Annotated in this window: 98 protein-coding genes (2 of these 98 cut by a window edge); 57 read left to right on the forward strand and 41 right to left on the reverse strand. The window is 44.6% G+C overall.

What is annotated here, in order from left to right; genetic code table 11:
* The 6 genes from FBF61_RS22015 to FBF61_RS22040 all read left to right on the forward strand — a co-directional run.
* Positions 1-1,266, forward strand: the 3' portion of a protein-coding gene (locus FBF61_RS22015; protein WP_138481432.1) for a nucleotide sugar dehydrogenase. 42 nt of this gene lie to the left of the window's left edge; the window shows 1,266 of its 1,308 coding nt (coding positions 43-1,308); the start codon falls outside the window, past its left edge; its stop codon occupies positions 1,264-1,266.
* A gap of 28 nt (positions 1,267-1,294) precedes the next feature.
* Positions 1,295-2,479: a glycosyltransferase family 4 protein gene (locus FBF61_RS22020; RefSeq protein WP_138481434.1), complete on the forward strand. Its 1,185-nt coding sequence runs from the start codon at positions 1,295-1,297 to the stop codon at positions 2,477-2,479.
* Positions 2,480-3,175: 696 nt separating this feature from the next.
* Positions 3,176-5,431 (forward strand): phage head spike fiber domain-containing protein, encoded by a 2,256-nt coding sequence (locus tag FBF61_RS22025; RefSeq protein WP_138481436.1) that lies wholly within the window; start codon positions 3,176-3,178, stop codon positions 5,429-5,431.
* A 155-nt stretch (positions 5,432-5,586) separates the two neighbouring features.
* Positions 5,587-6,060, forward strand: a complete 474-nt coding sequence (locus FBF61_RS22030; RefSeq protein WP_166444584.1) for a T9SS type A sorting domain-containing protein — start codon at positions 5,587-5,589, stop codon at positions 6,058-6,060.
* A gap of 486 nt (positions 6,061-6,546) precedes the next feature.
* Positions 6,547-8,103, forward strand: coding sequence for a GMC oxidoreductase (locus tag FBF61_RS22035; protein ID WP_138481440.1), 1,557 nt, complete (start codon positions 6,547-6,549; stop codon positions 8,101-8,103).
* A gap of 37 nt (positions 8,104-8,140) precedes the next feature.
* Complete coding sequence (locus FBF61_RS22040) at positions 8,141-8,983, forward strand: aldo/keto reductase (protein WP_138481442.1); 843 nt, start codon at positions 8,141-8,143, stop codon at positions 8,981-8,983.
* A 71-nt stretch (positions 8,984-9,054) separates the two neighbouring features.
* Here the strand turns inward: FBF61_RS22040 and FBF61_RS22045 are convergent, their stop codons facing one another.
* The gene (locus FBF61_RS22045) at positions 9,055-10,014 is read right to left on the reverse strand and encodes a glycosyltransferase family 2 protein (RefSeq protein WP_138481444.1); all 960 of its coding nucleotides are present in this window, start codon (positions 10,012-10,014) and stop codon (positions 9,055-9,057) included.
* A gap of 255 nt (positions 10,015-10,269) precedes the next feature.
* Between FBF61_RS22045 and FBF61_RS22050 the strand changes: the two genes are divergently transcribed.
* Positions 10,270-12,582 carry a phage head spike fiber domain-containing protein gene (locus FBF61_RS22050; protein ID WP_138481446.1) on the forward strand — a complete coding sequence of 771 codons (2,313 nt, stop codon included), beginning with the start codon at positions 10,270-10,272 and terminating at the stop codon, positions 12,580-12,582.
* 85 nt (positions 12,583-12,667) lie between these two features.
* Here the strand turns inward: FBF61_RS22050 and FBF61_RS22055 are convergent, their stop codons facing one another.
* Positions 12,668-14,014, reverse strand: coding sequence for a DUF5723 family protein (locus FBF61_RS22055; protein ID WP_138481448.1), 1,347 nt, complete (start codon positions 14,012-14,014; stop codon positions 12,668-12,670).
* Positions 14,015-14,029: 15 nt separating this feature from the next.
* Positions 14,030-15,592 (reverse strand): capsule assembly Wzi family protein, encoded by a 1,563-nt coding sequence (locus FBF61_RS22060; protein WP_138481450.1) that lies wholly within the window; start codon positions 15,590-15,592, stop codon positions 14,030-14,032.
* An 899-nt stretch (positions 15,593-16,491) separates the two neighbouring features.
* Between FBF61_RS22060 and FBF61_RS22065 the strand changes: the two genes are divergently transcribed.
* The 4 genes from FBF61_RS22065 (at position 16,492) to FBF61_RS22080 (ending at position 22,051) form a co-directional block, all read left to right on the forward strand.
* Entirely contained in the window at positions 16,492-17,100 is a 609-nt protein-coding gene (locus tag FBF61_RS22065; protein WP_138481452.1) for a T9SS type A sorting domain-containing protein, read from the forward strand.
* Positions 17,101-17,614: 514 nt separating this feature from the next.
* Positions 17,615-18,409, forward strand: coding sequence for a LytR/AlgR family response regulator transcription factor (locus tag FBF61_RS22070; RefSeq protein ID WP_138481454.1), 795 nt, complete (start codon positions 17,615-17,617; stop codon positions 18,407-18,409).
* 649 nt (positions 18,410-19,058) lie between these two features.
* A complete protein-coding gene (locus FBF61_RS22075; RefSeq protein ID WP_138481456.1) occupies positions 19,059-20,351 on the forward strand; it encodes a polysaccharide pyruvyl transferase family protein in 1,293 nt (430 codons plus the stop codon).
* A gap of 332 nt (positions 20,352-20,683) precedes the next feature.
* Positions 20,684-22,051 carry a sugar transferase gene (locus FBF61_RS22080; RefSeq protein WP_138481458.1) on the forward strand — a complete coding sequence of 456 codons (1,368 nt, stop codon included), beginning with the start codon at positions 20,684-20,686 and terminating at the stop codon, positions 22,049-22,051.
* Positions 22,052-22,502: 451 nt separating this feature from the next.
* On the opposite strand, the gene FBF61_RS22085 is transcribed toward FBF61_RS22080, so the two are convergent.
* The 5 genes from FBF61_RS22085 to FBF61_RS22100 form a co-directional block, all read right to left on the reverse strand.
* Positions 22,503-27,926, reverse strand: coding sequence for an OmpL47-type beta-barrel domain-containing protein (locus tag FBF61_RS22085; RefSeq protein ID WP_138481461.1), 5,424 nt, complete (start codon positions 27,924-27,926; stop codon positions 22,503-22,505).
* 481 nt (positions 27,927-28,407) lie between these two features.
* Positions 28,408-29,226, reverse strand: coding sequence for a LytR/AlgR family response regulator transcription factor (locus tag FBF61_RS22090; RefSeq protein ID WP_138481463.1), 819 nt, complete (start codon positions 29,224-29,226; stop codon positions 28,408-28,410).
* Between the two features lie 664 nt (positions 29,227-29,890).
* On the reverse strand, positions 29,891-35,749 hold the full coding sequence (locus FBF61_RS22095; RefSeq protein WP_166444586.1) for an OmpL47-type beta-barrel domain-containing protein: 5,859 nt from the start codon (positions 35,747-35,749) through the stop codon (positions 29,891-29,893).
* 627 nt (positions 35,750-36,376) lie between these two features.
* The gene (locus FBF61_RS35295; protein ID WP_262712826.1) at positions 36,377-36,502 is read right to left on the reverse strand and encodes a hypothetical protein; all 126 of its coding nucleotides are present in this window, start codon (positions 36,500-36,502) and stop codon (positions 36,377-36,379) included.
* A 485-nt stretch (positions 36,503-36,987) separates the two neighbouring features.
* Positions 36,988-37,476 carry a hypothetical protein gene (locus FBF61_RS22100; protein ID WP_138481467.1) on the reverse strand — a complete coding sequence of 163 codons (489 nt, stop codon included), beginning with the start codon at positions 37,474-37,476 and terminating at the stop codon, positions 36,988-36,990.
* Between the two features lie 235 nt (positions 37,477-37,711).
* On the opposite strand from FBF61_RS22100, the gene FBF61_RS22105 reads away from it, so the two are divergent.
* A complete protein-coding gene (locus FBF61_RS22105; protein ID WP_138481469.1) occupies positions 37,712-38,023 on the forward strand; it encodes a hypothetical protein in 312 nt (103 codons plus the stop codon).
* Between the two features lie 226 nt (positions 38,024-38,249).
* Positions 38,250-39,107, forward strand: a complete 858-nt coding sequence (gene rfbD, locus FBF61_RS22110) for a dTDP-4-dehydrorhamnose reductase (RefSeq protein WP_138481471.1) — start codon at positions 38,250-38,252, stop codon at positions 39,105-39,107.
* Between the two features lie 7 nt (positions 39,108-39,114).
* Here the strand turns inward: rfbD and FBF61_RS22115 are convergent, their stop codons facing one another.
* On the reverse strand, positions 39,115-40,872 hold the full coding sequence (locus FBF61_RS22115) for an alpha-L-rhamnosidase-related protein (protein WP_229215173.1): 1,758 nt from the start codon (positions 40,870-40,872) through the stop codon (positions 39,115-39,117).
* Positions 40,873-41,208: 336 nt separating this feature from the next.
* Between FBF61_RS22115 and FBF61_RS22120 the strand changes: the two genes are divergently transcribed.
* The 5 genes from FBF61_RS22120 to FBF61_RS22140 all read left to right on the forward strand — a co-directional run bounded on the left by FBF61_RS22120 (position 41,209) and on the right by FBF61_RS22140 (position 50,093).
* On the forward strand, positions 41,209-42,912 hold the full coding sequence (locus FBF61_RS22120; protein WP_138481473.1) for a sodium:solute symporter family protein: 1,704 nt from the start codon (positions 41,209-41,211) through the stop codon (positions 42,910-42,912).
* 429 nt (positions 42,913-43,341) lie between these two features.
* The gene (locus FBF61_RS22125) at positions 43,342-44,703 is read left to right on the forward strand and encodes a TolC family protein (protein ID WP_138481475.1); all 1,362 of its coding nucleotides are present in this window, start codon (positions 43,342-43,344) and stop codon (positions 44,701-44,703) included.
* Positions 44,704-44,759: 56 nt separating this feature from the next.
* Positions 44,760-45,851, forward strand: a complete 1,092-nt coding sequence (locus FBF61_RS22130) for an efflux RND transporter periplasmic adaptor subunit (RefSeq protein ID WP_374756629.1) — start codon at positions 44,760-44,762, stop codon at positions 45,849-45,851.
* A gap of 39 nt (positions 45,852-45,890) precedes the next feature.
* Entirely contained in the window at positions 45,891-49,052 is a 3,162-nt protein-coding gene (locus FBF61_RS22135; protein WP_138481479.1) for an efflux RND transporter permease subunit, read from the forward strand.
* A 138-nt stretch (positions 49,053-49,190) separates the two neighbouring features.
* Positions 49,191-50,093 carry a bestrophin family protein gene (locus FBF61_RS22140; protein ID WP_138481481.1) on the forward strand — a complete coding sequence of 301 codons (903 nt, stop codon included), beginning with the start codon at positions 49,191-49,193 and terminating at the stop codon, positions 50,091-50,093.
* Between the two features lie 64 nt (positions 50,094-50,157).
* Here the strand turns inward: FBF61_RS22140 and FBF61_RS22145 are convergent, their stop codons facing one another.
* Entirely contained in the window at positions 50,158-51,558 is a 1,401-nt protein-coding gene (locus FBF61_RS22145; RefSeq protein WP_138481484.1) for a DUF4270 family protein, read from the reverse strand.
* Between the two features lie 590 nt (positions 51,559-52,148).
* Here FBF61_RS22145 and FBF61_RS22150 point away from each other — a divergent pair.
* Positions 52,149-53,189 carry a Kelch repeat-containing protein gene (locus tag FBF61_RS22150; protein WP_138481486.1) on the forward strand — a complete coding sequence of 347 codons (1,041 nt, stop codon included), beginning with the start codon at positions 52,149-52,151 and terminating at the stop codon, positions 53,187-53,189.
* Between the two features lie 3 nt (positions 53,190-53,192).
* Positions 53,193-53,546 carry a DUF4907 domain-containing protein gene (locus FBF61_RS22155; protein WP_229215175.1) on the forward strand — a complete coding sequence of 118 codons (354 nt, stop codon included), beginning with the start codon at positions 53,193-53,195 and terminating at the stop codon, positions 53,544-53,546.
* A 32-nt stretch (positions 53,547-53,578) separates the two neighbouring features.
* Here FBF61_RS22155 and FBF61_RS22160 read toward each other — a convergent pair whose 3' ends face one another.
* A complete protein-coding gene (locus FBF61_RS22160) occupies positions 53,579-54,697 on the reverse strand; it encodes an endonuclease/exonuclease/phosphatase family protein (protein WP_138481488.1) in 1,119 nt (372 codons plus the stop codon).
* Positions 54,698-54,866: 169 nt separating this feature from the next.
* Between FBF61_RS22160 and rimP the strand changes: the two genes are divergently transcribed.
* The 4 genes from rimP to FBF61_RS22180 all read left to right on the forward strand — a co-directional run bounded on the left by rimP (position 54,867) and on the right by FBF61_RS22180 (position 61,543).
* Positions 54,867-55,349 (forward strand): ribosome maturation factor RimP, encoded by a 483-nt coding sequence (rimP, locus tag FBF61_RS22165; protein ID WP_138481490.1) that lies wholly within the window; start codon positions 54,867-54,869, stop codon positions 55,347-55,349.
* Between the two features lie 84 nt (positions 55,350-55,433).
* Positions 55,434-56,675, forward strand: a complete 1,242-nt coding sequence (gene nusA, locus FBF61_RS22170; protein ID WP_138481492.1) for a transcription termination factor NusA — start codon at positions 55,434-55,436, stop codon at positions 56,673-56,675.
* A 70-nt stretch (positions 56,676-56,745) separates the two neighbouring features.
* Entirely contained in the window at positions 56,746-59,874 is a 3,129-nt protein-coding gene (gene infB, locus FBF61_RS22175) for a translation initiation factor IF-2 (protein WP_138481494.1), read from the forward strand.
* A 394-nt stretch (positions 59,875-60,268) separates the two neighbouring features.
* The gene (locus tag FBF61_RS22180; RefSeq protein WP_138481496.1) at positions 60,269-61,543 is read left to right on the forward strand and encodes a tyrosine-type recombinase/integrase; all 1,275 of its coding nucleotides are present in this window, start codon (positions 60,269-60,271) and stop codon (positions 61,541-61,543) included.
* Positions 61,544-61,545: 2 nt separating this feature from the next.
* Here the strand turns inward: FBF61_RS22180 and FBF61_RS22185 are convergent, their stop codons facing one another.
* Together FBF61_RS22185 and FBF61_RS22190 are read right to left on the reverse strand one after the other, a co-directional pair.
* Entirely contained in the window at positions 61,546-65,091 is a 3,546-nt protein-coding gene (locus FBF61_RS22185) for a phage tail family protein (RefSeq protein WP_138481498.1), read from the reverse strand.
* Positions 65,073-66,278, reverse strand: coding sequence for a hypothetical protein (locus FBF61_RS22190; RefSeq protein WP_138481500.1), 1,206 nt, complete (start codon positions 66,276-66,278; stop codon positions 65,073-65,075). The genes FBF61_RS22185 and FBF61_RS22190 overlap by 19 nt, the downstream gene beginning before the upstream one ends.
* A 300-nt stretch (positions 66,279-66,578) precedes the next feature.
* Here FBF61_RS22190 and FBF61_RS22195 point away from each other — a divergent pair, with 300 nt between their 5' ends.
* Positions 66,579-67,142, forward strand: coding sequence for a hypothetical protein (locus tag FBF61_RS22195; protein ID WP_138481502.1), 564 nt, complete (start codon positions 66,579-66,581; stop codon positions 67,140-67,142).
* A complete protein-coding gene (locus tag FBF61_RS22200; RefSeq protein WP_138481504.1) occupies positions 67,102-67,419 on the forward strand; it encodes a hypothetical protein in 318 nt (105 codons plus the stop codon). The genes FBF61_RS22195 and FBF61_RS22200 overlap by 41 nt, the downstream gene beginning before the upstream one ends.
* Before the next feature lie 724 nt (positions 67,420-68,143).
* Here FBF61_RS22200 and FBF61_RS22205 read toward each other — a convergent pair.
* Positions 68,144-68,602 (reverse strand): hypothetical protein, encoded by a 459-nt coding sequence (locus FBF61_RS22205; RefSeq protein WP_138481506.1) that lies wholly within the window; start codon positions 68,600-68,602, stop codon positions 68,144-68,146.
* Positions 68,599-69,105 carry a hypothetical protein gene (locus FBF61_RS22210; protein ID WP_138481508.1) on the reverse strand — a complete coding sequence of 169 codons (507 nt, stop codon included), beginning with the start codon at positions 69,103-69,105 and terminating at the stop codon, positions 68,599-68,601. The genes FBF61_RS22205 and FBF61_RS22210 overlap by 4 nt, the downstream gene beginning before the upstream one ends.
* Before the next feature lie 133 nt (positions 69,106-69,238).
* Here FBF61_RS22210 and FBF61_RS22215 point away from each other — a divergent pair, with 133 nt between their 5' ends.
* The gene (locus FBF61_RS22215) at positions 69,239-69,703 is read left to right on the forward strand and encodes a hypothetical protein (RefSeq protein WP_138481510.1); all 465 of its coding nucleotides are present in this window, start codon (positions 69,239-69,241) and stop codon (positions 69,701-69,703) included.
* Positions 69,704-69,864: 161 nt separating this feature from the next.
* Here FBF61_RS22215 and FBF61_RS22220 read toward each other — a convergent pair whose 3' ends face one another.
* From FBF61_RS22220 to FBF61_RS22230, 3 genes are read right to left on the reverse strand one after another with little or no spacing between them, the layout of a single operon-like run.
* Positions 69,865-70,419: a hypothetical protein gene (locus tag FBF61_RS22220; RefSeq protein WP_138481512.1), complete on the reverse strand. Its 555-nt coding sequence runs from the start codon at positions 70,417-70,419 to the stop codon at positions 69,865-69,867.
* Positions 70,420-70,447: 28 nt separating this feature from the next.
* On the reverse strand, positions 70,448-71,272 hold the full coding sequence (locus tag FBF61_RS22225; protein WP_138481514.1) for a GTPase domain-containing protein: 825 nt from the start codon (positions 71,270-71,272) through the stop codon (positions 70,448-70,450).
* Positions 71,235-71,876 (reverse strand): tetratricopeptide repeat protein, encoded by a 642-nt coding sequence (locus tag FBF61_RS22230; protein ID WP_138481516.1) that lies wholly within the window; start codon positions 71,874-71,876, stop codon positions 71,235-71,237. Before FBF61_RS22230 ends, FBF61_RS22225 begins: the two co-directional genes overlap by 38 nt.
* Before the next feature lie 51 nt (positions 71,877-71,927).
* On the opposite strand from FBF61_RS22230, the gene FBF61_RS35655 reads away from it, so the two are divergent.
* From FBF61_RS35655 to FBF61_RS22245, 4 genes are all read left to right on the forward strand, one after another.
* Complete coding sequence (locus tag FBF61_RS35655; RefSeq protein ID WP_374756630.1) at positions 71,928-72,158, forward strand: DUF6965 family protein; 231 nt, start codon at positions 71,928-71,930, stop codon at positions 72,156-72,158.
* Positions 72,159-72,403: 245 nt separating this feature from the next.
* Positions 72,404-73,051, forward strand: a complete 648-nt coding sequence (locus FBF61_RS22235; protein ID WP_138481518.1) for a hypothetical protein — start codon at positions 72,404-72,406, stop codon at positions 73,049-73,051.
* A 54-nt stretch (positions 73,052-73,105) separates the two neighbouring features.
* A complete protein-coding gene (locus FBF61_RS22240; RefSeq protein WP_138481520.1) occupies positions 73,106-74,158 on the forward strand; it encodes an XRE family transcriptional regulator in 1,053 nt (350 codons plus the stop codon).
* A 167-nt stretch (positions 74,159-74,325) separates the two neighbouring features.
* The gene (locus FBF61_RS22245) at positions 74,326-74,598 is read left to right on the forward strand and encodes a hypothetical protein (RefSeq protein WP_138481522.1); all 273 of its coding nucleotides are present in this window, start codon (positions 74,326-74,328) and stop codon (positions 74,596-74,598) included.
* A gap of 16 nt (positions 74,599-74,614) precedes the next feature.
* Here FBF61_RS22245 and FBF61_RS22250 read toward each other — a convergent pair whose 3' ends face one another.
* Positions 74,615-75,436: a hypothetical protein gene (locus FBF61_RS22250; RefSeq protein ID WP_138481524.1), complete on the reverse strand. Its 822-nt coding sequence runs from the start codon at positions 75,434-75,436 to the stop codon at positions 74,615-74,617.
* Between the two features lie 294 nt (positions 75,437-75,730).
* Entirely contained in the window at positions 75,731-76,189 is a 459-nt protein-coding gene (locus FBF61_RS22255) for a retroviral-like aspartic protease family protein (protein ID WP_138481526.1), read from the reverse strand.
* 243 nt (positions 76,190-76,432) lie between these two features.
* Between FBF61_RS22255 and FBF61_RS22260 the strand changes: the two genes are divergently transcribed.
* Entirely contained in the window at positions 76,433-76,795 is a 363-nt protein-coding gene (locus tag FBF61_RS22260; protein WP_138481528.1) for a hypothetical protein, read from the forward strand.
* On the opposite strand, the gene FBF61_RS22265 is transcribed toward FBF61_RS22260, so the two are convergent.
* The 12 genes from FBF61_RS22265 to FBF61_RS22320 all read right to left on the reverse strand — a co-directional run bounded on the left by FBF61_RS22265 (position 76,772) and on the right by FBF61_RS22320 (position 86,373).
* Positions 76,772-80,923 carry a tape measure protein gene (locus FBF61_RS22265; RefSeq protein WP_138481530.1) on the reverse strand — a complete coding sequence of 1,384 codons (4,152 nt, stop codon included), beginning with the start codon at positions 80,921-80,923 and terminating at the stop codon, positions 76,772-76,774. The genes FBF61_RS22260 and FBF61_RS22265 overlap by 24 nt on opposite strands.
* Positions 80,923-81,108 (reverse strand): hypothetical protein, encoded by a 186-nt coding sequence (locus FBF61_RS22270; RefSeq protein ID WP_138481533.1) that lies wholly within the window; start codon positions 81,106-81,108, stop codon positions 80,923-80,925. Before FBF61_RS22270 ends, FBF61_RS22265 begins: the two co-directional genes overlap by 1 nt.
* A gap of 38 nt (positions 81,109-81,146) precedes the next feature.
* The gene (locus FBF61_RS22275; RefSeq protein ID WP_138481535.1) at positions 81,147-81,668 is read right to left on the reverse strand and encodes a hypothetical protein; all 522 of its coding nucleotides are present in this window, start codon (positions 81,666-81,668) and stop codon (positions 81,147-81,149) included.
* Between the two features lie 65 nt (positions 81,669-81,733).
* On the reverse strand, positions 81,734-82,240 hold the full coding sequence (locus tag FBF61_RS22280) for a hypothetical protein (protein ID WP_138481537.1): 507 nt from the start codon (positions 82,238-82,240) through the stop codon (positions 81,734-81,736).
* A 47-nt stretch (positions 82,241-82,287) separates the two neighbouring features.
* The gene (locus FBF61_RS22285; RefSeq protein ID WP_138481539.1) at positions 82,288-82,692 is read right to left on the reverse strand and encodes a hypothetical protein; all 405 of its coding nucleotides are present in this window, start codon (positions 82,690-82,692) and stop codon (positions 82,288-82,290) included.
* Positions 82,689-83,186, reverse strand: coding sequence for a hypothetical protein (locus FBF61_RS22290; protein WP_138481541.1), 498 nt, complete (start codon positions 83,184-83,186; stop codon positions 82,689-82,691). The genes FBF61_RS22285 and FBF61_RS22290 overlap by 4 nt, the downstream gene beginning before the upstream one ends.
* A complete protein-coding gene (locus FBF61_RS22295; protein ID WP_138481543.1) occupies positions 83,177-83,491 on the reverse strand; it encodes a hypothetical protein in 315 nt (104 codons plus the stop codon). Before FBF61_RS22295 ends, FBF61_RS22290 begins: the two co-directional genes overlap by 10 nt.
* The gene (locus FBF61_RS22300) at positions 83,491-83,820 is read right to left on the reverse strand and encodes a DUF6706 family protein (RefSeq protein WP_138481545.1); all 330 of its coding nucleotides are present in this window, start codon (positions 83,818-83,820) and stop codon (positions 83,491-83,493) included. Before FBF61_RS22300 ends, FBF61_RS22295 begins: the two co-directional genes overlap by 1 nt.
* The gene (locus tag FBF61_RS22305) at positions 83,820-84,149 is read right to left on the reverse strand and encodes a hypothetical protein (RefSeq protein WP_138481547.1); all 330 of its coding nucleotides are present in this window, start codon (positions 84,147-84,149) and stop codon (positions 83,820-83,822) included. Before FBF61_RS22305 ends, FBF61_RS22300 begins: the two co-directional genes overlap by 1 nt.
* Positions 84,149-85,237, reverse strand: a complete 1,089-nt coding sequence (locus FBF61_RS22310; protein WP_138481549.1) for a major capsid protein — start codon at positions 85,235-85,237, stop codon at positions 84,149-84,151. Before FBF61_RS22310 ends, FBF61_RS22305 begins: the two co-directional genes overlap by 1 nt.
* Positions 85,238-85,274: 37 nt before the next feature.
* Complete coding sequence (locus tag FBF61_RS22315) at positions 85,275-85,673, reverse strand: hypothetical protein (RefSeq protein WP_138481551.1); 399 nt, start codon at positions 85,671-85,673, stop codon at positions 85,275-85,277.
* A gap of 7 nt (positions 85,674-85,680) precedes the next feature.
* Positions 85,681-86,373: a hypothetical protein gene (locus FBF61_RS22320; RefSeq protein WP_138481553.1), complete on the reverse strand. Its 693-nt coding sequence runs from the start codon at positions 86,371-86,373 to the stop codon at positions 85,681-85,683.
* A gap of 244 nt (positions 86,374-86,617) precedes the next feature.
* Between FBF61_RS22320 and FBF61_RS22325 the strand changes: the two genes are divergently transcribed.
* From FBF61_RS22325 to FBF61_RS22415, 20 genes are all read left to right on the forward strand, one after another.
* Positions 86,618-87,031 (forward strand): hypothetical protein, encoded by a 414-nt coding sequence (locus tag FBF61_RS22325; protein ID WP_138481555.1) that lies wholly within the window; start codon positions 86,618-86,620, stop codon positions 87,029-87,031.
* Position 87,032: 1 nt separating this feature from the next.
* Positions 87,033-89,609: a hypothetical protein gene (locus FBF61_RS22330; protein ID WP_138481557.1), complete on the forward strand. Its 2,577-nt coding sequence runs from the start codon at positions 87,033-87,035 to the stop codon at positions 89,607-89,609.
* A 256-nt stretch (positions 89,610-89,865) separates the two neighbouring features.
* Positions 89,866-89,994, forward strand: a complete 129-nt coding sequence (locus FBF61_RS35300; protein ID WP_262712827.1) for a hypothetical protein — start codon at positions 89,866-89,868, stop codon at positions 89,992-89,994.
* Positions 89,995-90,203: 209 nt separating this feature from the next.
* Positions 90,204-92,270 carry a hypothetical protein gene (locus FBF61_RS22335; RefSeq protein WP_138481559.1) on the forward strand — a complete coding sequence of 689 codons (2,067 nt, stop codon included), beginning with the start codon at positions 90,204-90,206 and terminating at the stop codon, positions 92,268-92,270.
* Positions 92,271-92,307: 37 nt separating this feature from the next.
* The gene (locus FBF61_RS22340; protein ID WP_138481561.1) at positions 92,308-92,634 is read left to right on the forward strand and encodes a hypothetical protein; all 327 of its coding nucleotides are present in this window, start codon (positions 92,308-92,310) and stop codon (positions 92,632-92,634) included.
* Complete coding sequence (locus FBF61_RS22345; protein WP_138481563.1) at positions 92,612-92,953, forward strand: hypothetical protein; 342 nt, start codon at positions 92,612-92,614, stop codon at positions 92,951-92,953. Before FBF61_RS22340 ends, FBF61_RS22345 begins: the two co-directional genes overlap by 23 nt.
* The gene (locus FBF61_RS22350; protein WP_138481565.1) at positions 92,953-93,396 is read left to right on the forward strand and encodes a M15 family metallopeptidase; all 444 of its coding nucleotides are present in this window, start codon (positions 92,953-92,955) and stop codon (positions 93,394-93,396) included. The genes FBF61_RS22345 and FBF61_RS22350 overlap by 1 nt, the downstream gene beginning before the upstream one ends.
* A gap of 6 nt (positions 93,397-93,402) precedes the next feature.
* The gene (locus FBF61_RS22355; protein ID WP_138481567.1) at positions 93,403-94,464 is read left to right on the forward strand and encodes a patatin-like phospholipase family protein; all 1,062 of its coding nucleotides are present in this window, start codon (positions 93,403-93,405) and stop codon (positions 94,462-94,464) included.
* On the forward strand, positions 94,464-94,754 hold the full coding sequence (locus tag FBF61_RS22360; RefSeq protein ID WP_138481569.1) for a hypothetical protein: 291 nt from the start codon (positions 94,464-94,466) through the stop codon (positions 94,752-94,754). Before FBF61_RS22355 ends, FBF61_RS22360 begins: the two co-directional genes overlap by 1 nt.
* Positions 94,755-94,762: 8 nt before the next feature.
* A complete protein-coding gene (locus tag FBF61_RS22365; protein ID WP_138481571.1) occupies positions 94,763-96,943 on the forward strand; it encodes a right-handed parallel beta-helix repeat-containing protein in 2,181 nt (726 codons plus the stop codon).
* Positions 96,944-96,989: 46 nt separating this feature from the next.
* Positions 96,990-99,026 (forward strand): heparin lyase I family protein, encoded by a 2,037-nt coding sequence (locus FBF61_RS35305; protein WP_138481573.1) that lies wholly within the window; start codon positions 96,990-96,992, stop codon positions 99,024-99,026.
* A 12-nt stretch (positions 99,027-99,038) separates the two neighbouring features.
* Positions 99,039-99,422 (forward strand): hypothetical protein, encoded by a 384-nt coding sequence (locus tag FBF61_RS22375; protein WP_138481575.1) that lies wholly within the window; start codon positions 99,039-99,041, stop codon positions 99,420-99,422.
* A 363-nt stretch (positions 99,423-99,785) separates the two neighbouring features.
* A complete protein-coding gene (locus tag FBF61_RS22380; protein WP_138481577.1) occupies positions 99,786-101,249 on the forward strand; it encodes a hypothetical protein in 1,464 nt (487 codons plus the stop codon).
* Between the two features lie 4 nt (positions 101,250-101,253).
* Positions 101,254-101,787, forward strand: a complete 534-nt coding sequence (locus FBF61_RS22385; RefSeq protein ID WP_138481579.1) for a ParB N-terminal domain-containing protein — start codon at positions 101,254-101,256, stop codon at positions 101,785-101,787.
* A gap of 6 nt (positions 101,788-101,793) precedes the next feature.
* Positions 101,794-102,429: a hypothetical protein gene (locus tag FBF61_RS22390; protein ID WP_138481581.1), complete on the forward strand. Its 636-nt coding sequence runs from the start codon at positions 101,794-101,796 to the stop codon at positions 102,427-102,429.
* Positions 102,413-103,882: a phage terminase large subunit gene (gene terL, locus FBF61_RS22395; protein WP_138481583.1), complete on the forward strand. Its 1,470-nt coding sequence runs from the start codon at positions 102,413-102,415 to the stop codon at positions 103,880-103,882. The genes FBF61_RS22390 and terL overlap by 17 nt, the downstream gene beginning before the upstream one ends.
* Positions 103,879-105,297: a phage portal protein gene (locus tag FBF61_RS22400; protein ID WP_138481585.1), complete on the forward strand. Its 1,419-nt coding sequence runs from the start codon at positions 103,879-103,881 to the stop codon at positions 105,295-105,297. The genes terL and FBF61_RS22400 overlap by 4 nt, the downstream gene beginning before the upstream one ends.
* A 3-nt stretch (positions 105,298-105,300) precedes the next feature.
* Entirely contained in the window at positions 105,301-105,489 is a 189-nt protein-coding gene (locus tag FBF61_RS22405; RefSeq protein WP_138481587.1) for a hypothetical protein, read from the forward strand.
* Positions 105,486-106,010, forward strand: coding sequence for a hypothetical protein (locus FBF61_RS22410; protein WP_138481589.1), 525 nt, complete (start codon positions 105,486-105,488; stop codon positions 106,008-106,010). Before FBF61_RS22405 ends, FBF61_RS22410 begins: the two co-directional genes overlap by 4 nt.
* Positions 106,011-106,083: 73 nt before the next feature.
* A complete protein-coding gene (locus tag FBF61_RS22415; protein ID WP_138481591.1) occupies positions 106,084-107,769 on the forward strand; it encodes a nucleotidyltransferase family protein in 1,686 nt (561 codons plus the stop codon).
* Here the strand turns inward: FBF61_RS22415 and FBF61_RS22420 are convergent.
* From FBF61_RS22420 to FBF61_RS22435, 4 genes are read right to left on the reverse strand one after another with little or no spacing between them, the layout of a single operon-like run.
* Positions 107,761-107,997 carry a hypothetical protein gene (locus FBF61_RS22420; protein WP_138481593.1) on the reverse strand — a complete coding sequence of 79 codons (237 nt, stop codon included), beginning with the start codon at positions 107,995-107,997 and terminating at the stop codon, positions 107,761-107,763. The genes FBF61_RS22415 and FBF61_RS22420 overlap by 9 nt on opposite strands.
* Before the next feature lie 20 nt (positions 107,998-108,017).
* On the reverse strand, positions 108,018-108,224 hold the full coding sequence (locus FBF61_RS22425; protein ID WP_138481595.1) for a hypothetical protein: 207 nt from the start codon (positions 108,222-108,224) through the stop codon (positions 108,018-108,020).
* 29 nt (positions 108,225-108,253) lie between these two features.
* Positions 108,254-108,574: a hypothetical protein gene (locus FBF61_RS22430; protein WP_138481597.1), complete on the reverse strand. Its 321-nt coding sequence runs from the start codon at positions 108,572-108,574 to the stop codon at positions 108,254-108,256.
* Positions 108,575-108,612: 38 nt separating this feature from the next.
* Complete coding sequence (locus FBF61_RS22435; protein WP_138481599.1) at positions 108,613-108,891, reverse strand: hypothetical protein; 279 nt, start codon at positions 108,889-108,891, stop codon at positions 108,613-108,615.
* Positions 108,892-109,247: 356 nt separating this feature from the next.
* Between FBF61_RS22435 and FBF61_RS22440 the strand changes: the two genes are divergently transcribed.
* Positions 109,248-109,655, forward strand: a complete 408-nt coding sequence (locus tag FBF61_RS22440; RefSeq protein ID WP_138481602.1) for a hypothetical protein — start codon at positions 109,248-109,250, stop codon at positions 109,653-109,655.
* 10 nt (positions 109,656-109,665) lie between these two features.
* On the opposite strand, the gene FBF61_RS22445 is transcribed toward FBF61_RS22440, so the two are convergent.
* From FBF61_RS22445 to FBF61_RS22460, 4 genes are read right to left on the reverse strand one after another with little or no spacing between them, the layout of a single operon-like run.
* The gene (locus FBF61_RS22445; RefSeq protein WP_138481604.1) at positions 109,666-110,025 is read right to left on the reverse strand and encodes a hypothetical protein; all 360 of its coding nucleotides are present in this window, start codon (positions 110,023-110,025) and stop codon (positions 109,666-109,668) included.
* Positions 110,026-110,029: 4 nt separating this feature from the next.
* Positions 110,030-110,458: a hypothetical protein gene (locus FBF61_RS22450; RefSeq protein ID WP_138481606.1), complete on the reverse strand. Its 429-nt coding sequence runs from the start codon at positions 110,456-110,458 to the stop codon at positions 110,030-110,032.
* A gap of 25 nt (positions 110,459-110,483) precedes the next feature.
* Entirely contained in the window at positions 110,484-110,927 is a 444-nt protein-coding gene (locus FBF61_RS22455; RefSeq protein ID WP_138481608.1) for a hypothetical protein, read from the reverse strand.
* A 35-nt stretch (positions 110,928-110,962) separates the two neighbouring features.
* Complete coding sequence (locus tag FBF61_RS22460; RefSeq protein WP_166444587.1) at positions 110,963-112,525, reverse strand: class I SAM-dependent methyltransferase; 1,563 nt, start codon at positions 112,523-112,525, stop codon at positions 110,963-110,965.
* A gap of 89 nt (positions 112,526-112,614) precedes the next feature.
* Here FBF61_RS22460 and FBF61_RS22465 point away from each other — a divergent pair, with 89 nt between their 5' ends.
* The gene (locus tag FBF61_RS22465; RefSeq protein WP_138481612.1) at positions 112,615-112,824 is read left to right on the forward strand and encodes a hypothetical protein; all 210 of its coding nucleotides are present in this window, start codon (positions 112,615-112,617) and stop codon (positions 112,822-112,824) included.
* A gap of 1 nt (position 112,825) precedes the next feature.
* On the opposite strand, the gene FBF61_RS22470 is transcribed toward FBF61_RS22465, so the two are convergent.
* Positions 112,826-113,044, reverse strand: coding sequence for a hypothetical protein (locus FBF61_RS22470; protein ID WP_138481615.1), 219 nt, complete (start codon positions 113,042-113,044; stop codon positions 112,826-112,828).
* A gap of 135 nt (positions 113,045-113,179) precedes the next feature.
* Here FBF61_RS22470 and FBF61_RS22475 point away from each other — a divergent pair, with 135 nt between their 5' ends.
* The 3 genes from FBF61_RS22475 to FBF61_RS22485 form a co-directional block, all read left to right on the forward strand.
* Complete coding sequence (locus FBF61_RS22475; RefSeq protein ID WP_138481617.1) at positions 113,180-113,644, forward strand: LexA family protein; 465 nt, start codon at positions 113,180-113,182, stop codon at positions 113,642-113,644.
* Positions 113,628-114,890, forward strand: coding sequence for a Y-family DNA polymerase (locus FBF61_RS22480; protein ID WP_138481619.1), 1,263 nt, complete (start codon positions 113,628-113,630; stop codon positions 114,888-114,890). The genes FBF61_RS22475 and FBF61_RS22480 overlap by 17 nt, the downstream gene beginning before the upstream one ends.
* Positions 114,891-114,979: 89 nt before the next feature.
* A protein-coding gene (locus FBF61_RS22485) for an SOS response-associated peptidase (protein ID WP_138481621.1) crosses the window boundary here: on the forward strand, positions 114,980-115,343 show its 5' portion. 359 nt of this gene lie beyond the right edge of the window; 364 of the gene's 723 nt are visible here — the first part of the coding sequence; the start codon lies at positions 114,980-114,982; its stop codon lies off the right edge, out of view.

The raw sequence follows: 115,343 nt of genomic DNA on the forward strand, positions 1-115,343 counted from the left end.
AGCCTCGGTTGTCTGGCGAAAAACGGTCACACCGTTATCGGAGTAGATGTGAGCCAGGACAAAGTGAATCAGATCAACAATGGTCAGGCTACTATTGTTGAAAAGGATATTGACGAAATTATTCTGGAACAACATCAGGCTGGCAGGATCAGTGCTACAACTGACTTCCAGGCGGCGGTGGTTGCTACCGAAGTTTCCATAGTGGCTGTGGGTACGCCATCCAGTGCAAAAGGCCATTTGAACCTGGATTATATCTTCAATGTGGCCCGGAACATCGGCGAGGTTCTGAAGACTAAGGATGCTTTTCACGTCGTTGCATTGCGTTCAACCGTATTGCCGGGCACTTGCGAAAAGTTTGCACATATTATTGAAGATGCATCCGGCAAAAAAGCCAATGTGGATTTTGCGGTAGTCGACAACCCCGAGTTCTTGCGCGAAGGGACTGCTGTGGAAGACTACTACAATCCCCCATTGACATTGATCGGTGGTGAAAACGAGCAAGCCACCTCCCTGCTTTCAACGCTTTACAGCCAGCTTCCGGCCGAGGTTATTGTGACCGATACCAAAACGGCTGAGATCATGAAGTATGTCAACAATACATTCCATGCGCTCAAAATTTCATTCGCGAACGAAGTTGGAAATATTTCAAGTGCCCTGGGTATTGATTCCCATAAAGTAATGGAGATATTCTGTAAGGATAAGCAGCTAAATATCTCTCCATATTACTTCAAGCCGGGTTTCGCTTACGGAGGCTCCTGCCTTCCAAAAGATTTGAAAGGCCTGCAGACACTTGCGCATGACCTCTACGTGAAAGTGCCTTTGATTGAAAGTATTGATCAGACCAACGCCATTCAGATCCAGCGTGCGGTAAGCCTTCTGAGCAAGTTCTTCGGGAAAAGGATTGCGATACTCGGACTGAGCTTCAAGGCGGGTACGGATGACCTCCGGAACAGCCCCTCTGTTGAGCTTGTGGAAACACTCATAGGAAAGGGTTTCGACATCTCTATCTACGACTCAAATATCCAGATCGCGAAGCTGACCGGTAAGAATAAGGACTACATCGAAAGCCGGATTCCTCACCTTTCCAAACTGCTGGTTGACAATCTTGACTACGTGCTTGAGAAAAGTGATGTACTCGTTGTATGTAACAAAGAGCAACAATTCGTAGAAAAATTCAACACAATAAAAGGCAAGACCGTCGTAGACCTTGTGCGTTTACCAGCGCATGTGAAAGAAAATAACAATTATTTCGGAATTAACTGGTAATCAATAATTTCACTCAACGTATATAAAAATGGACAATAACCTTTTAGGCAAGCATATATTGATAGTCGTCGAAAATCTTCCCGTTCCTTTCGATCGGAGGGTTTGGCAGGAAGCAAGCACGCTGAAAGAGAACGGTGCAAAAGTATCTATCATTTGTCCTAAAATGAAGGGGTATACCCAAAGCCGCGAGGTGATCGATGGAATAGATATTTACAGGCACAACCTCCCTCTGGAGGCCAGTGGGGCACTTGGATATCTTTTTGAGTATGCCACTGCGCTTTTCTGGGAATTTGTACTGGCGGTGAAAATTTTTGCAAAAAACCGTTTTCATGTCATTCAGGGTTGTAACCCTCCGGATCTTATTTTTCTCGTGGCCATACCCTTTAAACTGCTGGGTGTCAAGTATGTATTTGATCACCACGACATCAATCCGGAATTGTACGAAGCTAAATTTGAAAAGAAAGACTTTTTCTACAAACTGATGGTGCTCTTCGAAAAGCTGACTTTTAAAACAGCGAATGCGAGCATCGCCACCAATGAATCGTACAGAAATATCGCGATTGAGCGCGGCGGAATGGCTCCGGAAAAAGTTACGGTGATCCGAAGCGGGCCAAAACTCGACCGGCTGAAAATCACTGACGGAAATCCGGTTTACAAAAAAGGGCGAAAATTTCTGATCGGCTACCTTGGCGTGATCGGTGATCAGGAAGGCATAGATTTATTAGTAGAAGCGTTCAGACAGTTAGTCGACCGGAGAGATGATGTGCAACTTGCCATTGTCGGAGGCGGAACAAGCCTTGAAAGTCTTAAGGCATTTTCATTGGAGAAGGGACTGGGCGACTACGTCGATTTTTACGGCAGAGTATCTGATGAATTAATGGTCGATATTCTGAATACAGCCGACATCTGCGTTAACCCTGACAAACCTTTAAAAATGAATGATCTGTCCACCATGAACAAAATCATGGAGTATATGGCCTTGAAAAAGCCTATCGTACAGTTTGATTTAAAGGAAGGAAGGTACTCCGCCCAGGATTCTTCACTATATGCCACCACAGTTCCGGATTTCTGCGAGAAGATGGACTATCTGTTGAGCAACGAAGCAGTTAGGATTAAAATGGGAGAATTCGGTTATAATCGGGTTCTTACAGAGCTTTCCTGGGAATATGAGAGCAAAAAACTGATCAATTTCTACCAGAGGTTATTAATATGAAAAAAGGAATATGGTTAAAATTATAATGGCAAGGTTGAATAATACGATAGCATATCTGATCCTAATTTTGGGTTCCCGTATTTGCAATAGAACCTTTGCCGGCATTACCATTATTCCAGGTTCATTCAATAGCAGGTATTTTAAGACTAAATGGGAACAGCGTTCATCCGTCTGTTCCCATTTTATAAGGCTGATTGATTCATCCGAATCGCGGATCCGCAAAAGTGCAGTAATACCCCTAACGTTCCACGTAAAAGTTTCAGCATTCCCCAGCCGACAGGCAAAAGGGATTGTTGTGTGTCAGAAATTGTGTCTTACAGGCACGAACTACGAATGAATGAACCATTAGCCATAAAAGATATAGTAGTGTACAAATACCATTGATAAAAATAATTTTGAAACCTAAACAATTGGCTAAACATCAGTAGTACTGTCTTGCACAAACGGAATAAACAGATCAGTTTCCAGGGCTTTTGAAGACCGAGATTTCTTCACCTGCAAAGTTCCTGCCTGAACAAAGTAAACTCCGTTTTTCCATAATAGTCCCAAGTATATTGGATTACTGATTGACGTGCATGTCAATTGAGAAGTTTTGTGTCCGGAAAATATTTACTCAACATCAATAGGTCCTCCGGGCCTTGTCTTAGGTAGTTTAAAAGTGAATTCAATTAGGTTATTTCTATAATTACATCCACAATGGCAGACCCACTAAAAGCATTTGATTTTAGACGAGACTCTACGACAAATGATTTTTCCTTTAACCGGGACAGTGAAGCCTCATTTTATGGCTCCAACGGTTATCTACAGTTTTCAGCAAACGGCCAAAGCGCCGCACCTGATAATGGTGAAACAGAACCAATAGACGAGAATCTTCTGGGCAACGGCCAGAACTTTTCGCTGAGGGACTGGAACAAAGTAGGAACGTCCGTTTCTGTTCCTGGCAACATTACGGCCGCTGATGGCAGTAGTAAGGCAAACAAGATCACGGAAAACGGCGCAAAGGGAGAACACAGGTTTTCGCAGAGTGTTTCGGTGATAAAAGGAGAATCCGTGACGATCAGTATTTACGCAAAAGCCGGCACCAAGAGTAAGGTACAGTTCAGCTTTTTGAAAGCAGATTCTTACACGGGCGGCAGTCCGGCGATTAAATTTAATCTTGCCACCGGCTCGCTGATTTCCAAAAGTACCAATGTTATCAGTTACGAAGCCATAGACAGTGGAAACGGCTGGTGGCTCCTCAAAGTAACGGGTGTACCTGATCTCGGATCGGACTCGGGTTTGCATCTGTACATGCTGAGCGATAATAATTCGATCAGTTACCAGGGAGATTCGAAGTACGTATATGCCTGGGGTGCTCAGCTTACGCAAGGCACATCTTCGACCGCCAGAGTTGCAGCTACCGCAGGGGGCCTGCGTTTCAACTATGACCTTTCCAATTCCACGCCGAAAATGGTGGGTGCATTGATTGAACCGGCAGGAACCAATCTTGTCCCCTATTCACAGCTACTAACCCACGCTTCATGGAGAAAACAGTACGCAACCCTAGTCACAAATAGTGGAAAAGCCCCGGACGGCACAGCCACAGTATTTAAAATAAAAGAGGATAGAAGCTCTGCTCAGCATTACATCATGCCATACCCCACAATGGCGTCCTCTAACGGAAGCACCTATACTTTTAGCGCCTTTCTGAAAGCTGCTGAGCGTAAATGGGCATTTTTCAATATCAATGGTGTTACCGTGCATTTTGATCTTGCTAATGGGACCATCGGGAACTATAATAATATTTTCACGCCTTATATCGAAAGTGCCGGAAATGGCTGGTACAGATGTTCAGCGACTTTCAAGGTAAGTTCTTCAAGTACATCTGCCAAAATCGGCTGTGAAAAATCAAATGGAAGTCCCTCTTATGCCGGAGACGGGAACAGCGGAGTCCTGGTGTGGGGTGCCCAGTTTGAAAAAAGCAACCAGCTTACAAGCTATATCCGTACGCAATCGGGCAAGGCATCCCGAAGCGCAGATAAACTTGTCCTGACAAAACCTTCAGCATCCAGTTTTGATGTTTTTATTCAAAGAACCGACGGAGGGACATGGATAAACAATTCAACCACGAGTTTCGAGGTGCCGACTACCGGAAGCCCGTTGCAGCTGGTTAATTTCTACAGTTCCGATATTACAGTTTCTGCAAAGGATGATACTGTTCAAGACCTGTTTCCGCCAGCCTACCAAAATGTAGGAATAAGTAATACGCTGGTAACCATGATGGATAACCTTTTCATGGCACAAACACCAAACAAAAGCTGGTCTCTCCAGCAAGCTCAAAACAAAAATTCACCCATTTTTCGTTTTCAGGTTAATTCGGGCGATAAATGGTCAGGTGATGTCGGGAACGTAAAGGATAAGGAAAGATGTGAATTCTACATGAAAAATGCCGATCTTCCTTTTGATAAAGATGTGTGGCTTTCTTATGCAATTAAAATAGCACCAGGCTCCATTCTGAATTTATTACCAGTCGAATGGTGTTATCTGGGCCAGATGCATGCGACAGAGGATAAGGGCGAAATGAGTACAGGGCCTGTTCTCGGATTCAGGCTGGAGGGAAGTGATACGATCAGCGCGTATACCGCCTCAAGCCTGGAAAATCCCATCAAGACAGCACCCAAGTATATTTTCAGAGGCAGCAGCAAGTTCGCTCGGGGAGTATGGCACAAAGTAGTCGTACGGATGAGGTTTTCGCCTACCAAAGGGCAGTTACAATGGTGGCAAAATGGAAAGGAAATAATCAATATTTCTAACATAGGCATGGGTTACGTTGACAGGTTGGGTCCTTACTGGAAATTCGGGATCTACAGATCGGCAGTGTCACCAACTTTAACCGTAGAATACGCAAATATGGAGGTAGAGTATAATTCCTCGCTCTTTTCGCGTGTAGCACAACCATTGGTAATCGCTTAATCAATCTCATTCTGTACCCCATCATGATAATCAAAAGAAGAAACTTTATCCAAATCACAACGCTGAGCTTGGCAACTGCAATGAGCGGGTTTACCCCGTCACCATTTTCCAAACAAGCCGTTGATGCTATAAATACAAAAGCTTTAACAATAAACATGTCCGCTGATGATGGCAATTATGCCTTTCTTGTTGACGGACAAAAACAAATTATTCGGATCTCGAACCACACCGGCAGCATGAATGTCCCTGAACATGCGTGTATCCTTGAATACACTGCTGCGGATGGTAAAAACAAAATATCCGTATATATCGACCAGGGCACCTCTCAGTCTTTTTTGCTGCCGGGTATGCGTACAGACGAAACCGAAGTTGTATGGAACACAGTATTACTTGGTAATCCGGTCAGAGGGGGAAAAATACTTGCCGCCATTACCGGCCCCAACAACACACATCCTGTCGTGGAGATTACCGACATTCAGGGACGAACTCTCATCAAGGAGCGTCTGACCAAAACAAAAACTGAAGAAGAATTCGAATTTGATGTGCAACGCTACGCAAAAGGCGTATTACTGATGAAAATCAGTTATGAGAACTTCTCTCAGACCCTGAAAGTGGTTCATGGCAATTAACGCTGGGATTTGTCCAGACAGCTCTTTAAATTTCAATATTGGAGCCTCAAGTCACGGCGTTTTGCTTGTAATATTTTGACCATTTCGTAGAAACAAACTGGCACTTTAAGTGTTCTTTTGCCCTGTCCATTGTCTGGACAGGGCAATTTCATTAGAGGCGTTTGAAAATGTCCGGCTCGTATGTTAAATTTGATGAAGACTTCAACCTGATTCTGAGGTTCATTTTTTCAAATCTTACTTTTTACAAGGTCAGTTTGAACTTCATCAATTTATCGTATCCTTCTTTATCAACGCACCCAAAAATGTCTTTCGATTCTTTCTTCTTCATTTCAATATTTAATATTGATCGGATATATCTTCATAAATATCCCCTGCCTTTATTTAGTTCTTCAATACTATTCAGTTAACATTTTTGCAGGGATTAAATAAATAGGCATTACCCATTTAGCTCACATTTAAACATATCATTGTTAAACTGATTTTTGTATGATTATTGATTTTAATGATGACAGTACTCCGCTTGAATTTAATGCAGATATCTGTATTGTCGGAAGCGGGGCTGCGTCCCTGGCTATGCTAACCAAATTCTACGACACAAAACACAAAGTGATCGTTATCGAGGCGGGGGAAGAAAATGTTACAGACAAGAATCAGGAAATATATAATGTGATTGCTCCTTACCATCCATTTGACGGTGCTCACAATGGCAGGTTCCGTGTTTTTGGTGGTTCCACTACGCGTTGGGGCGGGCAGTCGCTCCCGCTGGATAAAATTGATTTCAGAAAAAGGGAATGGTTGCCCGACAGCGGCTGGCCCATACCCTACGACGACGTTTCCAAGTATTATTCTGAGGTTGATGCTTTCCTGCGTCTGGATCCGGCTGGTTATGATAATGATATTTTTGCTTTGCTAAAAGAGCAGGCCTTACCGGAAGCATCAGAATTACAATTCAGATTTTCGAAATGGAGTCCGGCACCAAATTTAAGAGAGCATTACAGAAAAATAATTTCAACATCCTCAAACATTAATTTGCTGATCAATGCTAATTTGAGACATGTTAAATTAACGGAAGACCATCAGGATGTACAGGAACTTGTTGTAAAAAATTTCAACAATAAACAGGGAAGAATTACTGCTAAAAAATATGTCCTGGCATGTGGCGGAATTGAGAATGCACGTATTTTGCTGGCTTCCAATTCACAGCTTCCAAATGGTGTAGGAAATAGCCGGGACTTGGTAGGCCGTTTTTTACAGGACCACCCCAGAGCAGAAGTTGCAACGCTCACTGTCAGCAAAAAACAACAAGCCTATTTCAACTACTTTTACCTGGGCAAAACCAGAATCCTGCCGCGTTTCTTCTTCTCAGACGATTTTCAAGCCAAAAACAAAATCCTGAACACAACAGCGTTTGTTGAGTTTTATACCAAAGAAGACGATGTATTTACAATTGCCAAAGAGATCTATCGCAAACAGGTCAGGGGTACACTTTCGTTGCAAGAATTAAAACAGGCACTTAGGCTGGTCAAAAATATACCCCAGCTATTGCAGATTGCCAAGCATTATTACATAGATCGCAAGGTCTACACGCCCAATGCCCGGGCAAGGCTGAATGTCATGACAGAGGCCCCGCCCCTGAGAGAAAACACGGTTAGCCTCAGTTCAGAAGTGGATGCTTTGGGAATGCCGAAAGCCATTGTGAAATGGAAGATCGACGAGAGTGTCCGTCAGACATTTGTTGCCACCACCCATACGATCTGTAATTATCTGACCTCCGCAGGATTTGGCAAGATAGAAATAGACGATTGGCTCACTTCAGAAGATTGGGTAACCCATGTTCGCGACTCAAAGCACCATATAGGCACCACCAGAATGGCCAGCTCACCTGAAAATGGCGTCGTAGACGAAAATTGTAAAGTTTTTGACCTTGGTAATTTGTATATAGCGGGCAGCTCTGTTTTCCCGACAAGCGGCCAGTCTAATCCGACTGCAACGCTCATCGCGCTAGCCTTCCGCCTTGCCAACCGTTTGAAAGAAGAAGTGTAATCAAATACAAATTTGAAGAATACATAATCCAGTCCTCATGAAAAAAGTTGAGTTAGTGAAAGGTATTACCTCCTCTGCATTGGGTTTCGGGTGCGCCCCGATCCTTGGTGCCGTTGATGCCAAAAGAGCCCGGAGAATAATTGATTGTGCCCTTGACTGTGGTATTACCCATTTCGATTTGGCGCGTTCGTACGGATACGGTGAAGCCGAGGAGTTCGTTGGTAACGTGATCAGGGACCGGCGAAACGAGTTGGTCATTGCAAGCAAATTCGGCATCAAAGCAAACTGGAAATCCCAGTTACTTAAGCCCCTTAAACCATTGGTCAGGTATTTACGCAGCGGGGAAAAGAAAGTGGACCTGGTTCCTAAAAAACCCGCCAAGACCGAGCCGTCAAAGGGAGCGGACATGTTCCATGACCGTATTCCTTTTCGGGGGCCGGACATGAGGCGTAGTCTGGAAAAAAGTCTCCGCGCTTTGGGTTCGGACTATCTGGATTATCTTTTTGTACACAATCCGCTGGAGCCCATTGTTCATGTCGATGAGTTGGCAGAAACAGCACAAAAGTTAAAGGAAGAAGGTAAAATACGTGCGTGGGGCATCGCCTACAAGCGCTCACTTCAGGAAATGCACCAGCCTTATCTTGACCGTTTTGATGTCCTTCAGTTTGACAATTCTGTCGGTATCGATGGCTATGAAAAGCTTGTAGAAGAACGGTCGCAAAAATCGAATGTGTTCTTTTCTCCACTCAAAGGCGCTGCGAAAACACTGAAGCCAAACGAAGTACTTGAAAAGCTTTCTACTGATTTCCCTAATACGGTAATTCTTTGTTCCATGTTTAATGAAAAACATCTCAGGGAAAATGCCAGCATATTCAGCTAGTTTCCCCGGTTTTTAGAACTGAAAAGAGCTCATCAAACTCAGGTTGGCGTTTGATGAGCTCTTTTTATGTTTTAAGCCTGCTTGTTTCCAGAAAAAGACGGATTTTCCCTCCGGCTTAACATCGTCTTATAGCCCATTATTTTCTCCATTCCGATAAAAAGATTGGAGCGATGTTTTATGATACTTTGCAAGACATACAGCGAATACTTCCATCCAAAAGCATAAGCCCTGCCGATATAATAAAGCACTGATTTCTGGTATTTATTCTTGCCGATTGCCCTCAAAAAATCATTCGCTTTCAAAACTGCCTGAAAACGCGCATCAAAATGTTCCTGGCTAAATGAGTTGCTCACACTTCCTTCAGTAACTGTGATCGTATACAGCACTTTTTCCGTGGCAGCTACCTTTTTGGCATGAAAACCGGTTGTAATGGAAAAATAAATATCGTTGGATGCAAGTATCTCCTCAAATTTGATATTGTGATCCTCAACCAACTTTCTTCTTATCAGTTTCCCCCAGGGAGGGTTAAAGTAGTATCGCATTGCATCCTCATTGTCCTGGCTTGCCTCGTGGACATAATCAGTTACAAGTTTCAGATATCTCTGATGCCGAAACGCGGTTGATGTCAGATTATCACTGTAAACACTGGTCGTTCCGAAGTATACGATATCCGCCTCCTCATTATAATACGGCTCGATCAAACTATGCATATTCTCACAAAAGAAATCATCTGCATCAGCAAAAAGCAGCCATTTTCCCGTCGCATGTTTCAATGCAATGTTTCTTGCCTTGCCAGCCCCGCCGGATTCCGAATTATAAAGAACGGTGACATTGTCATTAAAGCCATGATTCTGCAAATTAGATTTTTCCGTGATATTGCTATTATCATCAATAATGATAATCTGAAAATCCGGACTATCCGGAATGCTGTCCAGAAGTCTTTTCAACAAATGAAAGGAATTTTTGTGTGGCACTATTACAGAATACTTCCTCTCTACAGTCAAATCACTGGCCATTGAATTCTGGATCATATTAAATTTTGTATATTTTTTTCAATCATTCAGGGATATGCGTTGGGCCTTTAAAGAATTTAAATATAGGCTTCTACTTGTCAGAAAGCAAATTTTATTGCAGATTATGTGCTTATATCCTACATCCTACTTCGAGAGATAATTCGCATCACCAAACGTTGTGGAAAAAAATTTGTAGCAATTTGTAATAGTAATTTATTGTATATCTAAATAAATACTACATTTGTTATAAAATAACTCACAAACATATTACACATGCCACAATCACTATTAGCTCTCGGAGCACACGACTTTCGGAATGATCCTGCCTCGTCAACAGGAACGATTTCTTTTCAGCGCACCAGCGAAGCCTCGTATTACGGTCCTGATGGTTTTTTGCACTTTTCACAGCCCGGACAAGACACTGTGATTGGCAAGGCTCCACAGCAGCCAAACGGAGAACAACAAGTAAGCGCGCCAAAAGGCGAAAACCTATTTGCGGACAATAATATACTAACTGCATCCGTATGGAACAAAGTTGGTGCTACTATTTCTGCAATTTCCGGCATCCCCGGCTACGTCGGCGCGGGTACCATTTACAAGCTCACTGAAAATAATGCAACGGGGGAGCACAGGGTATCCAGGGGGGCGACAGTCACTCAGGGAACACCAGTCACCATTAGTATCTACGTGAAGGCAGGAACACGCTCAAACGTACAGTTCAGTTTCATGAGCGCAACCAGCTATACAGGAGGCAACCCGGGGTTAAAATTTGATTTGGCTAGCGGTACTGTCGTTTCTAAAAGTTCAAATGTGATCGACTTTCAGGCGATAGACAGCGGAAATGGCTGGTGGCTACTTAAACTGACAGCATTGCCTGACAAGGGTACAAATTCGGGCTTGCATCTTTACATGCGCGGTGACAGCGGGTCTATAAGCTATCAGGGCGTTGCCGACAGATACGTGTATATAGGTGGCATTTATTTTGAACAGAAAGAGCTATTGTCGGCTGCGAGAACCGTAGCAGCTGTGAGCAGTCTCAGATTTAACTATGACCTGTCCTCTTCACCACCGAAGCTCCTTGGCGCATTGGTCGAGCCAGCAGCAACAAATTCAACACCTTATTCTCAGCTCATTACACACACAGCCTGGCGGAAGCAATATGCTAAAATACTAGCGACAAATGAACTGGCTCCCGACGGCACTAACAGTGCTTTCAAATTAGTAGAAGATAAGCAGGCCGGTGCGCAACACTATATTATGCCATATCCCAACATGCCTAGCTCATCTGGAAGCACTTATACTTTCAGTGCTTTTCTCAAAGCCGGTGAACGCAAATGGGCCTATTTTAATATCAATGGTGTAACCGTCCACTTCGACCTTGTCAACGGTGTCATCGGAAACAAGAACAATATCTTTATCCCCTCTATAGAAAACGCCGGCAACGGATGGTTCAGATGTGCCGCTGTATTTTTGGTAACTACAACCACCACATCCGCCAAAATTGGTCCGGAACCTGCTAACGGCCAACCATCTTACAATGGCGATGGTACCAGCGGGATTTTTGTCTGGGGAGCTCAATTTGAAAAAAGCAACGGACTTACAAGCTATATCCGCACAGAAGCAAGCAGCGTCGCAAGAAACGAAGACGTTGTTACTGTAAGCAAGCCAGCCACTGGGACATCGGACCTGTTTCTTCAGAGAAAAAACGGAGGGCTGTGGGTTGATCGCTTAACGGCAGATTATCGTGTTCCCGCCTCTGTTCATGAACTTCAGATAGCAAATTTCTACAAAGCTGGCGAATCCACGCTAAGCAAAGACGATACTGTAGAAGAACTGTTTCCATTTCAGTACGAGTCGGTAGGGCCTACCCAAACACCGGTAACAATCTTTGACGAGCTGTATATTTCGCAAACACCCAACAAGGACTGGTCGCTGCGCCAGGCTGTCAACAAAACATCACCCACATTTCGTTTTCAGGTTAATCCTGGGGAAAAATGGTCCGGAGATGCGAAAAACCCTAAGGCGAGGGAACGCTGTGAGGTTTACAAAAAAAGTTCCAGCCTTCCGTTCAACGAAGATGTATGGATGGCATATTCTTTAAGGATAGAGCCCGGACAGCCGCAAATTCTGTCCCCGTCCGACTGGTGTTATCTGGGCCAGATGCATGCTACAGAGGATCCGGGCGAGATGAGCACAGGGCCCGTTCTTGGATTCAGGCTCGAAGGGTTGGACTCCATCAAAGTATACACTGCAGCCAACCTTGAGAATCCAATCAAAACAGAACCAAAGTATATTCTTCGGGGTAGCGGTGTGTTTACCCGAGGCGTATGGCACAACGTCGTTGTCCGCATGCGGTTTTCTCCAACAAACGGACAATTACAATGGTGGCAAAATGGCGTTGAGCTGCTTAATATCTCCGGCGTAGGAATGGGTTATGTAGATGCAAAGGGTCCCTACTGGAAATTTGGCATTTACAGGTGTTCAAATGTTTCGATCCCTACTCTGGCTGTGGAGTATTCAAATATGGAACTTGTCACCGGACAATCCCTTCTCTCCAGGGTCAAAACACCGCTGCCGATCGTTTAAACGATTTGTCAAAATCAGTAAATACAGCCACTCAGGTTTTATTTGAGAAAAAGGGAGGGTCAGTGACCCTCCCTTTTTTTGTTTTTTACGGATTTAATAATAATCCAATGTATCCATCTATTTGCCTGGAAGCAATCATAGCGGAAAGAATGCTGTTGCTACCAATAAAAAACCCTTTATACCTAAAACTTCCCCCCGCACTGAATCCTAAAAATTTCTGTAGGGACACCGGCAAGGAAATCCCTATGTGCTTTTTAGACCAGCCGGGTGAAATACTCACGTATGCAATGTTCTCCGCCCGTTTGATGATATCGGTTTTTCTAACATTCATCGCCAGATCGGCCATTGTATTAAAGCCTCCTTTAAACATGTAATTCAGCTTAAAACGCAGCATAGAGGGAAGACCGACCTTATAAGATTCTGTTGCAACGGATGTCTGACTGAAAAATTCAGGGTATTTTTCAAAAACTTCAGTGGTAGTACTGAAAGAATTGTCAAAATTATTGTTGAAGTTGAGGCCGTCGTCAGAAGAAATCCCGATGTCATAGGATTTACTATATGTAGAATCCGCCCGATACCGAACATTTCCCAGATCTGTCAACGAAACCATCAATGAGAACCTGGCAGGTTCTCCCGGATTTTCAAAATATTCATAGGATAGCCCGAAATCTGCACCGAAAGTACCCTTCCGTGGTTGAAAAAAATTCTTCAAACTGAAATCCGCTAATAAATTTCCCGCTGTCCGGGTATTTACGTGGCCATAGGCATTGGAGAGATAGCTGACATTTTTTTTGTTCACCTTTTTCGTGTTGATCACTCCCGTAAGCCCCGAAACTTCCAGACTGCTGTTCGCAACACCGTTGATGTATTTTACCGACAATCCGCCTCGGAGCTGATGCTTGTCTGTTTCCAGCAGGATCTGGGAAATTGTGAGCGAAACATCCGTCAAAACGCTGGTATTCACCAACATATCATCCGCTAGTTCGATCTGATAAGGGTACTCATGCCTGACTTTGACCTTTTCCCCGATTTCTGATATCAGCCTACCATTGAGATCGGAAAAATTGACGAATGCCCTTCCTCTTGTGCTCATAGCAATACTAGTCCCCTGTCCTATGCGCATTCCCAAAGCAGGCCCACGGACGTCGAACCCGGCATAACCAGAAGATACATCAGAAAACCCAAGCACATTTTTACGCAAAAAATCCTCCCTTGCGAGAATATGTGAAAGCGACAATGATGCTGTATTCGAAGATGTCCAGACATTTACGGAAAGAACATTTGCGGACCAACCCGTTTCATTGGAAATCTGAAAACCAGCCGGATACGAAGCAAGCCCTGCGAGTCCGTATTCTTGGGGTAGGGATATATTTGTCTGGCCAAAGGCTTGAACACCAGCGCACAGCAATGCGTAAAGGAAAATTTTCTTCATCTATGTCGGAGGGAATTATCTGAAAGTCTTTCTTATATTGAGCATAATGCCTGCTGAATTGTAGAGCAGGTCACCAATGTCCGCGGCCAATGTACATCCCAGTTGCATTCCCTTTCCGATATTTTTTTTCACGTCCAGAAATCCGGAAAACTGGTTGGATTTGGGAAAAATCCCGTAGCTCGGATTTCGGATATTTCCCCTGGAATGACCTATCGCCGTAGTGCCATAGGTACCGTAATTAGCTGAGTATGAAAACTTACCAGTCACATTAAAATCTTGCACTACAATTTCGGCACCCAAATTAACAACCGATACTCTGTTGTTACTGAAGTAGTCTCTGGGGGCATTCGGAAATCCAGACCTTGTGGAAGTTCTGGTGCTTACAAACGGGGTCCCCAATCCCAATCCTTTATATGACCAGCCTTCTGAATAAAAACCGTTGTAATAATTTTCATCCCCCGACTTGGTATACTTCGCGTCAAGTTCACCCGCCTGGCTGACGGTATAAAGAAATTCAACCAAAAATTTCTTCCAGTAAACAGCTCGTTTCGCCGCACTACGGTTTTCAATACGTATCCCGTTCAACCCATCCTTTATATTGGCCAGTTTAGACAGCGCTCCCACATCATAAAAATTCTGCCGGTATACGAAGAGGTTTATATTCTTAAAATTGAGCTCGCCTCCCAGATCGATTGACCCGAGGTGGTTTCCTATTTTCCCTTTCTCAAAACCGTTGATCTCTTCCAGCATGGTCTTTCCGAACAAAACATAAGTATATGATTCCCACTTGGATATTCTAAAAGTGCTTCCATAAATTGTCCGTTCATTTCCCCAGAACACCTGATGATTAAATCCTCCGTACAGCTTGACTTTTCCCTCGGGTGTGCCCAGTCGCACGTAAAGTGATTTCTGATGAAAAAAAGTATTAGCCGGGTTGAGCTTTTGTTTGATCTGATTAACCGCCAGCGTTCCCAGCCAGCCATGCGCAAAATTCCCTTTGAAGGCGATCAGATTACCTAAAAATGGCAATGTGTAGAATTCAGGAACCGAAAGTTCAATTTTAGGAACCCCCAGTGCGTTACCGGACATTGCAAAAGAGCCCACAGATAATGTGCTGTCTACCAGCCCCATAATTTGTTTGGAGCGCCCCGCCCTCAACTCAAAAATCCCAACTCTGCCCTTGGCATATGCTTCCGCGAAAATAAACTGTATTTCTGAGCCCGCATTCAGCCTGCCTTCAAATCCAAATCCCCAGTCGAGCAATTGGCGGCTGCTTTTATATGCTTTCCGGATATTTCCGGAAAGTACTCCGGACAAACCGTTCAGGGGAACGTTCCCAAACTGATTGGCCCGCATCCAGAATGGAACCTGATCGTTGGTCGTCGCTACCCCACCCGCAGCAACCGAATAATGAAGTAACCCAGGTTTTGCGCCGTCCTCTAACGAATCCGAAAATGGCCCTGACCCCTCATCGACCGTTTTGTCCCCGGTTAAATGATGAGATACTAAGCTGGCCGCAAGTGCACGAGGTTCATGTACGCACAGTAATGCCAGAAAAGGAAGTAGTATTTTATTCATGGATGATGCAGACACCGGCCTGTCTTTAGCATGAAAAAAGCATTACCGGCTGGTCAAGAGTAACAGGGTTTGAGTATTTTGAAAGCAACGTAGAAAAACTGGAGAGACTAATGTTCGCATTGGAACCAGGGTAAATATACGATTGGCTCGTAAATCCTAGAATATTCCAATTCAACTTTGTAAATTAGCAAATAACAGATTGACTGACTTTCGCCGCAAATCTAATGTAAAATTTGGATTCTGCAATAGGCAAAACTAAATCCCTCTGGATCATATCTAGTTGACCCTCAATGGGTAAGATTAAATTTACTCGAAAATAAAACTAATTAGACACAGAAATATTCACTATTCCTCTAATAATCCTGTATTCCGGTTAAAAATGGTAATATTTGATGTTTTTTTCTTAAAATGTTATATAAAAAATTGGTATAACAATAATTTACACTGTCTGTAAAATTAATTCGGATTTTTTTTTAAAAAAATTCTACAATTTGATTTTTACTTCTTAACTTTATCCTACTTTAGAAGATAAATCATCCGATATCGTTTTTAACAGTTTAGTAAATGAATATACCACTAATTAACTTGAAAAATTCCGCGAAAAGCTACACATCAATCCCGCCGGGTCACCTTCTTGAAAGGCCGCTACTTGTGGTCTCGAAGCGTCGACATTCAGTTAACCCTGAACTGCAGAATTAGAAGAAGAATCTCAAAACTAACAGCCTGGTCTCGTCCTATTGAAGGACGACAGGGAGAAGTCTGTCTAATTACAATCCTATGCCAAGGACTCGGAGTGGCAAATCCGCGTCCCTGAAAAGTTACGTTTTTACCCAAATTTTACTGGTTGACTTTTGAACATCAATTATTAAAACTGTACACATTATTCAATTTTTTTTAAAATGGTTATTAAACGACGCAATTTCATTCAAGCAGTTACCCTGGGGGTAGCAACGGTAATGACAGGGGTAAGCTCACCCTTACCAGTTGAAGGCCCGGCACTACCAGGAACAAAACCACTAATTATTAACATGCCAGCTCCTGACGGGAAGTATGCATTCTTTGTTGACGGACGCAAGCAGCTGATCCGGATTGCAAATGAAAAAGGCCACTTGACGGTTCCGGAACATTCTTGTATCATTGAATATACTGGTGAAGACGGCACGTCCCAGTTATCAGTGTATATCGACCAAAACACTTCGGAGTCTTTCTTACTTCCGGGAACATCAACCTGGGAAGTTGAACCCGAGGGTGAATTTGAATGGGGAGCGGTGATTCTTGGAAACCCGATTAAAGAAGGGAAAATCATTACGAGGATAACCGGACCTGGCAGCTCTTCCCCAACCGTTGAGATTGTCGACGTGCAGGGACGAACCCTGGTTAAGGAGCAAGTAAAAAAGACAAAGTCGTCAGAAGAATATCTATTTGATGTGCAAAGATTTGCGAAAGGCATCATGCTCGTGAAAGTTAGCTGCGACGGTTTCAACAAAACGATGAAAGTATTGCACTAGGTGTTAAGCCATCCGGGCACCTGCACACTATTCTGAGAATTAATTCCAGCCACCATATATTTCTTAACAGATAAGAAATACATGGTGGCTTTTCTATTGACAAATAAATACACCTACATAGTTTTATTGCGACAGCCTGTCGCGTGGTTTCTATCATGCACCTACATCATATTTTGGGCTTATCGAGCTAATATTAATTTTACATCGAGTAAACACTACATTTAAGCTTCTGTTTAAGTAGCATTTCTGACGGTCATTCCAAAAGGACCATTTATACCCCAGAAAAAGGGCGTTCTACCCCAAAATTTTCAGTCTTCCTTCCTCGTCCGTTTACTTTGTATTGCCTCTCCGACAGGTATGAGCATGTAAATACGCAGCACATCCAATTAACTGGTCAATATCAAAATACTTCTGGTTAAGCTGAAAAATGAAACTTCGTTCATATGTCTTTGTCAATGGCTCAATTTATTCAACGAGATAAGATAATCACTCAGAGTTAAATCCTTCTTCTATTATGACCAAAGTTTTAATTATTGCAAGTGACGCGAATGCAGGAATCGAATTAAGTCAAATGATTGGGCAGGCCGCAGGCGACTTCCAGGTTTGTGGCATCCTGTACAAAATTTCCGAGGCACGGCAGTGGCTCACAGACAACAATGCCCCACAGCTGATATTCTGCGATATTGAACTGGAAGACGGTTTAGGATTTGAAATTTTCCGCAACCTTCCTGTCGCTGCCCCCATTATCTTTTGCACCGACTGCCAGGAGTATGCCCTCAAAGCTTTCGAGAACAATGGTATCGACTATTTGCTGAAACCGCTTAATCCGGACAGACTTGAGAAGAGCCTGAAAAAATTCACCCGGTTGAAAGAACTTTTCGGCGAAGAAAATACATCCTATAGCAAAAGGATCAGCAACGTGGCCTCAGGCATGAATAGCTACAAGAGTTCAATGCTAGTGTACTTTCAGGACAAGATCATCCCTGTGAGCCTGGACAAGCTGGACTACATATATTACAATAATTACACAGTAAACGTACATACGCAAAATGCACAATACGAAACAAGGGACACACTGAATAATATCATTACAACTCTGAACCCGAGGGACTTCTTCCGTGCGAACCGGCAATTTATACTTCATCGTAAATCTGTAACCAGTATTCAGCAATACTTTGGCCGTAAACTGCTTGTAGGGACTTCTTTTCCTACTCCTGAGCCCGTAATCATCAGCAAAGCGAACGCAACTGAATTCCTGAAATGGGTGGAAGGGCTCAATCACGAGAAAGAACTTGTGGCCAATTATTAGGCATTGCCCGTTTCATTCGTCATTTTGTCCGTCTTATTTTAATACCATTTGAATTGGATACTCATTTTCTCAAATTTGGCTTACTAAGACTAGAATGATACCCTACCTTCCCACTAATGATTGTCAATTAGATCGGTGTAATTCATTTCAAAACTTAAATCAATTTAAATGAAGATTAGCTACTTAGTCAACAGGGAGTGAAACTTATCACAAACCGAACAACTACGCAATTCCGATAGAAATAGTTGACTAGGATTCAAACTCAGAAATAGCTAAAACAAATAAAAAATATTACGATTAAAAGGAAACATAAAATAGTTGCCTTTTTACGGAAGCGTTTTCTGATTTTCTTGCAGAAATACTTCTACGTATACTTACCATAGTTAGGTTATTTTACAAGAGTCTCCTGAAAGTTGCCCATAACCCGCGCATCGTCAGAAGTGCAGGTACCTACGGAAGGAATTACGCGAACTGGTTATTTCGAAACAAGTCACAGCTAATTGTCCATCTTTCTGTATCATCATCAAAATTTACTGGATCGCAGAAACTTTGATTTAAAAATCAGGATTATGCCACGGTCTTAAACGCAAAACGCCATTTTATCCCATTCTTCTCAACGATATTTAATCAAAAAAAAATTAAGCATACTATGGACCGTAGACACTTTCTTCAACATGCCGGGATTTTAGCTGGTGCTTTGCTATCTACTTCCATTGTAAGAGTCACAGAAAAGACTAATCCCACAATCCTGATCGTTTCGGGCTGGCAGGATGTAAACATTGGGGACATCGCCCACACTCCCGGTTTGATAGGCCTGATCAAAAAAAGACTTCCCAACGTGAAGATCATTCTCTGGAAACGCAACCGCAGCGCCAAAGTAGAAGAAATGCTCGCGTCTCATTATCCGGACGTAAGGGTCATTCATGGAAATGTCCGGGATTCGATACCTCAGACAGAAGCTGTGAGGGAAGCCTTTGCAGAAGCTGACTTCTTCATTCATGGTTCAGGACCTTACGTCGTGGCTGCAAACTATCTGGCTGCATGGTCGAAGATCACCGGCAAGCCATTCGGGATTTTCGGTGTTACTATACAGGACGTCTCTCCGGAGTTGAAATCCTTATTGCTGAAAGCATCTTTTATTTTTACCCGTGAGACTGCGTCGATCGCTGTTTTAAATCAAAATGGAATCCAGGGAGAATTTGTCAGATTCGCTCCGGATGCAACCTTCGCGCTGGAAATCCGTGACGACAAGAAGGCTGAAAAATTCATGACTGATAACAAGCTTGAGGCTCGCAAATTCATATGTGCAATCCCCCGCCTTCGGCTTACACCCTATTACATGCTCCGGTCCAATAAGGCCGGATGGAGCGATCAACGGATCCGTGAAGTAGATGCCCTGAACAATAAGTTCAAGGAAGAGGATCATTCTAAACTTCGGGAGGCTATGATCACCTGGGTACGCGAGACCGGCAATAAGGTTGTTGTCTGCCCGGAAATGGTTTATCAGGTGGACATCATTGACGAATTGCTCGTCGATCCGCTGCCGGAAGACGTAAAACCTTTTATTGTGAAACAAGGCTACTGGCTGCCTGACGAGGCCGCATCTTTATACAAACAGGCCCATACCATCCTCAGTCTGGAATGCCACTCCCCGATCATAGCCATCGCCAACGAAACTCCGGCCTTTTATCTGCGTCAGCCTGAAGATACCATTAAAGGCCAGATGTATTATGACCTCGGACTCACGGACTGGACTTTTGAGATTATGGAAACCAACGGCAAACAGATCGCCGAACGTCTGATGAATGTTTACAACAATTACCCGGAAGCAAAGAGGAAGGTACTCCAGGTTATCAAAGAAGTGGAAAGCCAGTATGACGGAGCATTCCAGACTATGGTTTCCGAAATTCAAAAGACCCAGAAAGAAGGACTTTTCTCTTAATTTTCTCACAAATACTTTTAGAACTTTTTCGAGAAGTAGTGGCTGACGGGAGACTCTCTTTCTAAGTTTTTACCCAAGCATATTAGCCAGGTTGGCTGATACCGTCAGCCTCACTTATCCCCTGCCTTCACAGAACCTCCCGAGAAACATTCAATCGCGTCAATTTGACATTTGATTTTTGCATAAAACTGAGTATCAAACATGTTTAATGATAACTAAAGAACAGATGTTAGGATTTTACGAATATCGGGATGTTATATATTATTTATTACTTTGATTAATAAAGTAAATGTATTAAACTTGTCTACCTAAATACTCAGCGTTAACTTCCTATGAAAAATCACTACCCCGGCCTCCTTCCGAAAGCACATCTGTGGACAGATGTGGTTGTATTAAATTTCTGCTTTTTTGCTGCCTATTTGTTTCGCTTCGACAACTTGTCCGGGCTGTTGCAAAATCAGTACATCAACCTGCTGCTGGTAGCTAACCTTGTGTGGATTTTCACGATCCATATTTTTAAGACTTATCACTTCACACGGCTATCCTATCATTTCAACAACCAGCTTACACAGTACCTCAAAGCGGTTACTGTCCATTGCGCGGTGATGATGGCTTTCCTGTACCTTACCAAGCAGGGTGAAGAATATTCGAGGTATCAGTTTCTGATGACCTACGGGCTGTTTGTCGTAACTTCAACAGCCTCAAGAGCTGCGGCTGTGCTATTCCTGAAACTTTACCGTCAGGCAGGTTACAACTACAATCGTTACATGATCGTGGGAAAAGGTGACCTTGCCATGCTCATCCGCGATTTTTATGTAAACCGTAAAGAACTCGGATACAGGTATTATGGCATGATGGAACTGGATAACCACCGTAACAACCTGGATTCGCTGGAAAGCATGGTTAAAGAAAAGAAGCTTGACTACATCTACTGCTGCCTTTCAGAAATGGATGACGAGCAGGTTCAGGATGTGATCAGGATGGGTGAGCGCCAGAGGACGCAGATCAGGCTCGTACCCGATTTCCGTGGATTTATGACCAATATGGCTACAATCGAGTACCATGAAATGTACCCGATCATCCAGGTCAATACAAAACCATTCTCAAGCTTTAACGAACAGACGCTGAAACGTAGTTTTGACCTGATTTTTTCAGTAGTCGTGATGATTCTGGGTGCTCCTGTATTCTTTGCAGTCTGGGCGGCAATCAAAATTTCTTCACCGGGACCAGTCTTTTTCAAACAGAAACGCTGCGGAAGATGGGGTGAAATGTTTGAGATTTACAAATTCCGCAGTATGCGCGTGGACGCTGATTCAATGGGTCTGAAACATTCCCAAGGTGACAACGATCCGAGGATTACTTCAATTGGCCGCATTCTGAGAAAATCAAGGCTTGATGAGCTGCCTCAGTTTATCAATGTTTTGAAAGGCGAAATGTCCGTAGTGGGCCCGCGTCCTTTGTATAAATACGATGTAGATATGTTAATGGAGGCTGCTCCACACGATTTTCAGCGTTTATTGACTGTAAAACCAGGTATCACATCGATCGGGCAGATCAATGTCGGATATGCGGACACGGTCGCGAAAAACGTTGAGCGCCTTAAATATGATTTGCAATATTTGAAATCATACAGTGTTTTTGACGATGTCCTGCTTATTTTCCGTACCGTTCAGGTAATGGTGCTTGGCAGAGGTCAGTAAGAAGTAATACAACTTCGTTACTCAACGTTCCTAACATATAGTTGAAAGCCTGTCGGATCGATTCTGACAGGCTTTTTTTGCGCATACTACATTGCCCCTCCCTTCCCGGCTTTGCCGATTACGGAGCCCTTCAGTGAACGCTTTCCAAACTTCCCCGGCCCAGTACATATACACAAACTATGTAAGCATTAGAGCCTTGAACACGCTGGGATCATCTCCTACAACGATCTGCCTATATGCACTTGATCCCAATTAATCCTCAGCTATGAATGGACATTACCTGCGGGCTGCATGATTCTCCTTTGATCTTCCGCTATGGCCTAAAACCATTATCATTTACCGCAAATATTTTGAAGGCTAGCTGATGACCTCTTTAAAAGTCCGAAGGCTCCCCGGTTCACACAAACAGGTGAACCGGGGAGCCTTCGCATTTATTTACTACTACCCTATTTTACTTCTCAACCACGAGCTTTGAATGCACTACACCCGAAGCGGACGAAGCGCTGATGATGTACATTCCACTGTTGAGTTTGTTTTTCAGTTGCACAGGTATGTTCGCTCCACCTGTCCCGTCGGTGATGATCGTCTGGGTCTCAATGATCCGGTTTGACAAGCTTGTGATCGTAACTGTCACTTTTTCGTTCCTGCCGAAATTACTTGCGCTCAGATTGAACTCGCTGCCGGAAGTCGGGTTAGGATAAACGAATATGGATTTCGCAGCGCCTGACTCTTCAAAACTTGTTTCTTCCGCAGCCGCCATTCGTGCATTGGGGTTACTAACCCGGAAAAGCTCCAGACCAGCGAGTGCAAGCCGGTTGACGACAGGGTTAAATTTAATGTTAAGAACACCGTCGGTTACCGTCGTGCTGAAATCTTTCACCAGAGCCGTCCTGTATTTGACCTCGCTAAAAATATCAAGGTTATTCAGCACTGCCTGATTTTCAATGGTCGTGCTGAAAACCCGGGAGCCAGTAGCCGTGAAATAATTCTCCACAAAATGCATGCGGATCAGATAGTCTCCATTGCTGACGGGAATTTCGTAAGAAGTCTCGGCAAGATCGGCAGCTGCTGATAAGTAAGTCTGGTACAATGAGTCGATATCTGTCCCTGCTACATCACTTAAAGTCACCTGTTTATCCAGCCTTACAGAGCCTTTTCGGTAGTTCTTATCATTTTCATACAGATTATTTCCGATCATCATGTCTGTATCCGAACCCCCTTTGATCCTTTTAACCACACTTACGACTGAGCTACTGTTGTTTGCAATACCATAAAGCGGGATCCTCAACGGGCCGGATGCGTTATTGTAGGTAATAAGTAAGGCCGCATTTTTGATACCAACAGATGTCGGAGAGAATTTGACGTTAAGTGCTGCCGTGGTCTGAATCGGAATCGTCGTAGCACTCAGCGAACCTACAGAAAATTCATTTGCATTCGGCCCTGTTATTTTAATACTCTTCACAACAGCTGACGGATCGCTGGTATTGTCCGGGTATGTTTTCCCCTGATTTTTCAGCGTAACCGGAATCGTTGCATTCGCTCCGGTGTTTATTGGATTGAAACTAACCGCAGACGACGAAATGGATTCCAGTGTAGAATAGTGAACGGTTCCTGTTTCAGGTCTCACGTTTTCAACATAATACATGTTATCCTGGTAATCATAGTTCGTTACCGACACATTGATGTAGTCATGATTCAGGAAATAAGCATTGGGAATGACATTTCCGTTTGCATCGATGGCCCTGACCAGTCTTAATCCAATGATGTTACCGTCATTTTGTGTCCTGTCCGAAGAGGATATCGACACTTTAAATCCGAAAGCACCGGTAGGGCTGAATGATCCCTGAGCCAGCGAACTATTTGAATTTCTCAGCCTCGGCAACAAAGACTGGCCGTCGAGGTCATTATGGTTAAAAAGGCTGGTCGTCGACGATGAGCCTTTTGCAAAATACCTGATCGTTTCGGTAGACGCACAGCAGCTATGGTAGGCGGCCAATTGATAAACTGTAACCGGCTTGGATTCGTCCGCTCTTACGAGATATGAAAAAGGAACTTCGTGAGATGATGTGGTAATGACCGCACTCCCTTTGACAGTCCCATCGGTGGCACCATAACCGGTTTTCGAAGTAAAACCGAATGCGTTGATGATTTCCTGAGCATAAGGCTCATTCCTTCCTTCTCCGGATTTCTGATACAAGCCATGCAGCAATACCCTTTTCAAAGGCGAGATACTGTCATTACTAGTGATGGCCAGGGTATCGTGAAATACTTTTGCTCTGGATGCAGCGTCTTTTGCCATAAACATAATCGTCACATCCGCATAAGACCCGGTTGTAATCGAAATCGGCAATTTGGCAGTCGTATCACTATTGACCGATACTATTTTCCATGCATCAGTATTGGATAACCGAAGGTTACTGATAACCAGTCGACCTGTTCCCTTGCTGTTGATCCTCAACTTTACACGATCGTGATTGGCGTTATACGGAGTTATCTCCGGAGATGTACGTCTCCACGGTGTCTGAATAGAGGAAAAAACCAGCTGATCGTCGGCTGGGAAGTTATCCAAATTTTTCAGCACCATGTAAGCACCGGTCGTAGGCTGTTTGTATACACTAAAATTATATGGACTTGTAAATGTCTGATTACCATTACCATCAGCTGCTTTGATTGTCAAGCTGTAATTACCACCGTTTTCAATCGTAAACGGGCCTGTGTAATTGATAAAAGTGCCATCATTCAGCGCATACTGAAATAAAGCAAGACCAGATCCTCCCTCGTCGTTCGCGGTGAGGACAATTTGTACCTGCTCATCATAAACATTTGAAGACCTTAGCGTACCAACCAGTTTTGCTGATGCAATCGGAGAGATGTCATCATTTACTATGGTCGCAGGGCTAAAAGTCAGATATGTCATTTTGGTATTCGTCCCACCAGTTGCATTGATGGTCAGTTTCCCATCATTCACCTGAACGGTCGCCGTGCCAATCCTGAATTTGTTCTGTGCGGAAGAAATGAAATCCGTGATTACCGGCAAGCCTTCCACATTGATCTGATGGTTACTGTCATAGTACCGGTCATCGCCCGCACCTACTGTTACCGTGTACCTGCCATTCGGCACCACATGTTCCCAAGCTCCGGGAGCGGCATTATCCACTGCAGACTGCATCTGAACCAGCGTCATTTGTTTCGCATCGCCCGATCCGGCCCTCAAACGCATGTTGCCACTGTAATCTGAAGGAACCTGCGTGGCAGCGTTGACCCAGCCAAACTTACGTCCTGCATCGAAGGGTAAACCGTTGTCCGCCGTGAAACCCGAAGCTACCGTATTGGCAGCCGGAAGGAAATCAATTTTAATAGGTTCAACTGCCGGCTCTGTATAAACCGTAAAGGTGTAGGCGCTCGTAATGGTTTCGTTATTATTTGCGTCCGCGGCTTTTACAGTAAGGCTGTAATTACCACCGGTTTCAATCAGGAACGGGGCCGTATAGTTGGTGTAACTGCCTCCATTGATCGCGTATTGAAATGTTTTCAAGCCAGAATCCCCTGCGTCACTGGCCGTCAGGATTACCTGTACTTTTTTGTCATAAACATTGGGCGACAAAACTGTCCCTTCAAAACGGGCACTTGCAACAGGCGCTATCGCATCGCTTACCGTTGTCGCAGGTTTAAAAGTCAGGTAGGTCATCTTTGTATTGGTCCCGCCGGTCGCATTGATAGTCAGTTTACCATCATTCACCTGGACGGTAGCCGTACCTACCCTGTACTTGCTTTGAGCTGACGGACGGAAATCTGTGATCACGGGCAGCCCCTCCACATTTATCTGGTGGTTACTGTCGTAGTACCTATCGTCACCCGCACCTACGGTAACGGTATATAAACCATTGGCAACTGTATGTTCCCAGGCTCCGGGAGCGGCATTATCCACTGCAGACTGCATCTGAACCAGCGTCATTTGTTTCGCATCGCCCGATCCGGCCCTCAAACGCATGTTGCCACTGTAATCTGAAGGAACCTGCGTGGCAGCGTTGACCCAGCCAAACTTACGTCCTGCATCGAAGGGTAAACCGTTGTCCGCCGTGAAACCCGAAGCTACCGTATTGGCAGCCGGAAGGAAATCAATTTTAATAGGTTCAACTGCCGGCTCTGTATAAACCGTAAAGGTGTAGGCGCTCGTAATGGTTTCGTTATTATTTGCGTCCGCGGCTTTTACAGTAAGGCTGTAATTACCACCGGTTTCAATCAGGAACGGGGCCGTATAGTTGGTGTAACTGCCTCCATTGATCGCGTATTGAAATGTTTTCAAGCCAGAATCCCCTGCGTCACTGGCCGTCAGGATTACCTGTACTTTTTTGTCATAAACATTGGGCGACAAAACTGTCCCTTCAAAACGGGCACTTGCAACAGGCGCTATCGCATCGCTTACCGTTGTCGCAGGTTTAAAAGTCAGGTAGGTCATCTTTGTATTGGTCCCGCCGGTCGCATTGATAGTCAGTTTACCATCATTCACCTGGACGGTAGCCGTACCTACCCTGTACTTGCTTTGAGCTGACGGACGGAAATCTGTGATCACGGGCAGCCCCTCCACATTTATCTGGTGGTTACTGTCGTAGTACCTATCGTCACCCGCACCTACGGTAACGGTATATAAACCATTGGCAACTGTATGTTCCCAGGCTCCGGGAGCGGCATTATCCACCGCAGACTGCATCTGAACCAGCGTCATCTGTTTCGCATCGCCCGATCCGGCCCTCAAACGCATGTTGCCACTATAATCGGAAGGCGCCTGTGTGGCAGCGTTGATCCACCCAAACTTGCGTCCTGCATCAAAAGGCAGACCATTGTCCGCAGTAAAACCTGAAGCTACCGTGTTGGCCGAAGGAAGGAAATCGATCTGCACAGTTTCTGCGACAGGCGGCTCCACGGTCAGATTGCTAATCGCAAAATCATCAAAGGTATATGTTACTGCAGAACTTCCGTTCCTGTAAGTGGAAAACACGCCTGCAAACATCTCTCCCTGCGTAAGCCCTGTTCCCGAAAGGTTCAGGTATGGAGAAGAATACAATGCGCCCGTACTGATATAGGTCACTCCGTCAGTGGAATAAAACCCTTCCACCGTGTTCGCCTGCGAATCTATAACCATGCGTAAGGTTACAGTTCTTGAATTTAATCCACTAATGGGTTCTGTTCTTCGCTGATCAGGGTTACCGGTTCCTGAAACAGTGCTCGATACGTCATTCAGCTCTTTTCTGAGTTCGACCCTGTTGCCGGTTATCCCAAGCTTGATGAACGTGTTATCGCTGATACCATACCAGATCCCAGCCTGTTGGGCTTGAGAACCATTAAAAGGATTAACCACCTTCACTTCCAGCTGAAACTTGCTGACTGCATCAATTTTTACCCCCAAGGCATTGAGCTGGTTGTTATTGGTAAGGTAATCGATACCCTTGTTGGCAACAATCTGCAGACGGCCGCCTCCGAGCGTTATCCTGGACGGTTCATAACCAGGTAGGCCGGGCACAGCAGGCTGTCCATCCTCGGCAGCCCTGCCGCCGGAGTAACTATTGACAGTTCTAAAACCGGTTCCCTGTCCGTCTTTATCTCCGATTGTTCCGCTCACCGCGGCATCGAACGACAAATTGAAGGGCATGCCGACTTTTAACTCCGAACAAGCCATCGTACTGACCGGCAAACAGCCATCGACCAAGTTAGCTGCGGAACGTAACTCCCCGGATTTTATGCCGATCATTTTGGCACCGGAAACTGGTTTGGCGGAGGCATGTGCAAAATCCCCCATAATGATAGAGACGATCATGCATAATACAAACAAAACAAATCTGGAATGATAGTAATTGAGGCGATAGACCTTTAACATGAGTCATTGATTAAATTAACAAGGCAGAATTGTAACATAAGGTGACCAGGCAAAGGACGTGTAATGCCGATTGCAATGACTTTATATCGTTACAAAACTTTCCGAGGAGGTTGTTTAAGCTAGCAGGATATGGTGTAATATAAAATAGAATTAATTCTTACTGAAAAACATTACGCATTACAATATACGAGGAAGTATTTCAACAAGATATTTTGAAAAATTACAAACTATTTTGACATTTCATCTTTTGTTAGGGTGACAGCCGGATTCAACAGTACCGCGTTAAGGCTATGCTTGTTGGCAGGTTCATGTAAGAAAAATCAGGCTCCGTTCCTTCAGGAACTGTAGATCAGATCGTCTTTAAAAATAATCGGGAACACAAATTTGTAACCCTAGTAAACTTAAATTCAGATAAAAAATACCTTATAAAATTGCCCATAAATCCTGAGGGGTCGAATAAAACTGAATTAAAACGGACAAATCAGGCGCTAAAACGGGCATCATCCAGGGAAATTGCGAACCGGGCTTCCTCTATGTTCAATCCCTCCATCCATTTCAGAAAATCGGAGGCATTGGCCTTACTGATGATTACGGGTTCCGGTGTGGGGGCAGACATCCCGACCAGCAATTTCCGTCCGAAGTACTGCTGGATGTTTGTGACCGCCTTTCTGTGAATGATAAACTGACGGTTAGCCCGGAAAAAATCACGCGGATTCAAAGTGGTGATAATGTTATTCAACGTGTCACGCGTCTCATAATGAGCACCTTGCGCGTGAACAGTGACTATATAATTATTGTAGTAGATAAAGTCCATCTGGTCCATATTGACCGGGATGATCTTATCCTGAAAATAGACTAGCAAAGACGTTTTATAGCTGTTGAACTTTGGGAAACCAACTTTTACCGGCCTGGGCTGGATCAAGCTGCCTTCTTCGCCGAACAAATTCTTTAGCTGCAAGAATTTCCTGAGGCTGTTCTCCAGCTTTCGTTCGTCGATTGGTTTGATAAGATAGTCTATCCCGCTATTTTCGAAGGCTTCGAGTGCGTAACCATCGTAGGTAGTGAAGTAAATCACCGGGGCAGCAGGTACACCCTGGAAGATCTCAAACCCCAGGCCATCCCTCAATTCTATGTCGCAGAAAATAAGGTGTACCACATTGTTACTGGTCAGCCAGATTTTCGCTTCCCGCACAGACGAGAGGATTTCAGCCACCTTGAAGCTGCTATTTGCATTTTCAATCATTTGCTTCAATACCTCGGCCTCACGGGCATCATTTGCAATTATTAATGTGTCAATCATAACAGAAGAGGATTCTAAGAGCCCATAAATGTCCCAAACATCGTCACCGGCAGTCCACACGCCTGGGTTGAATTTTCGGGATTGTTGAAATTATCTTGATATGTATAGTAACCCAATTGCTTGACTTGATATGTATAGTAACTCAATTAGTTGTGCGGCCTGGTCTACGAGCGCCCAGTGCCAGTTTTTAAAATATAATTTTAACCTACCTTCGAAAATGATTCCGCCTGAAACTTTTTTCTCCAAAGTGTTGGAAAAAAGCGGCATTTTATCCACAGAATTTCGCTGCTCCTGAAATATAAATAATGTGAGTATTCTTATTTTCGTTTAGGTCGATGGCAATGCCGATTATCTGTCCGGACCATTTTAATAATATACAACTTTATATCAGTCAGACACTTCCGACTATAACCGACTTAATCAGGATCCTTATTCTTTTGTAAAATCCGCTTTATTCAAAATATTCCGACAGTCGGAAGAAGTTTTTAAAATTCACACACATTATTGTACAAAATTTATGCCAGTTACAATTCCGGATCGTCAATATCTAATTGTACAAAAGCATGTTTCTGCCTCGATTCGAACTAAAACTACAACTGGCCAGAACATGCCTTTTCAGCAGACCCTGGCCAGTGTGAACTTACCCTGAATGTATAATTGATGATCAGTTATTAACCACTTTTACAAATTTGAAGCCGGATAAGTAAACAACTCTTACAATGAAGCTTTGGATGTTTTTTTCCTTGTTTCCGATCTGCATCAGGAACTTCCCCTCTCTGTCGGTCACCGCACTGACAGACTTTACGATTCGCCCGTTCATATCATAAACATAAACTGTTATGGGTTCCTGCCGGTTGAAATTTTCAAGCTGCACAGAAATCTGGTTACCGAAACTTGGATTGGGAAAAACGTTCAGTAAACGGTCATCCGCGTCATTAACAAGTTTGTTTAAGTCTGTTGGTAATGCAGCACTCATGTCCACTTCTTTTCTTGTATTGTCCATGCCAGTTATCACCAGCTTGGCACGGGAAGACCGGCCTGCAAAGGCAGATGCAAATACCTTAAATGTGATCGAACTGTCTTTCTCCAGCTTGATCGGTTCTGCCTCAGACGGCAACTGAAAATCTGCAATTGTAAAATCGGCGGTATTCGGCCCCGAAATATCAATGTTCTTTATGCGCAAAGTTCCCCCGCCTTTGTTGGTCATGGTGATCTCATATTGTTTGTGTGATGCATTGGCGTCAGGTTCGGTGCTGGTAGTGACGACCCTGAGTTCAGGAGCTGGTTCAACCTGCTGATGCGCCCGCAACAAAGTGATTTGAGACGTGAGGTTTGGACTGTCATTCCAATTGTATTCTACCACATACAAATTACCACTCGCTACGTCTTCGACAATGTCCAGGGGATTTCCAAAACCTGACATTCCAATCAGTCCGTTATTTCCTGATCCGGTTGTAACTTTAATGATATCATAAACAGCATCATCAGTCGGATTGGAAGTGTTCACTTTTGAACCCGGCTCCATCACTGCGATGTCGCCTCCTCCTGAAAACCGGCAAACCAGGATTTTGCCCTTCAGTATTCCGTTAAAGGTGTTGCTTTTGTATTCAAGCACACCATTGGGGGAGTTGTTCAATCCGAAATTATACCCGATGCGGTAATTAGCATCCGGCCCGACCGACGGCAAGTACAAAGGATTATCGGTAAAGCCCCTGTTCAGCACATATTCTCCTCTCAGCGGGTTGGGATGTCCGAAGTAGCCAATCGGCTTGTTCGGATTGACACGGAACAGCCAGTCGCTCTGTACCTTGATGCTATTGGTAGCGGGAATTTCAGGCCCGGAGTAAAAGGTACCGTCGGGTCTTCTGGTACCCGCTACGGACGCGGGTGAATTGCCTCCCCCGCCCGATCCGTTGGTGGGTACATATAGCTGCCCGTTGGAGTGCCAGAGCAGATCATACGCATTCCGTACTCCGGAAGCATAAATTGTCAATGGCGATGCGCTGCCGTAAGGATTATAAGTACCGTCACTCATTTTCGCTGCAACAGCCGGCGCAGCATTGATAATAGCCTGGTTCGCTGTCGTCTGAACATCCAACGGCAGAGTAATTCCATTGAGTTTACCCAGATCAAGTCTTAAAATTGCGCCTGCAAGCAAGCTTTCATCTCTTTGCCAGTCGCCGTCATAGGATCCTGCCGAACTGTTACTTCCCTGCGACATGTAAAGTGCCTGATCAGGCCCGAAAGTCAGACTGTTAACAAGATGATCTCTTTTCGATCTCGGCAGCTTGGTAACGATCAATTGCTCCGTCTGCAGGCTGTCGCCCTGCAACCTCGAGATATTACCATCAAATGCCGGTGCGGCAGAAAGTCCCGGCGATGAATGTGAAACATAGGCAATAACATTCGTTGGCGTAGAGCCGGGATCAAAAGCCAGCCCTATGGCGGAACGCAGACCATATCTGTTCACTATTGTGTTAATCACTTTGGCACCGGACAACATTCCATCGCTGTGGTTTATCTGGTACCGTTCGATAACACCATCCAGCCGTAGCGCATAAAACTTCCCGTCCGGTCCGATTACAACGGAACAGTATTTTTTATTCTGCGTACCCGGTATAGGGACTTTGGCAAACTGTGCATTCAGGATATTCGTGGAATCCACCTTGGCTGCGGCGGTCGAAAAAGTAGCTTCATAAGGCGAGAAACCAGCGTTGGCATAGGATTTCACTCCCGACGTAATTATAAATTTATAAACAGTATTTGGTTCCAGGCTGCTGGAAGGGGAAAAGCTGATAACATCCCCCCCGCCTGTTCCCTGAACCACGCCCTCTACTGCAGTAGAAACGTTGTCCACTATTTTCAGAAGCCTTACGGTAGTACTGGTGATGGTACTGTTGTTCACGCCGCCCTGAACTCCCGGTACTACGGGAATATGTAAATTATTCGCGGCTATGCTCACCGTGCTTAAGGAAACTTTAGTCGCTCCATTGGCAGGACTGGATGCGATAACGTAAGGTTTCGAACCATCAACGACGTTCAGCTGAACTTCATGCACTGCACTGGTGAACTGTCCGGAAGTGGCGGTGAGCGTTACTTTATACATGCCGACCGGCAAACTTCTGGCGCCGGTAAAGTCAAAACTGACATTGGGCTGCGAGCCGCTGACCGAAGGATTGAACCCCAGCCAACCTGTCGCTCCATCACCGTAAACTGCTGTGATGGTATAAGGGGCTGACGTACTGTTTGAATTACCCAGAACAACCTGGAATGCGCTTGTTCCGGAACCATTTTTATCAATGATTATATTGGAGGTCTTCGATGCCCAGTACAAATATTGGCTGAGGGAAACCGGGGTAATGCTTGCAAAATTGATCTTGGTGTTGGTTCCTCCGTCCGCATTGATCGTTAAAAGCTCATCCGCTACATTTACCCGGACGGTGGCGAACTTAAACCTGGTGATCGTACCTTTGGCACCACTCGGTACAAAGCCACTGATAGCATTCACCCCTTCCACATTGATGTAATGAATTTCAGGGGAAGAGTTCAAAAACGCATCGCCTGCCGCCAACGCTACGTCGTAGCTTCCGTTCGGCACTTTTAATTCCCAATACCCTTCCGTTTTTACACCTGCCCAGGAAGTCGTGATATGATTGGCTTGCATGTGCATCAGCGTGGCAAGAGAAACGTCGTCGGGCATGTCACGGTTGCGACCATTGGTAGAAAGGTCAAGCAAACTTCCGTCCGACCTTTTTTTCCACCCGTATTTCAGGCCCGCTCCCTGGTAAACGCCAGTCCGGAGACCAAAGGGTTGCCCGTAATCCTTTACGTAGCTGAGCGGCGGAACTGTGGGAGCATCCTGAAAATTAACATTAACAGCCTGAGCATGCAGAGGTTCAACTACGTGCAGGTCGATGAGCATTGTCGCGGACTCGTAGCCGGCTGCACTACCTGTTACAAGGGCCTGATAATACCCGGCTTCCACATTTGAATTTATATTTTGCGGGCCAAATTGAAGTGTGGTTGATGAATTTCCAGGCAATGTAAGCCAGCTCGCCTCAGTTTTTGACAGAACGAACGCAGTAGGCGGGGTTGCAACCACATTCACCGATTGGGTTTCAACCGGCTTTCCTTTTAATACCGTAAAACTCAGTTTGGGTACCGAAAATGCCAGTGTCTTAGTTGTACTTGTACTGACAATGCTGAAAGTATAAGGAGAGGTAGTTGTTTCGTTATTGTTGGCATCGGAGGCTTTTACTCTTACGTTGTGGTTGCCCTGAACCTGAACTTTAAATGGAACGGTGTAGTTTACAAAAGCTCCGTTATTCAATGAATACTGCAATTTACTCAACCCGGAACCTCCGGCATCGGTTGCTGTCATATAGATCTGTACTTCATTTTTATAAGTGCTGCCGGATTGTATTTCACCTTCGAGCCTGGCGGTTGCCACGGGTGCCACAGCGTCACTTACAGGAGTAGTTTGCCGGAATGTCAGGAAATTCATTTTGGTAGCTCTACCACCTGTGGCGTCAATGGTGAGCTTGCCATCGGTTACCTGAACAGTCGAGGTAGCGGTACGGAACTTATTCTGCTCGGACGGCATAAAATCGCTGATCGTAGGCAGGCCTTCCACATTGATCTGATGATTACTGCTGTAATATCTGTTATCGCCCGCACTTACCGTAACGGTATACAATCCGTTTGGAACAATGTGCTCCCAAAAACCCGGGTCGGTGTTCTCAGAAGTGGCTTGCATTTGCACCAGCGATAGTTGTTTCAGGTCCCCGCCACCGGTCCTTAACCGCATATTACCACTGTAATCTGACGGCTGCTGGCTGATGGCGCTAAGCCACCCGAATTTACGCACCGCGTTGAAAGGAGACCCCGTATCGGCCGTATACGTTGCAGGCACCGGTGTTCCGGTGGGCTGAAAGCTGATCCTAACATTCAGGATCGGAGGCTGAATTGTAAAAACATACGGGTTTGTGATGGTCTCGTTATTGTTTGCGTCCGCTGCTTTTACTTTGAGATTGTAGTCACCAGCTGTTTGCAATGTAAAAGGTGCAGTGTAGTTGATATAAGCCCCATTGTTGATTGAATATTGTAACCTGGCCAGGCCCGATCCGCCTGCGTCCGTTGCAGTGATACTTATTTCCGCTTTTTCATCGTAAACATTGGGTGACCTGAGCGTGCCGGAAATCCGCGCGCTGGCCACAGGCGCGACCGCGTCATTCACAGGCCCCGCCTGCGCAATCGTGACATAATTCATCTTAGTATTGGAACCTCCCGTCGCATGGAGCGTCAGCTTTCCATCGTTAACCTGAACGGTTGCAGTTGCGACTCGGAACTTGTTCTGCTCAGAAGGCGCAAAATCACTGATCGTTGGTAAACCTTCGACGTTGATCTGGTGGACGCTGTTATAGTAATTATTATCGCCCGCACTTACAGTAACCGTATACAATCCATTCGGCACTATATGTTCCCACGCGCCTGGTGCAGTATTTTCCGAGGACGCCTGCATCTGCACAAGTGAAAGTTGTCTGGCGTCACCTGCCCCGCTTCTTAGCCGCGTATTACCACTGTAATCCGAAGGTGTCTGAGTCGTAGCATTTATCCACCCGAATTTCCGGGTTGCGTCATAGGGTAAACCGTTGTCTGACGTATAACCTGCCGGAGACGCGGACGAGCCGGGGCGGAAATTGATTTTAATCGGCTCGGCAAGAACGGGCGCGGCAGTAAGATCGATGGCCGCAAAATCATCAAAACTGAAATTTACCGCCGAAGCCCCGTTACGATAAGTAGCATAAACCCCTGCGTAAACATTACCCTGCACTAATCCGGTACCCGAGATATTCAGTCTCGGAACCGTATACAATGCTCCTGTGCTTGAATAGGTAACGCCATCGATGGAATAAAATCCCTCAGCTGTATTAGTTGCAGAGTCGATGATCATGCGCAGCCTCACTGTTTTTGTGGAAAGTCCATCTATAGTTCCTGTCCTTCTCTGATCAGGGTTACCGAGACCAGTGGTGGCAGATGAAATATCATTCTGCTCTTTCCGAAGCTCTACCTTATTACCAGAAATACCCAGCTTGATAAACGTCTTATCGTTGAGCCCGTAATAGAGTCCGGCCTGCTGGGATTCAGCTCCGTTAAAAGGATTTACTACCTTTACTTCGAGCTGAAGTTTTTTAGCCGTTTTAATGCTTGTCCCCAGTACATTCAGTTGGTTATTGTTGGTTTGGAAGTCAATCCCTTTGTTTGCAAGAATATTCAGTCTCCCACCGCTCAAAGTAATTCTCGACGGTTCGTAGCCAGGTACGCTTGCCACCGATGGTGCACCATCCGCAGCTGTCCGGTTTCCCGAGTAAGTATTGACAGTGGTGAAACCTGTACCGTTTCCATTCTTATCTGCAATTGTGCCTGCAACAGGCGCCTCGAACGATAAATTGAATGGGAGATTAACCCTGATATTCTCGCATGGCATTGTACTGACCGGCGCGCAGCCACTAAGAGGCTTCATTTCAAAATTCAAACCAAGCGATTCCAGCGCGTGAGCCTTGCTTACACCTGGGCCCGGTTCGGCATATCCTAAGCTATTCCATATGCACAGAGTAATGAAGAAAAATAATGTGTTACGAGGCAAGAGGTATAGAGGATGGCACTCAAAATAGTAATTCTTTTTCATAGCTAAGCAAGTTGAATATGTGATGAACAGGAACGTCATTAATTATTCATCAGAGGGTTATTCATATTTAACAGCCGTGGAACTATCGGCTCCAAGGGTGAGCAGGTACAGTCACATACGACCACCCGTGCACAATAGATTTACTTTTTCGACATACAAATTTCCCCGCTGAAAAAAATCAGCATTTGCAAATCATAGTGTCAGAGCAGCGGTTACTTTTTCATTTCTGAAAGAGCTCGGGAAATTGTTTATTAATGAAGGTGCGATACATGATCTTTTAAATCAAGATGATCGGACTTCCTGCAAAGACTCCGTTCAAACCCTGGAATTAAACCTGATTTGAACTCTGGACAAATTGACTAATTATGGTTGGGTTAGATCACGTCGTATAGTACAATATCCCTTCTGAATATTGTACTATATGATCATATCGTTAATTGTAAAACAAATTTGCATAATTTTTCAGCGAATAGCATGTAATTCAGCAGTAAAGCGGACAAATTTAACCGCAAAACGTTCATATTCAATATTAAGGCGGGCATACAAAACAGTTTGCAGGCCTTTTGGGCCAAGTTTTTCCCCTAACATTTTTTCCCCGGATTTAGGCAACAAAACTATTCAGCGTATACTGATATCTTTCCCGGATTTTACCTGTGGTGCTACAACAAATCCTCCATGCAAAAGGATAATATCCTGCATATCATAGACTTTTACGCAGAAACAAAAATTTGGCAGCTGATTAGGCAAGAGATACTAATTTATCATCCGAATAGTAATTTTAATACCCGAAGGATAAAATTAAACAACGTCAGAAATGAGGCCGTCTAAGTGATTTAAATAGTACAATTCCGAGATTGTACATACTTGACTGAAAAGCAAATAAGTTTATTTCGCACTGGTTTACAGTGCATTATACAACACAATGAGAAGCTGGCGTGAAGCTGGATTATGGAAGATCACAACTGGTGTGGGGAATCATTCAATTACAGGTAAAAGAACGGTAAATAATATACGCAAACAAATTCGGAAATTGCTATTTATCACCAGTCTTATGCTAAGTCAGCGTGTCTCAGCTATAAGCTGGCTGTCCGAATTTTCATTTGTCTAAAAGCCTGAGCCGTTGTCATCATTCTATTCCTGGCTGGTGAAGGGCCCACAATTCCCTGCGTGTAATACGGCCAACTTGTCATCAAGCCTTGAACCATTACATATCGAACCGACTCGCCAATACTTTTACTGTAATAAAGGTCGCGGCCGCATTCCATACGAATCACTCTTCCTGATTTAGACCTTGCAAATATAGCCCATTCCGCAGGTTCTGTTTCCGCCGTTAAATAAGTGGCAAATTCTCCTTTCGGTTGCATTTCCTTAACTTTGGTGAGATGTATCCTTTCCGGCTTGTAAAATTTCTCAACAATAACACCTGAATGCCGGATCGCGCTGCCGCCAACGATATCGATAAGAAAAAATACCAGGGCACCAACTATAAAAACCGGTGGGATCAGCCAGAATATTTTGCTGTGGGCTACTGATGGTGTGCGTATGTTGTAGGTTTCGTTCATATTTCTTTTTATTTTAGAATAACATTTCCCTCATTAATAAGACTTTATAAATAATAAGTATAGTGCAGACAGTTCAAAATTATCCCGCTACGTATAGCATCTCGAAAATCCGGAAAATCACTCTCAGGCTTTCAATCGCGATAAATTTCGAGAAACTGTTGAAACGATTTCATTTTCTATTGGGTTGCTCTTAAAAGGTTATTAACTTGAATTTTGAGAACATAGACGACTGAATATGAATATTTTAAAAATTTATATTAAAGTTCCAACAGACGAATACCCCCTCAAGAGTATGAAACAAAGATTTACTGTTCTTAGACACCCCTTGATTTCAGGATTACTCATTGGTGCTATCGGCGGCACGATTGGAACTTTGATTTATAATGCAATTAAAAACACAAAATTCTGGTCGCGTTTTGACTCCGCATTCGATTTTGGACTTAGACTTTTGAACCGCTCCTATCAAACTCCTTTATACATTGTCGTTTTATTGCTGATTGGTTTTCTGATTTCGTTTGTCTTTGTCAGGCGAACATCCAAACCCTGACCCAACCGGGCACTTTCACGAATACATTTTTTAACTCACGCACGTGGAACAGTTCTTCGTGTCATATTTCTTGTACTCACATCTTTTAGCACCTAACAAAAATCTACAATTATTTCGTAATAAAGAAGACTTAATAGCAAATTAGTTGATTTTTATAAATGAATAAATTCTACAAGCAAGAATTATTCATTTTCTATCTTTGCGCCTTACGTAGATTCACCATCAGATGAAAGTTGTAGTTTTAGGGGCCTCGGGCCAGTTGGGAAGTTGTTTAAAAAAAGTATCAGCGGAAAGGGAATTTCTTGACATCTCTTTTCCTTCCGAAAACGAAGGGAATATTCTTGATCCTGAATTACTTGAAAAATTGTTTGCCCGTGAGCAGCCCGAATTCGTCATCAACTGCGCCGCTTATACCGCAGTAGATAAAGCAGAGGATGAGCAGGATATCTGCCGGAAAGTGAACCGGGACGGCGCAGCTTATATTGCATCAGCCTGCGCCAGCCACAACGCAACACTGGTTCATATCTCTACGGATTTTGTTTTCAAAGGAAATGTGCCTCAGCTACTGAGCGAAACAGACCCGACAGACCCTGAAAATATTTATGGGGTTACCAAACTGGAAGGTGAAGAAGCTATCAAAGGAATACTTTCGCGCTACTTCACCATACGTACCAGCTGGCTGTACTCGGAGTTTGGCAACAATTTTGTTAAAACCATGCTGCGCCTGGGTAAAGAACGCGAACAGTTGGGCGTGATCGCAGACCAGACCGGATCACCGACCTATGCCATCGACCTTGCCGGCGTTATTTTCGACATCATTGAGTCAGGAAGCGAGTCTTACGGGGTGTATCATTACAGCAATGAAGGTGTTACTTCCTGGTACGATTTCGCAAAGGCAACATTCGATATCAGTAAAACCAGCGTCAAAGTCAACCCCGTCAAGAGCTCCGAATATGTCACAAAAGCTGTAAGACCGGCATATTCTGTAATGGATAAATCTAAAATTAAAAATACATTTTCCGTAGCTATCCCCTACTGGCGCGACAGCCTGGAAATTTGTATTCAGCGCCTGCAACCGGAATAATCCGGTATCAACGTAAAATTTTCACTCCTTTCGGCACATCGATATTCGATTTGATGCTGCCGTCTGCCTGTTTTTCATGCCTGATTTTCACCACACCCAACGGTGTGGGATAGGTACCTTCAACCCATTGGAGGTCGCCCAGATTAGGCTGTATACGGATTGTTTTGCACCCCGCCTCAACCACACTTACACCCAAAACATGCTCCGTAAGCCAGGAAGTGGGGCCGGAAGCCCACCCGTGGCAAAGGCTGTGCCGTAGATTTTTATAGCAATAAGCACCAAAGTCTCCATGGATATCATCTTTTCCCTCCGGAACAAGCTCGGTGATCGGTGCTGCGTTTTTCGTCCATTCCAGATCAAAATCTTCCCAGAAAGTAGTAGCGCCCATATCCAGCATACTGCCCCAGTAATTACGGATGCAGCTGAGGGCGCCCTCGTAATCCTTTGCTTTGGCCTTCGCCTGTAACATGTAATATCCATAGAAGGTCGAAAACCGCTCACACTCTCCTTTTGAGATCACATCTTCATTCGCTTTCTCTGCAGGGACCAACCCCGACAGCGCAAGTAATGCCGCAGCCTGTTTAGAATCGTTTGCATCCGGTACATATAGTTTTAGCTGGTTCGCTACCGACTTACATTTTGCAGCCTGACCCGGTTCATCAAGTATCGTACAAAGCTCGGCTCCTGCCTCGAGGGTCATCACCATCATCGCATGCAGACCGGCATGTATCCCCTTGGGATTTTCACTGGACGGCCAGTCAAGAAACCGGGTCCCGTCCAGATTTTCTTTGTTGTCTTTGGTTTTCTCCATCAAAAGATCCAGCAAGCCAACCAGATATTTCTGCTGCTGACGCAGGTACGCTAAGTCTCCCTGGTTTTTGTAGAGATCACGGTGAATCAGTACCCACCACATCGAATACGCACTGATCCCGTTCATCCATCCTGGCAATGGTGTAATGTCACGGGCCTGGTCAAGGCTTTTCGCTACTACCTCATTTTTCCCGAAAACCGTATTGATTGTCATCACTTCCGGGTGCATATCTCCAACCCACACCAGCCGGTCGCGCTTGATCCCGTCCCATAGGTATTCCTGCATATTGAGGTGAACGGTATATGCACCGGTATTCCAGATCTGGTTGAGACGATCGTCGTTACTTTTAAATGATCCGAGATATGGGATATCCCTGTACTCAAAAACGGCACTGGCCTCCTTAAGCTGCAATTCCCTGTTGACATCCACCAAATCTATCCTCACGAACCTGAACCCGGAATTCCCTACCTGCATCACACCCAGCCATGGAACCTCGATCGTGAAGTCTCTCATAGCATGGTCATTCGTCGCTCCGTGTATTGTATCAATGTCCGACATTGCCTCGCTTACTGACTCCCCAAACCTGATCCTTACCCGGATCGGTTTCTGATTAGCAGGCTGGTCGGTTACAAGCTGAATACCTCCCTGAATTTCTTTTCCAAAGTCAAGGAGTATACCGGGCTTCACATCATCTGTGCTGATCAACTTACAAAAATTTTTATGGACCAGATCGGCCTGACCAGTCCCCGGCCTCAGCAAATTCTGGGGGTCAATTACGTTGTTCCCATTCTTGTCCGACATCCAGACGATCCGTTTTGGCGTAAGATATTGCCTAACCCGCGAATCCTGTCGCGCTTCAAAGCTATTGTCAAAAACCGGCGGAAGTTTTTGAGCATCAGCGCTGTTAAACATCACAACATAGAGGAGAGCAAGCAGGGCAAGACATTTTTTCACAACAAAGAGTTTAGGTAAATCAATCGTAATATTTTTTGAAAATAATTGATTAAAATTCAACTAACTAGCCTGCAGTATCCTGTTTTATATCCGCCTGCTTTTTATTTTATGCTAAAACAAACTAAAAACCGTTCTATTTTTGCTGGTGGTACAATACCCGTATATTTCTGAATAAATCCCTAAACTCTGGCTGCCCATGAATATCAGACCAACTGAGTCGGAAGACCGTGACGGTTTACCACCTTTTGTAACCAGCTGGAAGCAATTATACGGATTACTCATCGGCACACTCGTGCTCTTAATTGCCCTCTTTTATTTATTCATGACCCATTTTCAATGAACTACCTTGACTGGATTGTACTTTCACTTACCCTGATTTTTGTAGTTGTATATGGCATTTTCCGGAGCAGGGAAAAGCACACCATGAACTCATTTTTACTGGCAAACCAGTCTCTTCCATGGTACCATGTGACTTTGTCACTCATGGCTACCCAGGCCAGCGCCATCACTTTTTTATCCGCCCCGGGTCAGGCTTACACAGACGGTATGCGCTTCGTGCAATTCTATTTTGGGTTGCCTCTTGCCATGGTGGTACTCTGTATCACTTTTGTTCCTAAATTTCACAAGCTCAAAATATTTACGGCCTACGAGTTTCTGGAAGGGCGTTTTGATCTCCGAACACGCGGACTTACTGCCTTTTTATTCTTGCTCCAGCGAGGGTTGTCGACCGGGCTTTCGATCTACGCCCCTTCATTGATCCTATCAGCAATACTGGGCTGGGACATTACCTGGACAAACATCATTTCGGGAGGTATTGTGATGATGTATACAATTGCCGGGGGGTCGAGGGCAGTTTCACATACACATTTACAACAAATGGCTATCATCACGGTCGGTATGGTAGTAGCAGGCATCATGGTCGTCAAGTTTTTGCCCGAGGATGTCTCTTTCACCGACGCACTCCATGTGGCAGGTAAGATGGGCAAGGTAAACCTCATAGATTTTACATTTGACCTCAATAGCCGGTATAACGTATGGTCCGGACTGATAGGCGGGTTCTTTTTACAGCTATCCTATTTTGGAACAGACCAATCGCAGGTAGGGCGATTCCTTACCGGCAGTTCCGAAGGTCAAAGCCGGCTCGGACTGGCCATGAACGGCCTCTTAAAGATCCCTATGCAGTTTCTGATCCTGCTGGTCGGTGTCCTCGTTTTCGCGTTTTATCAGTTCACGAACCCACCGCTGTTTTTTAATCAGACTGCCGTGGACAAAATCAAAACCACGCAATATGCCAAAGCGTATACGGATCTTGAGAAAAAACATGATCAAATCCAGGCGGGCAAACATCAACACGTAATGGCGCTGACGCAGGCTGTTAAGGCAGACAATAAAGCAGCCATCGAAAATTCAAGGGTGATACTGGGCAATATCGAAACAGATGTAAAAGCTGTTAGGAAAGAAGCCGAAACATTACTCTCGAAGGCAAACGGAAGTGAAGTAAATGATGTAAACTATATATTTCTTCGCTTTGTAATTGATTACCTGCCGGTAGGAATGGTTGGCTTACTCATTGCTGTGATTCTCCTGGCATCGATGGGTTCTGTGGCAGCAGCATATAACTCACTGGCCTCCTGCACAATAGTGGATATTTATAAAAGAATCCTACGGAAAGATAGGGAGACAGAAAATTATGTCGCAGCCTCCAGATGGGCAACTTTTTTCTGGGGTGTTTTCTGCATCTGTGTTGCCCAGTATGCCTCACGCCTCGGCAGCATGATCGAAGCGGTGAACATCCTTGGGTCTCTTTTTTACGGCGTAATTCTCGGAATTTTCCTGGTCGCTTTCTACTTTAAGAACATTGGCAGCAGGGCCGTCTTCTGGGGTAGCCTGCTAGGGGAAGTGTTTGTGATCATCAGTTATATGTATGATCTCACTGCTTTCCTGTGGCTTAATCTGATCGGCTGCACACTCGTGATCACATTCGCCTGGATGATAGAAGCAATCTGGCCCGAAGACAAGCTCAGACCGCAGGCCAGCTAAGCCTTTTTCCTACAGTTTTTCCTAAAACTTTTTAATGATTGTAGCTCTCCCGGACTGTGATGATCCGGACAGAACCATATTTCATTACGATTCTTCTTGCAAAATAGATTATTCTAAGAAAGTATAACACAGAGCAGGTATTTTCATGATTTACATGAAACTATTCTTTCACATAAATCCTTAGTAAGTACAATCGGTGATGATGGGCCAGTAACGTTTATAATTACTATGTCACCGATGGAAACAAAATAATACTTAAACCTTTACATGTAATGAATTTGTCAACCAATCCTGTCCAGCCCTCACCATTCTCCAGGCACCTTCCTTCAGACAGCTGAAATACAAACATTTAAACCAATTCGGTTACATCGACGCCTTATAACCTCAGGGTTATTTTCATTCTCCACTCAAAATAAAAATTATAACTACATGAAGTATTGGTCTAAGCCACAAAAAACAATGCGTTTAGCGCTTAGCTCGGCTTTCTTATTATTGAATTCTTTTTGTCCTATTTTCTCGCAGGCCATTCAGGAAAGTACAAACAATGCACCACTCCTGGAACAGGCCACCCTGGAAAATGTCGTACAGTATGCAATAAAAAACCAGCCGGTCGTTCAACAATCGATTATCGACGAGCGCATAACAGAAAACCAGGTACGCAGCAAGCTCGCCGACTGGTATCCGCAGATCAATTTTAACTACAATCTGCAGCACAATTTCATAGTGCAAACCAGTATCATAGCAGGGAACCCTGTGAAGCTGGGCGTGAGCAACATCTCGGCTGCACAATTCACTTTGTCCCAGCAGATCTTTAACCGGGATGTCCTTCTCGCAAATCGGACAAAAAGTGACGTATTGCTGCAAGCCAGCCAGAATACATCCGCCAACAAAACGGATATTGCTGTGAATGTTTCCAAGGCATTTTATGATGTACTGGCCACCACCCAGCAGATTGATGTTGCCCAGGAGGACATTGTCAGGCTAGAAAGAAGCTTGAAAGATGCCGAGAACCAATATAAATCAGGCATCGCGGATAAAATAGATTTCAAACGTGCCACAATTTCTCTGAACAATACCAGGGCCAATAAGAAAAGTAACGAGGAAATCCTGAAAGCCAAGCTAGAATACCTGAAGGCCCTGATGGGTTATCCGGTCGGCAAAGAACTACAGATCAGCTATGATACCCTGCAGATGGAACGAGAGATTTTGCTGGACACCAATCAGAATGTTGATCTTACTTCCCGGATCGAATACCAGTTGTTAAGTACCCAGAAAAAGCTGTTGGAAGCAAATTTGCAGTATAACAAGTGGAGTTATTTGCCTAATGTATCACTGAACGGCGCCTACAACCTGAATTTCCAAAACAACCAGTTCTCAGAGCTGTATGGCCGCAATTACCCTAATTCATTCGGCCTGGTGACTCTTTCGCTTCCCTTGTACCAGGGCGGAAGAAGAAAAGCCAATACCAGAACCGCCGAGTGGCAGATCAAAAGGCTTGACTGGGACATCAAAGGCCTGCAAACCAATGTGAATTCGGAATATGCTTCGGCATTGGCCAATTACAAGGGTAACCTCACGAATCTTTTAGCACAAAAAGAAAATGTGGACCTCGCCAGGGAAGTCTATGATGTGATCCAGTTGCAGTACAAGTCCGGTATCAAAACATACCTGGAAGTGGTAACCTCTGAAACTGATCTGCGTCTGGCCAGAATCAATTACTACAATTCATTGTACCAGGTACTGGCGAGCAAAATAGATGTACAAAAGGCTTTGGGCCAAATGAATTATTGATCCTGTCCACCTCTTTTTTGATTTATAAATACATTGATGATATGTTTTTAAATATTATGAAATATAGCTCTTTTGCTTTGCTTACATTTATCCTGGCTTCTTGCGGGGATAAAAATCAGCAACAACAACCTACTCAGCCACAAGCGGTTCCGGTAACGCTTGTCGACGTTAAATCAGCTGACGCTGCTTATCATGACGAATACCCTGGGACTGTGGTTTCCCTGAACCAAATCGAGCTTCGGCCACAGGTGACAGGCTTTGTAACCGGTGTACATTTTACGGACGGAGCAAGAGTACGCAAAGGACAGCTTCTGTACTCTATCGATGCCCAGTTGTATACTGCGAACTATGATCAGGCGGTAGCAAACCTGAATGTACAGGAGGCGAATCTGGTGAAAGCACAGAAAGACGCTGACCGGTACCATGAACTTGAAAAGAACGACGCGGTCGCAAAACAGCTTGTCGACAATGCAGACGCAGCACTGGAAGTAGCAAAAAGGCAAGCAGAAGCTGCAAAAGCAAATATTCAGGCGGTTCAGACCAGCGTGCGCTACACCAAAGTTCTTGCACCTTTTGATGGTATAATCGGGATTTCGGCAGTGAAGACAGGTGCAGCCGTCTCGGCCGGCCAGACAGTTTTGAATACGGTATCTACGGACGGTCAGCTCGCTGTGGATTTCAATGTTGACCAGTCTGAGATTTACAGGTTCACCAATCTGATGAAGAACCACAAACCCGCCGACTCTACTTTTACCCTTAAGTTCGGAAATGACGTGTATCCGGCAAGCGGCAAAGTTGCCCTGATCGACCGTGCAGTGGATCCCCAAACCGGGACTATCAAAACCCGCCTTGTTTTTCCTAACCAGGACAATCGGCTGCGTGCGGGTATGAGCGGGAAAGTGAGGGTTCTCAATAATACGTCCGCTAAATCCATAGTAATTCCCTATAAAGCCGTCACGGAACAGCTTGGCGAATTCTTCGTCTATGTTGCGGGCGACAGTAGTAAAGTGAGCCAGCGCAGAGTTGTGCTGGGAAAGCCCCTTGGTGCTAACATTATCGTTAAAGAAGGGCTGAAAGAAGGAGAAAAAATTGCCGTGGAAGGTGTTCAGAACCTGAGAGAAGGCGCGGTTATCAAAGAAGGTAAATAATAATTTCCTCCTTTTACTATTCATAACAACCCGTAAAAAATGATTGCAGATATTTTCATTAAGAGACCGGTCACAGCAATTGTTGCTTCTATTGTGCTGGTTCTTGTGGGCTTGATTGCCCTTACCACATTACCCGTTGCCCAATATCCCGATGTAACACCGCCCACGGTGACCATCACAGGTAACTTTACCGGGGCCGATGCGCAGACGGTGGAGCAGACCACTACTACACCGATTGAAACGCAGATCAACGGTACACCTGGTATGACTTATATGTCGAGCAACAGTACCAGTAGCGGACAAAGTAGCATTAACGTTACTTTTGACGTTGGAACGGATGTGAATATAGCGGCACTTGATGTTCAGAACCGCGTAAGTGTAGCGGAACCAACATTGCCCGATGCTGTTAAAAGGCTTGGATTGACCGTGAGAAAACGGCAGCCAAGTATTATGATCGCGCTTGCGCTTTATTCCCCGAACGGGACGCATGATTCTCAGTTTATCGGTAACTATGCCAATATCTACCTGAAAGATGCTTTACAGCGTGTAAAAGGTGTTGGAGACATTATATCACGGGCCGATGACTTCGGTATGCGGATCTGGCTTGACCCGGACAAGCTTGCCAATCTACGCATGACGCCTTCGGATGTTTCAGCTGCACTGGCGGAACAAAACCTTCAGGTAGCGGCTGGTACTGTCGGTGGAAACCCCCAGCCAACTGCACAGAGCTTCGAGTACAGTGTACTGACGAACAGCCGGTTAAATACCAAAGAACAGTTCGAAGATATTATCGTGCGGGCCTCTCCCGCTGACGGAAGCGTGGTTTACCTGCGTGATGTTGCGCGTGTGGAGCTTGGGAAATTTGATTACGGTATCAATGCTTTCGTAAGCGGAAAACCTGCTGCTTTCGTACTGATCTATCAAGCGCCCGGCGCCAATGCGCTGGATACTTACGAAGGTGTGATCAAGGCCCTGGCGGAAATGAAGAAAACCTTTCCTAAAGACATTGACTACGTAATCCCAACGGAAACTGCGACAGTTGTAAAGGTTTCTATTGAGGAAGTACTTCACACTTTTGCGGAAGCTATGATCCTGGTGGTAATTGTTGTGTTCCTGTTTTTACAGAACTGGCGCGCTACCCTGATCCCGATCCTGGCTATTCCTGTTTCCCTGATCGGTACATTTATCTTCTTTATCCCGTTCGGTTTCACCGTGAATACGCTTACACTTTTCGCATTTGTACTCGCGATCGGTATTGTGGTCGATGATGCCATTGTGGTGGTAGAAGCAGTCCAGCATTACATTGATGAAAAGAAAATGTCGCCAAAAGATGCTACTATCCAGGCGATGAAAGATATTTCCGGGCCTGTAATTGCCATTGCACTGATCCTGGCAGCTGTATTCGTGCCGGTTAGTTTTGTTCCTGGTATTGTGGGAAGATTATACCAGCAGTTTGCAATCACCATCGCTGTTTCGGTTCTCTTGTCAGCATTTGTTGCGCTTTCCCTGACACCTGCTTTATGTTCGATCATGCTCCGCCCATCGAAGGGTGAAGCTGATAAAAAGAACTGGCTTGAAAAGTTCTTCGACCGGTTTAACCGCTGGTTTGAGAAAGTTTCCCATTCGTATACCCGCGGGGTTTCCAAATGGATCAAGGCAACTCCATTGGTACTCGTTATGATGGTTTGCCTGTTTGTTGGACTATTCTTTTTGTTTAAAAACAAACCTTCCGGATTCATTCCTGTTGAGGATGAGGGACGTCTTTTTGTAACTTATGAAATGCAGGAAGCAACTTCGACAACCAGGAATGTTGAGATGATCAAAGATATTATGCAACGCGTGTCATCTATTCCCGAGGTTCGTGTAGTGGGTGGTTTGGCCGGACTTAACATCATCAGCTTTTCCAACAAATCCAATGTCGGTACTATGTTTGTCAACTTGCAACCCTGGGCTGACAGAAAGGGCGCAGAACACCACGTGCAGGCAGTGATCAAAGAAATTCAGAAACGTACGGCAGACATTAAGGAAGCCCGCGTACTGGCTATTGCGCCGCCTGCCATTCCCGGTCTTGGGTCAACCTCAGGTTTTACTTTCCAGCTGCAACAATCGACCAGTACCGATAATATTCAGCAGTTTGAAACGGTAACGCGTAATTTCCTTGCCGCCGTAAACAAGCGTCCTGAAATTGCGATGGCTTATACTTTCTTCAATGCAAGGACACCTAGCTACCAGATTGACGTGGATCGTGACAAAACCAAAAAACTTGGAGTACAGGTTTCAGATGTTTTCAGTTCGCTATCGACATTACTGGGAAGTAGCTATGTAAATGACTTCAACCTTTACGGACGGAACTTCCGTGTGATGATACAGGCCGACAGCAGCTTCCGGTCGTCGCTCGACAAGATTGAAAAGTTCTATGTCCGCAACCGGGAAGGCAATATGATCCCGCTCAGCACGCTGGTGACTTCCAAAGTGGTGGAGAACCCAGCATTGATTTCACATTATAACATTTATCGTTCTGTAGAAATCAATGGTACTCCGAAACCAGGTTTCAGTAGTGGTCAGGCAATTACAGCCCTTCGCGAAGTGGCGCAAACCCTGCCGGCCGGTTACAGCTATGAGTTTTCTGGTATGAGTAGTGAAGAGATCAAGGCGGGAGACAGTACAACCACGATTTTTGCAATCTCCATTGTATTTGTATTCTTATTCCTGGCTGCATTGTACGAAAGCTGGTCAATTCCGTTTTCGGTTCTTTTTGCAGTACCTATCGGTGCATTCGGATCGATCCTTACGCTGACATTCCTGCCCAATTTGTCTAACAACATCTATGCACAGATCGGCTTAATCACACTGATCGGTCTGGCAGCGAAAAATGCGATCCTGATCGTGGAGTTCGCCAAGGAACGCGTCGACGGCGGAATGGAACTGGTACAAGCCACGCTCGAAGCCGTACAGCTCAGGTTAAGGCCAATTATCATGACCTCCCTGGCATTTATCCTGGGTGTACTTCCGCTAGCCTTCGCAAGCGGCGCTGCGGCGGAATCGAGGAAAACGATCGGGTGGACGGTATTTGGGGGTATGCTGGCTGCTACGTCTCTGGCCATATTTGTAGTGCCCGTTCTTTTTGTGGCAATTGAAAAAATTGCAATGGGCAAAAAACAGAAGGAAAATCCAGAAACGCCGGGGCCAACGTTGGCATAGATATCATATAAAGATGTTAAAGCGGGACGCAGAAATTCATTTTGCGTCCCGCTTTTTTTAGAGACAATTCCCGCTTTGGATAAATTATTTCTTCTGACTAATTTTTAAAACAATTATCTACATCCTTTTAACTTTTCTATGTATATAAAGCAGGTTTTTTCCATTTGGCGATTACTGAAAGGTATATGGCCCGCGCTCATGGTGGTTACTGCTTATGCTACGCTGGTGTTCTACTTATTCAGCTATCATAACTGGCATTTTCTTTCCTTTCCGATATCCATTATCACCATTCTCGGAACTGCCCTTTCGCTGCTCCTGGGTTTCAGGACCAACTCTGCTTATGATCGTTGGTGGGAGGCCCGAAAAGTCTGGGGAGAAATTGTTAATGACAGCCGCACGCTCGTCAGGCAGTCAATGTCGTTTATTTCTGCCCCCAGGCAAGAAAAAGATCAGCATGTTTCGCACATTACCCATTTGCAGATTGCCTGGTGCTACGCCCTATCGAATTCCTTAAGAAAAGAGCCGGTACTGGTCTATGCCGACCTCCATCTGGAATCGTCGGAACTGGATTACGCTTCGGCACAGGACAATATCCCGAATGCCATTCTTAACCTGCTTCAGATCAAATATTCTGATTTACACGAGGAAGGCAAGATCGAGACTCTTTTGTATCAGAACCTGGATCAGACCATCCAGAGGCTCTGTGACGCTATGGGAAAATGCGAACGCATCAAAAACACCGTCTTCCCTACACAATATAGCTTTTTCGTCCACTTTGTGATCTTTATATTCACGCTGATATTACCAATGGGCTTGGTTGAAAGCATCGGCAGGATAGCGATCCCTATCAGTTTTACGATTTCTTTCCTGTTCTTTTACGTCGAATGGATTGCTTACATCATGCAAAATCCATTTGAAAACGGCCCGAACGATATACCCATGACTTCCCTTTGCAGGACAATTGAAATCAATCTGCTGGAAATGATCGGCGCCCCAAAGATTCCTGAGAAAATTTTGCCTAAGAAAGGCGTCATTATGTAATAAAAAGCGGTTCCTCCCATGGTAAGACTTGGGAAGAACCGCTTCATTCTCAGTATTTACACTGCTATTTGGAGTCCGCGACGGTGTAAAACAATTCCAGCCTCAAATTTTTAATGCCAGTGCTTTGATCACCGATCACGAGCCTGTCGACACTCTTACTAAATTCCGAGTTAGCTTCCGGAAAACCCGAAGAACCGGTAAACGCCGAACTACGCAAAACCAAGCCTGTGCCGTCCTGCAAACCGCTGTTCATCAAATTTGACACATAATAACTTACATCAAAAAGATAATATTGGGTGTTATTGATAAGGTCGTTTACGTAAGTTCCCACCACCGGCTTCGGGTTCTGAACTGTAGTCGAATTCAGATCATAAAGGGGTAAAGGCGTACCAGTCGAAGGATTGACAATAAATTCGTTATTCTTATCACAAATATAGACGAAGATCTGCGCCGGTGCTCGAAGCTGATCTGTGACCGAAAGCTGGAAAGGTGTTATTCTCAAAAAAGCCCTGTTTATGACAGAATATTTATAGTACTTGAGAGATTGCAGATTGGGGAAGTCGACCCTTGTCATTACTCCCGGCCCTGCCTGTATAAATGCTTTATTACCAGTCTGTTCCGAGGGAAGTGCAATCCTGTGGGTAGTCGGAGCCTTGGCCAGAAGCGTACCTGTTCTATCCGGAATGATCTGGTTAAACAAGTAACTTAATTTCACATTAAGCGAGTCTCTTTTAAGACCATCCACATCAATGGTGTGGTAGTGAAGCCGTATAGCTGTTGCAGTATCTTTAAATCCAATAACCGAGGCGTTGTCCGTGTCGGCTGCCTTCACCAAAAGCCCCTGTAAAATATTGGTCCAGGCGGAGGCGGAAGTAATCTGATTATTTTGCGCTTTCTCAAAGATTTCTTGACCAAGAGCCTGCGACAATTTGATCCTTACATTATTGCTGGTGCGGGGTCTCGGTATCAGTTTAATTTTACCGAGTGGGGCCGCATCAAACGGCAATTTTGTAATATTATATACCGAACTATACTCCGAAAGATCCTTTAAAACCTTGTAAACTGAAATGTTCAGCGGGACGGTTGTGTCACCATATGAATAAGTGTCGTACCTCAAACTTAATGTCAGCGAATCATATTCTGCCAGGTCCGGGATCGTGATACCACTTTCGGGGGCATTTTGAAAATAAGCCGCAGCTTGTATTTTACCAAGGTATGGATCGGCAAATCTCCCAACCAGATGTCGCTCTGTGCTTCCTGTCATCATTGAATCGGTAAAGAACGTCGAGAGCTTCACCGCAGAAGTATCAGAAAACAAAACCGTAAATTCATCCGGATCGGGCTGTATCAGAGATTCTACTTCTTCTCCCCACTGACAACCCGCCAATGAAACCGTTAAACCAAATATTACCAGAAGTTTGGAAACCGTTGAAGACCCTTTGAAAGAATAAGAAATAAATTTCATTTAGTGCAAGACAGTAAAAAGTGCAAAATTATCACATGCAAAGTTAATTACAACATGATTCAGAGAATTGGGGACAAATTTGTAACCATAATATCGGTTGCAACAAAACCCGCCCGGTGAACGTAAAGATTAATACTTAACGGAAAAACGATGTTTATCGCACACATTGACATGATTTAACAGAAACCAAAACCAGAAAAATCATTGTCAGACGTCAGTTATCAGTACGCCGGGAATCATAAAAAAGTGGCAAATTTTGAGAAAAACGTCAAAAGCAAAGGACTAGTTTGAAATGCTGGCCGCATGAAAAAATAAATGACAGGCTATTGGGAGCAACTTTTTAGCCCTTCGGTAGCTCGTTATAACAACATAGAACTCTAATTGTACGTTGGAAAATCGCCGGACAAGTCAATCTTTTAGACAAAAAATAACTTATAATTTTACTTAGCAGTATCAACATGTTATGTTTGCAAAAAAATTCAGCTTCCATGTCCGGTTTTTAACGGCACAATGCTTGCAGATTAATTAACCCCAAAAACATTTTTTTTCCCAGTTTCATTTGTAACAATTAGTCAAACCATATTCTTTACATGTTTAATACCTTAAAAAAGACTTCGTTAGCCCTTCTAGTCGCTTCTACTGTCTTCGTTCAATTTAGCTGCAAAAATGATGATCCGGAGGCGGATAAATTAGGAAACTGGTACAGGAACGGAATTCCCAACTTCGGTGGGTCTGCAAGAGCCCGCTCCGTGAGCTTCCTGATCGGCAATAAAGGTTATATCGGGACAGGTTTAACAAACGAAACGACACCTCGTGTAAAAGATATGTGGTCGTACGACGCCACCACTAAAATTTGGTCACAGGTAGCTCCTTTCCCGGGAAGCGGAAGATATGATGCTGCCTCCTTCGTATTGGGCGGAAAAGCATATGTAGGCGCAGGATTTGATGGTGTGGTAACGGCTGCCGATGGCGGTTACAAAAAAGATTTCTACGAATACGATCCTGCAACAAATAAATGGTCTCCCATAGCCGATTTTTTGGGTGGAACCCGTCAGTATGCAACTTCATTTGTTGTAAATAACCGTGCTTATGTCGGCCTGGGATTAAATGGAAGCAATTACTATCAGGATTTCTACGAATACAATCCAACCACAGATAAATGGAGCGAAATTGCCACTTTCACCGGTGGAAAGCGCAGAGGTGCGGTTGCCTTTACAGTAGGTGACAAAGCTTATGTGGGTTTTGGGGTAAACAACTCTTCGGCTGAGACGAAGGATATTTACAGCTTTGATCCTGCCGGTAATGGAGGACAAGGGTCGTGGACGAAAATTGTACATGATGCAGCTCAAATCGATAACTTCCCTGCAAGGTCACATGCGCTCGCGCTGGTTATTAATGAAAAAGCCTATGTAGTAGGTGGTGCAGGTAAATCTGATGTATGGGAATATGTTCCTGGTTCAAATACCTGGACAGAGGTGGCTTCTTTCCCATCGGGCGGAAGAGGATTTGCTGGTGGGTTCTCAGTCGGAAACATTGGCTATTTCGGTACGGGAAGTTCTACAGGCTCAAACGGACTGGATGATTTTTGGGCATTTGATCCTACTGCTGCCCAGGACGATGATGACAATTAACCGGTGATTAAAAAAAATAAATTCAGCATTGTACTGATTTCCTTACTGGCCTTCGCAGTTGCAGCCTATTTTCTTCTTCCTCTCCGGAAGGGAAATCCAGGTTCCGGCAGCGAAGGCCTTCGCAATTTAAAGGTACAGTCATTTCACAAAGAGACTGGCTGGGGATACCGTATTTACCAGGACACGACGATTATTATTGAGCAGCAGTTTATTCCTGGCGTAAGTGGAACAAAAGGATTTGACACGGAAGAATCTGCTATTAAAACCGGCGAACTGGTGGAGAATAAAATACTTCATGGCATTTTCCCTCCTACCGTTTCCCCCAGGGACCTCGATAGTTTGAGGATCAAATATTAGCCAACATCAGCCCGTCTCCTCCGACATTTCCACTAGTTTTCTTCTCTGGTGTCGCCCGGTCTGCGTAATGAATACACGCCGGATATCGGATAATGGTCAGAATACTTTATCTTACTGTATGTCGTAAAATCAATAGCGCGGAGCGTTTCTTTACTGTAAAATTGATGATCGATCCGTATAAAGTAAGGGAGATGATTATATGTAAATCCGAACCCCTGACCTTTTTCCTCAAAACTATTGCCCATTATTTCTCTCATCCGGCCGTACACATAACCGTAGGGGACTTCATTGAAATCACCGCAAACGACCGTCGGGTAAGGAGACTCCCTGATCCACGATTCTAGTACTGCCAATTCTCCGGCACGTCTTACAAAACCCTTTCTCATCTGTCTGAATGTAATCTTACCCTCTCTGGCCATTCCGTCCATTTCTTTTTGATGAACAAGGTTGCTCAACTGTAGGGTCATGGAATAAAGGTGCAGGGCGATGATCCTTACGGTGTCAGCACCCATTTTGATATCAGCCTGGATCATACCATTTTGGGCTTCAAATACAGTGTCCCTGCTTGCTATGATGGGATGTTTGGAAAACATGGCAAGTCCCGAGCGCTGCAGCAACTTGTGCCCGTTACTTCTACCATAAAATTTATGATATTTATAACCACCACTTTTTAACGTTTCGCTAACATTTAGAAGCTTGGAATCGTCTTCGTAATATTCTGCAAGACAAACCACATCAGCACCCGAATCCTTGATCCATCCTTTTGCTTCCCTGATCTGGCGTTTCACCCAACGGTCCCTCGGCGAGAAATTGCGCATGAAAGAACGCACATTATAGCTCACTACTTTAAATGAAGCTTCGTTTTCCGGGCTGCTCTCTGTTAGGGTATTTTTATTAAACGCATAAGTTCTCGGCAGGAAAATACAGCCTATAAGCAGCATGGAAAGCGGCAACAATGCCTTTTTTTTCTCAACGAGAAACCATATCGGAACGGAAGCGAGATGAATGATCATGGTCACAGGGAACGACATCATCATGAATCCCGCCAGCCAGCCAGAGAAAGGATTCCAAAAAATAAGTATGCAAACCAGTAGAGTATAAAAAACAAAGCATTTATATAAAAACCACAAAAACTTTTTTACGCCTTTCATTCATTTATAATTCAAATTCATTGCAAAAATAGGTGAAGGATATCAATTTAGAAGACATCACCATCACTTGTACTTATGATAAAATAGTTTTACCTTTGCATTCAATTCTATTTTGATCGATTGATTGAGGGGGGCTTAAATCCCCTTTTTTATTTGCGGTAAGCCTTACATGACAATTAAAGAACATTTAGAAACTTTACTCATCCCCCTTCTGGAAGATGGCAATTGTTTCCTTATAGATATCATTTTTAAGCCTTCTAAGGTAAGTCAAAAAATAACGATTCTTGTTGATAGTGATGAAGGAATTACAATTCAGCAATGCACATCGATTAGCAGGAGGTTAGCAAAACAACTCGAAGAACTCGAAGTTTTTACCGAAGCATACACGCTGGAAGTTTCTTCGCCGGGATTGGACCAACCACTAGTGCTGCCTCGCCAGTATCAAAAGAATCTGGGACGAAATTTGAAAGTTACCTTAAAGACCGGGGAAACTTTTTCGGGCACACTGAGCGAGGTAAATGCCGATCAGATCACGCTCCGGCTTCCGGAACCTAAGAAGAAACCAAAGGTTCCTCTGGATGAAAGTTCTTTGCGCAGGGACGTTTTGCTCGGGGATATCTCGAAAGCACTAGTAGAAATTTCCTTTAAATAGCTTGGAAGTCAGGATGTTCCTGATTTGTGATCAATTATATAATATGTTTAATTTAGTATCAGCAAATATTCTTTAACATAAGCAATGGATAGCGGAATATTAATTGAATCATTCGCGGAGTTTGCAAGCTCTAAAAACATAGACCGTCCCACGATGATCAGTGTTTTAGAAGAAGTGTTTCGTACAATGATTCGTAAAAAATACGGTACAGACGATAATTTTGACGTAATCATTAACCCTGAAAGCGGTGACCTAGAGATGTGGCGCACCCGGGAGATTGTCGATGACAACTCGGAAGATATCTGGGATTATAATAAAATCCCGCTTGCCGAAGCCCGCAAAATCCAGAGTGACTTTGAGGTTGGAGAAGAGGTTGCCGAAGAAGTAAAACTGGTGGAATTCGGTCGCAGACTGGTTCAGACAGCCCGCCAGACTTTGATCCAGAAAATCAAGGACATGGAAAAAGAAATCATGTTCGAGAAATACAAGGACCAGGTTGGGGAGATGATCACCGGGGAAGTTTACCAGACATTGAGACATGAGGTGATTATCATGGACAGTGAAGGCAATGAACTTTCTCTGCCAAGAACAGAACAGATTTCAAAAGATCGCTTCCGTAAGGGAGAGTCCGTCAAGTCGGTGATCCATAAAGTGGAGATGAACAACGGTTCTCCCAAAATCACTTTATCCAGAACTTCGCCTGTTTTCCTGGAAAGATTGTTCGAAGTTGAGATTCCTGAGATTTATGATGGAATTATTTCAGTAAGACGTGTTGTTCGTGAACCAGGGGAACGCGCCAAAGTCGCGGTTGAGTCATACGACGACAGGATTGACCCGGTTGGAGCCTGCGTAGGGATGAAAGGATCGCGGATCCACTCTATCGTACGTGAATTAGGGAACGAGAATATAGATGTTATCAATTATACCGATAACCTGGAACTTCTTATCAGCAGAGCGCTGAGCCCGGCCAAAGTGAGTTCCATGCAGATTGACAGAGATGCAAAACGCGTTTCGGTGTTCCTGAAACCGGATCAGGTTTCACTGGCCATCGGTAAAGGGGGACAAAATATTAAACTTGCAGGGAAACTTGTCGGAATGGAAATCGATGTCTTCCGTGACATTGAAGAACAAAATGATGAGGACGTCGATCTTACGGAGTTCTCTGATGAAATCGACGAATGGATTATCAGTGAATTGCACAAAATTGGTCTGGACACAGCCAAAAGCGTGCTGGCACTTAACAAGGAGGAGCTTGTCAGACGTACCGATCTTGAAGAAGCAACGGTTGAAGAGATTCTCGACATCCTTCGCAAGGAATTTGAATAATTTAAACGGATGAATTAACCTGATCGTTGATTCAGCCATCAATGCAAAACTTTTTCTACTAATTGCTAATATGGCAGAAGATAAAATGATGCGCCTTAGCCAAGTGGCACGGATCCTGAACGTAGGAATAACTACGATTGTGGATCATCTGTCTGCCAAAGGGTATAAGGTGGAAACAAACCCGAATACAAAAATTAATTCTGATCAAATCGAGTTTCTTGCCAAGGATTTCAAATCTGACGACCTGAGATCTTCTTTATCCTACAAACCGGCACAAGCTGAGACACCTGTAGAGATTAAAGAAGAAAAAGTCAAAAGTGATGTGGACGGAATTCTTTACTTCCGGAACTCCCCTCCGAAAGAGGAGGAGGAAAAACCTGTTGTTGAAGAAAAAACACAACCGCAGCCTGCTTTTGAAAACCGCCTGCCCGGTATTAAGGTAGTAGGAAAAATCGATCTGGATCCCAAACGCCCTGCTTCGCCTTCCCAGCCCGTAGCAAGCGCACCTGAGGAGCCAAAAGCTGAAACGCCGAAAGAAGTTGTTCCAGAAGCGAAAGTAGCTGCGCCGGATCCTGTCGTTATTGAGAAAGAAGTAGTGAAGCCGGAGCCTTTAACACCCGCTGAGCCGAAGGTTGAGCAGGTACAGAAACCGCAGACCGAAGAGGTAGTTCCTCCAAAGGTTGAAAAGGAAGAGCCGAAAGCCGAAACTCCGCAACCTGTGGTGCCTAAAGAAATAGTTGAGGAAAAACCTGCGGAGCAAACAGCACCTGTTGCTGAACCAGCAGTGACCCAAACTGAACAAACTTTGGTTGAAAACCCGGTCGCTCAATCGGTAACTGCGGCTGCTCCTGAAAATGAAACTGCCCCGGTTGCCGAATCGGGAGAATCTGAACTTATAGAAGCTCGTGGAGAACAATTAAGAGGTCTTCGGGTAATTGGTAAGATAGAACTTCCATCTGATAAGGCTAAAAAGAAAGACCCGGTTGCCTCAAGCGATACGTCGGCGGATAAAAAGAGACGCAGAAAAAGAAAAAGAATACGTGATGGTTCGGTTGTAGGTGGTGAAAACAGGCCTGCAGCAACCGGAACGGCAACTTCGACTGATCCCAACCAGGCGACAAGACCTAAGGAAGCAAATGTCCCTCCTGCTGGCAATAGAACGGGCAACAGACCAAACACAGGAACCGGCACTCCAGGCGTAACACCCGCCGCTGGAAGCGCGCAGGGAAGTACTGCCAGACCTGCTGCCAACAGAAGCAATACTAATAATCGCCGCCCTGGTAAAAGAGAAGAGGTTTCAGATAAAGAAGTATCTGACAATATCAAAGCTACAATGGCCCGCATGGGTGGCAGCAATTCTAAAAACACTGCCCGTGGAAAAGGTGCCCGTCGTCGTGACCGTGCTGATCAGAACGATCCAAACGGATTTGACAATGAAGAAACAAAGATCTTGCGCGTTACAGAATTCGTTTCTGCGAACGACCTCGCATCTCTTATGGATGTGACAGTGCAGGAAGTTATTTCGGTTTGTATGAGCATGGGAATGTTTGTTTCCATTAATCAGCGACTCGACGCCGAAGCGATAACATTTATTGCAGATGAATTTGGATTTGAAGTTGCCTTTATTTCGGCAGAAGAAGAAGTCCAGAATGATGTAGTTGAAGAAGTTGATACCGAAGAAAGCCTGATAGAAAGGGCGCCGATTGTAACCGTTATGGGTCACGTCGATCATGGTAAAACTTCTCTTCTTGACTATATCCGTCAGGAAAATGTAGCCAGTGGGGAAGCAGGTGGTATTACCCAGCACATTGGTGCATATAGCGTAAAAACAAAAACAGGCAAACAGGTAACGTTCCTGGATACGCCAGGTCACGAGGCATTTACAGCGATGCGTGCACGTGGAGCGAAGGTTACCGACGTTGTTATCATAGTAATTGCGGCGGATGACAGCATCATGCCCCAAACACGTGAAGCAATCAACCACGCACAAGTAGCAGGTGCCCCGATCGTGTTTGCATTTAGCAAGGTAGATAAAGCCGGTGCCAACACCGAGAAAATACGTGAAGAGCTTGCCAATATGAACATTTTGGTGGAAGAATGGGGTGGTAAATACCAGACTCAGGAAATCTCCTCCAAATCCGGTTTGGGTATTGATCTTCTTTTGGAAAAAGTGCTTCTGGAAGCAGAATTACTTGAACTGAAGGCAAATCCAAACCGCCGTGCAATCGGAACTGTTGTAGAAGCATCTTTGGATAAAGGACGTGGATATGTGACAACGATCCTCGTTGAGACAGGTACATTGAAAGTCGGAGATGTTGTGCTCGCCGGAGCTCATTTCGGCAAGGTTAAAGCAATGACCGATTATCTTGGAAAAAAATTGAAAACAGCAGGACCATCTATGCCGGTTCAGTTGCTGGGGCTTAATGGTGCTCCGCAGGCAGGTGATCGTTTCAACGTTTTCGAAAATGAACGTGACGCAAGGGATATTGCAACCAAACGGGAGCAAATACAGCGCGAGCAGACGATCCGTACCCGCAAGCATATTACACTGGAAGAGATCGGCCGTCGTAAGGCTATCGGTAGTTTCCGTGAATTGAACCTGATTGTAAAAGGTGACGTGGATGGATCTGTGGAAGCACTTTCTGATTCACTTCTGCAATTATCAACCTCTGAGGTTCAGGTTAATATCATTCACAAGGCTGTGGGTCAGATATCCGAGTCAGATGTAAACCTTGCGATTGCTTCTGATGCAATTGTAATCGGATTCCAGGTTCGCCCATCTTCCAATGCAAAGAAAATGGCGGAACAGGATCAAATCGAAATCAGACATTACTCTGTAATTTATAATGCGATTGAAGAGATCAAAGACGCCATGACTGGTATGCTTGCTCCGACAATCGAGGAAATTATTACAGGAAACATTGAGATACGCGAAGTCTTCAAGATTAGCCGCATTGGAACAATTGCGGGTTGCTATGTGACCGACGGATATGTGAAACGTAACAATAAAATCCGCGTGGTACGTGACGGTATTGTGTTGTATACCGGCGAAATAGATTCTTTGAAACGTTACAAAGACGATGTTCAGGAAGTTAGAAACGGTTACGAGTGCGGTTTGAGCATTAAAAATTACAACGACATCGAAGTCGGTGATATTATTGAAAGCTTTGAATTACGTGAAGTAAAAAGAACGCTGTAAATCAAATACTTGTTCTTTCTAATATAAAAAATGAGGCGGGATCGAAATCGATTCCGCCTCATTTTTTATGTCATCAAATTCCCAACTGTGTAATATTTTACCCAAAAAAAAAGGATCACCCCACCCGGAATATCCTTTATGCCTTACTAATGGTTATTTCTTGACGAAGAACCTGGCAAGGTTCTCATTCAAAACTATAACCAAAAAAATCGGGCCAGAAAAGTAGAACTATTTCAGTAGGACGTAGCGTCTTAACCGCGCAAATACATGAATAGTTATAAATGCACAAAACAAGTTTGTTTTCATTTATTTCAAACGTGAGTAATCAACGGAAATTAATTTTAATTTACTTCAAAATCCCTCTTTGTTTCAGTAAAATGTTTCAGTAATACCGATGGCTTCGTTCAATGTTGAAATCAATCCAAAGCCCAACAAACATGGCTTTCATACTGTATTCGTAAGGATCACTGTCGCCAGAAAACTTAAACGGTTTAAAACTTCCGTTGCAATTCCGTTAGAGCATTTCAACGCGAAAGGGAAATATGGTCGATGGGTAAGGACTATCAACCCTAGGCAGGCAAAACTAAATCATCAGATTGATGAATTTATTCAACAATTGAAACTTCGAGTCGAAAAAATCGAAGAAAAAGGACTTCCTGTGCTTGTGGAGATGAATAAGCCTTACATCAATGAGGGTGTCACTACTGTGAAAATGCACCTAGACAGTGTTCTGGAAGAAATGAAGGTTGAAAAGGCTTACATATATTATAATGGTGCAAAATCGATGTTTTCCCGGTTTCAGAACTTTGTTGGTGATAACACCCCATTGAATGTGATTGACACCGATCATATCCAACGATTCAAGATTCACTTGATATCAACGAAAATCTCAAACGTCACGATCAATAACATACTTAAGCGAATCCATGCGGCCTTTATCTCGGCAGTCCGCTCCAATTTAATAGAGAGAGATCCATTCCGGGCCCACGATACACTCCCAGAACTTCCAAGCAAAAAACAAAGGCTGAACGACGAGCAAATTCAAAAACTCGAAGAGCTTGAATTGAGAACCGACAAAAAAATCAATTGGCCGTACCACACCCGGAACATGTACCTGTTTTCTTATTACAATGCAGGGATCAGGGTTGCGGACTTGATGCAATTGAGACATGGGAATATTACGTCCGACGGACGCCTTGAATACGAAATGTCGAAAACCGGCCACCAAAAAAGCATTGCGCTCAATAAAAAGGCCAAAGATATTCTCGCCATTTATTCTAACCCAGACGCAAAGCCAACAGACTATCTCTTTCCGGTGTTAGACAACACTGCCGAGTATGCCAAGTATCTGACATACGCAGACAAGAAAAAAATGGGATTTCATCTCCGAGAACTTCTTCAGACTGCTATTTCAGGGAAGACCTCACAAATCAACAACAACTTAAAGGTGCTTTCGGCGCAAATCGGCCTGGACAAGTCAATCACATTTCATACGGCGAGGCACTCTTTTGCCGATAAAGCCCGGCGATCGATGAAAAAATCAGATAAGATCACCATGTATGATATCAAAAATGCACTGGGCCATAAAAGTATTCTCACGACTGAGCGGTACATGAATTCGTTTGATAAGGAATCGCTTGATGAGGCAATGAGCGATATATTTGAGTAATCCTACCAGTTATTGTCGTGGTTTGACTGCTGATACCAGTTTCCGTTATAATGACGAACAACTACCATCACTCCCCCATTGACCCGGAAACTTGAAGCGCCGCGAATCATTCCCACCAGAAAGAAATCGTTGAACGCGTTGTTAGCATTCAGGATACAGACTTCTTTACCGTTCGCTATTGGCCCTGAAGGAGTGAGAAAGCCAAGCCCGACCACACCGGCAGTCGGGTTGATCGCGATGAAGTCATAAAGACTTGGATCAACACCCCGAGTGATGGAAGTACTGATTGTTTCTTCATAGGTGGCTCTTCCGTTTAATAGACCTTCTTGGAGCATTGATTTTCCACTCGACGCGTAGATCGCAAAATTCTGAAAACCAAGTGGGGCATTTTTAGCGGAAAAGACCGCGCCGAAATTACTACCGACTCCACCGGCTTCTTCGGCTCTGAAAATCGCCGCCCCTTTTCCTCCGAAAGTTGAAGGAAAAACATTTGCACCAATCATGGCCTCAGTCCGGTTTGATGCTGTCGAAGACCTGGCAATGATATAACCGTTTCCATCCTGGTTTGTCAAACCGTTGGCATCGACTTCCCATCCTCCTATCTTCGCTAACGCGGTAATCAGTTTCCCGCCGAGTTCAAACCGAGATGGGGCAGTTGCCCTATTTGCATACGATGGCCCGAACCACGCCAAAACATTTCCATCCGAGGGAGAGTTTATCCCACAGATCCCTCCTACTCCAACATTTGAAGAATTGAATAGCTCCAACTTGTTGCGGATTTCAAGATGTCCTCCGTTGAAAGCGCGCAGAGGTGCGAATGCTTGATTGATTTGTGAAGCACCAAGAAATAACCGGATTGCATTATCTCCAGATCCCCCGCCTTGAATTCCTGCTCTTATCGTACCGTCTTCATTTGCGAGGTACAATGATCCAGTAACAGCTATGCCGCCATTAATTGCCGTTACCGTATTGTCGTAAATCGTCGCATCATCCCAATCCGCTCCATTATATGAGCCTGTCAGCCTAGTCACCTTACAAACAAAAAGATCAGTTCCGTTTGTCCAAAGGTCGCCGACATCATACGGAGGGAAAGGAGTTGGCTTCGCCACCGAAGAAATAAACACCCGGCGCTTACCATCGGCAGTGTCTTTTGCCTGGCTGGCTAGAAGCAAGGCCTGAGTTATCCGGTCGTCGGTTACCTCTTCCCACGAATAGGTGCCATCCAAAACGCGGAAACGGTAAGACTTCTTTGAAAGGTTATCAAAATAGTTATCCCCGATGTGGGCCTCTTTCAACTCGGCTGTTGTCCAATTGATCGCGGGTTCATTGGTCAAAGTCGGCGCTCCTTCCAAAAACCAGTTTTCAACCTGTCCGTCGGTTTGTTCGGCGATCCCGTCAATTAGAGCCAGTACTTCGGTTTCAAGCTGCGAAACTGATTTATTGATTCCGTTTGCTGCCCGGAATTTCAGATTCCCGTAAAGCTCCCCGGTATCCAGGTTAAAGCCCGTGCTGCCGTCGGAAGATCTGATTTCTCCGGTCGTTATCCACCGCCCACTAATCAGGGTGAACCCATAAGTGAGGTTCATTTGCCGGGTTTGGCTGACGGGGTCAACGGAATTGAGAATTCCAAGAAGGAAATGGTAATAAACCGGATCTTCTTTTGTCTTGATTTTATTATCACCAAACAAGATGGTCGCTGCGTTCCCTTGCCTTGGGCACTTGGCGTAGATGTATTTGAAGGTGTTATCTCCAAAAGCGACCGACGCCGCATTGAAGTTCCAAGTCCTGATCTCGGGTTCAATTGTAAGGTGAACGAGCTGGCCGGCCGTATAACGCAGCTGGTTTTTGTCGCCCAGGTAATTGGGCATGAAAACCGAGTTGATGATTTGGAACTGCTGCCCTTCGGTGCCGAACAGCGCGATCGCGGCCTCCAATGACTCAGCTCGGATTTTCCCATCCTTTAAATATCCATCAGGATCAAAGGCCTCATTTATCGTTTCCCGCGCAGACTTCCAGTTTTGTTTGGCGACAATTGGATTCCGAAGATCATTGAGAGTTACAATATTGTTCAGTTGCTTGACGTCCGATATCACCCGTGTGATCGTCGAAACCTGATAACTGTCCGCGATCTCGATCACATATTTAAAAGGCTCCAAAATATTCCTGGTAAACCTGGTAACCCGGCTCGCCTTATCAATATTCAGATCCTTGTCCTTGATTTGGATGTAATCGCCCAGATCAAAGAAATTAGGGATTACACCCGGCGAGGTTTTGCCCTTTAAAAACTTCGGATCAATGTCAAGTGAATACTGAACGAGAGGTGCTTTGTTTGCATCCAGGAACAATTGTGCTTTCGTTCTGAGCGCCGCTTCCGCTTTTGTAACGTAGATCTCCGGCATGATGATATCGACGAGCACATACTTATCGTTAAAATCGATTTGATAAGCTGGGTCAGTCGTATTTGGGAAAGGCATACCCTTTTCGTCCTTGAATCCAATGATCGTGAACGTAAATGTCTCGTGATTATACCCACCCTCGGCAAGCTCGAATTCATATCCGGCCAGGTTCCCTGTATTGAAATGGATTTTGGGAGATTTCCCATTAACTAGGTACTTATGACCATTTTCATCTTTTTCTAAAAGATCGAAGGGGAAATCAATATCCTGGAATGAATAGTAATTATTCGTGATCTTGGCGGTTACCGTTCCCTCATAGCTTGGCTTGACTTCCTCAAAAATCTTGTCCCCTTCAATGAGTCCAAAGGCAGCAATCGCGGCTTCGTCTTCAATATAATCACTTCCAGCCTCCCCTATTTTTAGCCTGGGCGAATAATTCCGGTACTCAGCAGGAAGGTTTTCAGAGCTACCGTAGGGATAAAGCCGGGTAACGATAGTAGTTTCCTTTACTGATCTGCGGGTTAATGTGTAAAGTCCGCGGCCCCGTCCGTATTCGTAGACGTCATTAAGGATCTGGCCTGCTTTCTGAACGTTCAGCGTTTTCACGTTCCCAACTTGCAGGATTTCAAACTCGACTTCGAATTCTTTACAGATAGTTTGTTGAAGGGCAGCAAGGCAATTGGATGAAGAAAACGTCAGAGTTTTAACGTCGGTTGACTGCACGGAGCCTTTTAGCCAAACACCCGTCCCGAAAGTTCGGTTACAATTATATATAAGAACATCGATGAACAGTTCCAGATTTCCGGTCAAAGAAAAATCACTGCTCCGATAAAATCCGGTTGCGTCGGCGTCGAAATACCGGCTTGACATCAGATCGTTTTGGACTCCTTCGAAGGTGCAGATGTAGCGGAAATCCCTTTCACTTACCTTCTGTTCTTCCGGAAGTACATTCAGTGTATAGTACCGGCCAAATACTAGGATCTTCATTCCGAGCTGCATTTCCAAATGCATTGTGCTCTTGAAGCTGATATTGACTATATCCTGACCGAGAAGATCACAAACCTGCTCAGCCTTTTCTATGGAAGTGAGAGGAACACCGCGTTGAAGGGGATACTGCGACCCGTCTGGCTTGATTAAAGTAATTTGTTCCATACGATCACGGCATTGGTGGTGAATGCTTCAATTTTCTCAATCACTCCAGCGATGATGATATAATATGTACCTGGTGAGGTGTATTTTCTGGTGATTAGTAGGTTTGTCCCATAGACGTCCCGTGAGTTGGTGCCGTCACCCCAATAGATGTCGAGCATCTTGTAAGAAGTAAGTGTGATTTCCAGATCCGGAGTTGAGTCGTCAACTTTGATGTATCGGAGAACCCGTTTAACGGGTTGTTTTTCTTTCAGGTTTAGTGTGAAGGTGCAAAACGCTTTTCCTTCTCTCCATTTTTTATCGAATTCAATTTTGCCTTTGTGATGGACTTCAAAAACCAATGGCTTGGTTCCGATATCGACCATGAGCCTTTGGGTACCGTTCCTTTTGAACTGGTCTTTGATCGCCGTCTGAGTATTGAGCATAGCATCCTTTCCGATGGCAGAGAACCAGCAGCCGAGTTCAATTTCGCGTGGCATATAACGGATATCGTCAAGATCTTCGAACGAACCGTGCTCATCGAGCCAATCGTGATCCGAAGATTCTTTTTGCTCCAACCCATCTGTTAAACCTTTTTCGCTGGAAACAGTAATCCCCAAAGCTTTGAAGTCCATTCCATTGATGGAAAATCTGACTTGGTTGGCGAAGGTTGAAACGACTGGGATCAGATCGTTGGTAGTTAGCGCCTTCCCCTCTACAACCCGGAAAAGATCGATGCTGCACCATCCTGGTTCATTGTACCCGTTGTCGTTCTCAACACTGAATCCAGTGGGTGTCCCCCACTCTACCGGTCTGGATTTGACCTCTACGGGCCTTGCATCCACGTAAGCAGCATAAGTCCCCTCTTTATGTGCGAGGGCAATCATTGTCCATGTATCCGCCTTGGTGTGCAGGTCAATTCTGAATTCGGGGAAGCCCGGGAAGTTGACTAGTATCCAGGTGTTTGTCGGCCCGTAAATAGTCGGTGTGGCGGTAATCCAGAAGAAAACCGTGTATGTGGAATCAAAATCAATGATTGGTGTCAGAATCTCAACGTAGCCTGCGGCGGGAAAGATCACACAATTTCCTTCCCTTCCTTTTAAAAACCTCCCATTAATTACGTCGGCATGCACCCCGGACGGCGAGTAGTCGTATGCTACCAGTGAGCCGTCCGCCTCGTCGAAAGGAAGATCTAAAATGAGGTTGTCCATTAAGTGTGTGCTTTGCAAAACAAAGATATATAATCATTTTGTTTTAGAATATATATAACATGATTATTGTTAATCAATGTAGCTATTATGAATAATTAATAGACGATGAAATATTTTTATATGTTATATATATTCTGTTTTAAAATATCTTTACATTTGTATTCACGATAAGAATAACAGAATATTAGTAGTGGTATTGACGAGATGAGAGGCTTCAATACCATTCCCAGGAATGGAACTTCCACCGGGCCCGGATCAACTCTCATTGGTTCGGGCCTTCTTCGTTTTAAGATATATCGGATGGACAATTCACTACTTATAACAATTATCGTAATTCTGATAGCAAGTATGCTGTTCAATTCGAGGGCATCTTCTACGAAAGAAAGGACAGAAGAAGATGATGAAAAGAATACCTCCCGTTGGAATGTTTTCGGTGGAATACTTGGGGCGATGGTCGTCTTGGGGATGCTATTGCTACTCGCCTCAATGCTTTTCAGTTTCAGTAATCCCGGTAATGTGATCACAGAAAGTTCTGATCCCATACCATGGCAAAAAGCGCAACGGAGATTCGGAGTCAAAATCTTACCTCATTTCACTGGTTCGCCATATTATCAGATCGTGTTTACGAACAATGGTTTTTTGACCACCAGTAATTTGGAAGAGTATATGGATCATGTCAATAAGGTTCAACTGTGGCTGGGTTCAAAGGATGAAGCTATCCAAGTCGCTCAAACAATCACATCTTACGACCAATGTTTGATTTTCAACAAGCATGTTCAGGATCAACTTCAAGTCGCAAACGAAACTATAACCTTTACAGCAAATGAAAAATCTCAAACACAAGATCCTGGAAACGCTGAATAAAACGGTTTCCGAGACAGCCCGCGACAGAGTATGGCTGACCCATTTCGTCAATAAGGAAACCGACAAAGAAACGGTGAAAGCGGCTTTTGAAGAGCTCGATCAGGCTGGACACGGGGTTTATACCCGGACACTTGAAGGGATCAGTCTCGCAGCAACGGACGAATCGAAAAAAGCCTTTGAAGACGGGGTTTATTTGGAGAAGGAAGAAGTGAAGGCTGCGCCGGTGAAGAAGGAGAAGGTCGCGAAGCCCAAAGTATTGAGTCAAAGAAATAATTAATTGATCAGGTGGCGGAATTGGTAGACGCTCATCAGGTAAAGGAGACTTCGTTCGGTGAGACCGCGTAACGATGCGCTAAACGAGATAGCGAGACTGCATCCCTTAATTGGCCGAAAGGCGTTACCCACATATACAAGTGGATACGGTGGATGGAATTGCAGCCCATTGATTTAGCAGAAGGGTAAAACGAGGCGTCGGTACACGCCTATCCTTACCATGCAGGTTCGAATCCTGCCCTGATCACCTAACGAAGCGACGGACACACGAACGGCTGTAGCGCGAAGAACAGTTCAAGTGTCGGACGTCGGGGAAAGACCCGAAGCAAAGGAACCTATGTAGCTCAGTCAGTTCAGAGTACCGTCGGTTGCAATATACCGACGGAGGTCATGGGGGCGGATCCCATCATAGGAGCAACATCAAAGCCGAACAGTGAGCTGCAGTGGCGTATGCCAGCGACAGACCGTAGTCGCATGAATCAGGGATGAGGGCCAGCGGTCAGCCCGAACCGACGATAACCCGGGAACACGCACGTTAGTACCGGGTTTTTCAAATCGAACCATTTAACGACAGATAGGCCAAGTACCAAAACACGTGAGGAATGCAGGTTGTACAGTATGGATAACAACCCTTGACAATGCAGTTGCCATACCCGTGTTGGCCAATAGATTCGCAGTCGCCCCCGGCAATCCCGTCGGGGGCAAACTTAAAAATTATACTACTTATTTTAATCGAATTCCATTTCCAAGAGATCATACGAACGATAGCCATTGTTCCAAAAGATCCTATATTGCTTTCCCGGGTGTAAAACATATTCAACCAACTTCTCCCCCGTAACCAGAACAAATTTTATTGGAGCCGTCATCTCGTCAGTCGTCAAATCACGCCCCTTTGGTAAATGATATGGAGAGTAATCTAATGCGAATCTCAAATCATGAGCGGTCAAATTACTGATCAGTATCCGGTTTTTATAGTACAACTCCGGATCTCGAGGCTGAGCTTTGTTTTGACTTGATTGTTGAATGTCAAATGGGGCCTCTCGATGAAATTCTCGAATTTGTTTTAAGACATACTCCCTCGGCCCAAGTGGAACGGTAAATGAATTTAAAGTTATTTGAGCAATTACTGCTTCCGAACTGAGGGCTATCGACAGCATTAAGGCGGATAATGTTATAGTTGGTTTCATAACGGTTTTTTGGAATTATTTGTTTTTTGACCCAATAAATATCCCACAAGCGTTCCAAGTAGTCCAAATGCTGGGGCAATCTGTTCAGTGGAATACCCGGCAACGACGAGGATTAGAGAACTAGTACAAGCAATAGAAATAGTAACAGCTTTCAAAAATGAGGGTTCGTCCAATTTATCCATTCGAACAAGTAAGGCACAGATCCCAATAATGATGAGCCCAAATGATAATATGACCATTGTAAGCAGTAAGTTCCTGTCGCTTATCAAGTTTCCCTGCTTACTTTTCATTGGTTCGGCTTGACTATTCATTGTCACTGGTTTATTTTGAGATGCGGTAGGATCTGGATTGGTAATTGACTTAATGAACTGTGCCGTGTCCAACTGATTAACCGCCGCATCAGATAACAAGGGAGCGGTAATAGTCATGAATACTAAAACGAACTTAATATTGCTTTTTCGAGAAAAAATGGGTGTTAGGTTAGGGAAGGAATTAGCATTCATGATTTTAGAATTTGAGATTTCTTTAATAATGTTTTAATGAAAATATTATTGCAAAAAACATCAAAAAAATTTTTCTAATCTACTAGTCTTCAGGTAGTTACAATTATCAATCGTTCAATAATACACACACACCATGACCTTCCTAATCGGCATCGACCCCGACCTACATAAATCCGGCGTTGCTGTCTGGAATTCTGAGTTAAAATCCTGGTTGATCCACAAATCAATCCCGAACGAGGACATAATTGAAGTGCTGATCGGTATCTGCCCGCCGGAATCATCAAAAATCTACCTGGAAGCCGGCTGGCTGAACAAAAAATCAAACTTCCGTGGCGGGAATTATCGAGTCGCCCAGGCAAAGGCCCGGAATGTTGGCGAGAACCACGCAGCCGGAAAGATGCTGGTCAAGATGCTTGAAAAAGCGGGTTATAAAGTGTTTTTGGTGCAACCGCTGAGCAAGGGCAAAGGGTTACTTAAGACCAAGGAAGGGCGATGGACGGAGCCCGGTAAGAAGTACATTATTGAGAAGTCGGGGATTGTTGGGGCGATCAATGATGATGTCAGGGATTCTATTTACTTGGTGGAGTGGTTCAAGTGATCATATTCCGGACCTCGGCAAAATGATAAATGACAATTTTGGAAGAAATCTATAAGGCATGTGCGCTCCATTTGTTATGCTGTTGGGATTTCTCACACACGGTTAAAAACCACAACGTTATAAAAGTATCACCCTGGTAACAAGAAAGATATATACTCATGCTACACTCCAAACTTAACAGATGCACGAACAATTCCGTAGACGAACGCTAGCAGACCAAACAAAAGATACAAGCCTAGAATAACCCTGAATAATCGACGCCTTGCTAGATGCCGTTTATGGAACTCCGAACACTTTGAAACGAGGATAGCTAGGCTTAATTCAAGGTCAGAAATGCTCCCGCTCATGACGGATTCTCTAATATCATAGATGAGCCGACTGAAAATCTCGTTGACCTTCGCTTTTTCTTTATCGGTACAAAAACCCTCCCAGACAAATCGCAAGGTTGATTGACGGTCATCATAGTCACCGAGGCCGATTGTCATGGCTCCAAATTCAGTAACCAAATTAAACTGACTCATCAGCCCAAGTAGAAAGTAAAAATTAAAGACTGAAACTGAACGATCAACAGCTGACTTATTTTCCATTGCTGTGGCTAAAAGGTCAAGCCCTGCGTCATCACTTTTGACCCACACCATGTCTCGAGACCTGTTTGGCCCGACAATTGCAAATTTAACTGGAGAGTTATTAACTACTATACTAAATTCTTTACCCATTTTTAGATAATAACGAGTTGAAACATAATCAAGCGCGTGCTTTCAATTTTTCCATAAATCCATTAAGATCTGGAACAATTTCATTAGAATGAAGAGACAAGGTCACCACATCTGCAAAGTTACCATTTCTCCATTTCGAAAATTCATCTGTATAAAATTGTTCGAAAATTACTTGATCGTTCGCGGAGGCCTGCTGCCAGAGGTCTCGCTTGTTCACTAGCACCTCAATCCACTTCTTTTTAGATACGTTCGTCTGTATCAAATGCCTTCTAAGTTGATCATATAATTGTGTAATTTCTTTCAATCTACCATCTGATAACGCTGAATCCACATGTGAAAAATTGTGATCAAGAATTACACAAATGTAATCCGCAATCTCCGCTATTTTAAATTGCTGGGTATTCCATTCTCCGGCTCCGTCAAGAACTACTATAAACTGCTGTGCTTGCTCTGGGATTGCTATGATTTGCCCAGTTATGGTCTGTGTTCTTCTTCGGGGAAGGTTTTGAAATTTCAGATACTCTTTTAAGGTGGTTTTCCCAACAGCCTTCGGACCGATAAACCCTATAGTCTTTAATGGCGGGTAAATGTCATTTAACTCGTTAATATCGAGATGCTTGCCCAGTAAATCCTCAGCCTTTCTCTTTGATACGGGAAATGCTTTCACTATGGCATACACAAAAGTGCCCACTGCAAGAAAAACCCCACCTCCGCTTAATGCCGATGCAAGTGCTGTGCCAGAAAAAATAGTAACTCCCGAAACGCCCATAAGGGTACCGCCAATTCCTGTTACACCGGCAATTCCGTTCAGTTCATTAGCAAAACGGGGCCCCCAAGATTTCCAATTTCTCATTATTGTAAGAAGTTTTATATCGGTTTTCCCACTTTCCCATCACCCCTACCGGATCATAAACCACAAACGCCCCTCCATAATACCAAATCTTTTTTCCGGCTTCAATATATTCCAAAGCTTTCCATTCCATATTATACTCACGGGCAAGTGATAAAACGTATTTTCGTTGGCTTTCCCGGAGTTTAGAAAAGAAGTCAATGGAGTGCCGAAGAACGCGCTGCTCGTTCTCAAAATCCTTCTGCTTGCGGTAAATCGAAATCAACAGGTCATACGGCTTGTAATTGGGGTAACGCTGCTCCAACAACGTTTCATAGGCCCAGATTGCCCGTTCTACATTGCCAGCCTTGTAATCTGCCTGCGCTTGGCTGATCACCGACGAGAACCAACGTTTGATTTGCCCGTACTCGAAGTAGTACTTAAACGGCACCGGCTTGTTGAGCATCAGAAAATCATTCGTGCTCATTCCTTCCGGCTTGTTGAAGTAAAAGTTGAAAGGAGGAAACTGCCTTTGGATCTGAATGAGCATGTCGCCAAGCGGGATACCGGGATCCACCTTGAAAACACCATCAGGAATTTGAAGAGCAAACGTTTCTTTCTCCGTCATTAAAAACTACTTTTGAACCCGCCGAATGATCATCAAAGTTACAAGAAAGTAATGTCACAAGAATACACCATCGATGAGCTCAAACTATTCTTTGACAGTGCGAAACTGCCGGAAGGCCCGGTTAGCACGAATTCATACTCGACCATCCACAATCTGGAAAAATTTGTTGAAGCTCAGTTTATCCAGATAGAGCATGCGCCACGTGGGAGACACCCAATCCCGGCGTATTTGAGGTTGGTGGAGTTGAAGGAGTGGTTGGAGAAGGGAGATCTATCTGTTTAACAATCTTCAAATTACAGAAAAGGCAACACTTTGTAGTTAAACTGGCTGGTAGTGTCATTCTAAATTTTGGAATTTTAAGGTAGGCTCTTAAAGTTCAGATACAATCACACAATTTTTTTGAAAAATTATATACAACTTTCCAGAAAAATTATATATTTGCAAAAACAAAAACAGTCCTGCGCCAAACAGGACTGTAATAATGTAGTTAAGGGGATTGCTGACCCTCATTACAAAAAAATAACTATATGATAACTATCAATGATTATCGAAGTCCCGAAATTAATACTATTTCGGGTAAAAGGCAAGGGAAACGAAGACTTGCCAGTAAAAATGGTTGTATGCATGACCTTAATAATGAATTGCAACAGCTTTTCGACACATTTTACCAGGCGTTGGAAAATTCACAGAGGGTGCTGAACGGAATCCCCGTTCGAATACGTTCAAAAACACTCGAACCCTCTCTTATGCAAACGTTTTTCGCAGGGAGCTTGTTCGATCATTTTCAGAACAAAGCCCTGTATGGTAAATACAAGCGTCTTATTTTATCGGTGAACGGCTATATTGTTCTGTTTAAAAAACTGAACAACAAGGGCGTTCCGATGAACATTAAGACTAAAAATGTACAGATGATCAATAACCAAAGTCTCTCCCTGGATCTCTTTTCTGATTCTGATGGAGTGGAAAGTCCCATCTTGTACTTCGGGTATCAGAAGGACCGTTTTGGAGTTTGTAAAAATCCTCAGTTGATTTATATCGATGAAGAACGAGTTAAATTCTCGATAACTGAACAAGAGATTAGTTATCAAGTGCCAATGTTTACTGATCACGAAGAGTTTTCGGTGAAACCGGAATTGAAAGCCGGATTGAAATCTAAAATTAATAAGGCGATTTAATTTTTTGGTCAGCAATCCCCAAGACTTCTTAAACCACAAAACATTTATCATCTCATGAATACCCGACAATTGATTTTCGCTAGAGAATACAGAGGGTATACGCAGTCAGAACTGTCCAATAGTATACCTGGATTATCGCAGTCAAACCTATCGAAATTTGAAAAAGGAATGGGTACCCTTTCCGAAGAAATCCAAACGAAAGTTTTCGAATTCTTGAATTTCCCCGAAGGCTTCTTTAAAAAGAAGATTAATAGCACAATTGAAAATGGAAATTATCGCAAGAGATCAGTTATTAGCAAAACTCTCGTAAGGAGATTTGAGAACAAATGCCGCGTGATCGGTTATATGATCGATGAAATGTCGGAATCTATAAATTGGCCAGCCTTTCGACTAGCATACTTCGACTTAGAAGAAGGATATTCCCCAAAATATGTCGCTGGGTATACTAGAAAACTGCTGCGACTTTTTAACAGAGAGCCTGTTAAGAATATTTTCGGCTTGCTAGAGAAGAGTGGCATTATCATCCACGAGATAGAAGAATCTGAAAAATTCGATGCGGTGTCATTTTTTACTGATAAAGGTTACCCAATCATCATTCTAAACAGATCGTTTTCGAACGATCGGAAACGATTTAATTTATCTCATGAACTTGCCCATTTATTGATGCACAATGAACTGGAATATCCAATTCCTGAGCACAGGGACAAAGAATATGAAGCCAATGTATTTGCGAGTGAATTCCTTATGCCTGAAATTGATATCAAGGACGATCTTAGAGGACTGAAATTTAGCGAACTTGCCGACTTGAAATCATACTGGCTAACATCAATGTCTTCTCTCATCCGTCGAGCGAGAGATTTAAATGGTATAGATTCTGATCGGTATCGATACCTAATGATTGAAATCAGTCGAAATGGTTACAGCAAAAAGGAACCGATTAATGTTTTCATAGACAAGCCTACGTGCTTTAAAAACGGTTATTTGTTATTCAGAGAAGAATTAGATTATAGTGACAACGATTTAGCAGAAACTATGGCCCTTCCGATAGATATTATTAAAGATGCGTTTTCATTTGATAATCAAGTTCATTTGAGGAAAGTAGCATAGTGGACAAATTGTTTTAAGACTGAGAAAAGGGGGCTTCGGCTCCCTTTTCATCTCCTATAAAAACAAAAAATTTGAGGGTCGCAGATAAAAAAATGCCTTTCACCATATACTAGCTCCTCCAATTATCCCAAATTTCCACCTTCTTAGTACCAATTACTTGCTCACCTATGTTCCTCCACGGCTTCAAATTCCTGAGGGAAGTACCCGTCTCCGACATCGACGACTACCAACCTCACATAGGCTGGATATCCGGAAAGCAATTGCCCTTCAAGATTTACAGCCGATACAACGGAGCTTTCTTTTATCTCCACGACGAGCACCTGGACAGACTATTCGAGTTCGTCACGGACGCAGACACCAAACTGAACCGGAGCGAACAACTGGATCTGGTTATTGAAGCTTATTATTTCAAGTATCCGGAGAACAAAAGAAATATGTGAATACCAGGCACCGCCATCATCCAGGCAGAAAATATTTTACTATTGCACTAAACGCCGTTAAAAATCCGCTGACGGCCATAATCGGCCCTTTTGGATTTTCAGCGATCCGAATTGCCGCAATTTGGACGACTCGAAAAATTGCAATGACTATCATTACAATAATTGACCAAATTAGAGCAACTGAAAAAAGAAAGGCAAAAACGATTAGTTCTGCTGTGAGATTTACTAAGATTATTGACATAAAAAACAGCCAAATTACATCTTCATTAGACTTAGTTTTGGCAATCAGTTCTCGCGCTGTATAGTCAGCTGAGTCCTCCACTCGGATATCACCCGTCAATTTCAGCGAATCAATCCATTCAACAAAGTACTGCGTTGACATCCCAAGGACGATGGAAAGGAATAGCGTTACCGTCAAATACCACATCAACGACTCTTTATAACCAATCAGACGAAGAAATTTTGGGTGTAAGAACTTATACGAAATGAAGGTTGCGCCCAAAATTAATATTACTTCGATACTGGCGTTGCTTATTTTATAAATCCAGTCCTTTGAAAAATCTGAGAAATGTTTCGCGCTGTCATTTGTTATGTACAGAAAGAAATCGCCTGTTACAAATACTAAGCTAAAGATAGCGAAGAGTATATATTGGGTCTTTTGATGCAAGAAAAGCTTTATGAATTTCCCCGTTCGTTGATCGTCCAGCCAGATCCAAAGGATCTCAGCGTTTTTCACAATCCATTTTTTTTGATCAGCACTTAGTATAATATCGACAAGAGTTAATGTTGCAGTCGAAAGGCCTAGGCTAAATCCGAGATTAACTAAGAACTCATTCATCTTCGATGGGTAAATTGTGTCCAGGGGTTTACATAACTACTTGTCTATCAGACTAATTGATGATATAATAATACATTTTTTCTCTGATTGTTTGATCAAGAATTATTATTCGGTTAAGAAATAGAGTACGTTATAACAAAAAAAAGCAGCCCCGAACCCGGAACCACCTTTAAGTTATACCCTCCACAATTGGAACCGCAGTTGGGCGGCGCCGTAATCAAGCAAAAAACATACCACAAAAAAAGGAAGCCCCGAAACAGGGCCTCCTTTCAGTATTTTTTTACAATATCAAACTCAATTTTTTGTAAAATCGATTGTCGATATTGAGGGCATCCGAAATGTTGCGATACTTATCATTCCTAAATTAGTGATAGCAAAATCGCCTAACATGATTCCCGACATGCCAACAGTGATCTCCACTGCACCCTTATGATCAAACCCCTCAAAAACAGGATACGCTGTTATGGGAAGGATATTATCGATCAAGATGTCTACGAGATAAATCGGTGTATTCTCTTGCCGACCAGTTGCCGTAACAATGGTTACCCTCCGGTCTAATGGTTTTAATCCAAGAGCCGTTACTAACTGTTTACTAATTGTTCCATTACTTGCCCCTGTGTCAAAGAACAACTTTGCTGGGAAAGACTTCCGAGATTGGGATTTGTCTCGATTATTTAATGCTTTAAATACTTGACAATTGAATGTTATAATACTGCCTTTCTGAGCCGTGGCCTTAATTGCGATTGGTTTCATAACGATGAGTCAAGGGTTTCAGCAAAAATACCATTCCTTGATTATCAACCATTAAACATGGACCGCAATTTACTATTCGGCAAATCACATCTAAATTAGACCAAGCAAATATCTTCAAGAAGTCGGAACCAAATACCCGTTCAACTCTGAATGTTCCCCCTTTCTTCGCTGCACTAGCCATTTAATCAGAATTCGGGGGAATTATTGGATTAACGGTTAATTTTGTGGAAACAGACCTTCCAGATGAAATATCTTGTTTTTATATTATTGTTCTCGGCAACGGCAAGTGCCCAAGTCTTTGTCAATGGCGCCAACATCAACACTGTCAGGGAAATCAAAGTAATCGAGCTTATTGTCTTAGAAGACTTTGTTGCATCACCCAACATCACCGCTTCTATCGATTACGGCCAAGAGCGTAAAGAACTTGAAGGCAAGATTACCAACGCAGCTGGTGAAAAAGTGAAATTCGGATCCATTGTCTGGGCAATAAATTACCTAGAAAATAGAGGATGGGAGTACGTCAATAACTCAATTATACAAAAAGGGCGTGGCGTAATTTACCGTTACTATTTCCGGAGAAAATCAACCGCCTCCGATGGAGCGTAGCCAATCATAATTCAATGCTCTGCGGATTTCTGCCAAATCCTGCCTCATCGCGTATAGTTCTTGAGTGTTTTTACTAATTGCCGCCAGTTCAAACAATGAGCTTCTGGCTACGATTAAATGATCGGCTTGAATAATTCTCATTGCCGTAATTTGACCCTCCAAAATGTTAACTGACTCCTGCGAAGCCCCTGTAATGACCCCTTGCTGAGCTTTTGGCGCACTGCCTGAATTGCCATTTAGATCAACGCCGGTTACTGCCTCTATCTGATCAAATTTCTTCTGTCCATCTTCAATGATCTTGTTGTAAAGAGCTTTTAATTCCGCGATCTCGGCATCCGTGAGCGTGTAGTCACTTAGAGAATATTCAGAGAATTTATCATAGAACGCCTTCATATCTGCGTCCAGAAGATTTGCTTTCAATGAATTTTGGACCGCCTTCAACATCATTTGCTCGAAATCCTCTGCAAAATCCATGGCGGATCGCTTACCATCAATAAAGCCTTGGACAATACTATCAACAATACCCTCTTCGGTCGTTCCAGTATAATAGGCTTTAAGCTCATTCATCAATTCCTTTTGCTGGGCAACCGCATCATTATATGTGTTGATCAGGTCTTCCAACGCTTTGACGTCCGCCTCAACCACTTCTTTCCCGTACAGCTTCCCTCCCCCCCTTTTAATCTCTGCAAGAAGGTTAATGTAGTCCTCAATATCTTGAAACCCGGATGTATCAACGCTTTCAAATTGATACTCTATTTTGGTCTTCGCTTTTCCGCCAGTCATTAGATTTGTCCAGAAGCCGCCAAACCCTTTATTCTCAACTTTCGTATTGAACACTGGATCAACAAATATCTCTTTTTGGGAGGCAATGGTGTCAACTGTTAGCTGTTGTAGTCGAGTAAGCGCATCTTCCTGCTGTTTGGCATATTGATCATAGAGTGAAAGCACTCCTTCTGCCCTATCCACTCCTTTTAAATCGTCAAGCAAAACGCGTTGGCGCTCCAATAGATAATTGATACCTTCCAGCTCATTGGCCAAATTCTGGTAATTCTCTACCTGGGCATCCATTGCGGTAGCCAAATCCGAAGCCTTCAACATGGCATCTCTGGCTGAAGTGATAGCGAAAGTGATTATCCCGACAATGCTACCGACCTGATCAGCAGTTGATGCGCTACTATCCATTAAGGTTGAAATGTCGTTGAGCGCAGCGCTGATCTGCTTGAAGGAAATAGAAAATGATTTGGAGATATTGATGCTAGTATCACCCAAAATTGAATCAAGGATGCCGGCAGCTTCTTTTAGCCCGTCGGACGTATCTTTGTTCAACTCTCGTTTGGTGTTGGCCAATAGCAATTCGAGCTTTTTCCGCTCTTCGATCGATAATTTTTCCTTTTTAAGGGCCTCGTCAATATCTGCAATCCTGGCTTTAATCTGCTTCCGACCATAGTCAAGATATTGTTGATATATTTTCTTGTATGAATCCGACTGCTCAAATTCTACATCTTTGATCGCATCTAATTCCTCGTTTTTCTTTAGTTCTATTGCCTTTAATTGTCCCTCCAGTTCGTCTCCACTAGAATTTTTCTGAGCCAACACCTTCAATTCCAAGTATCTTTTCTCGATTTGTAAGACCTTGGCTCCATTGGCATTTGCCTCGACCAGAAAATCACTCAGCATCAACTGCAATTCCCTTTTTATAGATTGTCTCATTTCGGAGACTTGCTTTAGTTTTTCGAAATCGTCCTCTGTTTTCGGAGTTCCAAGGCCCGATTGAATTGCGGCCAGATTATCTAAGGCCTCAGATAAAGAGCCTGCGCTTTGCTCAGCCTCGATCAACTGTTTGTTGAATAACTCAATCCCCGAATCCTTTCCTGTGACACGGTTTTTTTCGGTGTTAAGCAAATCGAGTTTGCTGCTATCTGCCTGGTTTAAAGGTGTAAAATCATTCAGAGATTGTAGTTTTCTAATCTCTGAATTTATATAATCCAGATATGACTCATTCCCAGCAACCAAGTTTTTGAATTGCTCATCTGCGGCTTTCTTCCCGTAAGCATCGACCCAGCGCTGATAAAGTTCATACTGCTGTTTTTTCAGTGCGATTTCTTCCTCAAATGACTTGACAGCGTAAAGTTTCCGGATGTCCTCGGCCTTCTTCTCGGCTTCGGTTTTGATCTGCATTTGCTGAGAAAGGACACTGGTATTACTACCAGGCGTTTTGTCGATTACTTCCTGGGCTTTTCTGGCAATTTCCTCCCAATACGAGATCGATCCGAACGGGCCAATTTTATCAGCGTCCTTTTTATACTTCTGCTGCTCTTTGGTTAACTCGCCAGTTATTGCCCGACGCTTGGCATCAAGAGCATCGATTTGCTTTTGAAGTTGTTTGTATTCTGAGTTCGAAGAAGCGGTTTCCTGTTGCTCTTGAAGTGACTTAATGGAATCTGTGTAGAATTTAACCGTTTGGTCGGCATCTGACTTCTCATCAGAGATTGCTTTTTGTCTCTGTTGCCTGCGCGCCTCAATTCCCTCCCGCGACTTTTGAACAAGTGTCTTTTCGTAGTCTTCTAGTTCTTTAATTGCTTGCTCCCTGTTTCGTCGGGTAATTACATCTGCCTCTTTTTGCAAGTCGACTTTGCCTCCTGAAAAGCTTTGAGCCAAAGCCAACCCCGTGCCCTCCAAAACAGAAGGGAGAAATTCTTTATCGGCGCTCCCTGACTTTAGTTCTTTGATCCGCTCCCTGGTCTTCTGTTTCTCGTCGTACAAATTCTGCTGAACCATCCGCTCTTTCATTGCTCGAACGGTTGCTTCAATTGCCTTTGTGCTTTCGTCTGTGGCGATGTTCTCCAAAGTAAGCGCACTTAAATGTCTGGGTGAAAGTGCGATGAGTTCCTGTAACTTTTGTTTCCGCTCTTCCTGTGATTTGGTTTCGTCCTGTATTGATTTCTTTAATTGATCAACCTTGATTTTCCGTTGGATATCGACCTTGTCCGACTTCTCGATTTCACCATTGAGACGCTGCTGGGCCTTTTGGGCTTCCGTGGCAGTATCGCGGAACAGTGCAACCGCCGTCACCAAAGTAACCAGGGCCGTCGCAGCTATGACATAAGGATTGGCTTTGGTAACCAGATTGAAGAAAATCTGAGCATCAGCAGCCGAATGAATTGAAAGAGCGAGATCGCGGTACATTTTCGCTGCGGCGATAGCAGCTGGCAAGGCTTGAACAGCGGCAGTTGCGATAATAGCTGCGCGGTACGCACCATAGGTAGCGACGATCGTCGTCAGAACATCCAACAGTGGTTCATAATTCTGAACTATCAGAGTGGCAAATTTGATTGAATCTCCCAATACTGCTTCTTGCGATTTCCCTATGTCGTTAAACATTATTTCAATCGCATCCTTTAACTGCGAAGTGAGGCCAGTGAGTGATTTGCTCTGTTTTTCCATTAAATTGAAAAACATCCCCCCTTCACCAGTCATGTTTTTAAACGCCTTTTCGACTTCCGGAAATCCTACTTTCCCTTGCTCAACAAACTCATTGACCTTATCGACATTCGTTCCAAGAACCTTAGCCAGCTCTGCATAAATTGGTATTCCTCGTCCAGCAAATTGTCTTATATCAACGGCATACGCTCGACCTTGCGACCTCAATGTTCCGTACAGATAGGTGAGATCACCAATGGGAACGGAGATGCCTGCGGACACATCACCAAGCATCCGGAGTTCTTTGACAACATCTTGCGAGGCAGATCCATAGGCTAAAAGCTGTTTTGTTGCATTTGCCGCGTCTTTTAGTCCAAAAGGAGTTTGAGCCGCGAGTTGGACGACTTCCCCTAAAAGCTTATCGGCTTTAGCCTTGTTCCCCAACATAGTGGTAAAGGCAATTTCCAATTGCTGGAATTCGCCTCTGACCTGAATAAGCTTTTGGGGAAGTTGTGAAAGCTCAGTGAAAGCAAAATAACCGGCGGCGGCCCTACCAAGCTTTGAAAATGTGTCGTCAATCTTTTGAGATTCCTTTACCGCTGTATTACTTAGGCCCTGAACATCCCGAATCATTTCATTGATCCCGGCACGAAACTTGGCGTTTGCAAGGATGGCTTCGTAAGAGAGCGCCCCGTCGGTAGTATTCATTATCGTTCTAGTGTGCCGTGGTAGTTCATTAATTGTTTCATCAGGCCCTCATGCGATAGCATCTTGCCCTTTTCCGAATCCGCCTCTTTATTCTTTTTGGATTTGTAGGTAGGAGCATCGATGAGCATTCTCTGGATGACTGCCCAAGGAATCTCCCACATCAATTCATGGTAAGTGATTTTCATGTGGGTAAGGATAGAGCCGCGCGAACCGTAAGGACTGTTTAGTCCTCGATGTTCAGATCCTCCATCAGCTGCGTCTCCGGCATTTGAGGGGTCGTCGTCCTCCTCGCTGCGCTCAGGTATCTGATAGAGTTTATAAAATCCCCATAGTAGCTCATCTGAAGAATGATCAGCGTAAGTTTAAAGAGCATGCGCGAATTGATTCGCCAATAGAAGTAATCAGCCAGGAAAGGGAAGATAAACCGGAAGAGCGGGCTATTGCCAAGCACTGCGATTGCCACGATCCGCGCGCACCGTTTTGTATGCTTTTTGGTCAGGTTTTTAGCCTCTTTCAGATAGGGGTCTTTTTCAAGCAACTCCTCATCCAGATCAAGCTTGATATATTCGTCCGAAAGCCTGTCCATGACTCCCAGGGGCGGGCTTTTAATGTGGAATTTGCGGAGTTTGGTTTTACTCAGTGAACCCGTCCAGCGCTTGGGAACTTCAAAAAACATCCCGCGACTATTGAGAAGGTCAAGTTCTTTCTGTTCTGCTTCCCTGGGATCAAATGGCTGTTCTTCCATAGTGTGTATTGAATAAAAGCCTCAACTGGGAGGCTTTTATGTCTGTTATGATGTGAATTACAGTATTACGCGACTTTCGGCCCGAATTTCCATGGCCCTGTATTCGCTTTATCAGGCTTGAGAACCGAAAGCAAAAGCTGAGCAGTGAACAATCCGTCTTTCTGAAGATTGTAAGCAGCCTTTGCGGAGATCTGAACGCGAACGAAAGTGAGGTAAAATCCTTTTTTGGGAACAATACGAATTGACTTTTCAATGGTCTGCGCCTGCAAAGGTGCCTCCCAAACTTTGGCGTCTCCGGAACCGGTTACGGCCCCACCGAAATAATCAACCATTTTATCAGGTGTCATATCCATGACGGACATGTTCAAAGTAAGCGCTCCCTGAGTCACATCCTTGTCGAGTGGTTGATCTGACTGGATGGACATAAAATCTTTTGTCGTCGGATCAGCCTGGGTCAATGATGCAGTTTCATCCGCATAAACCGCCCCGACTGTTTCCCAGACGGTTGCAACACCGCCATCTTCGGCTATATCGCCAAATTCGACATCACTGGTACCCCTGGTTACTGCCATTGTCGTGTGTGTTTATTATTAGTGTGTGTGATTACCGGTTACCCGGCTTATGCATTATAAATCGTATGATCAATTCTGAAATTGATATAGTGTTGTCCTATATCCGGCTCTTGAAACACTCCCTGACCGGCAACCCAAAAATCATGATCATCAGTACTGAATTCTTTCAAGAGCTCAATAGCCAAATCGGAGAGAACCTTTATCCTTCCCGAGTCCTTGATATTGTGGTTCGAAGAGCCTGGAACGGAAACGTCCTTTACATAAATGTTGACATTAGCAACCGCTCTCTGAATTCCTCCTACCGTGATGGTCAGCGAATTGATGACAATGTCCTCGAGTTCAGACCCTGCGGCCCTTTCTCCCATCCAAACCCCGCCATTACAAGCCAAATCCAGATCACTACCTTTGATATGTTCAAACAGAATGGACTCAACATCGGAAGTGGTTCTCATGTCATTCGGTTAATATTGGCCTTCAACTGCGAAACCATTCGAGGCAAATGTTCTTTGGCGTAAAGCTCTGAGCTCGTCAGAACGTCCTTGCCTTTCGATTCGACCGCCGCAGCGTAATTCATTCCTGCAACGACGATCAGCACGTAACCTCTGGGATATCCTTTTGCCAGACTTTCCGCGAAGCTTTTCCCGGTTTGTACCCCGTCGGCAGATCCTTTGGTCGTCTTTGTTTTTCCAGCCTTGGTTGTGCTGGTCACTGATGCCGACCGTTTGAAATCCCCTTTTATGATCACCCCGTCTTTCAACAGGACATAACCAATCGAATTTCTAAGGTTTCCCGTTTGGTCTTTGTAAGTATCCAGTGAGCGGGCAACGTTGACACATTGTTCTCCCAGGTACTGCAGCCGGTTTACAATCGCTTTGTCGATCCTTGCCATCCGGTCCTCCAAGGACTTTCGGATATCGCCGATCTTGAAAGTTGGTCTTAGGCCCATATCCTGCAATTGAAAAGACCTTCTGAAAACAATTTAACCGTACCTTTCAACCTGACCTCTGCCCCATTTCTGACCTCGATTGTATCCCCGTTATTGAGCTTTGGACAGTTCTTTGGCGTGTAAATGATCGATGAATAGTCATAGAAACTACCGTCGTTCAGATCATGCTTTGTACCGTTTTCAGTCTCATCCCGGCAAGCCGAAACGTTGATCCATGAATCAGTGCCTGGTATGATATGCCCATGCGCATTCTGATAGCCGCCTTCGGTCGTCTTTACGAAAAGCTGATATGGATACTGGGGCATTACCATCGGTTACTGACGTTTTTAAGCGTTGGCTTTGGAAAGTGCTGCTCGATAAGCTGAGCGCAGCCGCTTTGTTTTACCAAAAGACCGATAGCGCCGGACGAAACCGGATCTGAGTACTCAATACTGTAATTGCCCTCCGAAACCCTTTTTACGCTTTGTGCGGTTTGGATTTCAGATATCACCAAGCCATAAATCGCGCAGTTGTTTGCTGGATTGTAATCTTGATCAAGATCGATCCCGGCAAGCTCGGCGGCAATGGCTAAACGTTCATCAGAAACGCTCGCATTGCTGCCGATCAAATGCTTTATGGCTTGGAGGTTGGTCATTACTGTTTCTGATTTTCAGCAGCAGCTTTCGCTTCCTGTTCAGCTTTCAGTTTTGCAGCGGCATCGGCCTCTTGCGCGGCCTTCTCAGCAGCAGCTTTCGCAGCATCGTCAGTAGGCTCTGATTTTGGTTTAACGGTCTTCTTTGGCGCCTCAATCAAGCCACGGCTCACAAGGCTTTCGAGCAATGCTTCGTCAAAATGACTCACATCATCACCTTCTTCATAAGCCTTCTCAAAGTTGTCCCTGTCGCGAAACGGAGACAAAACCAGGTACCCGGATGAGACTTCCTGAGCCTCATCCGGGGTTTTGGTGGTGTTTTTCTTAGCCATTATGCTTGAACTGTTTTAGAATCCAAAAGGTAGATCTGGTCTACGTTGGTCAGAACCGGCAGGGCCATCGCTTGTGAAGTGGTAAATTCCGCGAGTGAAGGCTGGTTGGTGCGATATTTCGATACCAAAACAAACTCATCGGCAACCTGATATTCTACACCAGCTACCGGAGCGTCAATTTCGGCTAGAGTCGTCCATGTAAGTGTTCCTACAGTTTCACCGGGCAAGAAGGCTACTTGTCCATCAACCCATGGTTTATAGTTGCTTCGAACCCCATTTCTTTCGATCCGGATAGTCCTATCAACAACCTCTACCGTGAATTGGTATTTCTTGCGAAGCACTGTATTTAATTGATCAATGTCAGGTGCAAAAAGTGTAGTTCCTGATGGTTGGTTTATTGAATTCGCGTATGCTTCTTTAACCTGAGTGGTAGCAACAAGGTTGTCAAATGCCGTGTTGTCGAGCATCACTTTTCCAATTGCATTCCCATCCCCGCTCACTTTCTTCCGTAGCCTTTGAATGTCGTCTAACGGAGTCGCCGAAGCGGCGTTTGACCATACTACAGCTACACCAAATTTATTCGCTGATGGAATACCATAATCAACCCGAATTCCAGCACCGACATTCTCCATATCTTCGATAACGGTCATTCCTGAGGAGATTGCCTCAAGTAAGTTGCCTTCAAGCCTCTCAGATACCCCGGCAATGCATCGTGGTGTGTCAGCAAATAGCTTCTTAAGCAATTGCGGAATTGTGCTGTTTTGCAATCTCAATATTTGCAACTGCTTTAATTGACTTTCATTCAAAGCAAGCCTCATACCGATTTTTGGAATATCTCCACTAGCTTTACTTACGACGTCGCGCATTTTTAATGGCAATGGCGAATCCATTGCAACAATATCAGCGGCCACGATTGAGCTTGCGGCGGAAATGGACTCCCATTTGCCCGTAGCAGAAAAATCACGCGTCAGCATCGTACGATAGCGATACGTCAAAGGATTTTTCGTGTTATTTAGCGTTTCTACATAAGCCGCAACTAATGGGCCAAAATTGCGCTTGATATACTCGATGAACTGTGACTGTTCCATTTTCTAGTGTGTGTTTCAAATGTTATTTAATGGAAGCTTAGTCTGCCCTCCAAGTGATCGTCGGAACTGCCGTCTTGAATGCCGACAAAATAGACGTCATCGAAAATGGAGTTGCTTCGGGGTTGACCGTACCATTAGTAAGGATGCCTGCCATGGGGAGAGACTTCAAGACCGATGCCCTTAATACACCAACATAGACGTGGTTTGCCGGCAAAGAGCCATAGACAGTGTCATTGGTAGTAAGAGGCATAGGTTTAAAATCTTTCGAAACCGTGTCTTGAATTATGACATGTCCAGCATAGATTACTGCCGGGCCAAAGCCAGTTACATCCAGAGATCGGCCTCCCTCGATGCCATCAAGAGCAAGCTTGATAACCACCGATTCTTTACCAGTATTAATTTGAACACTGGCGCCATTCAGAGTTGTTGTAGCCATTTTTTTATTATGGAAGTATGCTTTTTAACAATGCAGATGCTTCCTCCTTGGAAGCCTCCTTTCCGGCCGCGCCACCTGTCGGAGTGTATGGCCTTTGAGATTGACCCAAACCCTGATCATTAATGGACTGGGAAATTTCAGCTAAATCAGCCTCGGTTTCAGTGATGTAAGTGTCAAAGTCTTCATCCTTTTCGAATGAGATCCGTCCAAAGTCTTTCAGGATCTTCGCTTTGATCTTTTCAGGAGCGTCCTTAATTTTTGATTCAAGAATTTGTTTCCTTGACTCGGAAGTTTTGCCGGATTCGATGGCTGTTAGCTTGTCAGAGAGTTTTTTATTTTCCTCAGCTTGCGCTTTCTGGCTCTCAATCAAAGCTTTTGCCCACTCTGGCACCTCGTCTGAATCTTTTTTTGTAGTCTTTTTGGCGGTTTCGGATTCGACCCCGTCAGATTTCGCTTTTTCAGCGGCTGTTTTGTCTTCTTCCTCTTTATCCTTTTTAGCTTTTTCAGCAGCGGCGATGCGAGCATCGATTTCGGATTGGAAAACTTTCAATATCGGACCGACCCCGTCAACAGCTTCTTCGATTTCGGTTTCTTCTTTTACGCTTTTCTCTAAATAGTCGAGAACCGCATTGATGGCTTTTTGGCTGTACCCAAGCGATTTATACTTGTTTACGAGAACCACTTTGATTTTTTCTTTCATGAAAACCTCATGTGTGTATAGCGTGTGTGTTGAATGCACAAATATAAAAATAAATATATTCTAAAAACAAATGTATTTAAATCATTAAAGAAAATATTTTATTGTCATTTGATGACATTAAAGAATAATATTAAAATGAATATCAATTTATATATGTTTTATTTCAGAATGTATATATTTGCATAATAACACACACTAAGAGAAGGTAATGCGATTGATCAGCACAGTGCTCACACTACTGTTAATGTTGTCAACCCTGGGATCACTTCAGGCGCAGACTACATTCACCATTACCATCCCTCAGGACGTAGCCACTAAAGAGTGGGTTCAGGATTACGTCAAAAAGAAGATTGATAGCCTGAACGCTATTCAGCATGCCCCATTCCCGCCCTGCACTCAAGGCCCCGAGATACGCGAGATAATAACTGCATCGAAAGACTACCTAACCGTAAAATTCCACGGTGTGAATGTCACCTCGCTGGACTACATCATTTTCAATAACGCCCAAATCAGAACGGGGCGATTAAAGCCTGAGTCAAGCACAATCAAATTCAGCTTTAAAGAACTTCCAACCGGGACGTATTCACTGACCCTGAGCGGCGGAATGTGCACAGGTTCAGACACAAAGACATTTAAGATTAAGAACAACACACTATAAAATGAAGGGCATATTTCGTTTACTTCTCTTACTGATATCGCTGCCTGCGCTGAGCCAGTCGACAATCACAGTGCCTTCTTCGGGTACGGTCGCGACCGAGGCATGGGTAAAAGAATACTTCTTCGAGCAGCTTGAAAAGTATGCAATCTCTGATTGTGACCTCAAAGCTGTCGACGTTACTCATGACGGTACGTCGCTTGAATTTGGACTGTCGGGCACACCTCCGGATCTGAACAATTATTCCGTCCGAATCACCAAAGGCTCGCAGATCTGGTATTGGAATGATATCCCATATGTTGCAGGTGAACGACTAAGGATCGAAAACGTACCAAGCATTGATTCAGCTAGGGTAACGATCCGCCCGGTCATTCGACCTACCTGTTACTATTCTTTTGGTTATAATCTTGGAGGGGGTGAAAATCCGGATCCCGGGGAAGATACGACTGTCGTCACTCCTGTTTGTCAGGCTGGCCCGACGATCCTGTCTGTATATAATGTAACAGCATCAGGTCTTACTACCCAGTTTCACGGTAACGGCGTAACCCTTTTACAATATAAGGTAAAAGATGGTACCGGTGCGACCATACGCACAGGTCAGATAGCGCCATCTTCTTCCATTCTGAATATTGGTTTCTCTTCTGACATTACGGCCGGAAGCTACACGCTCAGGCTTGAAGGTGTTTCCTGTATTGGATTTAGTGAAAAACAGTTTACCCTTGAAGTTGGCGGTGGTGGGCCGCCCCCTTCCGGTAATGTCGTAGCCAAACAGGTAACCAAAGGTCTGCCCGAACACATGAACCTGGTGATTACCGGGACAGGTGCAGACAAGAAGATCACAGACCTTGCCACAATCACTCCTCCCGACGGATACGAATTCCGTTATTTTATCAACGACCAAGTTGTTAAGCAGTCGACAAGGCTTATCAACTACCCCTGGCCTTCCGAAGTCCCTCTTGCAGTCTACAAGTTCCAGATCCGGCCAGATGTAAACAGCATTTATACATGGGGTTACGATGAAGGCTGGAAAGACCCGAACGCGGGACGGACATTCAGCTACAATACAACTTGCGCTTTTGCCACGTTCGTTTTCGACGACGAAGCATCAGGATATAATTCTTCCAAGCGGGTTCCGCAATGGATGGATTACCTGCCCGATATGCCCGCAACAGACGGGAAGATCTGGGTTATGCCAAAAGGCCCGATCAACACGATCGATCAGCTCACCTCAAAGGGAGTAACCAACTTTTCAAACTACGAGATTGCCAGTCTTTCAAGTGCGGAGATTAACGCGCTTGCGAATGCAGGGAGGACGTACGACGAAGTACCTCAAACTCAAAGCCAATTAAGCCTACCTGATCGCGGTGCTGGTCAATGGAAACCTGACGGTGTTGGTTGGCCTGGCAACTGGAATACAAGGTTCTTCGATTACACGCCAGGTCAAAGCGAACCTCTTACCAATGAACAAGGGGCAGCCAAAGGCAATCAATACTCCGTCACCCATAGGCTTGTTGTATTTGAAAACAGCGAGCAGGATCACGCGATTGGTACTCAGTGGAGCTTCTGGAAACCTTACTACCAAAACTATACTGCCCGGCATAACTCAAGATTTCCGGGAACGGCACGGGTTGCACATAATTACTTCACCGGCCCCATCAATCAATATCCTGACGGTTCATCCTGGGATAGCAAGAAAGCGGCTTACGGCTCAAATCCTTCTGTATTAGGATATGCGAACAGGTTACAGACAAAGAACTTACTGATTGCTCCGGTTTCAGATTGGCCTCCTTCCAATATGCTTCCGGGCAACAATATGGAGGATGTCAATTCTGCATGCTACGGGTTGTACTTTAATGATATCGGCGATACGCCCAACAATCCTTACCGGATGATCTATAAGGCGCATTTAACCCACAAGGTCAATAAATACCTGTTGGGATTCATGCAGACCTTTTACGAGTGGAACCCTAACAACCTGCAAGAAACCGTCTTTCCGGAAGGCAAATTCTATAAGTATGTGAAGATGCCGCATAGCCCGGCGCAGGTCATTACATACGCCTTTATCAGCCGCGTATTCCTGGATGGATTTATCCCCTTTACCGCCGCCTCGAAAACAGACGGAAATTTCCGCTACGACAAACAATGGTGGGGAAATAGCCTCTGGTATCCCAACGGAGCCACAAGCCCACAGAATAACGATTCATTCCCATACTGGAAACAGCCGGGACAAAACGAAGCCTTTGCAACGTCAGGCTTTGAGGATGCGGTGGGGATCGGGATGTATGAATACTACAAAACATTCATGCAGACGGCTGGCGGGACTCGTCAATTCCTCCGGTACCGATTAGATGGCGGGGCATGGGTTGAAGCACAAAACAACAATCTATATGATGTTGTCGATGCTTTCTACGACAAAAGGGCAATCGTTTTCAGTGAGGTCAAAGCCGGAAAACTGGCGGTTATGTACCTGAACCCCTATGCTGACGGAGCAGTCCGGAATCTTGAATACCAATACAATGGAGTCACTTATTCAATGCCTGTCGCCTCGGTGATGGTGCATGCTAAACTGCATAATTTATGAAAATTGGATTCAAAATTGAAGCGGCAGATACAAATCGTATGAATCCTTGGAATGGACATAAGCACACGGATGGATGTTGGTGTCGATTAACGTACGGTTTTTGGACGGTGGATGCTGGTCGGTACTCACTGATTGATTTTGTTCTACTCTCTGAAATGCCAAGACGCAAGTTCCACTTTTCCAATACAGTGTTCTTTTCACATCGCTACATAAGGTTGAAAATTGGAAAAATATTCATCGAGATCTCATTACCAGTATGACTAAAATCGAAAAAGCAATCCTCCTTGGACTTGTAGCGATCACAGCAGCCGGTATGCTGACACTTTGCTACGGAGCTTATCAAAACCAAAAAAACAGAGAAACGCATGAAGAACCCTGGGGTTAAGAAAGCAACCAGTAAGCCCTGCCAGAGTTGCAAGATAAAATGTGCAAGGCCAAGGGATCCGAGGCGACCAAAGAAAGAAGATAACGAATTACCATAGTTCTTATTGTGCGGTTAATGGTGAGCAAAAGGTGTCGGAAGGTTTTCTGACATCTTTTTAAAAGACCAAAACCCCGATCAAGAAGTAAGAATACCAAAGTACACACACGATAATGAGATTCAAACACACACTATTATCCTTATTGCTTTCATTCTCCTGCTTTGCTCAGGTAGATCTGCATATCCCAAACGCTGGCAACGCAGCTACAAGGGAGTGGGTAAAGGTGTATTTGGATGAGTGGCTTACCCGCGTGCCCCCACCGGTTATCAATCCTCCCGCCGACACTGCGAGCGGGCTTCCTGCATGCACATCCGGGCCGATTATCAATTCAGTAAGCAATGTCACGAAGACGAGCCTCAAAGCTTCTCTTTCCTTCACGGGCGTCACGAGCCTTAACTGGGCAATCTATAAATCTTCGGCGCCTGGTTTGATTTTAAAATCCGGCAACATCTCGCCACTGAACGGTACAAACAATATTAATTGGGTGGGTGACCTCGTTCCGGGCGAACATGTATTGAAAGTTTACGGTGTCAATTGCACAGGTGGTTCGACTTCCAATTTCATTTTAAGCTCAACTCCTACCCCTCTGCCTTGTACTGCTGGGCCGGTTATTCTGAACCTATTCAATGCAACTAGAACTGGATTAATCTTTGAATGGTCGGGGCTCAATGTCCCTGAAATTGTTTGGACAATCAAGCAGGGGGCGACCACAATCCGGTCAGGTTCGTTTGTGACTTCCGGAGCGCAGACTATCAATATCAGCTACACGCAGCTTGGGTTTGGAACGTACGACCTGCAGTTGAACGGGCTTACCTGCCCTACCCAGACAGCAGCAAGGTCATTTACGCTGATTGACAACACTCCTACCCCAACAACGGCAAGAGCATTTTATCTGAACCTGACAGGTTACGGATGGGATCAGGAAGACCCTACTGGCATTCGAGTTGACAATCGAAACATGATTGACGCCTTTGTCAACATGAATTACCAGGGAACCAACTTTAAAGGGATTCAGGGCCTTCGCATAAACATCAAATGGTACGAGTACGAGCCATCAGAAGGAAACTTTCAGGACTCCCGGTTGCTGGCAATATTGAACTGGTGCAAATCCCGTGGAATTAAACTTTCGGTAGCTCTCATTCCATGGAGACGCGAGGGAGATAACATGATCCCAAATGGACACAAATCAACGCTGATCAATGACCGTATCTGGTATGCAGAAGGTTCGTTGCAAGATTTGACCACCTACAAAACCTATCAACCAAGCACCCAGAGCCCTATTGGACGGGAGAAGTTCAGACGCGTCGCACGGCACATGGCCCAAACGCTAAATCAGTTCCCTAATGATGTCGACTACATCTCCACGGCAACCGCGCTTACGGAAGAGTATCAGTTGATCCGCGATGAAAGCCCTATGCTGATGACTGGATACAGCCAGATCGATAAGGAAGCTTGGAACACGTTCGCGGGAGGACTGCCTGTCCCATATCCTGCTAGTTACTCGGATGTTTCAAGCATCGAATCAATGATGTCGACTAGTAACGGTCGAAAATGGTACGAATTCCAGACAAAAGGGCTCAAAGATTTTCATGCTGAATTCGTCGCAGGCGTCAAAGAAGGTGGACTCAGGGCTTGCGGAATGTATGCTGGTGCAGGGGCCCCTTCCGCTGTTTATGATTTCACTTACAAGCTCAACGAGATATACAGCGCCGGGCAACCCAATCAGCCGAACATCATCTATTCATCCGAAGGTGATGCCGGTAGCCAAGGAAGCAAGCTCATGGCAACTGACCTGAACATGGGCACATTCCCAGCGTCGAACTATGCAATTGAATTTGACCCAGAAGACATCGCTGCGAATCAGGTGCACAATCCGCCCTACGGAATCGATTTGAACGGGAACCTCCTTTATCAATATGCATCATCATTTTTCCGGAGAGGTGGCAACATCGTTCATTTCGCAATGTCTTTCGCCCCGAACAAGCTTCATCAGATTTATGAGGCAATGTTCAATCTGCGAAACCAATTCATCGACACTAACTCGGGAATGACCGGAATTGATCAAGGAACACCATTCAACTTCCCGATCACAAATTATACAGGAATGCAAGGATATCGCGGACAATGGTCGGCAAACGGAGGCGGGTTGAACAAACAAGTCAAATTCACATTGCAATGACTTCCCTTCCACACATGAACATTTTAAAAGAAGACCAATGGAAGAATTATTAAGGAACCTGGGGGTTAAGGCCGAAAATATGCTCATGTCATTTTTTGCCGCCACCATATTTGTGATTATCAGGATCTACGAGCCCGAAGTGCCCCTATCCCGAAGAAAGGTGATATACGTGATCACTTCCGGAGCGGCTACGGCTTTGTTAGTCCCTGGCTTAGTGGTGTATTGGTTTAAAGTCGATAATGCATTCATGGCCGGGTTTGCTACCGCCGTGGTAGTGCTCTCATTCGAGTTTATCGTGCAGATAATTAGGGAAAAAGTAATCAGAAAGCTAAAAGACAAAGATGATGGAACTACAATTCATTGAATGGATCGTAAAGGGAGTAACTGTGTTGCTTTGCGGCGGAGTCCTTGCTATTACGCTCATATCGCACAACACATTAAAGACGAAGAACCGGGATGCAGTGAAAGAGCAAATCCGTCGGTCTAACGGAGATACCCTGGGAGGTAAGATATTTTTTTACTGCATCATCCTGTTTTGCCTGAATGGGTTCTATTGGGGGTTGACGGTGTTTACGCAAGGCTTTTTAACTGCTGCGATTGTAGCCGAAAGACTTATCACTTACAGGATTTGCAGAGCAAACAAGGACGGGTTAGGGCGGTTTTTGGCTCGTATTGATTGGTAATGAAGACACAAAAGCAGTTAATCGAGAAGTTCGGCAACCCGGCGGTAGATAACATCACATTTGAAAGAAAATGGATGACATTATGGCATGTTCCGGAAGCTATCGGTGATCATATTCCGGCTATTCCTGGTAAGATATACCTCAATAATCTGATCAAAGAACGCCTTGAAACGACTTTGTTCGCATTGATAGAAGCTGACCTTCATTCGGAGATTAAAACATTTGACGGCTGCTTCAACATACGCAAGAAACGGGGACTAGAAACACTTTCCTTACACGCCTTTGGGATAGCAGTAGATCTTAACGCGGCCTGGAACCAATTAGGCAAGCCAAGTACCTGGAGTAATGATTTTATTGAAGTATGGCGGCGCAATGGATGGGAATGTGGCGCAGACTGGAAGGGACGGATTGATGCAATGCACTTCCAATGGGATAATTTTTAACACACTATGAATAAGGTTAAACACGCTTTTTGCTTCCCTGGTGGTGGTTTTAAAGGGGCCACGCAAGTAGGCTTTCTGAAAGCTGCCATAGAGCACAATATCCATGCAGACATTATCAGCGGCACTTCCGTCGGAACGCTGGTAGGAGCTTTTGCGGCTATGCGCAAGTACAATTTACTTTTCGACCTATGGGATCATGTAGGTAAAACGAATGGTTCTATCATCACAAAAACCTATCTGGCTGAGCTTCGTGACGGAGGTGTTTATCCAAACATCGACCAGATTAAAGACATTCTTACAAATGGGATTGGCTTCAAAGACAAGATCGGGTTAATCACCAAAAAAGGCCAGCAGAAGTTTATCCAGAAAGTAATCGAGAACGGTAAATCCATCGATAAAATCATGGACAACAGCCCGCTCTTCGACTTACTGACACAACACGTATTCAAAAAAGACTTTCAGGCTGACTTCCATTTCACGCTGGTGAGCCTTTATGACGGGAAGTTGTACAAGGTCAATCAAAACAGCTTTGCCGATGATCATAACCTTCGTCTTGGCATGCTGGCAAGTACCGCAATGCCCGGAGTATGGGCTCCGATTCCATGGATCAGGTTAGCCGACGGAACATTTATCCGGGACGCGGTGGACGGTGGACTCAGAATGTCCAGCCCGCTTCCGCTGATTATGTCAAAGCTCACAAAAGGAAATCCATGGAAGGTTTACACTCCGAACGCAAATAGTATCTATCAGTCAATCAATGATCAGAAAAAGAATCTGGTCACCCAGGCGGCTTCTGCTATTGATATACTTCTCAATGAGGGGCTTCAACGGGATATCAAAATGACCGAGAAGATCAACGAATGGGCTTTGAAGTATCCGGAATGGGCAGAGAAGGAAGGGATTGTATATGCCGAGCTCTTCAACATCGAAGTGCCGCTCAACGAGAGAGGCGAAAGTTTGCTCGGTCGAACACTTGACCCGCGGGCAGAATGGATTGAAAAGCGGATCCAGATCGGGTACGAAAGCGCGACTAAGATTTTCCAAAACCTTTCAACTCAGGCGGCATAATGGGCATTTTAATAGGCATGGGCAACATCAACACAGGGTCATTTAAAGCGATGATCAATTCTATGCTTGGCATCCCATCAGGGATTACGAAGGCCCAGCTTCGCTCGACCGATATGGATACATCGAGTATTGTCTCTGTGACTGACATCGGTGATAATTCGGTTGCGATCTTTCTGCCTGACGACACGGAAAGCGAAGACGACGGAGAAACAATATTGGTCGACTCGGTAGGCAAACGATTTGAAATTAAGCCCTTAAAAGACGTAGTACTTAATTCCCCGTATCAATAAACACACTAATGAAAAAGACACTCACACTATTTTGTTTTTTACTGAATAGCCTTTCCGCTTTCTCTCAAACAACACCCGAGGCGAAAGCAAAAGCTTCGATTGCCAAGATATCAGACAACACAATCAAGGCTATAAAGCCATCTGACTTCAGGAATGCATACACCGACATCCTGAACTTGGCTATTTCCCGGGCACCCTTTCTTTCAATGAAAGATCTCCGCCTGGGCAAAGCTGATACCGCCCGGGTAGTATTGATCAATGAAGGCGGAAGATCAGGACAGTTCATTTATGACCCAACGGACACCACAAGCCCTGACGATTCAGCAATGGTGATCAGGTATGGCGCAAGAAGGTATAAACGCCCATTACAGGAGTATGTGACACCTCTGTCATTCGGCGCTGTTGGGGATAGCGCCACTGATGACGCATCGGCAGTCCGCAAAGCCGCGGCATTTGCCACTGCCAAGAAACGCACATTGCTCATTGAAGCAGGATATGTGTTTACCCTTAATTCGACTGTGCTTTTTGGTTGCAATGTCGATGGTTACGGCACAATAAAAACTCGTAACAGCGCGTCATTTACAGCGAATGCAAGTAATATGACAATTAAAAATATTACGATAACGGGTAAACACGCTAACGTAATCGCGGGCCGTGGCTTGTACATCAGTTACGCTTCAAATGTGGTCGTTGACAATGTCAAGGCAGTCAGCACCATCAGTCAGGGCATATATTTTCTTGGGGGCGTAAATATTAAAGCTGTCAATTGCCGAACAGCAGAGCAGAGAGGGGAGTATGGTGATGGGATTTATTTTGGCGCTGCCACGAACCCGTCCGCTGCAAACTGTTTCGTTCGTGATTTTCAACGCGTAGGGATTGTTTTTGAACAAGGCTGCACCAGTGCTATTGCGATAGGCAACACTGTCAAAGATAGCTATCCCGCATGGTCTTCACAGTTCAATGGGGGGATATGGGGTGAGAAAATCAAGGGAGCGATATTCGCAAACAACTACATTGAAAATGTAAGGGATAAATCGCTTACCCTCTCACCGAACTCAACCACTACTGCCGGCAAAACTTATAGTTATATCGTTTCCGGAAATACAATGGTCAAGAGCGCCGAAGGATTTGGGTTTGCCTTTTCAGAGGACCAGATTTTAAATTACAGTGACAACACAACGATCGATGTTCGACGGGGAACAGAAATTGGCCCTTGCCTTGAAGCCACGCTTTCCAACTCCACATTTGCTCTGAGAGATTCATCAGCGAGCTGGTTTTCTGAGCTAGTCCGGTTTGTCCCGATCACTACAACCGGCAAAAAGACGAAGCTGACCATAGACAACTGTAAGAATTATATTAATGGAGGTGCCGCAGTTTTAATTACAAACGTTGCAGCCCACAAAGGCGATTTGACAGTTCAGAATTGCCGAACCGGAAACTGGGCTTTCCTGCAACAGCCGGTAACACTTGAAGGAGACGTCAATTTCTTCAATTCGAATGCAGACTTTACAGTACTCGGCAGTACTCAGCGATATTTGACGAACAGTATAAATGCCACCTTCCGGGAAAGCAATTTAAAAATAGACAAAACCAACACTCTCTTGTTGCAGGGGGCAAAAGTTGAGTTCATCAACTGCAATATTACAGCTGATTCGACCAGTCAAATACAATTTGGAGTGTTTGGAGCGGAAAACGTTCGGTTCGAAAGTTGCAAAATTGATAAAGTGAAGCTTTACAATATACGCAAGAACGTTACAAAGCTGTACTTGATCAATAACGAGTTCACAGACTACCAGTCCGAAGGGATTTTTAATACAGTCGTCGTATCACTCAACACCCTGGACGTGCGAGGCAACAAGTTCAGCAGCACACTAACGACCAACGCCCCGATCCAGCTTTTCAACGGCGCAGTAAACACAGCCTTTGGAATCAATTCATTCACGAGCTCCACCTTGGTGACTCAGTTTTCTCCGAAATATGATTTCGCGGCCAGGTTGACGAATACATCCACTAGTGTCCCGAACAAAACATCGTTGAATACATCTTATGGGGGATATAAAGGCGGAACAAAGGTTGTTTATCGATTCATTTCGACCGGCGCAAGAAGCTATGAAAAAAACGACGATTCGGCGACGTCAGATTGGGAGGAAACCATCTATTCAACAGGCATAAAAAGCTTTTTGCCTTAGGAATCGCAGTCGCTTAAAAAAGTAACAAACACACACGCTATATAAAATGAAAAAAATGCTTTTGTGGCTTGTCCTGATCCTTTCAGGCCTTGCCGGTGAAGTTCAAGGTCAAAACCCGGAGGGATACATCCGGAAGATCCTCAAAGACGGACGTATAATTACTGCCGTACGGGTTGATTCTTACGCTGAAATGCAGGGTCAATGTTTTGTTGGAAGCCCGAAGCAATTTGTTGTGGAGACAGATGAGCATTCTGAGGGAAATAATGTATTGTATTACTGGGACGGATATTTGCTTCATACTGGGGGCCCAGGTACGGGTGGCGGTGGAAGCCAAGGCCCACCGGGGATTCAGGGTATTCAAGGCCCACAAGGGATTCAAGGGTTAAAAGGCGACAAGGGTGATCCAGGGGAACGCGGCCCGCAAGGGATTCAGGGCCCCACGGGTCTGACAGGAGCGACGGGGCCTGCTGGAATCGCTGGGGCTGCCGGAACAGCTGGGGTGAAAGGGGATAAGGGGGATACGGGAGCCACGGGGGCTACCGGTCCTACTGGCGCAACCGGACCTGCCAACACGAATGCTTCCGCACTCGAATCCGGAACGGTACCGCTGGCAAGATTGCACTCAAGTGTACTCACTGAAACCAACGCCTTAGCTCTATCCAATAAAACGATCGATGGGAACAACAATGCTTTGAATGTACTTCAAAGCCAAATTCAAGGCTGGGCAGCAGCGATGGCTGCAAAAGTCAGCACGACCGGGGACGAGTCAGTAGCAGGCATAAAAACATGGTCGAAAACACAAAGGTTTACCGATACTTGGGCAAATAAGCCGCTGATCGTCGGTGTAACAGGCCAGTCTGGCGTAATTGCTTTCGCAAGGGGTTCGGATGGTTCTACACAGGCGCGGTTTGGATATAAGTCTCAGGGCGAGAATAATATCATTGAAGCGTTTGCACCTGGTGGATCTGGCGCATTTGAAATAAACACGAACGGCGGAACAGGCCTAAAAGTATTTTCGGACGGAAGGACAGTCGTAGGCCGGGGTATAACCTTAACCAATGATGCTCATTACGATTTTCAATCAAAGGGGCCAACCTACGTGGGCTCTGCATTGAAAGTAGCAGGTAGTTTTGAAACCAACTCAGACAGTATAAAGGTATTCGCCAATAATGACGCAGCTATTGCTGGAGGGGTGAAGGTTAACCAGTGGTATTATCAGGTACTTCCTGACGGGGAGTGGGCGCCAAGGATCGCACACGCCGTTAACACTGAACCTATCTTTGGAGAGAAGGCAAGTAGTGGCACAACTCGGATATTTTGGGAGGGCTCTACGATGGAGCAGTCCTACAAGGCTCAATCTCCTAATTTAGACCACAATATAAGAAGGGCTACCAATAAAACTTCCCCGGTATATAGGTTTGAAATAAGGAGATTTGAAAACTGGGCCACAGACTCTGTAAACAATAATACTCAGAATGGGCAGTACAAGGAGCGTACAGAAATGTATCAAGAGGGGGTATCTATCCCCTTCAATCAGGATGTCTGGGTGTCTTATTCTGTTTACATAGAGCCAGGTGGAGATATATCCTATGGAGGAAACCAGGATTTCTACTGCATGTTGGGGCAGTGGCATCCTGGCGATGGAGTCCCGAGCGGGGGTCCTTCCTGGGGTATTGAATTACTGGGGCAGGGAAGTCTTAATCTTTTCACAAGAGGTCAGGATACATTGGTCCCCCCATTCTCTGGTGGAAGACCTTGGGCGGTGGACAGAGCCAATATTACCGTATCAAGAGGTGCGTGGCATAATATCGTAGTCCGGGCGAGACACAATAAAAGTGTGGGTCAGATTGACTGGTGGGTTGATAACAACCCTACCCCAGTTTATTCGGGAACAAACATTCCGATAGGAAATAATCACACTACAATTGGATACTGGAAGTTCGGGATTTATCGGACAACCAATGTGAATGCGTTGGCAGTGAGGTACGCCAACGTGGAAGTAAAAGTCGACGCTACCAACAGTAACGCCGTCAATGGCAACACCCTCAAAGGAAGAGTTGCTTCGCCATTACCAATCAATTAACCATACACACACATGAAAAATCTCATTATAGTATTCTCACTATTGTTAATGGCGACCGTTTCACAGGCCCAGACAATCCGAAAAGGCTTGGTTACTTCCATTATGGCGGCCGGCCGCATTACAGATGGACAAGAGGTAGTCGCGGCAGACCTTCCATACTTCAAAAGCCAGGGAGCATTCTTTTCGATTATGATTGTTCCCAAGGACGTGGAAAATGTTAAAGAAATTGAGATTATCAAAGCGCGGTATTACCAGGGGGAAGCTATTCGTAACATTCCATTGATGGTCAACTCTTGGAATACGGTGATGCTCGTGGAGATCGACGACGACAACGAGGCCTTGTTCGAAGACTATAATGTTTACGTTGGCTTCGGCGATGATGTGCCAGGCTTGTAAAATACACACTAAAATATGAAAAAGATACTTCTATTGCTGCTTCTGGCAGCCAATGTCACACATGGTCAGTTTATTGGGGCACCAAGGAGGGGTTTGTCAACTTCCGGCAGTGGTGGCGGATCTGAAACTGATCCTGTTTTTTCCGCGTCTCCCGCTGCTGGGATAACGTCGCCAAACATTACAAATTGGCTTTCCGCTTATAGCTGGGGAAATCATGCATCCGCTGGTTATCAAATTACATCAAACCTAAGTACTGACTTAACACCCAATGCGAGCAAGTATCCCAATGTTAATGCTGTAAATACCGGCCTTGGGCTAAAGGCGAACCTTGCTGGAGGTGCTACATTTTCAGGTACTATTATAATGCCGTCTACTTTCTCCGTTGGGACGGTGTCGGCAACAGAGATATCTTATCTTGATGGCGTTACTACATCGATCCAGGCGAATATTGATTCCAGGGCCCCAAACAACCTAAATGGGTATGTGTCTGGCGCTGGAACGGTCACTTCCACCGACACCCCGCTTCAAGGTATACAGAAGCTTAATGGTAACGACGCGTTAAAAGCGAATTTAGCCGGTGGCAATACATTTACTGGTACACAGTCTTTTCCCTCGACGACATCGATCGGAAATGTATCTTCTACCGAAATTGGCTACGTTGATGGAGTAACGTCATCAATTCAAACCCAACTTGATTCAAAGGCATCGGCGAACAATGGAACCTTGACAGGCACGACGACAACAGCGAACCTTGTGCCTGCATCTAACGGGACCTCCGACTTAGGAACGATATCAACCAGGTATTTAAACGGCTATTTCAACCGTATCAATGCAGGGGGAACACTCACGCTTATATCTGCTGGCACGAGCGCTATGCAGTTCAGTAATACTTCAACGACGTCGGGATTATTTGCTCAATTCGCGCCGATTACTAACGAATTGATGTTGCAATCCCCTGGGACTTCTTTTGGAACCAACTCTGGTCATAGATTTCAAAACTTTGGAACATCCCGGTTTGCGGGTAATGCACTGTTTGAGTCGAATATTCAAATGTCGGCGTTGCCTGCCATGGGTACAAAACCCGCAGGTGTTCTGGTTGCAGACGGATCGGGTAACATCAGCAGCCGGACAAATGCCCAGCATTTCGCTGACATCAATGAAATCCAAAACTTCAAAAGGGTAGCGGGATGGGAAGCCCAGGGTAATGGATCGACCGTAAACTCTGCTGGTCTGGCCGTAACAGCAGAAGGAACAGCCACGGCTCGAAGTGTGGCAACTACCAACTTTTATACAGGCATGCGTCGCCTGAATTACGTAGGAGCGACGACCGCAAACGCACCAGCAGGGATACGAGGCAACAACGCACAGTTCCAGGTCGCTCGGGGATTCTCGTTCCGTGCAGTTTTTGGTATTCGAGCGTACAACGCCGGACATAGGTATTATGTAGGCATGGGCGAGGACGCGGATAATACAGTCGATCCTTCTGCTCTCGTGAACAGGCTCAACATGTACGCAGATCCAGGCGATGTCACATGGAAAATACGTGGAGCGAATGCGTCACAAGGAACCGCCATCGATCTGGGCGCAAACTTCCCAGTTAACACGTCCGAAACAGATTTTTATGATGTGACCTTCAATTGTGAGCCAGGCGCGACTACGGCCACCTATTTGGTAAGAAGACTAAACACCGGAGATACCGCATCCGGAACTATCAGCACAGTTCCATCCGCTGTCTTAATCCGTCCGCAGGTGATCGCTGGTAACGCGGCAACGGGAACAGCCGCAAGTATTGACATTGCGAGGGTGGTGGTTATAACAGAGAATTGATTTCATGAAACAGACGATCAAAATACACCTCCTCGAATACAACACGGGACAAATTGAAGGACTTCCGGCGAATCCTCGGTTTATCAAGGACGATAAATACGAAAAGCTTAAAATGAGCCTTCAGGAAGATCCCGAGATGCTTGAATTACGGGAATTGCTGGTTGTGCCTCTGGACAAAATCTTCGTGGTGATCGCAGGAAACATGAGGCTCCGTGCTGCCAGTGAGCTCGGAATAAAAGAACTACCCTGTAAGGTGATCGCTGCAGGAACTGATCCTGCAACACTTCGTGCGATATCGATCAAAGACAACATCAGCTATGGAAACCACGATTGGGATATGCTCGCCAACGAATGGGAGGTTGAAGAACTCGAACATTGGGGGCTGGACATCCCGGATCTTGGAGCCGACGAAGAAGAAGCACCCAACACTGAAAAGATCCTGTCAAAAAAGCTGATCATCGAGTGTGGCGATCTGAACGAACTTGAAAAACTATACGGCGAATTGCAGGATAGAGGTTTTGTCTGCTCGCTTAAATAATTGACCATGACCGACCCACGAAGAAAAGATAAACAGATCGCAGAAGCCAGACGCGTGATCGTCGCCGAGTGCTATAAAAGGGGCATGACGATCCGGCAAACCTGCGAGGCTGTCATGAAACAAATGAGTTTGGATGGGCCGCCCAGCACCAAAACGATTTTCAACGATCGGGACTTCCTTCTCAAAGAATGGAAGAAGGAAAGGATTCAAGATGTGGATGACATGCTCCAACTTGAACTAACCCGGATTGACGATATCATCATTGAGCTTTGGGAGGCCTGGAAAAAGTCAAAAACCGATTACAAATCAAAATTCTCCAAACAAAAAGGCGAACTGCCCGCGGGTGTTTCTCACGATAGGGATATCGATAAGGAGGAAAGGAAGCGCATTAAAGCAACGTATGCAGAGCGCGGAGAAAGGGAAGAAATTATGTTCGGAGATCCGAGGTATTTATCAGAGATACGCTTCCAGCTCATAGAAAGAAGAAAGCTTTTGGGGCTATACGCTCCGGAGAAAAAAGAAGTAACAGGAGCGGGAGGAAAAGACCTTCTACCAGAGAGGACACAGGATATCAGCATGCTTACAGCCGAAGAGAAAGCCATCCTTTTAGACATTGCACGGAAAGTTGATAGAACAAAGTAGCATATCGTATTACCAACTCCTCGATGATATTGAACGTGAAGCATGTAGGGATTCTTTTTACGAGTTTTTGCAGTCTTTTTGGGACGTGATCATCAAAGAAACCCCTGTATTCAATTGGCACATTAAATTTCTATGCGACGAGCTGCAAGAACTATCTAAAAGCATTGTGAGAAGAGAGGCAAAACCATACGATCTGATTGTAAACATCCCGCCTGGAACGACAAAATCCACGGTGACAACGATCATGTGGCCTGCATGGTTATGGACTCAGGATCCGACGATCCGGATTATCACAAATTCCTACTCCATGGACTTGTCGATAGAGCATGCGGTTAAATCGCGCGATATTCTCACTTCCGAAAAGTTTAAACGCCTTTTTCCTGAAGTAAAGATCCGGAAAGACAAAGGGGCCAAGTCCTCCTATGAGAACACAAACACCGGCGCCCGTTACACTACATCTACCGGCGGTACGATTACAGGTAAGCATGCGCACATCCTGATCAGTGATGACCCGTTAAATCCAAGCCAGGCCGCATCCGACGCAGACAGGAAGGCCGCTAACGAGCACACTAAAACTTTGTCGTCGCGTAAGGTCGATAAAGCCAATACGCCAGTGATTACCATCATGCAGCGACTTCATGAGGAAGACGTGACGGGATATCTTCTCAAAAAGAAGGGCGAAAAGATCCGGCATTTGAACCTGCCCGCCGAAGACAGTGAAAAAGTTCTTCCCGCGGAAGTACGGGCAAAGTATATTTCTGGCTTGCTGGATCCTGTTCGCTTAAACAGGTCGGTTCTGGATGAAGCGCTGACCGATCTTGGATCTATGGGCTATGCCGGTCAGTACGATCAATCGCCGACTGCGAAAGGCGGGAACATCGTAAAAGCAACCTGGTTCAAATACATGTCCTCCGCCAGCTTTCAGTCGATACGGACACCACAGAACCCGGTAGTTTTCTTCATGGACACGGCCTACACGGACAAAGACCAGGACAATGACCCAACTGGCATAATTGCCACATGCAAAATCGGAGCAGACTTATACATCACCAAAGCGGCTAAGGTTTACAAAGAATTTCCAGAGCTCATCAAATTCGTCCCGGATTGGGTTCGGGCCAATGGCTACTCCAACCAAAGTACATTGCGAATTGAACCGAAAGCGTCGGGGTTGTCGGTTGTTCAGCAACTGAAAAGAACGACCGATATCAACATCACGACAACGCCGACACCGAAGGACGATAAGAAAACCAGGCTAACCGCGTCGTCTCCAAAGATCGAATGCGGCCGTGTGATCCTGATAACCGACACATGGAACGAAGACTTCGTTGACGAAATATGCGGTTTCCCAAACAAAACACACGATGAATACGTGGATTTGATCGCCTACGCGGTTGATTACCATTTGAACACACCCAAGACTCAGTCACACGCTATACACAACGCTTTTAGATGAAAAACATCAATGAAATTCTTGCTCAAGGGTCGACTACGGACATCATTGACGAATTAAAAAAGAAAAATATTGTCGTTCCTAAATGGGAGGAATTGGTCAAGGAATACGAGCCAAAGTTGCATGCTATTATTGCTGACAAGGCAAAGTATCCGGACAAACCGATTTACGACAATAACGACAACATCATTAAGACTGAACCAATCACTCGGGTGGCGATTGGCTTACAGAAACTTGCGGTGAAAAGGATGTCTGAGTTTATGTTCACTATCCCGGCAAACCCTATTTGTGAGGACGCGGACACTGACAAGCAGATTGAAGAGCAGTTCACAGCTTTGAAAAAAGTTTTGAAAAAGAACAAGTGGAAGACGCTCAATAAAAAACGGTGCAAAATAATCTCTTCGCAGTGCGAGCAGGCCACTTATTGGTATGTCGTTCAGGGCAAGGAGAAGCACAACCTTTATGGGTTCGAAACTACATTCAAACTCAAATGTGCAGTCTTCTGCCCAGAAAATGGCGACACCTTATTTCCTCTTTTTGATGAAATGGGTGATATGATCGCATTCAGCCGGGAGTTTGCAATTCAGGATGGCGACAAGAAAACACAATACTTCGAAACCTGGACAAGTGACAAGTACATTCGATGGAGACAGGAGTCTGGCAGCGAATGGACAGTTGACACACCACCTACCGTGATACAAATAGGCAAAATCCCCCTTGTGTACGGGTATCGAAAAAACCCAATCTGGGACGATGCCGACAATGGCAAAGTCTCAGAGATTGAACTGCTGCTTTCCCGTAATGGTGACATCATTGCCTACCACGCGGCCCCAGTACTTATCATCAAAGGCGAACTTGCCGGTGCGCCGAGCAAGAGCGAAGCGAACAAAGTGTTCACTACTGATACCGGCGGTGGCGCTGAATACGTATCATGGCAACAGTCGCCCGAATCGGTGAAATTCCAATTCGAAACGCTTCTTCGCATGTACTTTACTGAATTGCAGCTACCCGACCTTTCGTTCGAAAACATTAAGGGCCTGGGCGCAGCTTCCGGAGAAGCCCGCAAATGGCTCCTTGCTGATGCTCACTTAAAGGTTGGTGACGAGTCTGAAATTTACGAGGATATTATTGACCGCGAATACAGCATCATTAAGGCCTACCTCGGTGCAATGAATACGAGGTGGAAGGACTCGATCAACGATTTGGAAATCGAGACCGAGATCACACCTTTTATTATTTCCGATGAGAAAACGAAGGTCGAAGTGCTTGTGGCGGCCAACGGAGGCAAGCCTCTGGTTTCTCAGGAGCGTAGCGTAGAACTGGCTGGCTTCTCTGAAAAACCAGGTGATGATTTCATCAAGATCAAAGCCGAATACGCCGAAGAGAACGTGAAAGACATCCTCGAACCAACTTTTTAAGCCATGGACGATCTCGTATTACAGATAATCAACGCCTGCATCCAGCAAAGAAAAGATTCCGGTCTTACACCGCATCATGTGACTTTGATCAACCTTGACAGAAGCATAAAAGACTCGCTGAACCGGCTTTATTCTGCCGGTAAAATCAAGGTTGGGGATACAATTAACGATAAATACATTGATGTTTTATGAGTGATAAAAAAATAGTGGCAGCTCCTGAATTAAAGAAATTAGAGAATAATCTAAATAGCATCACCGAGTTATGTACAATTTCTGGACTTGCGTCGGTCTCCGCTGATCTCATCACGTGCCTTGTTGCCGAAAAGATCGGAAGCGGTTGCTATCGATCCGTTTACGAGTACAACCTAGATCCAAAATATGTTATTAAGATCGAGCCATTAAACACTAACTGTAATATCACAGAGTACTTATTGTGGAATGAAATACGCGGATTAACAGGGGATCTTGCATGGGTTAAGGACTGGTTCGCCCCAGTGAAATGGATGTCCCCAAACGGACGCGTTCTTGTCATGGAACGTACAAAGCAAAACTACAAAAAGAAGAAGCCAACTGAGATTCCTAAGTTCATGTGGGATGTAAAGGAGGATAACTTCGGATGGATTGGCAAAAAATATGTTTGCCACGACTATGGTCAGTTTTACAACTTCATTCATTACTCGAAGGCAATGCAAAAGGTCGGCAATCGGTGGTAGCCGTCCGTCTAAGAATAAATGACGTTTATCTAAGCAATGACTTAGATCTCTGTCTAAACACACAACACACACTATGCCAAAGTTTTCAGTCGAAGGCTGGGACGGCGAACATTTCAAAAGGACGGAGGTTTTCGCCAAACAGGTTCGGAATATTTACCTTGCTGCAATCCGGGAAGCAATCCGTATGGGGTTGTCTGTTAATTACGACCCGAGCAAACCGTTCTCGTTCTCCAAATTCCCAGTCTTAAATCAGCGGGTCAAAAAGCTCTTTGGTGACCTATCCGATAAGATCGAAGCTGTCATAACCGATGGCATCAACTCCGAATGGGAGTTTGCCAACGACAAAAACGACTCGTTTCTTAATAGTGTCCTGAAAACCGACAAGATGCCTGAGCGGGCGCTGGCCAGGTTAACGGGACGAAACAATGAAGCACTCGTTCAGTTCCAGCAGCGACGGACAAACGGACTCGGCTTATCCGACCGGGTATGGAACACGAACCAGCAATTCCGGTCCGAGTTAGAAATGGCCTTGGAGCTTGGCATTGCCGACGGACGATCAGCTGATCAACTCAGCCGTGATATCCGTTCTTACCTGGAAGACCCAGACAAGCTTTTTCGAAGAATAAGGGAGCGAGAGAACGGGCCGCTGCGATTGTCCCAACATGCCAAGAATTACAAGCCCGGACGCGGTGTTTACCGAAGCTCGTATAAAAACGCTCTTCGCCTGACTCGTACGGAGATCAATATGGCTTACAGGGAGTCCGATTTTGCCCGCTGGAAGAACTTTGACTTCGTTGTTGGGATAGAGGTTAGGCGTAGTAATAACCCCTACCCTTGCATTGTTTGCGAGAGTTTAAAAGGCCGCTACCCAAAAACATTCAAGTTCAGATCCTGGCATCCGCAATGCCGCTGTCATGCCATTTCAATTCTGGCCACGGAGAAGGAGATCAATGAGATGGAGTTGAAAATGCTCAATGGGGAAGATACTTCGGAATTTGTCAGTAAAAATGAGGTTAGGGAAATGCCCGCCGGACTTACCAGCTGGATTAACGACAATAAGCAACGACTTCTTTCCTCAGCAAGTCAGCCGTATTTTATACAGGACAACTTTAAAGGCGGGCATCTTTCCGGAGGATTAAAATTAACGTTGCCCGGCGATCCAATTGATCCATACATCAAAGCAACCAGATCGAAAGAAAACGTTTTTGCGAGACGATCCACCGATATTGCGAAAGCACTGAGAGTGAAAGTTACTGACGTGAACAAGAAATCGATCAGTCGAATTGTGGAGAAAGCGAATGCGGACTACGGCGGCGATATAACCCAAGTTCACGACATCATTAGAAATACCTTTATCTCATCAACTCTGGTTTCTCCTGAGGATATCCTCGACAAAGTCAATGAAGAATTCCAGGTAATCAAAGTGAAAGAACAATCAGCAAGTAAAGATCCTATGGGATATAGCGGGATTCTTGTTCAAGTCCTTTTAGAAAAGAACATTTTTGCAGAAATCCAGATCAATACACCGCAGATGATTTACGCAAAAGAAGCAAATGCAAAAGAAATTCTCGGGGATGACTTATTCGAGGAAATTCAAGCCGCTTCAGGACTGGAACACGGCCTTGGACATGCTTATTATGAAGAATACCGAACCATTGACCAGTCCACAAGTAAAGGGAAAGAATTGGCTCTTAAAGTGATGGACAAATCGAAAAAATACTATGAGAAGCTTCGATCCGCGGCATTAAAATCAAAATGAATCGTACGCAGACTTTTCAATTTCGTCCATTCCGAGAATAGCATCAAACACAATCCTGTTGCTGCGCTCTGTGGGGAATTCTTTCTTGCCTTTAAATTTTCGAAAGTATTGTCGCGTACCATTCTCGGTAATCCACCGGATCGCCGCGTCTTCGTAATCGTTTAAGAGGTAAGCTTCTGGCTTGTCTTCTAACTCCAAAACCGCCTCACTCGGGTCTTTTATCTTCATGACTTAAAGTTAATGAATTTTCATTTTTTTTTCGAAAATAGATGCGCCCACTGTTTCCGGTATTCATCCATTTTCTCAAAGGTAATACCATAATCGTTGAGCCTGTCATCGGTTATCGGCAGCCCGTCTCGCTCCATTTCCAACAGGGATAGTGCGCGCAGGCTTCTGTCAGTTTCTTCTGAAACTTTGAATTCAGCATGCATGGCGGTGGTTAGTTCTTCTTTCATTTATTAAGATTGTGGACATAAGTCCTTTTTTATTCGTTGATTATTTCCAGAATCCTCTCCAGTTGCGAATCGTTAAGCTTTTCAAAATTACAAATCCGGATATCCCGCAAGTTTATCGTCCGAAGGTGTTTCTGTTTCAACTCGTCAGTAGGCAGAAAAAAAGATCCATCAAAAGGTGATCCACCGATCTGAGACAAATATTTCCCGTTGTGCTCTCTTTTGAATTTAAAATGATTCGCAAATGCCGATTTATCCGTGACCCTATCAATAGTAATCACTCTGACAACCTCTCTGGAACCGACTTGGTAAATATCGTCCCCTACGTTGAGTAAAAGCTTTTCTGCTACCATGATGAAAATGTGTAAATGATATTATCCGAATCTCATTTTTAAATAAACTGCTCCTCCCGGATAACCGGCCGAAACTCTCCAAAGAAATCCCCGAACGTGGCATATTTCGAACCTCCTGCTTCCTTTTCCTCCTTTGCCGCTTCAAAGCAAAACAGCGCGTCGTCGTCCCCGTAATAGTACTGCTTCACTCCGGGAGTTTCGACTATCTCGGGCACCCAGACTTCCGAAACTGCTTCTTCCAGCGTCGAACCCGGGTACAATTGGGCGTAATTGAAAATCCTTTCAAGTGTTTCGAGTGGGAATAGTGTGGTGTTCATATGATTATTTAGGTTGAAAGTGTTTTAGAATACGATGTCAAAATCTCCTTCAATAATCTTATAATCGTTATGAAGAATTTTTTCCGTTATTAATCTCCTGATACGATCTACAGCGGCCTCATAAGAAAGATTTTGATTTTTTGGTGGTAACGGAAGCGACACCAAATAGACGGATTGTTCGATACTCGCCGCAAGAAGTCCGCGGTTGACGACTTTAAATACGACGTCCACATGTGAATCTTTAAATAACACCTGTAAAACCAACAATTTAACCTCTTCTCGCGTGATTCGATTAAAAAACTTCAATGGTATTGTTATAGAGTTCATAATTTAGTCGATCGTTTTTAAACTGTAATATGCCTGGAACCGAAACCATCATCAAGATTGAACGAACTGTCTTCAAGACTATGAAATTCAGCGCGACTGAATATATTGGATACTTGATTCAGACTTCCGACCAACTGATCAAAATTGGAATCCTGAATGACCCGGAAGACCTGTATCGTTCCGGATGTCAAGCCTCATCTGATGATCTCGCCGAGTTTATCGGTTCTCCCCTGCTCTCAATTTCCGTTTCAGAACAAGAAGTAATGCCAATCGCACTACCAGAGATAGAAGATTTCGAATTGGCAAATTTTAAACACGTTAACATTGAAACGTCCCTCGGATTACTTCAAATCACCTTTTACAACGTATCTAATAAATATTTAGACCGGGAGTTTGTCATACTGAGTAAACAAGTCAATATCCAGGATACGATTTAATGAAGTTAATTTATGTCTTCACCGGCACCCCAATCAATACCTCTCTTGTGCAATCTCCATTCAAATAATCCACCGCAAGAACCGCAATCGCCCGGCCTTGAACAGTTCGCAAAGTCGGTGAAATGTCTGTGTAATTCCTTTTATCATCAACCAGGATGTCGATTGCCTCCTCGTAACCTTCCTTGATCGCCGCGTTTTTCAACAACTTCATTTCTGGTTTGTTAAGCTTGTCATAGATCAAAGTGATGGTTTCCTCGATCTGGTCCTCCGTCGGCACCGTGTTCGCCCATTTTTCGAGATTTTCGGCTGTCCATTGCTCTAACTTGTCGTGGTACTGATTTTCTGGTGCCTTCATATTATGTGTGTTCATGCCCTCACTTTATGGAAAGATATAGTTGATACAATTGATCGTCATCCAGCTCTTCCAATTTCCATTTTTTCCACTGGAAGTTGGGTATGCTGTGTCCACCACCTCCATTCTCCATGTAACCCAACTCCGAAAGCCTATTGCTGTGGTTCATTGATGGCACTGTGCCCGCGACCATGTTTACCAGGTCAGATTTATTAACCCCTAACGTTAGAATTTCTGCAAAATCATCAAAAACTCTCGTCTTAGCGACTTCGATCAAAACCCATTTTTCGATCTCTGACAATTCAATTCGCCCGTTGCAATCATCTGAGAAATAAACTTGTCCGCTTTCCCACTGGAAATACCCGGTGCACACTGTGCCATCTTTAAACAAGGCAAAGATCTCTTTATCGATTGGCAATCCGGTTTGTAAAACTTCACCTTGTGTGCTCATAGTGGTATATCAAATATTTGAATTGTCACGATATCGGCAAATCATTAAAATCATCCGGAATTTCCAGCTGACCCTTCAAACTACCAAGCGATACCCCGCCCTCGTTTTTCACTTTCTCAATCTCCTCCTTCAAATACGCAATGTAATTGTTCCGAGACGCCAACACTTCCCTGCCTTGCTCCTCTGTCAATTCAAAACGGCCGCGCTTGTCCGGATCATCAAGCAAAAAGAACTCAACTTTGTAACTTGAATCCGAATGTTCGAACCGGTGAGGGTGGATTCCTAGATCGTGGAACAACGGCATCAGAAAAGGTGATGTTACTGGGCCAGATGCATCCCCACCGAATCTCTTGTAAAATTCAGCAAGAGCGAGCTTGTATTCCGTCTCGAAAACATTCTCCACCTGAAAGACATCGGACTTGAAAAACTCAAGAAGTTCCTTAGGAGGTATCGCATCTGTAAATCTCATTTTTAGCTAAGGCGGTTTAATTCAAAGATAAGGAATTAACAAACTGGTTCTTTGCTCGACTTTCTTTTTGCGAAACCTTTCCAGGTCTCAGCAGGTAATGGATTACCCTTTGCTTTGCTGTATGCCTGGTTTAGCCTTGCCCAATCCTCAATATTCAAGAATTCAAAGTGACCTGTCCCTTTCTTGAAAACTTTAAACCGAAAGAAGCCCCACTCGTACCAAGTGTTGGGCTTAAAATACCCGTAACCTGATGGTTTTGGGTATGGAAGGGTTTGTCGATTATACTTCCCCGTCCGTCGCTCTTCAGCAGCCCGCATTTCCAGAATTTCCGTCTGGGTATCTTGGGGCAATGAAGAATCCCCGATTGGGGGCATTCTGTTGTAATCCTTACCAGTTAGGAAGCACAGTGCTTTAACAAGATCAATTATCTGAGAAAATTTGCCCTGGTGAGTATTTATTTTCACTCCATTATTCCCTTCCCAAGCATATTGGTATTCACAAATATAGGGCGTGATAAATTTCTGGTTCAATAGGTTACCTGCGTTCGTTTTCCACCCTGGCAAGTTGAATCTGTTCTCATCAGTATACATTGTAAAGTTGTCTACGGCCTCGACAATAGCTTTTTCCATATTCTCCCCGGAAGTTCCCACGATCGTCTCTACCATCCGAAAAATATTTTTCATGGTGAATGGGTAATTCAATCGACTTTCAACGTATTCGTTCACCTTTGACATCACTCCTCTTGTCAGGTATTTTTCAAGATCAAACTTTGCGAAAACAATCTTCCAGCACTTCTTCTGCAGGGTTCTGGCAAATGTGGCTTTGTCGACTATCTCGCCCTTATCATGCCCCCTGTCATCGATATCAGTGCTTGACACCTTGTAATTAAAACCTCCGTGGGTACCAAACCCCACCGCCTTACATATTCCATTTAGTTCGTTTCCCACGTCGGCGAATTTATCAAAACACCGCACTGCGCCTGTATAATTATTGACTAGCGCTTGAATTTCGTTGTAACGGATCACACCGGAGACATCGTTCAGTTCCGGCATATCGTAGTAGAATCCTTCAAAGGCTTCATTGCTCGCAGATACCGGCTTGAATAACCTGATAATCGCAATCGACACATCCGTTACTCGCTCAGCTCGTTTGTAAGCCCCGTCGTAATGCTCCACACCCCCATAGCTTGCAATCAACGATTTAAGCTCTTTGCGCTTTTGACTGTACGGGTTGTTGATGGTTTCTGCGTTGCATTGGGAAACGATTTCGCACCCTTCCGGCGCAATATTCCACGCATGTAAGATGTGTTGATCTGCATTTGAATAGGGTGGGTTCATAAGTATCATCTGCACATGGCTAATGCTTTCTGATGTTGCCTGGAACCAATCAGAACCGATTACAGGATATTTTGTGGATAACAGGGCACGGAGCTCGTCGTTTTTTTCAATGCCTTCAACAGAATAAGCCCCTGAAGCGAAAGCATATCTTAAAATATTCCCTTTCCCTGCCGACGGATCAAGAACCCTTTTTCCGTAACAATCAACATTCATCGCCTCCCAGGCTTCTTTACTACAAGGATAAAATTCAGGATCAAACATAACACTCTTCATTTGCGACATCATAAAAGTACAACAATAGTTTTACTTATACAACTTTTGTTTTACTTTCTTATCTTTGGAGCATGAAAATGGAGGAATATCTGAAAAGTGGGTTATCTATCAACCTCAATGAAGTTGCAAAACGCATGTGGCCTAACAACCCGAGCGCAAAAACTTATATGAGTGCTAAATTGAATGGTAAAGAGAAAAAGTGGACACCAAAGGATACCGAAAAGGCTAAACAAGTTTTACGGGAGCTTTATCAAAGTGGACTTAATCAAATCGACAACTTAAAGTAACCTACCTCTCCCCTTCCAAGATCCGCTTCACCTCCATCAAATGCGGATAGTAATTCGTCCCCTTCCCGCCATCCGGATTAATTTTCATCAACCGTATCCGATCGTTGACCCATTGCTTGGATATTTCGGTGGTGTAACCCATCATTTGTACCCACTGGGTTGTAATCTCCAATTTCTCAAAATACCGCTCCAACTCCAAAATATCTTTCAACGTAGCCATCTCACATTTCCTTTTTCATTTCAACACGCAAAATTTAACATCATTTGGATCATTTCCAAATTTTAGGAATTATTCCATTTTTTTCTTGACAAGTTGGCTCAAGCTTGTTCACCTTTGCATAAAATCAGCGAGGACATGGGAGCGTTAGCCATTATTGAAACCGAGAACTTAGATGTGTTTGCCTGCCCACAGCAGCGACCTATTATTTTACCACTAATTCCGGGCATCAGTGCCGGATTCCCCTCCCCCGCGGCTGATTTCATTGATTTAAACATCGATCTCTCAAAAGAAATCGTCAAAAACCCTTCATCAACATTCTTTGGTCGTGTTAAAGGCGACAGCATGCACGGGGCTGGCATCGACGACGGTGATATCATGGTCGTCGATAAAAGCCTTTCGTGTAAAGAAGGCGACATTGCTGTTTGCTTTGTGGACGGCGAATTCACGGTTAAACGGATCCGTTTCGAAAAAGACGCATGCTGGCTGATTGCCGAAAACGACAAATACCCTCCTATCCGAGTAACCGATGATAACGAAATGGTAATCTGGGGAATAGTAATCAGCGTAATTAAATTCTTCGGACATGTTCGCCCTCGTTGACTGCAATAATTTTTACGCTAGTTGTGAGCGGTTGTTTCGGCCTGAACTGAACGGTAAGCCGGTGGTGGTGCTTTCCAACAATGACGGGTGCGTGATTGCGCGGAGCAACGAAGCGAAAGCCCTGGGCATTGAAATGGGTGCGCCCGCGTTTCTGTTTGAAAAAAAGTTCAAAGAGCAGCACATCAACGTGTTCAGCAGCAACTATGCACTTTACGGTGATATGAGCAGCCGGGTAATGACTATTCTTTCCAAATACTCACCAGATGTCGAAGTCTATTCGATTGACGAAGCGTTTTTGAAGTTCGACGGCTTTAAGCTCTTCGATCTTAAAAAGATCGGCGAGCAAATGAGAAAGGAAGTCACAAAAAGCACAGGGATACCTATCAGTGTCGGCATTGCCCCGACAAAAGCGCTGGCCAAGCTTGCAAACAAGATCGCCAAGAAGTTCCCTAAGCAGACCGGTGGGGTTCACGCGATCGATACGCAGGATAAACTGATCAGAGCAATCGCCTTTTTCAAAATCGGGGACGTTTGGGGCATTGGCCGACAGCACGAGAAGCGGTTAAAAGCAGTGGGGGTTGAATCGATTTTAGATTTCACGCTCTTGCCGGAAGATTGGGTTAAAAAACAGATGTCGGTTGTAGGGCTCAGGCTTCAAAAGGAACTTGCCGGGATCCGCACACTTGACCTAGAAGACACAAAGGACAAAAAGAACATCGCTGTTACCAGGTCTTTCGATGAGAACTATACAGAATACGGGAAAGTAAAGGAGCGGGTAATCACATTTGCCACGATTTGCGGGGAAAGGCTCAGAAAACAGGATAGTTGTTGTAATGTGATACAGGTCTTTGTGCACACAAATACGTTCAGGCCGGAACAGCCTCAATATAGTCGCTCCGTCACAATTGACCTTCCATACCCCACAAATAGCAGCATGGAGCTTGCCCATTTTGCCGTGGATGCTTTGCAACGAATCTACAAAGATGGTTACGGCTACAAAAAGGCTGGAGTGATCGTGATGGAATTTACCCCGGCAGATAGCAAACAGCAAATGCTGTTTGAAAACTCCGACCCGAAACAGGGCAATTTGATGGCCGTGCTCGATAAATTAAACAAAGCACTCGGGCAGCAGAAGGTGAAGCTTGCCTCCCAGGATCTTGACAAAGTATGGAAGATGAAACGGGCGAAACTTTCTCCCAGGTATACCACTCGACTTGATGAAATCATAACGGTGCACTGCCGGTAGTTTCTCTCTGGCATAATTCTGTTCAATAATTTCTATCAAATAGATTTTTTTGATAAGTTTATCCAGGGACATTACTCAGACAGATCACTATGTGCTATCACGTTTCAAATGAGAGCAGTGCGGAAGAAATCCAACGGGAATTCAAACTGCCAATGGACAAAGTTGAGAAGTTTAAGGAGAGGTATGATTTTGTCGGTTTTGAAAAGCCTTACCTGCCGGTTATATCGAAAGAAAACCCGAAAATGATCGATATGTACCGCTGGCGGCTGGTTCCTGAATGGGTAAAGGATGAGAAAGACTGGAAGGCGAACACACTGAATGCCAGAAATGACGAGCTTTTTGAAAAGCCGTCGTACAGAAACTATTGGCAAAACAGGTGCCTGATTATCTGTACAGGATTTTTCGAACCACACTATCCGGATTTGAGCGGGAAAGAACATGAGTCTTGGTACA

The organism is Dyadobacter bucti (assembly GCF_005869225.1).
GTDB classification, from domain to species: Bacteria; Bacteroidota; Bacteroidia; order Cytophagales; family Spirosomataceae; genus Dyadobacter; species Dyadobacter bucti.

Bases quoted from the DNA above. Each gene is read 5' to 3' on its own strand.
- FBF61_RS22020 (WP_138481434.1), top strand. From the start codon at position 1,295: ATGGACAATAACCTTTTAGGCAAGCATATATTGATAGTCGTCGAAAAT.
- FBF61_RS22025 (WP_138481436.1), top strand. From the start codon at position 3,176: ATGGCAGACCCACTAAAAGCATTTGATTTTAGACGAGACTCTACGACA.
- FBF61_RS22030 (WP_166444584.1), top strand. From the start codon at position 5,587: ATGTCCGCTGATGATGGCAATTATGCCTTTCTTGTTGACGGACAAAAA.
- FBF61_RS22035 (WP_138481440.1), top strand. From the start codon at position 6,547: ATGATTATTGATTTTAATGATGACAGTACTCCGCTTGAATTTAATGCA.
- FBF61_RS22040 (WP_138481442.1), top strand. From the start codon at position 8,141: ATGAAAAAAGTTGAGTTAGTGAAAGGTATTACCTCCTCTGCATTGGGT.
- FBF61_RS22045 (WP_138481444.1), bottom strand. From the start codon at position 10,014: ATGATCCAGAATTCAATGGCCAGTGATTTGACTGTAGAGAGGAAGTAT.
- FBF61_RS22050 (WP_138481446.1), top strand. From the start codon at position 10,270: ATGCCACAATCACTATTAGCTCTCGGAGCACACGACTTTCGGAATGAT.
- FBF61_RS22055 (WP_138481448.1), bottom strand. From the start codon at position 14,014: ATGAAGAAAATTTTCCTTTACGCATTGCTGTGCGCTGGTGTTCAAGCC.
- FBF61_RS22060 (WP_138481450.1), bottom strand. From the start codon at position 15,592: ATGAATAAAATACTACTTCCTTTTCTGGCATTACTGTGCGTACATGAA.
- FBF61_RS22065 (WP_138481452.1), top strand. From the start codon at position 16,492: ATGGTTATTAAACGACGCAATTTCATTCAAGCAGTTACCCTGGGGGTA.
- FBF61_RS22070 (WP_138481454.1), top strand. From the start codon at position 17,615: ATGACCAAAGTTTTAATTATTGCAAGTGACGCGAATGCAGGAATCGAA.
- FBF61_RS22075 (WP_138481456.1), top strand. From the start codon at position 19,059: ATGGACCGTAGACACTTTCTTCAACATGCCGGGATTTTAGCTGGTGCT.
- FBF61_RS22080 (WP_138481458.1), top strand. From the start codon at position 20,684: ATGAAAAATCACTACCCCGGCCTCCTTCCGAAAGCACATCTGTGGACA.
- FBF61_RS22085 (WP_138481461.1), bottom strand. From the start codon at position 27,926: ATGTTAAAGGTCTATCGCCTCAATTACTATCATTCCAGATTTGTTTTG.
- FBF61_RS22090 (WP_138481463.1), bottom strand. From the start codon at position 29,226: ATGATTGACACATTAATAATTGCAAATGATGCCCGTGAGGCCGAGGTA.
- FBF61_RS22095 (WP_166444586.1), bottom strand. From the start codon at position 35,749: ATGAAGCCTCTTAGTGGCTGCGCGCCGGTCAGTACAATGCCATGCGAG.
- FBF61_RS35295 (WP_262712826.1), bottom strand. From the start codon at position 36,502: ATGTTAGGGGAAAAACTTGGCCCAAAAGGCCTGCAAACTGTTTTGTAT.
- FBF61_RS22100 (WP_138481467.1), bottom strand. From the start codon at position 37,476: ATGAACGAAACCTACAACATACGCACACCATCAGTAGCCCACAGCAAA.
- FBF61_RS22105 (WP_138481469.1), top strand. From the start codon at position 37,712: ATGAATATTTTAAAAATTTATATTAAAGTTCCAACAGACGAATACCCC.
- rfbD (WP_138481471.1), top strand. From the start codon at position 38,250: ATGAAAGTTGTAGTTTTAGGGGCCTCGGGCCAGTTGGGAAGTTGTTTA.
- FBF61_RS22120 (WP_138481473.1), top strand. From the start codon at position 41,209: ATGAACTACCTTGACTGGATTGTACTTTCACTTACCCTGATTTTTGTA.
- FBF61_RS22125 (WP_138481475.1), top strand. From the start codon at position 43,342: ATGAAGTATTGGTCTAAGCCACAAAAAACAATGCGTTTAGCGCTTAGC.
- FBF61_RS22130 (WP_374756629.1), top strand. From the start codon at position 44,760: ATGAAATATAGCTCTTTTGCTTTGCTTACATTTATCCTGGCTTCTTGC.
- FBF61_RS22135 (WP_138481479.1), top strand. From the start codon at position 45,891: ATGATTGCAGATATTTTCATTAAGAGACCGGTCACAGCAATTGTTGCT.
- FBF61_RS22140 (WP_138481481.1), top strand. From the start codon at position 49,191: ATGTATATAAAGCAGGTTTTTTCCATTTGGCGATTACTGAAAGGTATA.
- FBF61_RS22145 (WP_138481484.1), bottom strand. From the start codon at position 51,558: ATGAAATTTATTTCTTATTCTTTCAAAGGGTCTTCAACGGTTTCCAAA.
- FBF61_RS22150 (WP_138481486.1), top strand. From the start codon at position 52,149: ATGTTTAATACCTTAAAAAAGACTTCGTTAGCCCTTCTAGTCGCTTCT.
- FBF61_RS22160 (WP_138481488.1), bottom strand. From the start codon at position 54,697: ATGAAAGGCGTAAAAAAGTTTTTGTGGTTTTTATATAAATGCTTTGTT.
- rimP (WP_138481490.1), top strand. From the start codon at position 54,867: ATGACAATTAAAGAACATTTAGAAACTTTACTCATCCCCCTTCTGGAA.
- nusA (WP_138481492.1), top strand. From the start codon at position 55,434: ATGGATAGCGGAATATTAATTGAATCATTCGCGGAGTTTGCAAGCTCT.
- infB (WP_138481494.1), top strand. From the start codon at position 56,746: ATGGCAGAAGATAAAATGATGCGCCTTAGCCAAGTGGCACGGATCCTG.
- FBF61_RS22180 (WP_138481496.1), top strand. From the start codon at position 60,269: ATGGCTTCGTTCAATGTTGAAATCAATCCAAAGCCCAACAAACATGGC.
- FBF61_RS22185 (WP_138481498.1), bottom strand. From the start codon at position 65,091: ATGGAACAAATTACTTTAATCAAGCCAGACGGGTCGCAGTATCCCCTT.
- FBF61_RS22190 (WP_138481500.1), bottom strand. From the start codon at position 66,278: ATGGACAACCTCATTTTAGATCTTCCTTTCGACGAGGCGGACGGCTCA.
- FBF61_RS22195 (WP_138481502.1), top strand. From the start codon at position 66,579: ATGGACAATTCACTACTTATAACAATTATCGTAATTCTGATAGCAAGT.
- FBF61_RS22200 (WP_138481504.1), top strand. From the start codon at position 67,102: ATGAAAAATCTCAAACACAAGATCCTGGAAACGCTGAATAAAACGGTT.
- FBF61_RS22205 (WP_138481506.1), bottom strand. From the start codon at position 68,602: ATGAAACCAACTATAACATTATCCGCCTTAATGCTGTCGATAGCCCTC.
- FBF61_RS22210 (WP_138481508.1), bottom strand. From the start codon at position 69,105: ATGAATGCTAATTCCTTCCCTAACCTAACACCCATTTTTTCTCGAAAA.
- FBF61_RS22215 (WP_138481510.1), top strand. From the start codon at position 69,239: ATGACCTTCCTAATCGGCATCGACCCCGACCTACATAAATCCGGCGTT.
- FBF61_RS22220 (WP_138481512.1), bottom strand. From the start codon at position 70,419: ATGGGTAAAGAATTTAGTATAGTAGTTAATAACTCTCCAGTTAAATTT.
- FBF61_RS22225 (WP_138481514.1), bottom strand. From the start codon at position 71,272: ATGAGAAATTGGAAATCTTGGGGGCCCCGTTTTGCTAATGAACTGAAC.
- FBF61_RS22230 (WP_138481516.1), bottom strand. From the start codon at position 71,876: ATGACGGAGAAAGAAACGTTTGCTCTTCAAATTCCTGATGGTGTTTTC.
- FBF61_RS35655 (WP_374756630.1), top strand. From the start codon at position 71,928: ATGTCACAAGAATACACCATCGATGAGCTCAAACTATTCTTTGACAGT.
- FBF61_RS22235 (WP_138481518.1), top strand. From the start codon at position 72,404: ATGATAACTATCAATGATTATCGAAGTCCCGAAATTAATACTATTTCG.
- FBF61_RS22240 (WP_138481520.1), top strand. From the start codon at position 73,106: ATGAATACCCGACAATTGATTTTCGCTAGAGAATACAGAGGGTATACG.
- FBF61_RS22245 (WP_138481522.1), top strand. From the start codon at position 74,326: ATGTTCCTCCACGGCTTCAAATTCCTGAGGGAAGTACCCGTCTCCGAC.
- FBF61_RS22250 (WP_138481524.1), bottom strand. From the start codon at position 75,436: ATGAATGAGTTCTTAGTTAATCTCGGATTTAGCCTAGGCCTTTCGACT.
- FBF61_RS22255 (WP_138481526.1), bottom strand. From the start codon at position 76,189: ATGAAACCAATCGCAATTAAGGCCACGGCTCAGAAAGGCAGTATTATA.
- FBF61_RS22260 (WP_138481528.1), top strand. From the start codon at position 76,433: ATGAAATATCTTGTTTTTATATTATTGTTCTCGGCAACGGCAAGTGCC.
- FBF61_RS22265 (WP_138481530.1), bottom strand. From the start codon at position 80,923: ATGAATACTACCGACGGGGCGCTCTCTTACGAAGCCATCCTTGCAAAC.
- FBF61_RS22270 (WP_138481533.1), bottom strand. From the start codon at position 81,108: ATGAAAATCACTTACCATGAATTGATGTGGGAGATTCCTTGGGCAGTC.
- FBF61_RS22275 (WP_138481535.1), bottom strand. From the start codon at position 81,668: ATGGAAGAACAGCCATTTGATCCCAGGGAAGCAGAACAGAAAGAACTT.
- FBF61_RS22280 (WP_138481537.1), bottom strand. From the start codon at position 82,240: ATGGCAGTAACCAGGGGTACCAGTGATGTCGAATTTGGCGATATAGCC.
- FBF61_RS22285 (WP_138481539.1), bottom strand. From the start codon at position 82,692: ATGAGAACCACTTCCGATGTTGAGTCCATTCTGTTTGAACATATCAAA.
- FBF61_RS22290 (WP_138481541.1), bottom strand. From the start codon at position 83,186: ATGGGCCTAAGACCAACTTTCAAGATCGGCGATATCCGAAAGTCCTTG.
- FBF61_RS22295 (WP_138481543.1), bottom strand. From the start codon at position 83,491: ATGCCCCAGTATCCATATCAGCTTTTCGTAAAGACGACCGAAGGCGGC.
- FBF61_RS22300 (WP_138481545.1), bottom strand. From the start codon at position 83,820: ATGACCAACCTCCAAGCCATAAAGCATTTGATCGGCAGCAATGCGAGC.
- FBF61_RS22305 (WP_138481547.1), bottom strand. From the start codon at position 84,149: ATGGCTAAGAAAAACACCACCAAAACCCCGGATGAGGCTCAGGAAGTC.
- FBF61_RS22310 (WP_138481549.1), bottom strand. From the start codon at position 85,237: ATGGAACAGTCACAGTTCATCGAGTATATCAAGCGCAATTTTGGCCCA.
- FBF61_RS22315 (WP_138481551.1), bottom strand. From the start codon at position 85,673: ATGGCTACAACAACTCTGAATGGCGCCAGTGTTCAAATTAATACTGGT.
- FBF61_RS22320 (WP_138481553.1), bottom strand. From the start codon at position 86,373: ATGAAAGAAAAAATCAAAGTGGTTCTCGTAAACAAGTATAAATCGCTT.
- FBF61_RS22325 (WP_138481555.1), top strand. From the start codon at position 86,618: ATGTTGTCAACCCTGGGATCACTTCAGGCGCAGACTACATTCACCATT.
- FBF61_RS22330 (WP_138481557.1), top strand. From the start codon at position 87,033: ATGAAGGGCATATTTCGTTTACTTCTCTTACTGATATCGCTGCCTGCG.
- FBF61_RS35300 (WP_262712827.1), top strand. From the start codon at position 89,866: ATGACTAAAATCGAAAAAGCAATCCTCCTTGGACTTGTAGCGATCACA.
- FBF61_RS22335 (WP_138481559.1), top strand. From the start codon at position 90,204: ATGAGATTCAAACACACACTATTATCCTTATTGCTTTCATTCTCCTGC.
- FBF61_RS22340 (WP_138481561.1), top strand. From the start codon at position 92,308: ATGGAAGAATTATTAAGGAACCTGGGGGTTAAGGCCGAAAATATGCTC.
- FBF61_RS22345 (WP_138481563.1), top strand. From the start codon at position 92,612: ATGATGGAACTACAATTCATTGAATGGATCGTAAAGGGAGTAACTGTG.
- FBF61_RS22350 (WP_138481565.1), top strand. From the start codon at position 92,953: ATGAAGACACAAAAGCAGTTAATCGAGAAGTTCGGCAACCCGGCGGTA.
- FBF61_RS22355 (WP_138481567.1), top strand. From the start codon at position 93,403: ATGAATAAGGTTAAACACGCTTTTTGCTTCCCTGGTGGTGGTTTTAAA.
- FBF61_RS22360 (WP_138481569.1), top strand. From the start codon at position 94,464: ATGGGCATTTTAATAGGCATGGGCAACATCAACACAGGGTCATTTAAA.
- FBF61_RS22365 (WP_138481571.1), top strand. From the start codon at position 94,763: ATGAAAAAGACACTCACACTATTTTGTTTTTTACTGAATAGCCTTTCC.
- FBF61_RS35305 (WP_138481573.1), top strand. From the start codon at position 96,990: ATGAAAAAAATGCTTTTGTGGCTTGTCCTGATCCTTTCAGGCCTTGCC.
- FBF61_RS22375 (WP_138481575.1), top strand. From the start codon at position 99,039: ATGAAAAATCTCATTATAGTATTCTCACTATTGTTAATGGCGACCGTT.
- FBF61_RS22380 (WP_138481577.1), top strand. From the start codon at position 99,786: ATGCCGTCTACTTTCTCCGTTGGGACGGTGTCGGCAACAGAGATATCT.
- FBF61_RS22385 (WP_138481579.1), top strand. From the start codon at position 101,254: ATGAAACAGACGATCAAAATACACCTCCTCGAATACAACACGGGACAA.
- FBF61_RS22390 (WP_138481581.1), top strand. From the start codon at position 101,794: ATGACCGACCCACGAAGAAAAGATAAACAGATCGCAGAAGCCAGACGC.
- FBF61_RS22400 (WP_138481585.1), top strand. From the start codon at position 103,879: ATGAAAAACATCAATGAAATTCTTGCTCAAGGGTCGACTACGGACATC.
- FBF61_RS22405 (WP_138481587.1), top strand. From the start codon at position 105,301: ATGGACGATCTCGTATTACAGATAATCAACGCCTGCATCCAGCAAAGA.
- FBF61_RS22410 (WP_138481589.1), top strand. From the start codon at position 105,486: ATGAGTGATAAAAAAATAGTGGCAGCTCCTGAATTAAAGAAATTAGAG.
- FBF61_RS22415 (WP_138481591.1), top strand. From the start codon at position 106,084: ATGCCAAAGTTTTCAGTCGAAGGCTGGGACGGCGAACATTTCAAAAGG.
- FBF61_RS22420 (WP_138481593.1), bottom strand. From the start codon at position 107,997: ATGAAGATAAAAGACCCGAGTGAGGCGGTTTTGGAGTTAGAAGACAAG.
- FBF61_RS22425 (WP_138481595.1), bottom strand. From the start codon at position 108,224: ATGAAAGAAGAACTAACCACCGCCATGCATGCTGAATTCAAAGTTTCA.
- FBF61_RS22430 (WP_138481597.1), bottom strand. From the start codon at position 108,574: ATGGTAGCAGAAAAGCTTTTACTCAACGTAGGGGACGATATTTACCAA.
- FBF61_RS22435 (WP_138481599.1), bottom strand. From the start codon at position 108,891: ATGAACACCACACTATTCCCACTCGAAACACTTGAAAGGATTTTCAAT.
- FBF61_RS22440 (WP_138481602.1), top strand. From the start codon at position 109,248: ATGCCTGGAACCGAAACCATCATCAAGATTGAACGAACTGTCTTCAAG.
- FBF61_RS22445 (WP_138481604.1), bottom strand. From the start codon at position 110,025: ATGAACACACATAATATGAAGGCACCAGAAAATCAGTACCACGACAAG.
- FBF61_RS22450 (WP_138481606.1), bottom strand. From the start codon at position 110,458: ATGAGCACACAAGGTGAAGTTTTACAAACCGGATTGCCAATCGATAAA.
- FBF61_RS22455 (WP_138481608.1), bottom strand. From the start codon at position 110,927: ATGAGATTTACAGATGCGATACCTCCTAAGGAACTTCTTGAGTTTTTC.
- FBF61_RS22460 (WP_166444587.1), bottom strand. From the start codon at position 112,525: ATGTTTGATCCTGAATTTTATCCTTGTAGTAAAGAAGCCTGGGAGGCG.
- FBF61_RS22465 (WP_138481612.1), top strand. From the start codon at position 112,615: ATGGAGGAATATCTGAAAAGTGGGTTATCTATCAACCTCAATGAAGTT.
- FBF61_RS22470 (WP_138481615.1), bottom strand. From the start codon at position 113,044: ATGGCTACGTTGAAAGATATTTTGGAGTTGGAGCGGTATTTTGAGAAA.
- FBF61_RS22475 (WP_138481617.1), top strand. From the start codon at position 113,180: ATGGGAGCGTTAGCCATTATTGAAACCGAGAACTTAGATGTGTTTGCC.
- FBF61_RS22480 (WP_138481619.1), top strand. From the start codon at position 113,628: ATGTTCGCCCTCGTTGACTGCAATAATTTTTACGCTAGTTGTGAGCGG.